The organism is Actinobacillus suis ATCC 33415 (assembly GCF_000739435.1).
GTDB lineage: Bacteria > Pseudomonadota > Gammaproteobacteria > Enterobacterales > Pasteurellaceae > Actinobacillus > Actinobacillus suis.
Map to the genome: position 1 here is coordinate 460,800 of NZ_CP009159.1, position 115,343 is coordinate 576,142.

Annotated in this window: 105 protein-coding genes, 3 tRNA genes, 2 pseudogenes and 1 CRISPR repeat array (1 of these 111 only partly in view); of the genes and pseudogenes, 60 read left to right on the forward strand and 50 right to left on the reverse strand. The window is 39.9% G+C overall.

Going from position 1 to position 115,343, the window contains the following annotated elements; genetic code table 11:
• From ASU1_RS02120 to ASU1_RS02140, 5 genes are all read right to left on the reverse strand, one after another.
• Positions 1-606 carry the 5' portion of a xylulokinase gene (locus ASU1_RS02120; RefSeq protein ID WP_014991195.1) on the reverse strand. The gene continues 993 nt to the left of window position 1, outside the view, so only the first 606 of its 1,599 coding nucleotides appear in the window; its start codon is at positions 604-606; its stop codon lies beyond the left edge, outside the window.
• Between the two features lie 130 nt (positions 607-736).
• Positions 737-1,591: an arabinose operon transcriptional regulator AraC gene (araC, locus tag ASU1_RS02125; protein ID WP_039195696.1), complete on the reverse strand. Its 855-nt coding sequence runs from the start codon at positions 1,589-1,591 to the stop codon at positions 737-739.
• Positions 1,592-1,607: 16 nt separating this feature from the next.
• A complete protein-coding gene (gene araH, locus ASU1_RS02130) occupies positions 1,608-2,579 on the reverse strand; it encodes an L-arabinose ABC transporter permease AraH (protein ID WP_014991197.1) in 972 nt (323 codons plus the stop codon).
• Positions 2,580-2,604: 25 nt separating this feature from the next.
• A complete protein-coding gene (araG, locus tag ASU1_RS02135; RefSeq protein WP_014991198.1) occupies positions 2,605-4,098 on the reverse strand; it encodes an L-arabinose ABC transporter ATP-binding protein AraG in 1,494 nt (497 codons plus the stop codon).
• Between the two features lie 38 nt (positions 4,099-4,136).
• Positions 4,137-5,150: an arabinose ABC transporter substrate-binding protein gene (locus ASU1_RS02140; RefSeq protein WP_014991199.1), complete on the reverse strand. Its 1,014-nt coding sequence runs from the start codon at positions 5,148-5,150 to the stop codon at positions 4,137-4,139.
• A 359-nt stretch (positions 5,151-5,509) separates the two neighbouring features.
• Between ASU1_RS02140 and metN the strand changes: the two genes are divergently transcribed.
• From metN to metQ, 5 genes are all read left to right on the forward strand, one after another.
• Entirely contained in the window at positions 5,510-6,544 is a 1,035-nt protein-coding gene (gene metN, locus ASU1_RS02145) for a methionine ABC transporter ATP-binding protein MetN (RefSeq protein WP_014991200.1), read from the forward strand.
• Positions 6,534-7,211, forward strand: coding sequence for a methionine ABC transporter permease (locus ASU1_RS02150; protein ID WP_014991201.1), 678 nt, complete (start codon positions 6,534-6,536; stop codon positions 7,209-7,211). Before metN ends, ASU1_RS02150 begins: the two co-directional genes overlap by 11 nt.
• A gap of 26 nt (positions 7,212-7,237) precedes the next feature.
• Positions 7,238-8,053 carry a MetQ/NlpA family lipoprotein gene (locus ASU1_RS02155; RefSeq protein ID WP_014991202.1) on the forward strand — a complete coding sequence of 272 codons (816 nt, stop codon included), beginning with the start codon at positions 7,238-7,240 and terminating at the stop codon, positions 8,051-8,053.
• Between the two features lie 114 nt (positions 8,054-8,167).
• Positions 8,168-8,986, forward strand: coding sequence for a MetQ/NlpA family ABC transporter substrate-binding protein (locus ASU1_RS02160; protein ID WP_014991203.1), 819 nt, complete (start codon positions 8,168-8,170; stop codon positions 8,984-8,986).
• A 205-nt stretch (positions 8,987-9,191) separates the two neighbouring features.
• Positions 9,192-9,983: a methionine ABC transporter substrate-binding lipoprotein MetQ gene (gene metQ, locus ASU1_RS02165; protein WP_014991204.1), complete on the forward strand. Its 792-nt coding sequence runs from the start codon at positions 9,192-9,194 to the stop codon at positions 9,981-9,983.
• 39 nt (positions 9,984-10,022) lie between these two features.
• Here metQ and ASU1_RS02170 read toward each other — a convergent pair whose 3' ends face one another.
• Positions 10,023-10,907 (reverse strand): LysR family transcriptional regulator, encoded by an 885-nt coding sequence (locus tag ASU1_RS02170; RefSeq protein ID WP_014991205.1) that lies wholly within the window; start codon positions 10,905-10,907, stop codon positions 10,023-10,025.
• A gap of 158 nt (positions 10,908-11,065) precedes the next feature.
• On the opposite strand from ASU1_RS02170, the gene ASU1_RS02175 reads away from it, so the two are divergent.
• From ASU1_RS02175 to ASU1_RS02185, 3 genes are all read left to right on the forward strand, one after another.
• Entirely contained in the window at positions 11,066-12,214 is a 1,149-nt protein-coding gene (locus ASU1_RS02175; protein WP_014991206.1) for an alpha/beta hydrolase, read from the forward strand.
• Positions 12,215-12,297: 83 nt separating this feature from the next.
• Complete coding sequence (locus ASU1_RS02180; RefSeq protein ID WP_014991207.1) at positions 12,298-12,873, forward strand: DapH/DapD/GlmU-related protein; 576 nt, start codon at positions 12,298-12,300, stop codon at positions 12,871-12,873.
• A 58-nt stretch (positions 12,874-12,931) separates the two neighbouring features.
• Complete coding sequence (locus ASU1_RS02185) at positions 12,932-13,270, forward strand: cyclophilin-like fold protein (RefSeq protein WP_014991208.1); 339 nt, start codon at positions 12,932-12,934, stop codon at positions 13,268-13,270.
• A gap of 79 nt (positions 13,271-13,349) precedes the next feature.
• On the opposite strand, the gene ASU1_RS02190 is transcribed toward ASU1_RS02185, so the two are convergent.
• Positions 13,350-14,054, reverse strand: a complete 705-nt coding sequence (locus ASU1_RS02190; protein WP_014991209.1) for a 3-deoxy-D-manno-octulosonic acid kinase — start codon at positions 14,052-14,054, stop codon at positions 13,350-13,352.
• A gap of 100 nt (positions 14,055-14,154) precedes the next feature.
• On the opposite strand from ASU1_RS02190, the gene folE reads away from it, so the two are divergent.
• Together folE and truA are read left to right on the forward strand one after the other, a co-directional pair.
• A complete protein-coding gene (gene folE / locus ASU1_RS02195) occupies positions 14,155-14,811 on the forward strand; it encodes a GTP cyclohydrolase I FolE (RefSeq protein ID WP_014991210.1) in 657 nt (218 codons plus the stop codon).
• Positions 14,812-14,895: 84 nt separating this feature from the next.
• Positions 14,896-15,684 (forward strand): tRNA pseudouridine(38-40) synthase TruA, encoded by a 789-nt coding sequence (gene truA / locus ASU1_RS02200; RefSeq protein ID WP_014991211.1) that lies wholly within the window; start codon positions 14,896-14,898, stop codon positions 15,682-15,684.
• Positions 15,685-15,743: 59 nt separating this feature from the next.
• Here the strand turns inward: truA and hpf are convergent, their stop codons facing one another.
• Positions 15,744-16,061, reverse strand: a complete 318-nt coding sequence (gene hpf / locus ASU1_RS02205) for a ribosome hibernation-promoting factor, HPF/YfiA family (RefSeq protein WP_014991212.1) — start codon at positions 16,059-16,061, stop codon at positions 15,744-15,746.
• 164 nt (positions 16,062-16,225) lie between these two features.
• On the opposite strand from hpf, the gene ASU1_RS02210 reads away from it, so the two are divergent.
• Together ASU1_RS02210 and dapA are read left to right on the forward strand one after the other, a co-directional pair.
• The gene (locus ASU1_RS02210) at positions 16,226-17,167 is read left to right on the forward strand and encodes a Kdo(2)-lipid IV(A) acyltransferase (protein WP_014991213.1); all 942 of its coding nucleotides are present in this window, start codon (positions 16,226-16,228) and stop codon (positions 17,165-17,167) included.
• Between the two features lie 157 nt (positions 17,168-17,324).
• Positions 17,325-18,218 (forward strand): 4-hydroxy-tetrahydrodipicolinate synthase, encoded by an 894-nt coding sequence (gene dapA, locus ASU1_RS02215; protein WP_039194942.1) that lies wholly within the window; start codon positions 17,325-17,327, stop codon positions 18,216-18,218.
• Positions 18,219-18,314: 96 nt separating this feature from the next.
• Here the strand turns inward: dapA and ASU1_RS02220 are convergent, their stop codons facing one another.
• On the reverse strand, positions 18,315-19,853 hold the full coding sequence (locus tag ASU1_RS02220) for an L-lactate MFS transporter (RefSeq protein WP_014991215.1): 1,539 nt from the start codon (positions 19,851-19,853) through the stop codon (positions 18,315-18,317).
• Between the two features lie 139 nt (positions 19,854-19,992).
• Positions 19,993-20,850, reverse strand: a complete 858-nt coding sequence (folD, locus tag ASU1_RS02225) for a bifunctional methylenetetrahydrofolate dehydrogenase/methenyltetrahydrofolate cyclohydrolase FolD (protein WP_014991216.1) — start codon at positions 20,848-20,850, stop codon at positions 19,993-19,995.
• A gap of 190 nt (positions 20,851-21,040) precedes the next feature.
• Between folD and ASU1_RS02230 the strand changes: the two genes are divergently transcribed.
• Together ASU1_RS02230 and ASU1_RS02235 are read left to right on the forward strand one after the other, a co-directional pair.
• Positions 21,041-21,117: transfer RNA gene (locus tag ASU1_RS02230), tRNA-Pro, on the forward strand.
• A 43-nt stretch (positions 21,118-21,160) separates the two neighbouring features.
• Positions 21,161-21,237: transfer RNA gene (locus ASU1_RS02235), tRNA-Arg, on the forward strand.
• A gap of 222 nt (positions 21,238-21,459) precedes the next feature.
• Here the strand turns inward: ASU1_RS02235 and ASU1_RS02240 are convergent.
• The 3 genes from ASU1_RS02240 to ASU1_RS02250 form a co-directional block, all read right to left on the reverse strand.
• The gene (locus tag ASU1_RS02240) at positions 21,460-22,287 is read right to left on the reverse strand and encodes a TPM domain-containing protein (protein WP_014991217.1); all 828 of its coding nucleotides are present in this window, start codon (positions 22,285-22,287) and stop codon (positions 21,460-21,462) included.
• Positions 22,284-22,733 carry a TPM domain-containing protein gene (locus ASU1_RS02245; protein ID WP_014991218.1) on the reverse strand — a complete coding sequence of 150 codons (450 nt, stop codon included), beginning with the start codon at positions 22,731-22,733 and terminating at the stop codon, positions 22,284-22,286. The genes ASU1_RS02240 and ASU1_RS02245 overlap by 4 nt, the downstream gene beginning before the upstream one ends.
• A gap of 66 nt (positions 22,734-22,799) precedes the next feature.
• Positions 22,800-23,384 (reverse strand): LemA family protein, encoded by a 585-nt coding sequence (locus tag ASU1_RS02250; RefSeq protein WP_014991219.1) that lies wholly within the window; start codon positions 23,382-23,384, stop codon positions 22,800-22,802.
• Between the two features lie 281 nt (positions 23,385-23,665).
• Here ASU1_RS02250 and tenpIN point away from each other — a divergent pair, with 281 nt between their 5' ends.
• Positions 23,666-24,124 carry a type III toxin-antitoxin system TenpIN family toxin gene (tenpIN, locus tag ASU1_RS12010; RefSeq protein WP_014991220.1) on the forward strand — a complete coding sequence of 153 codons (459 nt, stop codon included), beginning with the start codon at positions 23,666-23,668 and terminating at the stop codon, positions 24,122-24,124.
• 39 nt (positions 24,125-24,163) lie between these two features.
• On the opposite strand, the gene ASU1_RS02260 is transcribed toward tenpIN, so the two are convergent.
• The 3 genes from ASU1_RS02260 to fruB all read right to left on the reverse strand — a co-directional run bounded on the left by ASU1_RS02260 (position 24,164) and on the right by fruB (position 28,765).
• On the reverse strand, positions 24,164-25,825 hold the full coding sequence (locus ASU1_RS02260; protein ID WP_014991221.1) for a fructose-specific PTS transporter subunit EIIC: 1,662 nt from the start codon (positions 25,823-25,825) through the stop codon (positions 24,164-24,166).
• A gap of 73 nt (positions 25,826-25,898) precedes the next feature.
• Positions 25,899-26,846: a 1-phosphofructokinase gene (gene fruK, locus ASU1_RS02265; protein ID WP_014991222.1), complete on the reverse strand. Its 948-nt coding sequence runs from the start codon at positions 26,844-26,846 to the stop codon at positions 25,899-25,901.
• A 14-nt stretch (positions 26,847-26,860) separates the two neighbouring features.
• The gene (fruB, locus tag ASU1_RS02270; protein WP_014991223.1) at positions 26,861-28,765 is read right to left on the reverse strand and encodes a fused PTS fructose transporter subunit IIA/HPr protein; all 1,905 of its coding nucleotides are present in this window, start codon (positions 28,763-28,765) and stop codon (positions 26,861-26,863) included.
• Between the two features lie 258 nt (positions 28,766-29,023).
• Between fruB and glgB the strand changes: the two genes are divergently transcribed.
• The 5 genes from glgB (at position 29,024) to ASU1_RS02295 (ending at position 38,864) form a co-directional block, all read left to right on the forward strand.
• Complete coding sequence (glgB, locus tag ASU1_RS02275; protein WP_039194945.1) at positions 29,024-31,309, forward strand: 1,4-alpha-glucan branching protein GlgB; 2,286 nt, start codon at positions 29,024-29,026, stop codon at positions 31,307-31,309.
• A gap of 3 nt (positions 31,310-31,312) precedes the next feature.
• A complete protein-coding gene (glgX, locus tag ASU1_RS02280) occupies positions 31,313-33,295 on the forward strand; it encodes a glycogen debranching protein GlgX (protein WP_014991225.1) in 1,983 nt (660 codons plus the stop codon).
• A 36-nt stretch (positions 33,296-33,331) separates the two neighbouring features.
• On the forward strand, positions 33,332-34,642 hold the full coding sequence (glgC, locus tag ASU1_RS02285; protein WP_014991226.1) for a glucose-1-phosphate adenylyltransferase: 1,311 nt from the start codon (positions 33,332-33,334) through the stop codon (positions 34,640-34,642).
• Positions 34,643-34,736: 94 nt separating this feature from the next.
• Positions 34,737-36,173 (forward strand): glycogen synthase GlgA, encoded by a 1,437-nt coding sequence (gene glgA / locus ASU1_RS02290; protein ID WP_014991227.1) that lies wholly within the window; start codon positions 34,737-34,739, stop codon positions 36,171-36,173.
• Between the two features lie 189 nt (positions 36,174-36,362).
• The gene (locus tag ASU1_RS02295; RefSeq protein WP_014991228.1) at positions 36,363-38,864 is read left to right on the forward strand and encodes a glycogen/starch/alpha-glucan phosphorylase; all 2,502 of its coding nucleotides are present in this window, start codon (positions 36,363-36,365) and stop codon (positions 38,862-38,864) included.
• A 108-nt stretch (positions 38,865-38,972) separates the two neighbouring features.
• Here ASU1_RS02295 and ndk read toward each other — a convergent pair whose 3' ends face one another.
• On the reverse strand, positions 38,973-39,389 hold the full coding sequence (ndk, locus tag ASU1_RS02300; RefSeq protein ID WP_014991229.1) for a nucleoside-diphosphate kinase: 417 nt from the start codon (positions 39,387-39,389) through the stop codon (positions 38,973-38,975).
• Between the two features lie 54 nt (positions 39,390-39,443).
• Positions 39,444-41,501, reverse strand: coding sequence for a methionine--tRNA ligase (metG, locus tag ASU1_RS02305; protein WP_014991230.1), 2,058 nt, complete (start codon positions 41,499-41,501; stop codon positions 39,444-39,446).
• A gap of 200 nt (positions 41,502-41,701) precedes the next feature.
• Between metG and ASU1_RS02310 the strand changes: the two genes are divergently transcribed.
• From ASU1_RS02310 to ASU1_RS02325, 4 genes are all read left to right on the forward strand, one after another.
• Positions 41,702-42,466 carry a hypothetical protein gene (locus ASU1_RS02310; RefSeq protein WP_014991231.1) on the forward strand — a complete coding sequence of 255 codons (765 nt, stop codon included), beginning with the start codon at positions 41,702-41,704 and terminating at the stop codon, positions 42,464-42,466.
• Positions 42,467-42,620: 154 nt separating this feature from the next.
• A complete protein-coding gene (gene menC, locus ASU1_RS02315; protein WP_014991232.1) occupies positions 42,621-43,598 on the forward strand; it encodes an o-succinylbenzoate synthase in 978 nt (325 codons plus the stop codon).
• A 121-nt stretch (positions 43,599-43,719) separates the two neighbouring features.
• Positions 43,720-44,412 (forward strand): 16S rRNA pseudouridine(516) synthase RsuA, encoded by a 693-nt coding sequence (gene rsuA / locus ASU1_RS02320; protein WP_014991233.1) that lies wholly within the window; start codon positions 43,720-43,722, stop codon positions 44,410-44,412.
• On the forward strand, positions 44,412-45,608 hold the full coding sequence (locus tag ASU1_RS02325; RefSeq protein WP_014991234.1) for a Bcr/CflA family multidrug efflux MFS transporter: 1,197 nt from the start codon (positions 44,412-44,414) through the stop codon (positions 45,606-45,608). The genes rsuA and ASU1_RS02325 overlap by 1 nt, the downstream gene beginning before the upstream one ends.
• Before the next feature lie 47 nt (positions 45,609-45,655).
• Here ASU1_RS02325 and ASU1_RS02330 read toward each other — a convergent pair whose 3' ends face one another.
• On the reverse strand, positions 45,656-46,042 hold the full coding sequence (locus ASU1_RS02330; protein WP_014991235.1) for a hypothetical protein: 387 nt from the start codon (positions 46,040-46,042) through the stop codon (positions 45,656-45,658).
• Positions 46,043-46,116: 74 nt separating this feature from the next.
• Positions 46,117-46,686 carry a TorD/DmsD family molecular chaperone gene (locus ASU1_RS02335; RefSeq protein WP_014991236.1) on the reverse strand — a complete coding sequence of 190 codons (570 nt, stop codon included), beginning with the start codon at positions 46,684-46,686 and terminating at the stop codon, positions 46,117-46,119.
• 57 nt (positions 46,687-46,743) lie between these two features.
• On the opposite strand from ASU1_RS02335, the gene nfo reads away from it, so the two are divergent.
• Together nfo and ASU1_RS02345 are read left to right on the forward strand one after the other, a co-directional pair.
• A complete protein-coding gene (nfo, locus tag ASU1_RS02340) occupies positions 46,744-47,586 on the forward strand; it encodes a deoxyribonuclease IV (RefSeq protein ID WP_039194948.1) in 843 nt (280 codons plus the stop codon).
• Positions 47,587-47,720: 134 nt separating this feature from the next.
• A complete protein-coding gene (locus tag ASU1_RS02345) occupies positions 47,721-48,308 on the forward strand; it encodes an NlpC/P60 family protein (protein WP_039195699.1) in 588 nt (195 codons plus the stop codon).
• Positions 48,309-48,347: 39 nt separating this feature from the next.
• Here ASU1_RS02345 and ASU1_RS02350 read toward each other — a convergent pair whose 3' ends face one another.
• Together ASU1_RS02350 and grcA are read right to left on the reverse strand one after the other, a co-directional pair.
• Positions 48,348-48,803 (reverse strand): LexA family protein, encoded by a 456-nt coding sequence (locus ASU1_RS02350; RefSeq protein ID WP_014991239.1) that lies wholly within the window; start codon positions 48,801-48,803, stop codon positions 48,348-48,350.
• 234 nt (positions 48,804-49,037) lie between these two features.
• Positions 49,038-49,424, reverse strand: coding sequence for an autonomous glycyl radical cofactor GrcA (gene grcA, locus ASU1_RS02355; protein WP_005622661.1), 387 nt, complete (start codon positions 49,422-49,424; stop codon positions 49,038-49,040).
• 204 nt (positions 49,425-49,628) lie between these two features.
• On the opposite strand from grcA, the gene ung reads away from it, so the two are divergent.
• Positions 49,629-50,300 carry a uracil-DNA glycosylase gene (gene ung / locus ASU1_RS02360; RefSeq protein WP_014991241.1) on the forward strand — a complete coding sequence of 224 codons (672 nt, stop codon included), beginning with the start codon at positions 49,629-49,631 and terminating at the stop codon, positions 50,298-50,300.
• A 421-nt stretch (positions 50,301-50,721) separates the two neighbouring features.
• Here the strand turns inward: ung and ASU1_RS02365 are convergent, their stop codons facing one another.
• From ASU1_RS02365 to grpE, 5 genes are all read right to left on the reverse strand, one after another.
• Positions 50,722-51,120: a (R)-mandelonitrile lyase gene (locus ASU1_RS02365; RefSeq protein WP_014991242.1), complete on the reverse strand. Its 399-nt coding sequence runs from the start codon at positions 51,118-51,120 to the stop codon at positions 50,722-50,724.
• Between the two features lie 93 nt (positions 51,121-51,213).
• Entirely contained in the window at positions 51,214-51,750 is a 537-nt protein-coding gene (locus ASU1_RS02370; protein ID WP_014991243.1) for a hypothetical protein, read from the reverse strand.
• Between the two features lie 85 nt (positions 51,751-51,835).
• On the reverse strand, positions 51,836-55,735 hold the full coding sequence (gene hrpA / locus ASU1_RS02375; RefSeq protein ID WP_014991244.1) for an ATP-dependent RNA helicase HrpA: 3,900 nt from the start codon (positions 55,733-55,735) through the stop codon (positions 51,836-51,838).
• A 171-nt stretch (positions 55,736-55,906) separates the two neighbouring features.
• Positions 55,907-56,359: a DUF441 domain-containing protein gene (locus ASU1_RS02380; RefSeq protein ID WP_039194952.1), complete on the reverse strand. Its 453-nt coding sequence runs from the start codon at positions 56,357-56,359 to the stop codon at positions 55,907-55,909.
• A 197-nt stretch (positions 56,360-56,556) separates the two neighbouring features.
• Positions 56,557-57,153, reverse strand: a complete 597-nt coding sequence (gene grpE, locus ASU1_RS02385; RefSeq protein ID WP_014991246.1) for a nucleotide exchange factor GrpE — start codon at positions 57,151-57,153, stop codon at positions 56,557-56,559.
• Between the two features lie 244 nt (positions 57,154-57,397).
• Between grpE and ASU1_RS02390 the strand changes: the two genes are divergently transcribed.
• The 5 genes from ASU1_RS02390 to ASU1_RS02410 all read left to right on the forward strand — a co-directional run bounded on the left by ASU1_RS02390 (position 57,398) and on the right by ASU1_RS02410 (position 65,328).
• Positions 57,398-58,480, forward strand: coding sequence for an extracellular solute-binding protein (locus tag ASU1_RS02390; protein WP_005596365.1), 1,083 nt, complete (start codon positions 57,398-57,400; stop codon positions 58,478-58,480).
• 143 nt (positions 58,481-58,623) lie between these two features.
• A complete protein-coding gene (locus ASU1_RS02395) occupies positions 58,624-60,015 on the forward strand; it encodes an MATE family efflux transporter (RefSeq protein WP_014991247.1) in 1,392 nt (463 codons plus the stop codon).
• A 22-nt stretch (positions 60,016-60,037) separates the two neighbouring features.
• Entirely contained in the window at positions 60,038-63,646 is a 3,609-nt protein-coding gene (recB, locus tag ASU1_RS02400) for an exodeoxyribonuclease V subunit beta (protein ID WP_014991248.1), read from the forward strand.
• A 123-nt stretch (positions 63,647-63,769) separates the two neighbouring features.
• Positions 63,770-64,012: a helix-turn-helix domain-containing protein gene (locus tag ASU1_RS02405; protein WP_014991249.1), complete on the forward strand. Its 243-nt coding sequence runs from the start codon at positions 63,770-63,772 to the stop codon at positions 64,010-64,012.
• Positions 64,006-65,328 carry a HipA domain-containing protein gene (locus tag ASU1_RS02410; RefSeq protein WP_014991250.1) on the forward strand — a complete coding sequence of 441 codons (1,323 nt, stop codon included), beginning with the start codon at positions 64,006-64,008 and terminating at the stop codon, positions 65,326-65,328. Before ASU1_RS02405 ends, ASU1_RS02410 begins: the two co-directional genes overlap by 7 nt.
• Positions 65,329-65,391: 63 nt before the next feature.
• Here the strand turns inward: ASU1_RS02410 and ASU1_RS02415 are convergent, their stop codons facing one another.
• From ASU1_RS02415 to corC, 5 genes are all read right to left on the reverse strand, one after another.
• Positions 65,392-66,642: a NupC/NupG family nucleoside CNT transporter gene (locus ASU1_RS02415; RefSeq protein WP_014991251.1), complete on the reverse strand. Its 1,251-nt coding sequence runs from the start codon at positions 66,640-66,642 to the stop codon at positions 65,392-65,394.
• A gap of 39 nt (positions 66,643-66,681) precedes the next feature.
• The gene (locus ASU1_RS02420) at positions 66,682-67,470 is read right to left on the reverse strand and encodes a 4Fe-4S cluster-binding domain-containing protein (RefSeq protein ID WP_014991252.1); all 789 of its coding nucleotides are present in this window, start codon (positions 67,468-67,470) and stop codon (positions 66,682-66,684) included.
• Between the two features lies 1 nt (position 67,471).
• Complete coding sequence (locus tag ASU1_RS02425; protein WP_014991253.1) at positions 67,472-69,016, reverse strand: YjjI family glycine radical enzyme; 1,545 nt, start codon at positions 69,014-69,016, stop codon at positions 67,472-67,474.
• A gap of 152 nt (positions 69,017-69,168) precedes the next feature.
• Positions 69,169-70,680: an apolipoprotein N-acyltransferase gene (gene lnt, locus ASU1_RS02430; RefSeq protein ID WP_014991254.1), complete on the reverse strand. Its 1,512-nt coding sequence runs from the start codon at positions 70,678-70,680 to the stop codon at positions 69,169-69,171.
• A 98-nt stretch (positions 70,681-70,778) separates the two neighbouring features.
• Complete coding sequence (gene corC, locus ASU1_RS02435; RefSeq protein ID WP_014991255.1) at positions 70,779-71,669, reverse strand: CNNM family magnesium/cobalt transport protein CorC; 891 nt, start codon at positions 71,667-71,669, stop codon at positions 70,779-70,781.
• Between the two features lie 172 nt (positions 71,670-71,841).
• On the opposite strand from corC, the gene ASU1_RS02440 reads away from it, so the two are divergent.
• The 3 genes from ASU1_RS02440 (at position 71,842) to glpK (ending at position 75,001) form a co-directional block, all read left to right on the forward strand.
• Positions 71,842-72,444: a curli polymerization inhibitor CsgI-related protein gene (locus ASU1_RS02440; RefSeq protein ID WP_014991256.1), complete on the forward strand. Its 603-nt coding sequence runs from the start codon at positions 71,842-71,844 to the stop codon at positions 72,442-72,444.
• 230 nt (positions 72,445-72,674) lie between these two features.
• Positions 72,675-73,460, forward strand: coding sequence for an MIP/aquaporin family protein (locus ASU1_RS02445; protein WP_014991258.1), 786 nt, complete (start codon positions 72,675-72,677; stop codon positions 73,458-73,460).
• Between the two features lie 38 nt (positions 73,461-73,498).
• Positions 73,499-75,001 carry a glycerol kinase GlpK gene (glpK, locus tag ASU1_RS02450; RefSeq protein ID WP_014991259.1) on the forward strand — a complete coding sequence of 501 codons (1,503 nt, stop codon included), beginning with the start codon at positions 73,499-73,501 and terminating at the stop codon, positions 74,999-75,001.
• A gap of 141 nt (positions 75,002-75,142) precedes the next feature.
• Here the strand turns inward: glpK and lpxA are convergent, their stop codons facing one another.
• From lpxA to yhbY, 12 genes are all read right to left on the reverse strand, one after another.
• Complete coding sequence (gene lpxA, locus ASU1_RS02455) at positions 75,143-75,937, reverse strand: acyl-ACP--UDP-N-acetylglucosamine O-acyltransferase (protein WP_014991260.1); 795 nt, start codon at positions 75,935-75,937, stop codon at positions 75,143-75,145.
• Positions 75,938-75,964: 27 nt separating this feature from the next.
• A complete protein-coding gene (gene fabZ / locus ASU1_RS02460; protein WP_014991261.1) occupies positions 75,965-76,429 on the reverse strand; it encodes a 3-hydroxyacyl-ACP dehydratase FabZ in 465 nt (154 codons plus the stop codon).
• A gap of 101 nt (positions 76,430-76,530) precedes the next feature.
• Positions 76,531-77,556, reverse strand: a complete 1,026-nt coding sequence (lpxD, locus tag ASU1_RS02465; protein ID WP_014991262.1) for a UDP-3-O-(3-hydroxymyristoyl)glucosamine N-acyltransferase — start codon at positions 77,554-77,556, stop codon at positions 76,531-76,533.
• Complete coding sequence (locus ASU1_RS02470) at positions 77,556-78,332, reverse strand: OmpH/Skp family outer membrane protein (protein WP_014991263.1); 777 nt, start codon at positions 78,330-78,332, stop codon at positions 77,556-77,558. The genes lpxD and ASU1_RS02470 overlap by 1 nt, the downstream gene beginning before the upstream one ends.
• Positions 78,333-78,443: 111 nt before the next feature.
• On the reverse strand, positions 78,444-80,825 hold the full coding sequence (gene bamA, locus ASU1_RS02475; RefSeq protein ID WP_039194958.1) for an outer membrane protein assembly factor BamA: 2,382 nt from the start codon (positions 80,823-80,825) through the stop codon (positions 78,444-78,446).
• Between the two features lie 62 nt (positions 80,826-80,887).
• On the reverse strand, positions 80,888-82,201 hold the full coding sequence (rseP, locus tag ASU1_RS02480) for an RIP metalloprotease RseP (RefSeq protein ID WP_014991265.1): 1,314 nt from the start codon (positions 82,199-82,201) through the stop codon (positions 80,888-80,890).
• A gap of 6 nt (positions 82,202-82,207) precedes the next feature.
• Positions 82,208-83,077, reverse strand: a complete 870-nt coding sequence (locus ASU1_RS02485) for a phosphatidate cytidylyltransferase (protein ID WP_014991266.1) — start codon at positions 83,075-83,077, stop codon at positions 82,208-82,210.
• A 20-nt stretch (positions 83,078-83,097) separates the two neighbouring features.
• Positions 83,098-83,811, reverse strand: a complete 714-nt coding sequence (gene uppS / locus ASU1_RS02490; RefSeq protein ID WP_014991267.1) for a polyprenyl diphosphate synthase — start codon at positions 83,809-83,811, stop codon at positions 83,098-83,100.
• Between the two features lie 172 nt (positions 83,812-83,983).
• On the reverse strand, positions 83,984-84,691 hold the full coding sequence (gene gloB / locus ASU1_RS02495) for a hydroxyacylglutathione hydrolase (RefSeq protein WP_014991268.1): 708 nt from the start codon (positions 84,689-84,691) through the stop codon (positions 83,984-83,986).
• A 59-nt stretch (positions 84,692-84,750) separates the two neighbouring features.
• Positions 84,751-85,668 (reverse strand): N-acetylglucosamine kinase, encoded by a 918-nt coding sequence (gene nagK / locus ASU1_RS02500; RefSeq protein ID WP_014991269.1) that lies wholly within the window; start codon positions 85,666-85,668, stop codon positions 84,751-84,753.
• 2 nt (positions 85,669-85,670) lie between these two features.
• A complete protein-coding gene (locus ASU1_RS02505) occupies positions 85,671-86,375 on the reverse strand; it encodes a phosphatase PAP2 family protein (protein WP_179130568.1) in 705 nt (234 codons plus the stop codon).
• 87 nt (positions 86,376-86,462) lie between these two features.
• Positions 86,463-86,780 (reverse strand): ribosome assembly RNA-binding protein YhbY, encoded by a 318-nt coding sequence (gene yhbY, locus ASU1_RS02510; protein ID WP_005622694.1) that lies wholly within the window; start codon positions 86,778-86,780, stop codon positions 86,463-86,465.
• Positions 86,781-86,902: 122 nt separating this feature from the next.
• On the opposite strand from yhbY, the gene ASU1_RS02515 reads away from it, so the two are divergent.
• A complete protein-coding gene (locus ASU1_RS02515) occupies positions 86,903-87,661 on the forward strand; it encodes a glycosyltransferase family 2 protein (protein WP_014991271.1) in 759 nt (252 codons plus the stop codon).
• A gap of 60 nt (positions 87,662-87,721) precedes the next feature.
• On the opposite strand, the gene ASU1_RS02520 is transcribed toward ASU1_RS02515, so the two are convergent.
• Both ASU1_RS02520 and ASU1_RS02525 read right to left on the reverse strand, forming a co-directional pair.
• Positions 87,722-88,552: a D-alanyl-D-alanine carboxypeptidase family protein gene (locus ASU1_RS02520; protein ID WP_014991272.1), complete on the reverse strand. Its 831-nt coding sequence runs from the start codon at positions 88,550-88,552 to the stop codon at positions 87,722-87,724.
• Positions 88,553-88,629: 77 nt separating this feature from the next.
• Positions 88,630-89,667 (reverse strand): glycosyltransferase family 9 protein, encoded by a 1,038-nt coding sequence (locus ASU1_RS02525; RefSeq protein WP_014991273.1) that lies wholly within the window; start codon positions 89,665-89,667, stop codon positions 88,630-88,632.
• A gap of 245 nt (positions 89,668-89,912) precedes the next feature.
• Between ASU1_RS02525 and argG the strand changes: the two genes are divergently transcribed.
• The 7 genes from argG (at position 89,913) to cas2 (ending at position 98,758) form a co-directional block, all read left to right on the forward strand.
• Positions 89,913-91,244 carry an argininosuccinate synthase gene (gene argG, locus ASU1_RS02530; protein WP_014991274.1) on the forward strand — a complete coding sequence of 444 codons (1,332 nt, stop codon included), beginning with the start codon at positions 89,913-89,915 and terminating at the stop codon, positions 91,242-91,244.
• A gap of 122 nt (positions 91,245-91,366) precedes the next feature.
• A complete protein-coding gene (rnhA, locus tag ASU1_RS02535; RefSeq protein WP_014991275.1) occupies positions 91,367-91,828 on the forward strand; it encodes a ribonuclease HI in 462 nt (153 codons plus the stop codon).
• A 156-nt stretch (positions 91,829-91,984) separates the two neighbouring features.
• On the forward strand, positions 91,985-92,488 hold the full coding sequence (locus ASU1_RS02540; protein ID WP_005623488.1) for a CvpA family protein: 504 nt from the start codon (positions 91,985-91,987) through the stop codon (positions 92,486-92,488).
• Between the two features lie 13 nt (positions 92,489-92,501).
• Positions 92,502-94,019, forward strand: coding sequence for an amidophosphoribosyltransferase (gene purF / locus ASU1_RS02545; RefSeq protein ID WP_014991276.1), 1,518 nt, complete (start codon positions 92,502-92,504; stop codon positions 94,017-94,019).
• Between the two features lie 283 nt (positions 94,020-94,302).
• On the forward strand, positions 94,303-97,467 hold the full coding sequence (gene cas9 / locus ASU1_RS02550) for a type II CRISPR RNA-guided endonuclease Cas9 (protein ID WP_014991277.1): 3,165 nt from the start codon (positions 94,303-94,305) through the stop codon (positions 97,465-97,467).
• Between the two features lie 54 nt (positions 97,468-97,521).
• Positions 97,522-98,439, forward strand: a complete 918-nt coding sequence (gene cas1 / locus ASU1_RS02555; protein WP_014991278.1) for a type II CRISPR-associated endonuclease Cas1 — start codon at positions 97,522-97,524, stop codon at positions 98,437-98,439.
• Positions 98,432-98,758 (forward strand): CRISPR-associated endonuclease Cas2, encoded by a 327-nt coding sequence (cas2, locus tag ASU1_RS02560; RefSeq protein ID WP_014991279.1) that lies wholly within the window; start codon positions 98,432-98,434, stop codon positions 98,756-98,758. Before cas1 ends, cas2 begins: the two co-directional genes overlap by 8 nt.
• Positions 98,759-98,821: 63 nt before the next feature.
• Positions 98,822-99,847: a CRISPR direct-repeat array (repeat unit 36 nt; unit sequence ATTATAGCACTGCGAAATGAAAAAGGGAGCTACAAC).
• Between the two features lie 58 nt (positions 99,848-99,905).
• Here the strand turns inward: cas2 and ASU1_RS02565 are convergent.
• From ASU1_RS02565 to yejK, 4 genes are all read right to left on the reverse strand, one after another.
• The gene (locus ASU1_RS02565; protein WP_014991280.1) at positions 99,906-100,361 is read right to left on the reverse strand and encodes a DUF5358 family protein; all 456 of its coding nucleotides are present in this window, start codon (positions 100,359-100,361) and stop codon (positions 99,906-99,908) included.
• Positions 100,362-100,460: 99 nt separating this feature from the next.
• Positions 100,461-101,801 carry an NADP-specific glutamate dehydrogenase gene (gene gdhA / locus ASU1_RS02570; protein WP_014991281.1) on the reverse strand — a complete coding sequence of 447 codons (1,341 nt, stop codon included), beginning with the start codon at positions 101,799-101,801 and terminating at the stop codon, positions 100,461-100,463.
• Between the two features lie 331 nt (positions 101,802-102,132).
• The gene (gene bamE / locus ASU1_RS02575) at positions 102,133-102,480 is read right to left on the reverse strand and encodes an outer membrane protein assembly factor BamE (RefSeq protein ID WP_014991282.1); all 348 of its coding nucleotides are present in this window, start codon (positions 102,478-102,480) and stop codon (positions 102,133-102,135) included.
• A 70-nt stretch (positions 102,481-102,550) separates the two neighbouring features.
• Complete coding sequence (yejK, locus tag ASU1_RS02580) at positions 102,551-103,552, reverse strand: nucleoid-associated protein YejK (RefSeq protein ID WP_014991283.1); 1,002 nt, start codon at positions 103,550-103,552, stop codon at positions 102,551-102,553.
• Between the two features lie 91 nt (positions 103,553-103,643).
• Between yejK and ASU1_RS02585 the strand changes: the two genes are divergently transcribed.
• The 17 genes and pseudogenes from ASU1_RS02585 to ASU1_RS02660 all read left to right on the forward strand — a co-directional run bounded on the left by ASU1_RS02585 (position 103,644) and on the right by ASU1_RS02660 (position 114,899).
• Positions 103,644-104,033 (forward strand): RidA family protein, encoded by a 390-nt coding sequence (locus ASU1_RS02585; protein ID WP_014991284.1) that lies wholly within the window; start codon positions 103,644-103,646, stop codon positions 104,031-104,033.
• A 27-nt stretch (positions 104,034-104,060) separates the two neighbouring features.
• Entirely contained in the window at positions 104,061-104,798 is a 738-nt protein-coding gene (gene pgeF, locus ASU1_RS02590; RefSeq protein WP_014991285.1) for a peptidoglycan editing factor PgeF, read from the forward strand.
• 96 nt (positions 104,799-104,894) lie between these two features.
• Positions 104,895-104,971 (forward strand) — tRNA-Ile (locus ASU1_RS02595).
• A 196-nt stretch (positions 104,972-105,167) separates the two neighbouring features.
• A complete protein-coding gene (locus ASU1_RS02600) occupies positions 105,168-106,385 on the forward strand; it encodes a tyrosine-type recombinase/integrase (protein ID WP_014991314.1) in 1,218 nt (405 codons plus the stop codon).
• A 342-nt stretch (positions 106,386-106,727) separates the two neighbouring features.
• On the forward strand, positions 106,728-108,056 hold the full coding sequence (locus ASU1_RS02605) for a Fic family protein (RefSeq protein ID WP_014991315.1): 1,329 nt from the start codon (positions 106,728-106,730) through the stop codon (positions 108,054-108,056).
• A 193-nt stretch (positions 108,057-108,249) separates the two neighbouring features.
• Entirely contained in the window at positions 108,250-109,125 is an 876-nt protein-coding gene (locus tag ASU1_RS02610; RefSeq protein WP_014991316.1) for a hypothetical protein, read from the forward strand.
• Between the two features lie 168 nt (positions 109,126-109,293).
• Positions 109,294-109,509: a helix-turn-helix transcriptional regulator gene (locus ASU1_RS02615; RefSeq protein WP_014991317.1), complete on the forward strand. Its 216-nt coding sequence runs from the start codon at positions 109,294-109,296 to the stop codon at positions 109,507-109,509.
• A gap of 9 nt (positions 109,510-109,518) precedes the next feature.
• A complete protein-coding gene (locus ASU1_RS02620; protein ID WP_014991318.1) occupies positions 109,519-109,899 on the forward strand; it encodes a hypothetical protein in 381 nt (126 codons plus the stop codon).
• A gap of 15 nt (positions 109,900-109,914) precedes the next feature.
• Positions 109,915-110,190: a hypothetical protein gene (locus ASU1_RS02625; RefSeq protein WP_014991319.1), complete on the forward strand. Its 276-nt coding sequence runs from the start codon at positions 109,915-109,917 to the stop codon at positions 110,188-110,190.
• Positions 110,187-110,876: pseudogene (locus tag ASU1_RS02630) on the forward strand (Rha family transcriptional regulator). The gene ASU1_RS02625 and the pseudogene ASU1_RS02630 overlap by 4 nt, the downstream one beginning before the upstream one ends.
• Positions 110,863-111,099: pseudogene (locus ASU1_RS12115) on the forward strand (terminase small subunit); the annotation flags it as partial. The pseudogenes ASU1_RS02630 and ASU1_RS12115, both read left to right, overlap by 14 nt.
• Before the next feature lie 57 nt (positions 111,100-111,156).
• Positions 111,157-111,306, forward strand: a complete 150-nt coding sequence (locus ASU1_RS12025; protein WP_235189033.1) for a hypothetical protein — start codon at positions 111,157-111,159, stop codon at positions 111,304-111,306.
• Positions 111,307-111,367: 61 nt separating this feature from the next.
• On the forward strand, positions 111,368-112,003 hold the full coding sequence (locus ASU1_RS02640; RefSeq protein WP_014991323.1) for an ash family protein: 636 nt from the start codon (positions 111,368-111,370) through the stop codon (positions 112,001-112,003).
• Entirely contained in the window at positions 111,996-112,337 is a 342-nt protein-coding gene (locus tag ASU1_RS02645) for a hypothetical protein (RefSeq protein WP_014991324.1), read from the forward strand. The genes ASU1_RS02640 and ASU1_RS02645 overlap by 8 nt, the downstream gene beginning before the upstream one ends.
• Positions 112,330-112,533, forward strand: coding sequence for a hypothetical protein (locus ASU1_RS02650; RefSeq protein WP_014991325.1), 204 nt, complete (start codon positions 112,330-112,332; stop codon positions 112,531-112,533). The genes ASU1_RS02645 and ASU1_RS02650 overlap by 8 nt, the downstream gene beginning before the upstream one ends.
• The gene (locus tag ASU1_RS02655; RefSeq protein ID WP_014991326.1) at positions 112,526-112,750 is read left to right on the forward strand and encodes a hypothetical protein; all 225 of its coding nucleotides are present in this window, start codon (positions 112,526-112,528) and stop codon (positions 112,748-112,750) included. Before ASU1_RS02650 ends, ASU1_RS02655 begins: the two co-directional genes overlap by 8 nt.
• A complete protein-coding gene (locus ASU1_RS02660; protein WP_039194772.1) occupies positions 112,728-114,899 on the forward strand; it encodes a DUF927 domain-containing protein in 2,172 nt (723 codons plus the stop codon). Before ASU1_RS02655 ends, ASU1_RS02660 begins: the two co-directional genes overlap by 23 nt.
• Positions 114,900-115,343 lie beyond the last annotated feature (444 nt).

Genomic DNA, 115,343 nt, shown 5'->3' on the forward strand with positions numbered 1-115,343 from the left:
GAATTGATTTAACATATTCGGATGGTAATTTTTGCTTACTAAATCAATAGGAAACATTCCTGAAGCATCGCCGATACCAAGAACTTTCTCTCCGGTTAATTGCCAATGGACATAGCCTGCTAAAGTCGTAATAAAATCAACTTCGGCTAGATGAGATTCATTATTTAAAATAGCTTGGTAAAGATGAGCAATACTCCAACGTTGCGGAATATTGTAATTAAACAGTTTAGTTAATTCATGAGATGCTTGGGCTGTAAAATTATTTCGCCAAGTACGGAAGGGAACAAGTAATTCGTTTTGTTTATTGAAAGCTAAATAGCCATGCATCATCGCACTGATACCGATATTCGCTATTTTTGTTAGTGGGCATCCGTATTGCTGTTGTACGCTTTCGGCTAGTTGTTTGAAAGCGGATTGAACGCCATTCCAAACTTCTTCTAAAGGATATGTCCATACACCATCGATAAAATGGTTCTCCCAATTAAATCCACCGACAGATAATATATTACCTCTGGAATCAATTAAGACCGCTTTAATGCGTGTTGAGCCAAATTCAATACCAAGAGAAATATTGCCGTCAATAATTGCTTTTTGTGCGTTTGACATAATAGTTACCCCTAAACCATATTTAATATATGGTTAGACTAGCACCCATATTTAAATATGGTTAGGGGGTAAATGGCTATTTATATGGACAAAACAGCTACATTATTTTAAATGAGAATAAGATCACATTTTATCTGGAATCTCTGAAAGCAGAGGGGCTTAAACCCGTGTAGCGTTTGAATAATCGAGCAAAATAGAGTTGGTCGTCATAGCCTAATTGACGAGCTATATGATAAATAGGGGCATTTGATGTATGTAATAAATGTCTGGCTCTAATCATTCTTTGTTCTTCTCTCCACTTAATAATGCTTGTACCGATTTGTTCTACGAATAAGTGTGTTAGGCGAGAAGAAGAAATATGTACATGAGCAGCTAATTCTTCAATTTTATGGTTTAAGTGAATATTTTGTGAGATCAGATTACACACATCTAAAATTCTAGGCTCAATTTTTCTTGTTTGATTAGAGGGTTCCAATTCAATACAAGTAATAATTAATTGTTCAAGCAAACTCATAGACATTGCTTCTGAAAACAAACGATTAGAATTATATTCTTTTTCGATTTTTTGAAATAAAGAGAGAATATTTTGGTAAGTCTTTTGATCGGGAATAGTTAGCCTGCCTACATTCTGGATTGTATTACTCCAGTTTAGCCAGTCTTTCCATAATGTTCTGGCTCTAAAATAGATCCACTGATGATGCCAAGAATCGGAATCGGGAGAACGCTGATAATCGTGTATAGCATTAGGCGGAAATAAAAGGAGATCACCAACATTACAGTCAAATTGGTGATCTCCATGAAAAACGGAACCTTTTCCTTTTATGGTTAAATTTAAAATGTAACCATTCATACCGTGAGGACGGTAAATAGGAAAATCGAGTTCATTTGATTTTTCGATTTGGGTACAACCTGCCACTAAATAAGCGTTAAAGTCGTACCCCGGTAGTAATGGATTATTTTGTGAATTCTGCTTGTGTTGACCCATATTGATCTCAATGATTTTATTTAAATATTTTTTGTTTATATTTATCAAAAATCACTGCTGTCATCAAGATCAAACCGCGTACAACATATTGAGCAAACGGAGAAATATTAAGCAGATTCATTACATTCTCAATCGTACCTAAAATAAGTACGCCGGCAATTACAAATGAAATTCTACCTACACCGCCAGTTAGTGAAACACCGCCTAAGACACAAGCAGATATTGCGGTTAATTCAAAACCAACGGAAGTCATTGGTTGTCCACTAGTCATTCGGGCGGCTAAAATTACACCCGCTACGGCAGAGATAAATCCGGATACGACAAAAATCATTAACTTGGTACGATCTACATTGATACCGGCTAAACGAGCGGCTTCTTGATTACCACCGATAGCTAACGTATTACGTCCGTATGTTGTCTTGCTAAGTAAAAAACCGAAGATTATAAAGCAAACGATTGTAAACCAAATAGGAAGAGGTACTCCTAAGAAATTTTGATAACCGATTTCGAAAAACTCTTCTTTAGTAATACCGACAGCTTTACCGTCAGATATGATATAACCTAAACCACGTGCAATCTGCATACTTGCAAGCGTGGTAATTAATGAGTTAATTTTTAGTTTGGCAATAATAAAACCATTTAGTAATCCGACAGCAATCCCTAAGCCAACACCTGCTACAATACCAATCCATACACTTTGTGTTTGATTGATAACAACAGCCGTAACTACTCCAGCACAGGCGATCACGGATGCAACGGATAAGTCAATTTCACCGGCTGCTAAACAGAATAACATTCCGCAAGCCACCATACCGCTCATTGATATTGCTAGACCTAAACCTTTCATATTTATTGCAGTTGCAAAATTAGGTACAAAAATACAAGCTGCAATAAAAATTGTGAAGAAAATCAGTAACATTCCATAAGCAGTCCAAACTTTGTTGATTACACTAGCTGATTTTGCATTTGTCATAATTGTTTCTGACATAATATATTCCTCATCAGTAAAACTTCTAGTTATTATTAACCATAGCAAGTTTTAAAATACCGGCTTCCGTTGCATCTTCTCGACTCACTTCTCCCGTAATTTGTTGCCCTTTCATTACCATAATTCTATCGGATAAACCAATCACTTCGGGTAAGTCACTAGATACTACGATAATGGCCAATTTTTCGTCCGCAAGTTTAAAAATTAAATCATAAATTTCTGATTTTGCTCCTACATCAATTCCTCGTGTTGGTTCATCTAACAATAAAACTTTAACATTTTCGGATAACCATCTGCCTAAAATAGCCTTTTGCTGATTACCTCCCGATAAATTCACGATTAATTGTTCCACGGAAGGTGTTTTTACATTCATTTGTTCACGCTGAAATTCAGCGTTTTGCTTTTCCCATTTATCATTAATGATAAATTTCATAAAGTTATGCAAACGTCTAGCACTGATATTGATATTTTCTCCCACCGTAGCGGTTGGAATAATACCTTCTTTTTTGCGGTCTTCCGGGCAAAGTACAATTCCGTTAGTAATCGCATCTTTAGGAGAATGGATAGTTAATATTTGTCCGTCTAATTCAATAGTACCTTGTGTAATTTTATCTGCACCAAAAATGACTTTAAGTAATTCCGAACGTCCGGCACCTACTAAACCAAATAAACCTAAAACTTCTCCAGCTTTTACATTTAAATTAAAATCTCCTTTAAGCGCCGAGCCTGATAAATGAGATATTTTTAAACGTTCTTCGCCTAACTCTCGAGAACGATAATGGTAAATGTCCCCTAAATTACGTCCGACCATACTACGAACGAGATCATCATTCGTAATTTTGGATAAATCGGAAAACGTTTGTACAAATTGGCCATCTTTTAATACAGTGATTTCGTCACTGATTCTAAAGATTTCTTCCATTCGGTGAGAAATATATAAAATGACTTTCCCTTCAGCTTTTAACTCATTAATAACTGAAAATAATTTTTCAATTTCAGGCGCGGATAAACTACTGGTTGGCTCGTCAAAAGCAATTACTTTTGCTCCTCGGCTTAATGCTTTGGCAATTTCAATCATCTGCCATTGACCGATAGATAAATCTTTAAGCTGAGTGGATGGTGAAATATTCAGTTCAAGTTTATCTAAATAAAATTGAGCATTTTCTTCCAGTTCCTTTTGGTTCACGATGCCAAAAGTATGTGGAAATTGCCCTAAGCAAAGGTTTTCGGCAACCGTCATTTCAGGAACAATATTTAATTCCTGATAAATAATGGCAACACCGGCTAACAAAGCATCTTTGGTATTACGGAAATTTACCGTTCTACCGCCAATGTGTAATTTCCCTTGAGTTGCGGGATAGTTGCCACTTAATATTTTCAGTAAGGTGGATTTTCCCGCCCCATTTTCCCCCATTAATGCATGTACTTTTCCTTCGTAACATTTAAATGAAACGCCTTTTAAAGCTTTAACACCGGGAAATTCTTTATGAATATTGTCAAATTCTAAATATGCGACCATATATCCTCCTTACTGAATTCTTGTTATTTTATCTAAAGTTAAAGACCTTTTTTATCCAGTTCCACTTTAAAGTTTTCACGATTAAGTAATACTGGATCACCAATAGGAGTGTATTTTGGCGGTTCTACACCTTCTTTCACCCATTTGTATAACATTTCCGTACTACGATAGCCATGAACATCTGGGCTAGGTAATAATGAACCTATAAAACCGGTTACTTTTGGCTTAGAAAGCTCATTAACTGCATCTGTACCGTTAATACCAATGCCGATAACATTTTCAGCTTTAAAACCTTGTCCTTCTGTTGCTCTTACTCCGCCTAAAACGGTATTGTCATTCATACCGACAATAAGCCAATTTTTGACTTCAGGATGTTGCACTAACATTGAATTAGCGGCATCTAAAGCTCCCGGAATATCATTGCTTTTTGTTGGAGATTTATAAATTTTTTCAGCAGGGAAGCCAGCTTTTATTAATGCATCAATAGAGCCTTCAGTGCGGCGGCGGGCTGTATCCAATTCATCTGCTGTAATAGCAAGCACTGCGGTGTCTTTTACATCCCAATTACGCTTTTGCATTTCTTTATAGAGTTCTTGACCTTGACGTTCACCGATTTCGGTTGCTGCCATCATAATTAAAGGCACATTAGTCATTGGCTCACCAGCGGCATTTAAAAACTGATCATCAACAGTAATGACTTTAAGATCATAAGATCTCGCTTTTGCCATAATTGCTGGACCCAGTTTTGGATCGGGAGTACAAATCACAAATCCTTTCGCACCATTAGCAGCTAAATTATCTATAGCATTTAAGGTTTTTTCTCCATCCGGAACAGCAATTTTTATGATTTCAACATCCCCTAAATCTTGAGCGGCTTTATCAGCAAAACGCCATTCTGTTTGGAACCATGGTTCTTCAGGTTGTTTTACTAAGAAACCTAATTTAAGGTTATCTGTAGATTTAGCATAGGTAAAACCTGAATGTAAGCCACTAATAGCAAGAATGGAAACTGCTAAAAGTGATTTTAAAAAAGTTCTTTTACTAGTTTTCATATAAAACTCCTTAAAGTTAAATGTAACTATTAAATAACATTTCTGCTTGATAAATAGACATGCGCTTTAATATGCAAATGGATAATAGCAGTATATAAAACGTGTATGTGTGATCTGTTTCACATTATGAATTTATAGCAAAAAAATCCATATATTCGACAATTAAATCCTTATGTATCAAGAATGAGTAATTTGTAAAAAATTTTGCAAATTTCACCGCTTTTTTTGTTCTTAGAATGATTGAATGCTTTTTTATTCCTTTTCGGTATAAAAAAACTGGTTTAGTGAATTGACATAGCATTCTAGACGTCTAAAATAACTAGCTAATTTAATTTGATTTATAGTGTGGATATAGAGTTATGATTCAGCTGAAAAATATCAGCAAACAGTTTGAGGTAAAGGGTAAAAAGATTACCGCCTTAGACAATGTAAACCTTGAGGTGCCGAAGGGGACAATTTACGGCGTAATCGGGGCGAGTGGTGCGGGCAAAAGTACGCTTATTCGCTGTGTGAATTTACTTGAACGTCCAACGATCGGCAGTGTGATTGTGGACGGGCAGGATTTGACCGCAATGTCGGAAAAAGAGCTAATTTTAGCTCGCCGTAATATTGCGATGATTTTCCAGCATTTTAATTTGTTGGCTTCACATACGGTATATGAAAATATTGCATTACCGTTAACGTTAAGCAATACGCCGAAAGATCAGATCGAGAAGAAAGTAAATGAATTGATTGAATTGGTCGGCTTAACTGAACGTAAAGACGTTTATCCGAGCAATTTATCCGGTGGTCAGAAACAACGTGTAGCGATTGCCCGTGCGTTGGCAAGTGATCCGCACGTTTTATTATGCGATGAAGCGACAAGTGCATTAGATCCGGCGACAACACAATCGATTTTACAGTTATTAAAAGACATTAATAAGCGTTTAGGCTTAACCATTTTATTGATTACCCATGAAATGGAAGTGGTAAAACGTATTTGTGATCGAGTGGCTGTGATCGATAAAGGTCAATTAATTGAAACCGGTTCGGTCAGTGAAATTTTCTCTAATCCGAAAACGGAATTGGCACAGAAATTTATTCAATCGACATTCCATTACGAATTACCGGCGGAATATACCGAGCAGCTTTCTGAGCATCAAACGCCAAACGGGAAACCGATTATTAAATTTGAATTTACCGGTCGTTCGGTGGATGCGCCGTTACTTTCTATTGCATCGAAAAAATTCGGTATTGATTTCAGTATCTTAATGTCGCAAATTGATTATGCGGGCGGTGTTAAATTCGGTTTTGTGATTGCGGAAGTTACCGGTAATAATGATTCGATTGCAGAAGCCAAATTCTATTTAATTGATAATAATGTAAAAGTGGAGGTGTTAGGTTATGTGGGATAGTTTTATGCAAGAACTCACACCTCAAATGTGGGGTTTAGTCGGCACTTCAACGCTTGAAACGCTCTATATGGGCTTTGCAGCGACTTTACTTGCCGTAGTAGTCGGCTTACCGATCGGTTTCTTAGCATTCTTAACCGGCAAAGGTGAGATTTTAGAGAATCCACGTTTACATCAGGTATTAGATGTTGTTATCAATATCGGTCGTTCTGTTCCGTTTATTATTTTGTTAGTCGTGTTGTTACCTTTTACCCGTTTATTGGTAGGGACAACGTTAGGTACAACGGCGGCGATTGTGCCGTTAAGCGTTTCGGCAATTCCATTTTTTGCGCGTTTAACTTCAAATGCGTTATTAGAAATCCCAGCCGGTTTAACCGAAGCGGCGAAATCAATGGGATCAACCAATTGGCAGGTGGTTCGTAAATTCTATTTACCGGAATCACTTCCGATTTTAATCAACGGCATCACGTTAACCCTAGTCGCTTTAATCGGTTATTCGGCAATGGCGGGTGCAGTTGGCGGCGGTGGTTTGGGTAACCTTGCCATCAGTTACGGTGAACACCGTAACATGGTCTATGTAAAATGGATCTCAACAATTATTATTGTAGCGATTGTGATGATTAGCCAAAAAATCGGCGATAACCTCGCAAAACGTTACGATCATCGTTAAACACAACATTAAAAAGGAGTTTTCCTATGAATTTCAAGAAAGTATTAGGTGTGGCGTTAGTGTCTGCTTTGGCATTAACCGGCTGTAACGAAGAGAAGAAAGCGGATGCTGCACAAGCAACGTCAAAAATTAAAGTCGGCGTAATGTCTGGTCCGGAACATACTGTGGCGGAAAAAGCGGCACAAGTGGCGAAACAAAAATACGGTTTAGAAGTGGAATTCGTATTATTCAATGACTATGCGTTACCAAATACGGCGGTAAGCAAAGGTGATTTAGATGCGAACGCTTTCCAGCACAAACCGTATTTAGATAAAGACAGCCAATCAAAAGGCTTAACTAACCTTGAAATCGTAGGTAATACCTTTGTATTCCCACTTGCGGGTTATTCTAAGAAAGTTAAAAACGTTGCGGAGTTAGCAGAAGGATCTGTAGTGGCAGTACCTAACGACCCTTCAAACCTTGCTCGTGCATTAATTCTTTTAGAGAAACAAGGCTTAATCAAGTTAAAAGACAATACAAATTTATTCTCAACTACATTAGATATTGTTGAAAATCCGAAAAAATTAAACATCAAAGAAGTGGATACTTCAGTGGCGGCAAAAGCATTAGATGATGTGGATTTAGCGGTAGTAAACAATACTTACGCAGGTCAAGTCGGTTTAAGTGCGAATGACGGTATTTTTGTAGAAGATAAAGATTCTCCGTATGTAAATATCATTGTGGCACGTGAAGACAACAAAGACAGCGAAGCAGTGAAAAACTTTGTGAATGCATTCCAAACTGAAGAAGTGTTTGGCGAAGCGCAAAAACACTTTAAAGATGGTGTAGTAAAAGGTTGGTAATCATTTATTGATTCCAATTGTTACTCAAACAAGCGGTGAGATTTTATCTAAATTTTGCAAAAAAATGAGAGAATTTTACCGCTTATTTTTTATCTAGATTGAGAGGTTTACTCTATGAATATCAAAAAATTATTTGGTTTAGCCGTTGTTTCAGCTTTAACATTAACCGGTTGTAAAGAAGAGAAAGCAGCAGATACGGCAAAAGTAGAAGCAAGAACATTAACGGTTGGTGTGATGCAAGGCCCTGAAGCGCAAGTAAACGAAGTGGCGGCTCGTATCGCAAAAGAAAAATATAACTTAGATGTGAAGTTGGTTGAATTTAGTGAATATACTCAACCGAACTACGCATTAAGCCACGGTGATTTGGATATCAATGTCTTCCAGTCAGTACCGTTCTTTGAGCGTGAAATGAAAGAGAAGGGTTACAAATTTGTTGCGCAAGCAAATACGTTTGTATTTCCAATCGCAGGTTATTCAAAAGCACTAAAAGCGATTGCTGACTTAAAAGAAGGCGCAAAAATTGCCATCTCAAATGAACTAAGTACAGTAGGCCGTTCATTACTGCTATTACAAGCAAACGGCGTGATCAAATTAAAAGATCCGACAAATCTTTATGCAACCGAAATCGACATTGTTGAAAACCCGAAAAAGGTGAAAATCACTCAAGTAGATACGGCATTATTAACACGTGCATTAGATGATGTAGATCTTGCAATCATTAATAATAACTATGCAGGTCAAGCAGGTTTAACACCGGAAAAAGACGGTGTGATTGTTGAAGCGAAAGATTCACCGTATGTGAATTTGATCGTTTCTCGTGAAGACAACAAAGACAATCCAGCAATTAAAGACTTTGTCAAAGCATTCCAAACTGAAGAAGTGTACCAAGAAGGGCTTAAACACTTCCCTGGCGGTATTGTAAAAGGCTGGTAATAAATGATAAGCGGTAAGATTTTGTGGATTTTTTGCAAAAATTACCGCTTTTTTCTAAATGAAGGAGAATAAAATGAAATTAAAAAATGTATTAAGTGCAGTTGCAATTTGTTCGGTATTTTTAACCGCTTGTAATGAAAAACAAGAAAAATTAAAAGTCGGTGTGATTTCAGGGCCGGAACTTTTCTAAATGAAGGAGAATAAAATGAAATTAAAAAATGTATTAAGTGCAGTTGCAATTTGTTCGGTATTTTTAACCGCTTGTAATGAAAAACAAGAAAAATTAAAAGTCGGTGTGATTTCAGGGCCGGAACATCAGGTAATGGAAGTGGCGGTAAAAGTCGCTAAAGAAAAATATCAGCGTGAGGTTGAATTAGTGGTGTTTACCGATTATGCGACACCAAACGAAGCGCTAAATAAAGGCGACTTAGATTTAAATGCGTTTCAACATCAACCTTATTTAGATAATCAAATTAAAGAAAAAGGCTATAAATTGGTTTCGGTCGGTAATTCATTTGTCTATCCGATTGCCGCGTATTCTAAGAAGATTAAAGCGCTGAATGAATTAAAAGACGGAGAGACAATTGCTGTACCGAATGACCCAACTAATTTAGCTCGTGCATTAATTTTGCTTGAGAAACAAGGCTTAATTAAATTAAAGCCGGAAGCCGGTTTAAAAGCGACAAGTGTTGATATTATTGAAAATCCTCGTCAGTTAGTGATTAAAGAAATTGAAGCGCCGTTGTTACCAAGAACGCTGGATGATGTAACATTTTCAGTGATTAATACAACTTATGCTGGGCAAATCGGTTTAACACCAACAAAAGATGGTTTGTTTGTTGAAGATAAAGATTCGCCTTATGTGAATATCATTGTTGCTCGCACAGATAATAAAGATTCAGCAGCAGTGCAAGACTTTGTGAAAGCATACCAAACGGACGAAGTGTTCAATAAAGCGAATGAAGTGTTTAAAGGCGCGATGATAAAAGGTTGGTAATAGAAGATAAGTGGCTGAGTGTTTACTCAACCACTTATTTTATTCCCTTAACGCATCAATCACGCACTTCAGCGCAGGCGAAGTATTCCGATGAGGGTAATAAAGATGAAAGCCTGTAAAGGTATAGCTAAATTCGCTTAGCACTTGAATCAATTCGCCTTTTTCCAACTCTTTCTGAACCAAATCTTTACAGATATAGCCTAGTCCTAATCCTAATTTCGCAGCATCTCGAATCGAATAATCATTAGAAAATGTCCATTGTCCTTGTGTTTTGACCTGAATATGCTCGTGATTGACGATGAAGTCCCAATGGTACATCGCTCCGCTGGCGTAGCGATAATTTAAGCATTGATGATGAGCTAAATCAGAAGGCGTTTTGGGAAATCCGTGAGTATGAAAATAATCAGGTGATCCAATAGCCGCCATTTCTTCATCGTTGCTAATTCTGACTGCAATCATTCCTTCAGCAACTGAATCGCCAAAGCGAACACCCGCATCAAATTGTTCGGAAATAATATCAGAAAAAGCGGTATCGCTGATTAATTCGAGCTGAATATCAGGATATCGTGTTTGGAATTTAGCGAGTTTAGGTAATAACACTTTATCAATCGCATATTGTGAGGCTGTGATTCGTACCTGTCCAGACGGAGTTTGGCGGTAATGCTCTAGCATTGCTAATTCGTGATCGAGTTTAGAAAATGTTTGTTCAGCAGTTTGAAAAAGCTGGTTACCTGCGTGAGTGAGTGATAATCGGCGGGTGGTTCGAGCAAAAAGTTGTATACCTAAACGAGATTCCAACTGTTTAATGGTACGACTTAACGCAGATTGTGAAATACCTAATTTAGTGGCGGCTTTAGTGAAGTTTTGTTCCCGTGCAACACATAAAAATGCATACAGATCATTATAGTTTTCTCGTTGAAGCATAATACAAGTCTTATAGTAAAAAATAGGAGAAATTTAACCGCTATTTTACCTGATTTAGAACCTGAATAAATAAATGTTATTGAATTTTTGGTCATTATCATTTGAATGGAAATTTTTATAATGCACACATCTTTTGAGATGATTAATGAGGAAAGCAAATGAAAATTCGTACAAAATTAACTGCACTTTCTAGTGCACTTTTACTTGGTTCTACATTTATCGGAGGCAATGCTATGGCAAATTTACCGCAATCAGCAACGGTAGTTGAAGTTCCCGCTCAAACTATCCAACTTACTCAAGAATGGGATAAAACATTCCCAAAATCAGATAAGGTGGAACACCGTAAAGTAACCTTTAAAAATCGTTATGGTATTACTTTAGTGGGCGATTTATATGTACCGAAAAATGCTAAAGGCAAGCTAGCTGCGATTGCAATAAGCGGACCATTTGGTGCGGTAAAAGAACAGGTTTCGGGTTTATATGCTCAAACATTGGCGGAACGAGGGTTAGTCACTATTGCGTTCGACCCGTCTTATACCGGTGAAAGCTCGGGTACACCTCGAGGTATGGCATCACCGGATATTAATAGTGAAGATTTGTCTGCCGCATTAGATTTTCTTGGCAATTTACCTGAAGTAGATCGTGAACGCTTAGGATTATTAGGTATTTGCGGATTTGGCGGTATGAGTATTAATGCAGCTGCTATGGATAGTCGTGTTAAAGCGCTTGCAACCTCGGTTTTATACGATATGAGCCGTTCAATAGGTAAAGGTGTCGGTAATCAACAAGATCTTTATTCAGCTAAAGACCGCCAATTAGTGAAAGCCTATTTAGCGAATCAACGCTGGGCAGATGTGGATAGTGGCAAACGTGCCGTAGGTATGCATGAGTTGCCAATCATTAACGGTAAAGTAGAAGGAAGTGGCACGCGTATTTTACCGGAAACCAAGCCGGTGGATTTCCCTGATATGTGGGCAGGCTTTTTTGATTATTACCGTACCGAGCGAGGATACCATCCCCGTGGAATTAATTCCAATACAGCTTGGTTAGCAACAATGCCACTATCGTTTATTACGATGCCAATGGATACTTTTGTTCATGAAATTTCTGCTCCGGTGTTAATTGTGGCAGGTGAAAAAGCCCATTCTCGTTATATGAGTGAAGATATTTTTGCCAAATTGACAGGGACGCAAACTAAAGAATTAGTGATTGTACCAAATGCAACGCATACGGATTTGTATGATAACGTTGCAGGCAAAATTCCATATGATAAATTTGAACAGTTCTTTAAAGCTAACTTGAAATAATAACAAGCGGTCAAATTTCTCTAAACTTTTGCAAAAATGAGAGGAATTTGACCGCTTATCTTTTTGAAAACCGGAGAACAAAAATGCAATACGCTGTTGATTTACCCATCGATAAGTTGATTCCTCAAGGAAGCCAAATTTTTGAAGATATTCATCGAATTGTTGCAGAAAATGCCCCTAAAATTGCTGAATTATCAGGAGAGTTTCAAACACAAGAGAACATTCAACGCCTCTTGAGTGAAATTACTCAATCGCAAATTGACGAAACCTTGTACGTTAATTTACCGTTATATAGTGATTTCGGTCGTCATCTTCGCATTGGTAAAAATGTATTTATTAATACCGCTTGTGTGTTTACCGACTTGGGAGGGATTACACTTGAAGATAATGTTTTGCTTGCCCCAAGAGTAAATATTATTACGGTTAATCACCCTACAGCTCCGAAAACTCGTCGTGGTGTGATCGTCAAACCTGTAATAATTAAGCAAAATGCTTGGATTGGTGCAGGAGCTACGATTTTACCTGGCGTTACGGTTGGTGAAAATGCGATTGTTGCGGCAGGTAGTGTGGTTACTAAAGATGTGCCAGCAAATACGATAGTTGCTGGAGTGCCTGCTAAAATCATTAAAATGATTGATGAGGTTAGCAATGAAAATTAGGTTTCTAGTTGGGTTGATTTTCAGTTTATGTTTTAGTCCGTTTTTACAGGGGAAAATGATGCAAATTACGATAGGACAACAAATTTTCGAAGCAGAATTAGCCGATACCGAGGCTGCACAACAACTTACAGAATTGTTACCTTTAACATTGGAAATGCAAGACCACCTACGCAATGAAAAATTTGCAGAATTACCTAAAAATTTGACCGCTTATGATCACGCAGTTGGCTCAATTCAAACCGGCGATATTTTGCTTTGGCAAGGAAATACATTAGTGATTTTTTATGAGCGTTTTGATACCCCTTATCATTATACTAATATTGGTAAAATTCATAATGTGAAGGGATTAAAAGAAGCGTTAGGGAAGGGGAGTATAAAGGTTTCTTTTGAAAATTAACTATAATACGTGAACTTTGTATATTTCAAATAGCTAAAGAAGAAAGCCTTTCAAACTTTCTTCTTTTTTATTAATAACGTTATTTATGGTAACCCGCGAGCAAGGCTTGCCAATTTTGCTCGTTAAATCGAATATTTAAACGAGTTTGCTCCTTTTTAAACGAACGTAGTAAGCGGGCTAAGTTTTCCGATTTCCAATCATTAGTTTGTGAAATGCCACATTTATCGAAATCAATTAAGAAAAATTGACCGCTTGTTGGCTCAAGCAAAATATTATGGATATTTAAATCCGAATGATGCACTTGATGATCGTGTAATTGGCGAATCAGTTTACCGATTTGCTGATATTGCGTGTCGGAAAGTGTGTGAGTTTGGAGATATTTACTCAAATCTTGCGTCCCTTCAATTTTTTCCAGCATGATGTCAGCACGATACCAACAACAGTTTTTTTCTACTTTTAATGCAACAGGGCGGGGGACGGGTAAATGCCATTCGTGCAATTTTTCCAATAAGGAAAATTCTTGAAACGCTCGGGTGTTTTCCAACCCATTAAATAGATACTGATCTTTGACGATTTTGCCGAATAGCCCACCTCGATAGTAATGACGAAGCACCACATTTACACCCAATTCGGCTTGAGTGTTTAGAAACCAAGTAATGCCTCTGCCTTTGGATGAACCTAACAAGCGGTCAGAATCAGCAAAATTTTTGCAATTAAGTAACGTTTTTAGTGTTTCTATTTGTGTGTGAGGGACAAGTTTGGCATTAAAGTGGTAAAAAATCATACAAGTTATTTAGATTGGTTATCATTAAGTTAAATTTTAGTGCTATTTTTTTTGATGTCAATTTGTTAAAATTCCTGCCTTAATTTTTAGAGGAAACCCAATGAGCATTATCTCCGCAGAAGCCCAAAAAGTGCGTGAAGCCTTAATTGCGAAAGGCATTGAAACCCCAACCATTCAATTAACTAAAGATAAAGATTCCCGTCGTGCAGAAATTCAACAACATATGCGTTCGGTAATGGAGTTACTCGGTTTAGATTTACAAGATGATAGTTTGGAAGAGACGCCGCACCGCTTAGCTAAAATGTATGTGGATGAAATTTTTAGCGGCTTAGATTATGCGACTTTCCCAAAAATTACCAATATTGAAAATCGTATGAAAGTTAGCGAAATGGTATTAGTGGACGATATTACCCTAACTTCCACTTGTGAACATCATTTTGTAACGATTGACGGTAAAGTAGCGGTAGCGTATTACCCGAAAAAATGGGTGATCGGTTTATCTAAAATTAATCGTGTGGTGCAATTCTTTGCTCAACGCCCGCAGGTACAAGAACGTTTTACCGAACAAATTCTAACCGCATTCCAAACCATTTTAGAAACTGAAGATGTGGCGGTTTATGTAAAAGCAACACATTTCTGTGTGAAATGTCGTGGGGTGAAGGATACCAATAGCTATACGGTAACGTCGGCATTTGGTGGTGCTTTCTTAGAAGACAGAGAAACACGCAAAGAATTTTTGGGCTTAATCAATAAATAATCAGTGGGCGAAAGCCCACTTTTGCTATATAGAATAGAGCAATGAGACCGTAGCAAGCGGTCAAAAAAACGAGAAATTTTACAAATGAAAATAGCGTTAGGCATTGAATATGACGGAAGCCGTTATTTCGGTTGGCAGCGTCAAGATGAAGTAGAGAGCGTGCAACAAAAGCTGGAAGAAGCATTGTCGGTTGTGGCAAATGCACCGGTAGAGGTTTTCTGTGCGGGACGTACAGACTCCGGCGTACACGGCACGGGGCAAGTGGTGCATTTTGAAACGGAAGCGGTACGCCCGCTACAAAGTTGGTGCTTCGGTACCAATGCGAATTTGCCGGACGATATTGCGGTGAAATGGGCAGTAGAGGTAAGTGAAGATTTTCACGCCCGTTTTAGTGCTACGGCGAGACGTTATCGCTATATTATTTTTAATAACAAACTGCGTTCGGCAATTTTGCCGAAAGGTGTTTCACATTATCACCATGAGTTAAATCATCAAAAGATGCACGAAGCCGGTCAGTTCTTATTGGGCGAGAACGATTTTAGCTCGTTCCGTGCCGCAAAATGTCAATCACATACCCCTTGGCGTAATATTCATCACCTGAATGTAAGCCGATTAGGCAATTATATTGTGGTGGATATTCAAGCGAATGCTTTTGTGCATCATATGGTTCGGAATATTGTTGGAAGCCTGATTGAAGTCGGGCAGGGCAGACAGCCGGTGGAATGGATTCAATGGTTATTAGCTCAACGAGATCGTACGTTGGCGGCACCGACCGCAAAAGCGGAAGGACTCTATTTAGTGGATGTGCATTATCCGGAGCATTTTGGGATTCCTAAAACGGCATTAGGTCCGTTATTTCTTGCGGATAATTAATAAAAAAGCCAAATCAAATTTTGATTTGGCTTTAAAGTTAGTCACGATTTATTGAGTCGTTATTGTACGCTTTTTAACGTGTTATCAGTACGACGTGCTTCATTTTTATGTACTAATTTATTTAATTGCGTTTCAAGTTTTGTTTCGACTTCGTTAATTGCTTTGTATAAATCTTCGTTATCAGCCTTCGCAAAAAGTTCTCCAACTGGAGTGCCAATCGATGCCTCAACTTCATAACCGTTCGGCAATTTATGAATCATAAAGTGCGGGTTAATTAATTGAGTTTGCCATTTTTCGAGTTTCGCTAAGCGTTCTTCAATATGGGTACGGATTGCAGGAGTGATGTCCATTTGTTTACTTGAAATATTGATTGTCATAGCATTTTCCTCTTTGTGAAGGGGTTATTAAGTTGATTTCAAAATATGACTTTTGCTCCAAAATATCAAGTCAAAAAATGAAGCAAAATTTAAAAATTTGATCTAGTTAACACTTTTTCTGTGTTTTTGATTATAATCTATCCGAAACATAAGGATGACGAAAAATGACGGATACCCAAAAATTTCCTCCATTTGAATGGCGGTTTTTACACCCTAGATATTGGGGGCTTTGGCTTGGATTGGGCCTATTTAAATTAATTTTGTGTTTACCTTATCCAGCCTTGGTTGTAGTGGGTAAAGGGCTTGGAAAACTATTTGCCAAACTTGGTTTCGGTAAGCGTAGAATGCGTATTGCTCGCCGTAATTTAGAACTTTGTTTTCCTCAGTATTCAGCGGAACAAATTCAAACTATTCTAGATAAAAATATTGAATCGGTCGGTATGGCGATCATCGAAACCGGTATGGCGTGGTTTTGGTCGGACAACCGTATCCTAAAGTGGTCTAAGATTGAAGGCTTAGAATATCTTAAAAATCAGCCGGAAGGTGCGGGCATTTTATTTGTTGGCGTGCATTTTCTTACGTTAGAAATGGGAGCTCGCATTGTAGGGCTTCATCACCAAGGCGTGGGCGTTTATCGACCGAATGATAATCCGTTATTAGATTGGATTCAGTTTCGAGGCAGAGTGCGTTCAAATAAGGCAATGCTTGATCGTAAAGACTTACGCGGTATGATTCGTGCATTAAAAGCGGGTGAAACGATTTGGTATGCACCGGATCATGATTATGGGCGTAAGAATAGTGTGTTCGTTCCGTTTTTTGCCGTGCCGGAAGCTTGTACTACGGCAGGTACGCGTATGCTATTGCGGTCTGCACCGAATACGGTTGTTGTACCGTTTAGTCCAATTCGAAATGATGACTTTTCCGGATATACGGTAAAGATTAGTCCAGCGGTCGATTTTAGCGAATGTGAAAATGAACTGGATACCGCAACGAAAATGAACAAGGTTGTGGCAGCGGAGATTCTTAAATCAGTAAGCCAATATATGTGGTTACATCGACGATTTAAAACACGTCCTCAAGAAGCGGATAAAAGTTTATATGATTAAAATAAACCCGACATTTATACTTATAGTGTCGGGTTTATTTTTAATAGGGTGATTTAAATAAATTTTTTAGTGGTTATTCGCAAAAAGTACTTGCATATTTAAAGCGAATTTTGCAATCTAACAAATAAACATTGCACATAACAAAAAAGTACAGGAGATGATTATGGCGACCCCTTTATTTCACGGCAGTATTGTTGCACTTGTCACACCAATGACTCATGGCGAAGTAAATTATGAAGAATTAAAAAAATTGGTTGAATATCATGTTCAAGCCGGTACACACGGGATTGTGTCGGTAGGAACAACAGGTGAATCAACCACATTAAGCATCGATGAGAATGTGAAGGTTATCAAGAAAACTGTGGAATTTGCGGATGGACGAATCCCTGTGATTGCAGGTACTGGTTCGAATGCAACCAGCGAAGCAATTATTTTAACCAAATTGTTAACCAATAGTGGTGTTGCAGGCTGTTTAAGCGTGGTTCCTTATTACAATAAACCGACTCAAGAAGGCATGTATTTACACTATAAAGCAATTGCTGAAAGTACCGATTTACCACAAATTTTATATAACGTACCGGGCCGTACCGGTAGCGATTTAAAACCGGAAACTATCGGTCGTTTAGCTGAAATTCCGAATATTGTCGGTGTGAAAGAAGCAACAGGTGATTTAACTCGTTTACCTTTAATTAAGCAATTAGCCGGCGAAGATTTTATTTTCTTAAGCGGTGACGATGCGACAGGTTTAGAATCAATGAAACTTGGTGGTCAAGGCGTGATTTCGGTAACAAACAACGTCGCGGCAGCAGATATGGCAAAAATGTGCGAACTTGCATTAGCCGGTAAATTTGATGAAGCGGAAGTTATTAACCAACGTTTAATGGCATTGCATCACGATTTATTTATTGAAGCAAACCCGATTCCGGTTAAATGGGCAGCTTATAAATTAGGTTTAATCAGTGAACCGAATTTACGCTTGCCATTAACTACTTTATCGGAAGGCGCTCAACCAGCCGTATTAGCAGCCTTGCAAAAAGCCGGTTTAATTTAACCGCTTGTTATTCGTAATATGAAGACCCCGTATTTGAATACGGGGTTTTTTATTAGACAAGCGGTCAAATTTGCCGAAAAATTTGCAACATGCCGTTTAGAAAAGTTCGACGACTTTAGCAAATACCATAATAACGCCATAAGTGAGCGGCACGGTCACAATAATCCAACGTAGCCACACCATACAACCGCCGTGAGCAACTTCTTCAGCCACAAGATAAGTATCTGAGATCACCGTTTCATCACTCGGCTTAGCACTATATGCAGCCTCTTTAATCGGCAATTCATGATGTTTTTCGTGCACGGCTTTCACACTTAAATTACAGAAGAAACCGACAATTAATAACGCCGCCATAATATACATAGTAATGCTGTACGCTTGCGCTGCCGGTACGCCGCTGTCAATTTGCATTTGGCGGATATAGTTCACTAATACTGGGCCTGCCACTGCGGCCGTTGACCATGCGAGCAGAACTCGTCCGTGGATTGCACCGACTTGGTAAGTTCCGAATAAATCACGCAGATAAGCTGGGATTGCTGCAAAACCGCCGCCATACATGGAAATGATCACACAGAAACCAACCACAAATAACGCTTTATTACCACTTTCGCCTAATGACGGAACGGCAAAATAAAGTACCGATCCCAATAAGAAGAAAATAGAGTATAAGTTTTTACGTCCGATTTTGTCCGAAATACTCGACCAAAAGAAACGTCCCCCCATATTAAATAAGCTGAGTAAGCCTACAAATCCGGCTGCCGCTAAGGTGCTGATTGCCGCTTGTTTGCCGACTGAAATTTCGGAGAATAATTCCTGAATCATTACCGATGCTTGACCAAGTACTCCGATACCTGCCGTTACATTTAGACATAAAATCCAAAACAATAACCAAAATTGTGGCGTTTTCATTGCTTTATTTACGCCGACATTGTGCGAGCTGACCAATTTATTTTTAGGTTTGTTATCGACAAAACCTTTCGGTTTCCATTCGGGATGCGGCAGGCGAATAGTAAAGACACCAAACATCATAAAAATGAAATAGAACACACCTAAAACAATAAATGTTTCAACAATACCGACCGAGGTTGGGTTGCTGAAGAAATCCATTAATGCAACCGAAATCGGCGAAGCGAGCATGGCACCACCGCCAAAGCCCATAATCGCTAAACCGGTTGCCATGCCCGGTTTATCCGGAAACCATTTCATTAAGGTAGAAACCGGGCCAATATAACCGAGTCCCAAGCCAATACCGCCCAGAACACCGTTGCCTAAATATAACAGCCACAGATTGTGAGTGTGTACGCCAAATGCTGCTACGAGAAAACCTAAGCTAAAACAGATGGTTGCGACAAACATCGCTTTACGAGGGCCGACACGTTCCATCCATGTGCCAAATAGTGCAGCTGAAGCGCCTAATACGGCAAGCGCGATACTAAATACCCAGCCGATTGTTGTGAGTTTCCAGTCATCCGCAGCTGATTGAGTGATGCCGATTACCTTGGTTAGCGGCGCGTTAAATACCGAATAAGCATAAATCTGCCCGATAGATAAGTGTACTGCAAGAGCAGCGGGAGGAATTAGCCAGCGATTAAATTGCAAGGGGGCAATTGTCTTTTCACGATCTAAAAATGACATGGAGACTCCAAGTTGTATTAACAATGATTTAACATTAGTATAACATTAAAATTTATTTGCGCAAACGTTTGCGCAAATAAATTAGCAACAAAAAAGCCTCTTGGTTGAAAGAGGCTTTGAATGCTAAATTTATAGGAAATTAGACCGCTTGTAAGTGTGCTTCGTAAGCTTGTAGCGTATTTTGCATCAACATCGCAACCGTCATTGGGCCAACGCCGCCGGGCACAGGAGTAATAAAGCTGGCTTTAGGTTCTGCCGTTGCATATTCCACATCACCGACTAACTTACCGTCCACACGATTAATACCGACATCAATTACAATCGCACCGTCTTTAATCCATTCACCTTTTACAAAGTTTGGTTTGCCTACACCAGCAACTACGATATCTGCTTGCGAGACGTGATAAGCTAAATCTTTAGTACGACTGTGTGTGACTGTAACAGTACAACCGGCAAGTAATAATTCCATTGCCATCGGACGACCCACGATATTTGACGCACCGACAACAACAGCGTGTAAACCGGCAAGATTCACACCGGTACTTTCTAATAATTTCATTACGCCGTATGGGGTGCAAGAACGCAAAGTGGGAATTTTTTGGCATAAACGCCCAACGTTATAAGGGTGGAAACCGTCCACATCTTTATGCGGCACAATCGCTTCAGTGACTTTAGTCGCATCAATTTGCTTCGGTAGCGGTAATTGTACCAGAATGCCGTCTACCGAATCGTCATGATTTAATTGCTCGATAATTGCCAGTAATTCGGCTTCACTTGTATCTGCCGGAAGGTCGTAAGATTTCGATTCAATTCCGATTTCAGCACAGCTTTTTCGTTTACTATTCACATAAACTTGAGAAGCAGGATCCATTCCCACTAAAATTACGGCTAACCCCGGTTTACGTTTGCCTTGCGCCGTATGGGCTTGAATTTGTTCGGCGATATTCGTTTTAACTTGCTTGGCTACTGCGGTGCCTGAAATGATTTGTGCGGTCATAGTTTCTCCTGTCTGGATGTGAATAGTTGAAGACCATTCTATTCTGTCAGAAAAAAGGTGATTTGCAAGTGAGAGATGAGTTAATTTATTGTTTACAGTTGCGAACAAAGTTCAATCAATCGAACTGCGATTGTCAAAAAAGGGATTGACGAGATTTTAGATAAGTCTATAATAAATATCACTTTTCAGTCGGCGAGTAGCGCAGCTTGGTAGCGCAACTGGTTTGGGACCAGTGGGTCGTAGGTTCAAATCCTATCTCGCCGACCACTTTATCTTTCATAAATATTTCTTCCTTATATTTATTTCACTTGCGCCCTTAGCTCAGCTGGATAGAGCAACGCCCTTCTAAGGCGTGGGTCAAAGGTTCGAATCCTTTAGGGCGTGCCATTTAATCCTTTTAAAATTAATTCTTTAATCTCCTATTTAACATTGCTTTATATTGTCATATTTTGGGATTGTGTCACGAATTTTACGTTTGCTGCGTGTACTAACAAATGGTTGGCTTTTGAGTTAAGCATAATATTTAAAACAACAAGCGGTTAAATTTAGGAAGTCTTTTGCAAATTTTTCCCAAAATTTAACCGCTTGTAATGAGTTTGAAAGGCGCGTTTACCAGCTACCGCCTGCGCCGCCACCGCCGGAAGAGCCACCGCCGAAGCTGTCACCGCTACCTCGGCTTCCGCCACCAAACCCACCGCCGAAGCCACCGGAAGAATCGCCTCCAAAGCCGCCCCCAAAACTACCTCTACGACGAGATGAATTAATGATGATTCTACCTAATTGATCCGCAGCACTCGGGCTAATATATTGCGTATTTCTACCCGGGCGGAAGATTAAGAAAATTACAATACCGGCAACAAGGAAGAACAGTAAACCGTCAATTTGCTCTAAGGATTCTTCGCCTGCGTCTTCGCCATAACTATCATAAGCCGCATATTCGCCGTTAATTGCCGCCATAATCGCCGATAAACCACTAGCAATCCCTTCCGCATATAAGTTTTGTTTGAAGTACGGCGTAATGTTATGACGAATAATGGTTGAGGCAATCGCATCAGGCAATACACCTTCTAAGCCTCTGCCGGTTGCAATAAACAGTTTTCGATCGTTTTTGGCAATCAGTAATAATATGCCGTTATTTTCATTATTTTTGGTGCGACCGATGCCCCATTTATTAAATAAGTTATGCGAATAACTTGCGACATCCTCGCCATTGGTTGACGGCACAATTACCACAATAATTTGCGAGCTGGTTTTAGCACGGTTGGCAATTAGCGCATCTTCTAAGGTTCGCCATTCTTGTTGAGTTAATGTTTTGGTGTAATCGGTCACATAATAAAAAGGATTCGGTGCAGCAGGGTAGTTATCCGCAGCAGCGGCTTTTAATGTGAAAAATGCCAACAGGATAAACCAAATCGGCTTAAAGAACGCTTTTATCATTTAATCACCACCTCATTTGACAATTCATTCGTATCATCATCACGACGAGGAAAATAAGCAACTAACTGTGCTTCTACTTGTTTAATGCCGTCACAAATTGCTTGAGTATAATCCGCTTGTTGACATTGTTGTTTCATCGCATCATAAACTGATTGCCAAAAAACTTGACCGACTTTTTCATGAATCGCCTTATCACCGACAATCGCTAAATTGTGCGGTTTGAACGAGAGGTAAATCAGTACGCCGTTACGATCTGCCGTTTCTCGCATCTTTAATTCATCGAAAAGTTGATTGGCACGAGCCATCGCATCGATTTTTTCTTTGGTTTTACGTTCAACGACTACGCGTAATTCGGCAGATGTTTGATGTTCTAAATGTGAAATTGCCTGTTCGATACGCTGAGTATCAACAGGCAATTTATTTGAAAGAAAAGAAAATAATTTCATAGAGTTATCACTAAATTCACAAAAAACACGGAATATTTTTAAGTATTCCGTGTTTTGTGTAAGAAATTAATTAAAGTTTACTGTTGGTGCTTTTTCTGAACCAGCTTCAGCTTTGAATTGTGGTTTAGCTTTAAAGCCCATAATCATCGCAGCGATTTTGGTTGGGAACTCACGCACTTGTTTGTTGTATTCTTTCACCGCAGCGTTGAAGTTATTACGCTCAACATTGATACGGTTTTCCGTACCTTCTAACTGAGCTTGAAGATTTAAGAAACCTTCGTGCGCTTTTAACTCAGGGTATTTTTCAACTGAAACTAATAAACGAGAAAGGGCAGAATTTACGCCTTGTTGCGCTTCTTGGAATTTCGCCATTTGTTCCTCAGTGGCATTGTTTGGATCAATGGTCACTGCAGTCGCTTTGGCACGAGCTTCAATCACAGAGGTTAAGGTTTCTTTTTCAAAGTTTGCTTGGCCTTTTACCGTGTTTACTAAGTTAGGGATTAAATCCGCACGGCGTTGGTAAGCCGATTCCACATTACCCCACACTGAGTTGATATCTTCTTCCGCACGCATTAAGTCGTTATATTTCGTTAAAGAGAAACCGCCGACTGCAAGTACGGCAATTACTAAGATCCAAAAAATTTTCTTCATATTAAAAAGTCCTATTTAAGGTTAAAAAAACGGGCGGATCTTATAGGTAAGCGGTCGAATTTCCTAGCAAACTTACAAAAGTTTTCAGATAGAAACATAAATTACTTGCATAAATAACCAGTATCGGATAATCTTTCCTCGTGGTGGTAGAGACGCCCCACGTAAAAAACTAAAAGCTCGATTGAAATCTGTGGCGGTAGGTTCGCCCCACGTAAAAAACTAAAAGGCCAAATGAAATTACACCCACTTTTATAGTGGGTGTTTTCGTATAGGAGACTACGATGCCAAAGGCAATAGAATTTTATAAACTAACAGAACAATTTTATATTGATAATAAAGATAATACGCAAATTTTATTTAATAAAGGTGGGAGAGGTTACGGGGTTATTCTCGTTAAAATTCTAGGCTGTGATTTTGCAATACCTCTTCATTCTAATATTAAAAAAGGATTTATATTAGGGATCAACCAAGAAACGGGTATTAAACACGGATTGGATTATCTGAAAGCAATTTGTATTACGGATAAAACCAAATACATTGGTGATAGGTATTATTTAAAAGAGCGCCAAGAGTTTAATAAAATTAATAATGCGCAAAAGCATATCATTCAAGAATTTGAGAAATTTGTTAAAAAGTATATTAAAGCGGTACAGGAACAAAATGAAAATATTCTAAGGACAAATTATCGTAATACTACGTTAGTTTATTATCATCATTTATTAGGCATTACTACTAAATAAAAACGGAGCTAACAAGCTCCGTTTTTTACTGCAAAAGAATTATTCTGATGCTTTTTGTTTGATTGCTGCGTAAATCACACCGGTTACTACTGAGCCGATTGCGATTGCCGCTAAGTACATTAACGGTTGTGAAACAAATGGAATCACAAATAAACCACCGTGTGGTGCTTGGAGTGTGATAGCAAATGCCATTGAGATCGCACCTGCAGTTGCACCACCTAACACAGAACTGATAATTACACGCACAGGATCTGCCGCAACAAACGGTAACGCACCTTCAGAAATAAAGCATAAACCTAATACGAATGACGCTTTACCTGCATCGCGTTGGTTAGAAGTAAATTTATTACGAGCGATTAATGTTGCAATCGCCATACCGATAGGTGGAACCATGCCCGCCGCCATCACTGCTGCCATTGGCGTATATTGTTGCGAAGCGATTAAACCGACACCGAATGTATATGCCGCTTTATTTACCGGACCGCCCATATCGATACACATCATTGCACCAAGGATTGCACCTAAGATAATCGCATTCGCTTGACCCATTGAATTTAACCATTCAACTAAAGCATCCATGATGCCTTTTACCGGTGGGTTGATGAGGTAAATCATCGCTAAGCCGACAATTGCAGAACCTAATAATGGTAGAATCAAAATCGGTTTAAGCGAAGTTAAACTTGCCGGTAATTGAATCACGCCGTTTAAAAATTTTACGGTATAACCCGCAAGGAAACCGGCTACGATACCGCCTAAAATCCCCGCACCGGCTGTAGTGGCTAACATACCGCCGATTAAACCGACTGCTAACCCCGGACGGTCTGCGATAGAGAAGGCGACATAACCGGCAAATACGGCGATCATTAAGTGGAATGCTGCGCCGCCACCGATATCCATTAACGCTTTCGGTAAGCCGCCTGCGATGGTTTCATCTTTGAACGCTTCAATACCGAACATAAATGAAATCGCAATTAATAAACCACCGGCAACCACTAACGGTAACATATGTGAAACACCGGTCATTAAGTGTTTATATAAGCCTTTTTTCTCACCGCTTGCTGAACCTTCAGCTTGTTGTGCAGCCGTTGTGCCACCTTGATAAACGGTTGCTTGTGCAAACGCTTTTTCAAATTCTTGTGCCGTTTTCTTCAACGCTAAACCGGTTGAGGTACGGTACATCGGTTTACCTTTGAATTTATCTAAATCCACGTCAATATCCGCCGCCACAAAGACTAAGTCTGCCGCTGCAATTTCTTCCGCAGAAATCGGGTTACCCGCACCAACCTGACCACGCGTTTCAACTTTAACGTTCCAACCTTGCGCTTTGGCATAGTTTTCGATAGCTTCCGCAGACATAAAGGTATGTGCCACACCAGTCGGGCAAGCGGTTACTGCTACGATGTTTTTCACACCTGAAGAGGATACGCTTGAAGCAGTTGCATTTGCAAAAGTTTTTGCATTTTCGACCGCTTGTTTAAGCGTTGCTTCCGGTTGAGCAAAAGCTTGGTCTAAGTTCACTACCGCACCTTGTTTGCCGGCAGCACTTGTAGGAATTTCATCGTTAAATAACACGACAAAATCAGCTTGTTCAGCGTTTACAACTTGATGGCCTTGTTGCTTGGCTGCCGCTGATAATACTTCATTCACGAGGAAAGCACGGGCTTTACCTAATGATTGAGGGAATACAAAGGAAATATTCATTTTGAGATCCTTATAAGTTTGAGAAAATTTATTCCGCCCTCTTTTCTAAAGAGGGGAATGTTGTTACAAATTATTAACGTAATTGAGTTAATTTCACCTGCGCTACAATTTCATCTAGGGCTTTTCGGTCGCTGATACCCACATTACTTTGTGATACTGCTAATGCCGATGTACCGCTTGCGAAGGCGAGGGTTTTTGCTTTATCCCAACCTTGAGAAAGCCCATAAATTAAGCCTGCCACCATGGAATCGCCGGCTCCGACCGTACTCACAACATTTTGGCAGCGAGGCGGTTGAGCTTGAACCACGCCTTCGCTGTTAAGCCATACGGAACCGTCTGCGCCCATTGAAATAATTACGTTCTCAATACCGCCGGCACGCAATTCTTGTGCCGCTGCAATCACTTCTTCTAAGCTATTTAACGGACGATTCGCCCAAACTTCTAACTCACGACGATTCGGTTTTACTAACCACGGATGGGCTTTTAAACCTTCGGTTAATGCCGCATTGCTGCTGTCTAATACAACTTTTAAGCCTTGTTGGTGGAGTGATTCCAACCATTGTGAGAATTGTTGTGCCGTTACACCACGAGGGAGTGAACCGCATACCGCCACCAAATCAAACTCTTTTGCCCATTGCTGTGATTGAGCGGTAAAGTTTGCCCAATCTTCGGCGCTAATTTCAAAACCTAAGAAGTTTAAGTCTGTCACATCCGCTTCGGTTTCGGTAATTTTCACGTTAATACGCGTTTTACCGTCAATACGATAGAATTGATCGTCCACACCGTTTTGTTTAAACGATTGAACGAAATCGCCTTGATTTTCAGCGCCTAAAAAACCGGTAACTGCTAATTTAACGCCGAGATCCGCTAATACTTTCGCTACGTTGATACCTTTACCGGCAGGGTATAAGCCTAAGGTTTCAACAGTATTTACTTCACCCACTTCAATGCGTTGTAGGCGACCGACCAAGTCAAATGCCGGATTTAAGGTTACGGTTGCAATTCGTAATTGTTGTGTCATTGTTTGTTCCTCAATTACTCGCCTAAACCTGCAGCAATCGCCGCACCGATACCATCAATCGCTTTTTGAGCGTCATCACCGGTTGCCACGAAGCGTAAGCGGTGACCTTTTACTACACCTAATGCTACAATTTTCATTAAACTTTTCGCACTGACTAATTGGCTATCTCGATCTAAGTTTTGCACAACGATAGTCGCATTATATTTTTTCACTTCGTTGACTAACACCGCACTTGGACGAGCGTGTAAGCCGTGTTCGTTTTGAATCACGAATGTACCTTCCACTTGCCCTTCCACTTGACCTTCCACCGTAGGCTCAGAAGCGGTCGGATTTGCAGAATTTTTTGCAGATTCAACCGCTTGTGGTTGTGCAGCACCTTCAATCGTATCTTCAACCGCAGGCACGAATGAAACGCTTTCGCCTAAACCTTCTACGAATGCTTTTGCTAATGCTTCGATCGCTTGTTGAGCATCTTCACCTTCTGCCACAAAACGTAAGCGATGTGCTTGGCTTGCACCTAACGCCACCACTTTCATCGTGCTTTTCGCATTTGCCGGTGCAGTACCTCGATCTAGGTTTTCAACGGTTACTTTTGCCGCAAACGGTTTTAAGGTTTGCACTAATACTGCGCTTGGGCGAGCGTGTAAACCATTGTCGTTACGTACGGTGAAAGTTCCGATAACCTGACCCGCCACCGGTTGTTCGGAAGCAGTCGGATTTGCAGAATTTTTTGCAGATTCAACCGCTTGCGGTTGTGCTGCGCCTTCAATCGTATCTTCAACCGCCGGTACAAATGAAACGCTTTCGCCTAAACCTTCTACGAATGCTTTTGCTAATGCTTCGATCGCTTGTTGAGCATCTTCACCTTCCGCCACAAAACGTAAGCGGTGTGCTTGGCTTGCGCCTAATGCCACTACTTTCATTGTGCTTTTCGCATTCGCTGGCGCTGTGCCACGGTCTAAGTTTTCTACCGTTACTTTTGCCGCAAACGGTTTTAAGGTTTGCACTAATACTGCGCTTGGGCGAGCGTGTAAACCATTGTCGTTACGTACAGTGAAAGTACCGATAACTTGTTGGCTGGTTTGTTCTGCTGCTGTTGAGCTTACTGCTGAAGCCGCATTTTCATTTGCGCCAAAGAGAGCGATGATTTGTGCTGCTGACGCTGTGGTTAATTGTTTGCGAATATCGGCATTTAATAAACGTGCGATAAGTGCAGAAAGGTTGTTATCTGCCGCTGCGATAGTGACTAAAGTTTGTCCTTGTTGGCTACGTGCCACTGCAAAGCCGTTCGCTTGATTACCGTTTGCAGAGTCAGTTACAAAAAGATTGTTACCTAGGTTTAGAGGAGAGTTTGCAACCACATCGCTAATAAATGCTTGTGTTACATAGCCTTTTTCTTGAAGTTTTGCCGCATTAATGGCAGAAAGTGTAATAAGACTTGCAGAATCGATATTTAATGAAATCGTTTCTTCTGAAATAACAGGAAGTGATTTTTTACCGCTTAACACTGCAGCAAACTCTTCGACATCTTGCGTTTTAGCTAAGGTCTCTGCCGCATCTTCATCACTTAATACGCCGGTTAATTGGCGAAGGAGAGCCAAGTGTTCGTCAGATTTTGCTGCAATACCAATCACGACATAGGCTTTATTGCCTTCGCCCCATTCCACACCTTGTGGGAATTGATAAATTTGTACACCGGTATTTTGTACAAGGTGGCGAGTATCTAATGTGCCGTGAGGAATGGCAATACCATTACCAAGGAAAGTTGAGGTTTGCGTTTCACGGGCTAACATTCCCGTTTCGTAACCTTCCGCAACGTTACCATTTGCTACAAGGCCTGCTGCAACAAGCTTAATCGCTTCTTCTTTGTTGCTAGCAGTACCATTTAAACGGATATTTTGTGCCGATAAATTTAGCATCTGAGCTCCTTATTGGATTTAATTTTAAAAATAAAAATATTGCTACATATTGTACCCCATAATCTGCTAAATCGTTCTAGCTGATTAAAAAAAATGTCAAAAAGTGTGAACTAGTTCGCATATATTGCGAAAAAAATATGATGTAAATCACAAAAGCGCATAGTTTTTCGGTGAGGTTTTTATTTTAATGTTAAAATGCAAACGTTTTCGTCAGAAAAGAAAAATAATTTAGAGTGTAAAAAAATGAGGAAGCAAATAATGACAACTTATAATTATTCAGAACAAGATTCGTCTTTTATTGAGCAGCTTTCCGGTGGGTATTGCAAAGACCCGTTTTCCTATTTGGGCAGTCATTTTGAAAATGGACATTGTGTGATAAGGATTTATTTACCTGAAGCTGATGCCGTTAAGATTGTGGATGAAAAGGGGCGATGTTTATCCGACACGCTAAAAATTGATGATTGCGGCGTTTTTATCGCTGTGCTTGATTGTTCCGACCCTCATTTCTATTACCGTTTACGCGTTACTTATCCTTTGGGTGAAATTGATATTGAAGACCCATACCGCTTTAAATCCTCCCTATTCGAATTAGATAATTGGTTATTATCTGAAGGCACTCATCTTCGTCCTTATGAAAAATTAGGCGCTCATTTTGAAATCCAAGAAAATATTGACGGTGTACGTTTTAGTGTTTGGGCGCCAAATGCAAAACGTGTTTCTGTTGTCGGGGATTTTAATTATTGGGACGGGCGAGTACATAGTATGCGCTTTCACGCAGAAAGCGGTATTTGGGATATATTTATTCCGAATATTGATGCAGGAGCATTATATAAATTTGAATTATTAGATAGCCATGGTCAGCTGCGTTTGAAATCAGACCCTTACGCCTTTGCTTCACAGCTTCGCCCTGAAACGGCTTCAATCGTTACCGGATTATCGGAGATTGTTCAGGTTGAGGAAAAACTTCGCCGAGCAAATAATATTGATCAACCGATTTCAATTTATGAAGTTCATCTAGGTTCTTGGCGCCGCAATTTAGAAAATAACTATTGGCTGAATTATGATGAAATTGCCAGTGAACTCATTCCTTATGTAAAAGATATGGGATTCACTCATATTGAATTACTTCCTATTACCGAATATCCGTTTGATGGCTCTTGGGGTTATCAGCCTATTGGACTTTATTCGCCAACTAGCCGCTTCGGCTCGCCACATGATCTCCGTTCGTTTATCCGCAAAGCTCACGCAGCGGGCATTGCAGTGATTTTAGATTGGGTGGTCGGACATTTTCCAACCGATTCACACGGTTTAGTGCAATTTGACGGTTCACATTTATATGAGCACCAAGATCCGAGAGAAGGCTATCACCAAGATTGGAATACGTTAATTTTTAATTACGGTCGTAATGAAGTTTTCAATTATCTCTCCGGCAATGCGTTGTATTGGACGGAACGTTTCGGCATTGACGGTTTACGTGTGGACGCGGTTTCTTCAATGATTTACCGAGATTACTCACGTAAAGACGGTGAATGGATTCCAAACCAATATGGCGGACGTGAGAATTTGGAAGCATTGGATTTTTTACGCCGCACCAATCAAATGCTTGAGCAAGAAGGTCATGCTGCGGTGACGATAGCAGAGGAATCGACCTCATTTAACGGCATTACGCATGCGGTAAGCCAGCAAGGCGTAGGTTTTGATTATAAATGGAATATGGGGTGGATGAATGACACGCTCCGTTATATGGCGTTAGATCCGATTCATCGTAAATATCATCATGACTGGATGACATTCGGCATGATCTATCAATATAGCGAAAAATTTATTTTGCCGCTTTCACATGATGAAGTGGTGCATGGCAAAGGTTCCTTAATTGGAAAAATGCCGGGCGATTGTTGGCAAAAATTTGCGAATTTACGTGCTTATTACGGCTATATGTGGGGCTATCCGGGCAAAAAATTACTGTTTATGGGTAATGAATTCGCTCAAGGACGAGAATGGAACTTTAACGAAAGTTTGGACTGGTTCTTGCTTGGTGAAGAAGGTGGCAATTGGCATAAAGGTATGTTGAATTGGGTTCGAGATCTGAATCGTGTTTATCAACAATATCCGGCGCTTTATCAACTTGATCATGAGCCTAGCGGTTTTGAGTGGCTGGTAGTGGATGATTGGCAACAATCGGTATTCGCTTTTGAACGTAAAGCGAAAGACGGTTCAAGCGTGATTGTAGTCAGTAATTTCACGCCGATCGTGCGCTATAACTACCGTATTGGTGTCGCACAAGACGGGGTTTATAAAGAGATACTCAACTCGGATGCGGCTTATTATGCCGGTAGTAATGTTGGTAATTACGGTGAGATTCTATGCGAGGAAGAACCGTCACACGGCAAGCCTTATTCTCTCAGCGTTTCATTACCGCCGTTAGCCACGATTTTTATTGTGCGCACAGCAAAACCGGAAGAGGAACAAGCGCTGATTAAAAAGGTAGAAAGCGCATTTAAAAAAACGAAAAACGCTAAGAAAAAAAGAAAAAGTAAGAAGTAGCAGATGAAAATATCAGTGGGAAAGCCGTTCCCTCTTGGTGCACAAGCGGGTAAAAAAGGCACGAATTTTGCAATTTTTTCAGCAAATGCGACCGCTATTGAGCTGTGTATTTTTGATGATAAGGGCGAGCAGTGTTATCCGATGCAGCGTAGTGGCGATATTTGGCATCTGTTCGTTTACGGTGTTGGGAGTGGCACCTTATATGGCTTTAGAGTTTCAGGCGATGTTGATGAGCAAAAAGGCGCATTATTTAATCCGAATAAATTGTTGCTTGATCCGTATGCTAAACGAGTAGTCGGGCTACCCGATGCGCATGATGAGAAGGCGTTAAGTTATTTTGTTTGGAATGACCCGCAAGATAATGCTCACCTTGCGCCTAAATCAGTTGTGGTAACCGATGATTTTGATTGGACTGGTGAAAAACGTCCGCATTATTCATGGGCGGAAACGATTATTTACGAAGCACACGTAAAAGGCTTTAGTCGTTTAAATCATAATATTCCGGAGCCGTTACGCGGGACTTACGCAGGTATGGCGCATCCGGCATCGATCGCACATTTAAAACGGTTAGGCGTGACGACGATTGAACTGCAGCCGGTGAGCTACCATGCGGATGAAGTGCATTTACAGCGATTAGGGCTAACCAATTATTGGGGATATAGCGTTTTAGCGCATTCGGCAATTGATCCTTGCTTAGCCTGGGACCAAGAAGATCCGCTTTCCGAGTTTAAATATTTAGTTAAAACCTTACACCAAAATGGCTTTGAAGTAATTTTAGACGTGGTTTATAACCACACGGTGGAAGCCGGTAAAGACGGTATGATGCTCTGCCAAAGAGGAATTGATAACCAAAGCTATTATTGGCTGGACGAACAAGGCGAATATCGCAATTGGACGGGGTGTGGCAACGCATTAAATTTAGTTCATCCGATGGTATGCCAATGGGCTGTCGATAGCTTAGTTTACTGGGTGGAAGAATGCCATATTGATGGTTTCCGTTTTGATTTGGCGACAACATTAGGGCGAACGCCTGATTTCTCTAATGTTGCACCACTGTTTGAAAAAATCAAACAAACACCAGCATTGCAGCAGATTAAATTAATTGCAGAACCTTGGGATATCGGCCCGGAAGGCTATCAAGTCGGGCATTTTCCGGCTGGATTTGCCGAATGGAACGATAAATACCGTACCACAATGCGTAGCTTTTTCTTACGTGAAAGCGGCAATTTAGCCGAATTTGCTCGTCGTTTAGCAGGGAGTGACGACTTATATTGGCAATATGCGCCTTCTAAAAGTATTAACTACTTCGCCTCTCATGACGGTTTCACTTTGCAAGATCTCGTGAGTTATAACAAAAAACATAATCAGGCGAATGGCGAGCAAAATCGAGACGGTGATGAACATAATTATAGTAATAATCACGGTGTGGAAGGGGATACGGATAACGAATTGGTAAATATTTTGCGAGATCAGACCGCTTGTAGTTTGCTTGCGACACTGTTTCTCTCAAATGGCGTACCGATGCTACGTGCCGGCGATGAGTTGGGGCATTCGCAAAAAGGCAACAATAACAGTTATTGCCAAGATAATGAAACGACTTGGATTAATTGGCAGCAGACGAATGATAAACGCATCGACTATGTCGCTAAGTGGATTGATTTACGTAAACAAATTTCGCTGCTTTCCCACCAAAGTCATTGGTGGACAGAAAATGACGTGCAGTGGTTTTCCGCATACGGTGAGATTATGCAAGTGGACGATTGGCATAACCACTCACTTAAAGCATTACAAATTCTTCTTCAAGAACAATGGCTTATCTTAATTAATGCTAAAAAAGATAAGCAACAATTTTTCTTACCTCAAGGTAAATGGCATTTTTACCTTGGGAAAGAAACGGCAACTTTGATAGCGGATGCGCAGGCGGTTACTCTTCAGCTGGAACAGATGGGAGTATGCGTGCTTCAAAGAAAATTAGGCTCACATTAGCGTGATAAATGACACACAACATCGGAGAAACAAAGTATGCTTACACAAGAAAAAAACGATTTAACCAGAAACGATATTACTAACGATACGTTAGTGCTTATTTTAGCGGGTGGTCGTGGTTCACGTCTTTATGAGTTAACTGACAGACGAGCAAAACCAGCTGTGTATTTTGGTGGTAGCCGCCGCATTATCGACTTTGCGCTTTCAAACTGTATTAATTCTAATTTACTTAAAGTGGGGGTAATTACCCAGTATGCCGCCCACTCATTACTGCGCCACTTACAGCGTGGCTGGTCATTCCTTCCTTATGAACGTAATCAATATATTGATATGCTACCGGCTCGCCAACAGTTAGATGAAAACACTTGGTATCGTGGAACCGCCGATGCGGTATATCAAAATATGGCGATGATGAAATCGCATTATCGCCCGAAATATGTGGTGATTTTAGCCGGCGATCACATTTATAAAATGGATTATACTCAGATGTTGCGTGACCATGTAGAAAGTGGTGCAAAATGTACGGTCGGCTGTATTGAAGTGCCTCGGGAGCAAGCGGTCGAATTTGGTGTGATGGCGGTTAACGATAAATTAAAAGTGAAAGAATTCGTGGAAAAACCGTCAAATCCGCCGGCAATGCCTGATAAGCCGAATTCATCGTTAGCTTCCATGGGGATTTACGTGTTTGATGCAGATTATTTATATGACGTATTAGAACGAGAAGCTTCTATTCCGGGGACTTCGCACGACTTTGGTAAAGATATCATTCCAAAAGCGGTAGAAGAGGGCGTGCTATATGCGCATCCGTTTGAACGTTCATGTAAAGGTCGTAATGCAAGCGGTTCGATTTATTGGCGAGATGTCGGTACGATTGATAGCTATTGGGCGGCACATATGGATTTAGTTTCGGAAGTGCCGCAACTTGATTTATATGATGAGTCTTGGCCGATTCACGGACGACCGCAACAAACCGCACCGGCACGTTTCTTTTATAAAAAAGCACGTCAGCATACTTTGGATAACTCGTTAATTGCCGGTGGTTGTGTGGTCACCGATGCGGAAATCAGTAATTCGGTCTTATTTGCCAAAGTAAAAGTGGATGCGGAAACCGTAATTGAACATACGGTGATTTTACCGCAGGTAACGATTGGTAAGAACTGCGTGATCAAACGTGCGGTAATTGATCGTCACTGTACCATTCCTGATGGTTTGGAAATCGGTGTAAACTTGGAAGAAGATGCAAAACGTTTCCGAGTCAGTAAAGGTGGGATCGTCTTGGTGACTCAGAAAATGCTTGATTCATTAAGCGGTTATGAGTCCAGTATAAAATTCCATCATACAATTTAATCTGATACAGGTGGGCGTTTAGCCCACCTTTAGCGCTTTTACAAGCGGTCTAATTTTCTCTTTATTTTACAAATACAAATTAAACGGCAACAAAATGAAAATTCTACATATTTGCTCGGAGATGTATCCGTTAATTAAAACCGGTGGACTTGCGGATGTGATGGGGGCTTTGCCTTATGCACAGCAGCAAGCTGGCAATGATGTCCGAGTTTTGCTACCGCTCTATCCTCAAGTAGCGGAAAAAATTGGGGAAACAAACGAAGTAGTCACTTTAGGTACTTTTGCCGGTTTAGTGACGATTCATTTTACTTATTTCAATGGTTTGGGCATTTATCTGATTGATGCGCCGCACTTATTTCAGCGTTCTGGCAATCCGTATCACGATTCTGGTTATGCAGATTATCCAGATAACTATAAGCGCTTTGCTATTTTAGGCTATTTAGGTGCGCAGCTATCGGAAGGGCTAGATCATTGGTGGGGTAAAGCGGATATTGTACATGCGCATGATTGGCAGGGCGGTTTGGCTTGTGCTTACCTGAAAAGTTGGCATAGCCCGGTGAAAAGCGTTTTCACCATTCACAATATTGCCTATCCGGGGCGCTTCCAGCCGCATCATTTACCGGAGTTGGGTTTCTCATGGGATTTCTTCCAAGCAGAAGGTATGGAATTTTATGGTGAAATCTCCTATCTAAAAGCCGGATTGTATTATGCGGATCGCATTACGACAGTAAGTCCGACCTATGCGCTGGAAATTACCGAGCAAATTGCCGGTGGCGGAATGCACGGCTTGCTACAAACACGTAAAGCGCAAGGGCGTTTACACGGCGTGTTAAACGGTGTGGACGATAAGGTATGGAATCCGGAAACCGATGAAAATATTGTAGCGACATACAAACCGAGTTATATGCACGGTAAGGCGAAAAACAAAGCTGAGTTACAACGTATGTTTAACTTACCGGAAGACAAAGATGCAATGCTTATGGTCATGGTAACTCGCTTAACGGAGCAAAAAGGGGCGGATTTCTTACTGGATAGAATTGATGACGTGATGCAACAGCACGTGCAACTAATCGTCTTGGGTAGCGGCTCCCCGCATTTGGAATATCTGCTAAACGAAGCACGTAGTCGTTATCCGGAGCAAATCGGTTTGTATATCGGTTATAACGAGGCACTGTCTCATCAAATTATTGCCGGTGGTGATGTCATTCTTGTGCCAAGTCGTTTCGAACCATGTGGTTTAACGCAGTTATACGGATTGAAATACGGTACTTTACCGCTAGTTCGCCAAACCGGTGGTTTAGCCGATACGGTGGTGGATAGTCACAAAGACAGCATTGAACAACGTAATGCAACTGGATTTGTATTTAAATACCCTAGCAGTGATGATTTCTTTGAAGCATTCCAACGTGCGGTAAATCTTTGGAAAAAACAAAAGTTATGGTCTAGCGTGCGTCAAAATGCGTTAGCGCAAGATTTCGGCTGGGCAAGAGCCGCAGCAGCTTACCAGGCAATTTATCAAGAGATTGTATAACCTTACTTTTCACAAGCGGTCGGAATTTGCAAAAAAATTGCAAAATCTTACCGCTTATTTTGTAAACAATAGCAATAAAGCAAAATCTTTGTAATTCTCCAGCGATTTTTATGGCATTAACTATAAAATTGTTGTGTTTTTTTTACTCGATTTCCGTTTGTTACTTCACTTGTTAGTTAGGAGCTATTCATGGGCAATAAAATTTTAAGTCCCGAAAATATTCAACATGTAAAAGATGCCATTTTATATAAATTGGTTTATGCGCTAGGGGTAGAGCCTCGTGAAGCAAGTAAACGTAACTGGCTAAATGCAGCGTTACGTGTGGTGCGAGATCTTTCTACTGAGTCGTGGCTACAAACTCGCCGCAGCCAAGTGGCGAACGCCAGCCGCCGTGTGTATTACCTTTCAATGGAATTTTTGATGGGACGTACGTTCTCAAACGCAATGATTGCAGAAGGCGTGTATGAGTTAGTCGATGCCGCATTAAAAGAACTCGGACAAAATATTGAAGAGATTATTAACGAAGAAGGCGATCCGGGTTTAGGTAACGGCGGTTTAGGGCGTTTAGCCGCTTGTTATATGGATAGTCTTGCTGCAATGAAAATTCCGGCGATTGGCTACGGTATTCAATATGAGTACGGGATGTTCCGCCAAGAAATTCGTCACGGCGAACAAGTTGAGCAACCGGATCAATGGTTAGAAAATGAGTTTGTATGGCCGTATTTGCGTTCAAGTAAACGTTTCCCGATTCGCTTTGGCGGTCGCATTTGGCAAGAAGGCAAAAAAACCGTATGGCAGCCGGATGAAGAAATTATCGCTCAAGCTCACGATCAATTAATTCCCGGCTATGAAACCACCGCAACCAATAGCTTACGTTTATGGTCGGCGCACGCTTCAGGGAAAGGTTTCGGTTTAGCGGATTTCAACCGTGGTGATTATTTTGCCGCAATGAGCCATCAGAATTTATCGGAGAACGTTTCTCGGGTGTTGTATCCGGACGATTCTACTTATAACGGACGTGAATTACGTTTACGCCAAGAATATTTCCTTTGTTCCGCTTCGGTGCAAGATATTATCCGTCGCCATGAAGCGGAATGCGGATCTTGTGTCAATTTAGCCGATAAAGTGGCGATTCATTTAAACGATACCCACCCAACGCTTGCCGTGCCGGAATTAATGCGCATCTTAATTGATGAGAAAGGCTATAGCTGGGATCAAGCGTGGAATATGACTCGCAAAATTTTCTACTATACCAACCACACCTTAATGAGCGAAGCATTAGAAACTTGGCCGGTGGAAATGTTAGGGCGTATTTTACCGCGTCACTTAGGCATTATTTTTGAGATCAATGAATGGTTCTTAAATGAAGTGCGTGAAAAATTCCCGGGTGAAGAAGATTTAGTACAACGTGTGTCACTGATTGATGAACACGGTGATCGCCGAGTGCGTATGGCGTGGGTAGCGGTTGTGGCTTCAAGCAAAGTAAACGGTGTGGCAAAAATCCACTCGGATTTAATGGTGGAATCCATTTTTGCCGACTTTGCTCGAATTTATCCGGATCGTTTCACCAATGTAACCAATGGGGTAACCCCTCGCCGTTGGATCAAAATTGCCAACCCGGGTTTAGCCAATATTTTGGATAAACGTATCGGCAAAGATTGGTTAACCGATCTCAGTGAATTAGAAAAATTCAATGTCTTTGTGGATGATGCGGATGTTCAAGCCGAAATTGCAGCGGTGAAATATGAGAATAAACGTAAGTTGGCGGATTATGTTGAGAAAAATTTAGGTATCAAACTGAATCCGGAAGCGATTTTTGACGTACAAGTTAAACGTATTCATAAATATAAACGCCAACAGTTAAACGTATTACATATTATTACGCTATATAATCGTATCTTAAAAAATCCGAATGCGGATTGGACGCCACGTGTGTTTATCTTTGCCGGTAAAGCGGCAAGTGCTTACTATGCAGCGAAGAAAGTCATTCGTTTGATTAACGATGTTGCAAATGTAATCAATAATGATGAACGAGTACGTGATTTGATCAAGGTGGTGTTTATTCCGAATTATGGCGTATCGCTCGCACAAATGATTATTCCGGCAGCGGATGTGTCCGAACAAATTTCATTGGCGGGAACAGAGGCTTCTGGTACGTCTAATATGAAGTTTGCCTTAAACGGCGCATTAACTATCGGGACGTTAGATGGTGCGAATGTTGAAATTTTGGAACACGTCGGCAAAGACAATATCTTTATCTTCGGTAACACGGTCGAACAGGTAGAAGAGCTGCGTCGTAATGGTTATTCGCCGTATCATTATTATGAAACGGACGGTGAATTAAATGAGGCGGTTTCACAAATCTTAAACGGTAAATTCTCACCGGATGATCCGTATCGTTATCAAGATCTGATTCTAAATTCTGGTGACTATTACCAAGCTTGTGCGGATTTCCGTAGCTATGTTGAAGCGCAAGAACGAGTTGCAGCCGCTTATCGCAATAAGAAAGCGTGGACACGTTCGGCTATTATCAATATTGCGAATATGGGCTATTTCTCATCAGATCGCTCGGTGCTAGATTATGCACGAGATATTTGGCATATCGAGCCAATGGATGAAGTGCAATTAAAAGAAAATACTGATTTGGCGAGTATTATTGAAAGCTCAAGCAAGCTATTGATTATTCGTTAATAATATGAACAAGCGGTCTGTTTCTTGCAAAATTTTGCGGAAATTCGACCGCTTGTAGAGCTAAAAAAGCCGTTTGTTTAAAACAAACGGCTTTCTTTTTAGTCTTGCTTAAATAATTTCATTTGGTGTGAAGAAGTAGGCGATTTCACGTTTTGCAGATTCTTCAGAATCCGAACCGTGAACCGAGTTCTCACGACCGCTGATAGCGTAGAGTGCTCGAATCGTGCCGGCTTTACGTTGCTCCGGATTAGTTGCACCCATTAATTCACGGTAGTGAGCGATAGCATTTTCACCTTCAAGTACTACCGCAACAATCGGTGCCGAAATCATAAATTCGACTAACGGCGCAAAGAATTCTTTACCTTGGTGTTCTGCATAGAAGCCTTCCGCTTGTTCTTGGGTTAGTTGTACTTTTTTGAGAGCTTTAATGGTTAAGCCAGCTTCTTCTAAATGGCTAAGAATTTTACCGATTAAATTACGTTTTGTTGCATCGGGTTTAATTAAACAAAGCGTTTGTTGGATCATGGTTTCTCCTTAATTCGCAAAAAAAGCGGTGAATCTCACCGCTTGTTATTGCTTTTATTTTACTTGCATACCTGGGCGGATACCTTCATCAGCTGAAAGTAAGAATAAGTCTGCACCGCCGGTGCCTGCCGATAAGATCATACCTTCTGACACGCCGAATTTCATTTTACGTGGTGCAAGGTTTGCTACCATAATCACGAAACGACCGACTAATTCTTCCGGATTGTTATATGCCGCTTTAATTCCCGATAACACTTGACGTTGGTGATCGCCTAAATCTAATTGGAATTTTAATAATTTGTTTGATTCCGGTACGGCTTCACAGCTAATCACTTTTGCCACACGTAAATCTAATTTCGCGAAATCATCAATTGTGATTTCCGCTGCGATAGGCTCAACAGCCGTATTTTCGGTATTTTCCACTTTTTGTTTTCCTTTTTTATCTTCTGCTTTATTTTGTTCTGCAAACAATGCTTTGGTTTCTTCAATCACCGCATCAATTTGTTTTTTCTCAAGACGAGAGAACAATGATTTAAACGGTGCAACGTTTTTACCTAATAATGGTTGGTGAATATTTTCCCACGTTAATTCAGCTTGTAAGAAAGCTTCGGCACGTTCCGCTAACTGTGGTAATACCGGTTTTAAGTAACTCATTAACACACGGAATAATTCAATACCCATTGAACAAACCGCTTGTAATTCCGCTTCACGCCCTTCTTGTTTTGCAATCACCCAAGGCGCTTTATCATCGACATATTTATTCGCTTTATCACAAAGATCCATAATTAAACGAATTGCTTTGTTAAATTCACGATTTTCGTAATGTGTTGCGATCTGCTCTGATTGTGCAATAAATTCTGCGAAAAGTGCTTCATCTTCTAATTTATCAGCCAATTTACCTTCAAAACGTTTGGCAATAAAACTTGCATTACGTGAAGCAAGGTTCACCAATTTATTAACGATATCGCTGTTTACACGTTGGACGAAATCTTCAAGGCTTAAATCCAAGTCCTCAATACGTTCGTTCAATTTTGCCGCATAGTAATAACGTAAACATTCCGGATCGATATGTTTTAAATAAGTACTTGCTTGAATAAAGGTACCGCGTGATTTTGACATTTTCACACCGTCAACTGTGACGTAACCGTGCGCAAATACATTGGTTGGCTTACGTAATTCACAACCGTCTAACATTGCCGGCCAGAAAAGGCTGTGGAAGTAAACGATATCTTTACCGATAAAGTGATAAAGCTCGGTTTCTGAGTCTTTTTTCCAGAATTCGTCAAAGTTTAAGCCGCTGCGATCACATAAATTTTTAAATGACGCCATATAGCCGATAGGTGCATCAAGCCATACGTAGAAGAATTTATTTTCCGCATCCGGAATTGGGAAACCGAAGTAAGGTGCGTCACGACTGATGTCCCATTGTTGTAAACCGCTTTCAAACCATTCTTGCATTTTGTTGGCAATTTCTGATTGCAGTGAACCTGAACGAGTCCACTCTTTCAACATACCTTCAAAACTTGGTAAATCGAAGAAAAAATGCTCGGATTCTTTCACGATTGGTGTTGCACCGGAAACTGCAGAACGAGGATTGATAAGATCCATCGGGCTATAAGTTGAAGCACACACTTCACAGTTATCACCGTATTGGTCTTCCGCTTTACACTTCGGGCAAGTACCTTTTACAAAACGATCCGGAAGAAACATTTGTTTTTCAGGGTCAAATAGCTGAGAGATCACTCGACTTTTGATAAAACCGTTAGCACGTAATTTTTTATACATTTCGGTAGTAAGTTCACGGTTTTCTTCGCTATGAGTTGAATGATAGTTATCGAAACTAATGTTAAAGCCTTTGAAATCCGCTACGTGATCAGTTTTTGCTTTTTCAATGAGTTGTTCCGGAGTAATGCCTTGTTTTGCTGCATTAAGCATAATCGGTGTGCCGTGCGCATCGTCCGCACACACAAAGTGAATCTCGTTGCCACGCATACGCTGGAAGCGCACCCAAATATCCGCTTGGATATGTTCAAGCATATGACCTAAATGGATTGCACCGTTTGCATAGGGAAGGGCGCAGGTAACCAGCATTTTTCGTTTTTGGTTTGACATGAATGATCTCTCTGAATTTATTACAAAATTCTGTAAATTGTAGCGGAAAAAGGGCTTTTTTTCTAGAGCGTATCTGAAATGAACGTTGTTATTGTCTTCATTAACTTCAAATTTAACAAAATTTCATTGTAAAGAATGTATTGTTTTTGTAAAAAGTTGATAGAATGTATCTATAACAACAATTATAGAAGGAGAGGCTAATGTTTTATTTAAAAAAACATTATTACGACGGAATTGATAAGCAAGGAAATACGTTTATTATTTATTTTGTTGAGTTTATGTTATTGGGAATTAAAATTCCTTATTCTTCCATTTTATTTAATAGTAAAAATGGTCAGCAATTTGAAAAAAGTGTTTTTTTCAGACCAAAACAAATAGATCGTTCTATTAATCACTCTCGTTTAAATTTTTCAGCATATTGGATACCACATTCGCCTGAAATAAAATCAACCTTAGTTTATAACTCAACACAATATATGAATTGGAATTGCCATACGCCGAAAGGCAATTTTCATATCATATTTCAAGGCAAAGAGTACCAAGGATTAAGCTATGCAGAAACGCTAGATATGAATTTTTTGCCTTGGGAACTTACTGTTTCTGAATTATATTGGGGACGTTTCTTATCTGAAAGTCATACGGTAATTTGGATGGAATGGAAAGGTAAGCAATCGTTTAAACAGCTTATTTGGAATGGAAAGCAATTTAGTGATTTTGAAATTCAAGAAGAAGGAATTTTGTTACCTTCAGAAAATATGTTTTTGCGTTTTCAAATGTCAACCATGTTAAAAAATGAACCGATTGGACATTTGATTACAAAAATACCATTATTAAAATATTTTCTGCCTAAGCGTTTTTTACGGACTCGCACAATAAAATGGAAAAGCGAAACCAAAATACTGATAAATCAAAAAGTACAAGAAGTAGGCTACGCTTTATATCAGAAAGTATTATGGAGAAAGTAAAAATTAAGATTAGATATTCATAATATGGTTATTTTTTGATTATTTTATTGTGTAAAGTTATTAGTTGTTTTGAACAATCAATAAAGATCTTCTCGTTTCAAGCAAGAATAGCGGTAAAATAAGTCTAAAATTTTGCAATTTTTGAGGACTTATTATGCGTAAAGCACAGTTATATCGTTACCAGATTCCAGTAGAAACCGGCGTTATTTTACGTCATCGCCGATTAAAACAGCGTGAAGGTTTAATTGTTAAATTAACTGAAGAGAACCAAGTCGGTTGGGGTGAAATCGCCCCGCTACCTGAATTTAGCCAAGAAGATCTTTCGCTTGCTCAGCAACAAACGGAACAATGGCTTGCGAAATGGCTAGCCGGGCAACAAGATAATTTAGACAGTTATGTGCCTTCCGTGGCATTCGGTTTAAGTTGTGCATTAGCGGAATTAAACGGAGAACTAACTGAGCAAGGAAATTATCGTGCAGCAGTGCTTTGCTATGGTGATCCAGATGAGCTATATGCTGAGCTAAACGCATTGGAAGGTGACAAAATCGGCAAAATGAAAGTCGGGCTGTATGAGGCTAATCGTGACGGTTTAATTGCCAATATGTTGCTTGAAGCTTTACCCGATTTACAATTACGTTTAGATGCGAATCGAGGCTGGACGCTTGAGAAAGCGGTTAAATTTGCCGAAAAAATTGCAAATGAAAACAAAAGTCGTATTCAATTTATTGAAGAACCGTGCAAAACACCGGAACTTTCCCGCCAATTTGCTCAAGTCTCAGGCATTGCGATTGCTTGGGATGAGACTGTACGAGAGCCGAATTTCGTAGTAAAAAACGAACCGAATGTGACCGCTATTGTGATTAAGCCGACCTTAGTTGGCTCGTTACAAAAATGTATTCGTTTAATTGAGCAAGCTCATCAACAAGGACTAAGTGCAGTGATTAGTTCTAGCATTGAGTCGAGTTTAGGTTTAACTCAGCTTGCTCGTTTAGCACAACAATATACACCTGAAACAACACCGGGTTTAGATACGTTAGATCTGATGCAATATCAGCTAATCAGACCTTGGAAACATTCAATCTTGCCAATTGCTGATTTAGATAGTCCGTTTGTGCAAGAAATTATGCTATAATCCCCACTCTATAAGCGGTCAAAAACAGAGAAAAATTTGCAAAAAATGAAGCATTTCTGACCGCTTCCTACTTCTTATTCAATAAAAATTGAATCTCTCCTTTAATATTCAAGAGAAAATTATGCGTTTAGATAAATTTATTGCCGAAAATACGGGGTTAACTCGTTCTCAAGCAGGAAAAGCATTAAAAAGCGGTTTAGTGACGGTGAATGGCAAAATCGAAAAAAGTGGTTCAGCAAAAATTAGTGAAACAGATGAAATTTGTTATGAAGGCGAACGTTTAGAATGGGTTGATGAAGGTCAGTATTTTATGCTGTATAAGCCGCAGGGGTATGTGTGTTCGCATGATGACGGTGAATATCCGACAGTCTTCCAATTTTTTGACTATCCACTGATGACTAAATTGCATACCGCAGGGCGTTTAGATGTGGACACAACCGGTTTGGTTTTATTGACGGATGACGGTAAATGGTCGCACCGTATTACTTCGCCGAAACACCATTGTGAAAAGACCTATTTGGTGACGCTTGCCGATCCGGTGGAAGATTTTTATGAGGAAAAACTTGCGGAAGGTATTTTATTACGCGGTGAACGTGAACCTTGTTTACCGGCACAAATGGAAATTATTGATGATTACAATGTGAATTTAACTATCAGCGAAGGGCGTTATCATCAAGTAAAACGTATGTTTGCCGCTTTAGGTAATAAAGTAGAGGCGTTACATCGCTGGCGTATCGGTGATGTGGTGTTAGATGAAAGCCTTGAAGAAGGTGAATATCGTCCGCTTACCGAGCAAGAAATAGGGGGCTTTTGATGGCACCCCAAAGACCGCATCCGTGCTTTTTTATTATTTTAGGAATGATGGCAATGCTGCCACCGCTTGCGATCGATATGTATCTGCCTTCATTCCTTGATATTGCACGAGATCTACAGGTTTCGCAGGAAAAAGTACAAACTACATTAGCGGTATTTACTTTCGGCTTTGCTGTTGGACAGCTATTTTGGGGGCCGATGGCGGATAGTTTTGGGCGTAAACCGATTATTTTATTTGGTCTTTCCGGTTCGGCGATTGCCGCTTATTTCCTTACAGCAGTGATGACAATCGAGAACTTTTATCTACTACGATTAATTCAAGGGCTTTGTGCAGCAGCACCTGCCGTAGTACTGGGTGCTTTAGTTCGAGATTTGTTTGATCGTAATCGTTTCGCCCAAATGATGTCGGTGATTATGATCATTTCAATGCTTGCCCCGCTATTAGCGCCGATCTTGGGTGGATATATCGCAAAATATTTTCACTGGCATTCGATTTTCTATACCTTAGTATTTATGGGCGTCAGTTGTGTGTTCTTGATCAGCTGGAAAATCCCTGAAACATTAGTACAAGAAAAGCGCCAACCGCTACGTTTTGGTATTGTGTTTAAAAATTTCTGGAAATTGTTATCGGATAAAAGCGTATTAGGTTATGTGTTAGTTGGGGGATTGACCTTTGCCGGTTTATTCTGCTTTTTAACCTCAGGCTCATTGGTCTATATCGGGATTTACGGTGTATCGCAAGAATATTTTGGCTATTTCTTCGGTTTAAATATGATTGTGATGGTCGCAATGACTGCACTAAATGGGCGCATTGTAGTTAAAGTCGGTTCGGAGAAAATGTTGAGAATCGGCTTACTTGTCCAGTTATTAGCTGGTATTTGGCTTACGTGTGTCGCTGTCTTCCAATTAGGCTTTTGGGCGATGGCATTAGGTATTCCGTTTTATGTGGGTATGCTTTCGACCATCGGTAGTAATGCAACGGCAGCGATTTTAGATCGTTATCCGCAAATGGCGGGGACAGCAAACGGTTTAGCCGGAACAGCACGTTTTGGTATTGCTTCGGTAGTTGGTGCAATGTTATCGCATATTACGCTAACAAGTGAGCGCCCGATGCTATATGCAATGGCTATTTGTACCTTAGCGGCTTCTGCCATTTACTACTTATTATGCTGTAATCGTGCTGAACAAGCGGTCTAATTTGGCTTAAATTTTACAAAAACGGACACTGTAAAGTGTCCGTTTTTTTACCAACAAGCGTAACAATAATGCCAAGGGCGGAAATGAGTACGCTCAAAATCATAGTAACGTTGTATTTCCTCTAATTCCGCTTGGTGTTTATAGTTATCCCACGCGAGTTTATAGCAAGATTGGAACAGCGGATCATTGACTTTTTTCTGGTAGCGCTTGGCAAAAGCGGCTTTTTCTTTTTCGGTCTGAGCCACCGGCGGATCATATAACTGCGCTATTAATTCGGCAGTTTCTACATCACACTGCTTAGCTAATGCTACCGATAAGGCTTGATGTGCCTTGAGTTGTTGCGCCTGTCTGGCAGCTTGTTGCTGTGGCGTTAAAGCACAAGCAGAAAGCAATAATGAGAGCAAGACAGGCGTTATCTGAATACACTTTTTCATATTAGCCTCCAATTGATTATGCCAAAAAGTAAGCTCTTTGAGTTTATCACTCAAAGAGCTTTTATTCACATAAATTATTCGCTTTCTTGTTCGGATAATTCTTCTAATTCGTCAGCCATTGCACTGAGTGCATCACGACAAAGTTGAGCAAGCGCTTTGTAGAAACCGCTGTCATGCGCTTCAATTTGTCCTAAGAATTTAGCAGCACACGGCAATAAAAACTGCTCAAAAAAGGCTTGTTGTGCGGCGCTTGAATCTAAATTATCTTCAATCCAAGAGGCGGTAAGTAATAAAAGTGCAACGTGATCAGGTTTGTCTAACGCTGGCATTGCGCGTGTTTGGCGGAAATTGATAAAGTCTTCAACCGCAATTTTATAGGCAGAAATTGTTGTAGCAATAGCTCCTTCCTCGCCAAAAAGTGCTTGATAGCTTGCTTGTAATTGCGTAGGGTTAGCATTTTTTTCTAACACTGTTAAAGCTAATTCACTTTGAGCATCGGTTGAAAGCGCCCATTGCTGGCGTAAACCGCCTTGTGCAAGCCAAGCAAAGGTGCCGGCAAGAATCGGATCAGTTGGGGAACGGTAGAATAAGTTGCCGAATAAACGGCACAATAGTGAAAAATCGTTAATGGTTGTTTCGCTCATAAGTAATGATTTATAAAGGTTAAGAAGTTAGCCATTTTACACGAATAGGATAAGAAGATGAAATATATTGGTGCGCACGTGAGTGCTTCGGGTGGTGTCGAGAATGCTGTGTTAAGAGCGGTTGAAATTGGCGCAAATGCTTTTGCTTTATTTACTAAAAACCAACGTCAATGGAAAGCGCCAGCTCTAAAAGCGGATACGATTGAGAAATTTAAACGCTTTTGTAAGGCGCATCAGTTCTCACCGGATCATATTTTACCGCATGACAGTTATTTAATTAATTTAGGCAATCCGGAAGCGGAAAATTTGGCAAAATCACGAGAAGCTTTTATTGATGAAATGGAACGGGCAAATCAGTTAGGACTAAAGCTACTGAATTTCCACCCCGGTGCACATTTAAATAAAATTTCGGAAAGTGAATGTTTAGCGCGCATTGCCGAATCGATTAATATTGCGGTGGAAAAAGTACCGAATGTGGTTGCGGTAATTGAAAATACAGCTGGTCAGGGTTCTAACCTTGGCTATCGTTTTGAACATTTAGCCGAAATTATTGACCAAGTGGAAGATAAAAGCCGAGTAGGTGTTTGTTTAGATACCTGTCACTTATTTTCAGCCGGTTACGATATCGGTTCATTACAAGCTTGTGAGCAAGTATTTACCGAGTTTGAACAGATTGTCGGTTTTAAATATTTACGAGGAATGCACTTAAATGGCTCAAAAATGCCATTAGGTAGTCGAGTAGACCGTCACCACACATTGAGAGAAGGCACAATCGGCACAGATTTTTGCAAATTTATCATGCAAGATGACCGTTTTGATGATATTCCGCTTATTTTAGAAACAATTCAGCCTGAAATTTGGGCAGATGAGATAAAATTTTTGCGGACATTGGCAAAATAATCGACTATACTGGCTCAGCTTATAACTTAAGGCTTATCAGTGGATAAGCCTTTTTAATGTGAAACGTTATTTTTAGACTTTATTTTTAGATATAGGAATCAACCGCTGTAGTTGTTCTGGCGAGACAAATTATGATTAAACAAAATTCTACTTTTACAAGGCTTAAGCCGTTATTCACCACAGTATTGTTTGCAGCGATTACAAGCTATTCATCAATGGCTTCTGCTAGTTTAAGTAGTACTCCCGCCACACCGAATCAAATCAAAATTGTTGCTAAAGCAGCAACTGCTGATCAAATTAAAGCACAGCTTGCTTATAAAGCTTCCGCAAAAGCAAAATCTGCAACAGATAATTCATCCGCAAATTCAGCTACTCAAAAAGTAAATAAGATTTATCGTAAGTGGGCTGGTACTCGTTATCGTTTAGGCGGAGAAGGGCATAATGGCATTGATTGTTCCGCTTTTGTGCAGAAAACAATGCTCGGTGCATTTAATATTGATTTGCCTCGTTCAACCGCAGAGCAACGTTATTCAGGTCGTTCAATTTCAAAATCAGAATTACGTCCGGGCGATTTAGTATTCTTTCGCCGCAATAATCACGTAGGCGTTTATATTGGTGGCGGTAAATTTGTTCATGCCAGTACAAGCCAAGGTGTAACGACAAGTTCACTGTCGGAACGTTATTGGGCTAGAAACTATACGCAATCTCGCCGAGTAATGTAATACTAAGGTCGCTAAATGATAAATTAGCGACCTTCTTATTTATGCGGCATATTTTCTCTCGGTAACTTGTGCAAAGCGGTGACGCATTTGGTGTACAACATTTGTAATTACGCCGGCAACTGTCACTTCTTGCCAGTTTTGTATACGTAAATTCGGTTCGCTAACATCTAGTGAAAAAAGAATAATTTCGTTTATACCTTCATTATTCTCAATTTCTTTAAAGAACTGGTAAAATTTATATTCGCCATTTTTCTCAATTACAAGCAGATCGTTTACTAAATATTGAGCCGATTGCTCAACAATCAGTAAATCATCCAATTCAATCCCCCAAGCGATTAGGTTAGGATTTTTAACCTGTATAAAAAAGGTTTCTGTCGGGCGTTTAATGCAAAGTGAATTAAGATCTAATTTGATTGAACGTTCGCTATTCATATCACGGTACATTGGTATCGGTTGATATGATAATTCACGTGTAAGCGGTCGAATTGAAGCCATCTTTGTTATCCTCTATCTAAACTGTGTGTTTATACAGGTTATTTTACTGATTAAAAAAACAGTGTCAATCTTGTTTTGAAATTTTTTTGTAAAAAAATCCAGTGTTTTGTTTGTTTTATCGTATGGAGAGAATATTGAACAAGCGGTGGAATTTGGCACAGAATTTGTAAATTGCGGGCAATAAAAAAAGCACCCGAAGGTGCTTTTTTAAGAAAATTGGCAGTAAAACTGTTATTATAAGCTTTCTGTGAAAGTACGAGTAATTACGTCACGTTGTTGTTCTGGTGTTAATGAGTTGAAACGCACTGCATAACCAGAAACACGGATAGTTAATTGTGGATATTTCTCTGGGTTTTTAACCGCATCTTCTAATGTTTCACGGCGTAAAACGTTAACGTTTAAGTGTTGGCCACCTTCAACTTTGATTGTCGGAGCAACGTTTACCGGTACTTCGCGGTATGAAATTTGACCTAATTCGCTGATTGCAACGATTTGGTCTTCTTTATAAGCATCACCTTTTGCAGCGATACAGCGAGCTTCGTTTTTCTCTTCATCTAATAACCAGAAAGAGTTTACTAAGTTGCTGTTTGAAGATTCTGTAATTTGTACGCCCTTGATCATTTTGATACTCCTAAGTATTGGCTAGATAATTATAAAATTTTTTGATAAATTCAAATTTTGTTTATGTGGTGAATTTTATCATTTTTTTTGAAGAATTCTACTAAAAGTTGAAAAATGTAATCAAAAAATTATCAATTGACTAAAAAACAATCTGAAATGTAGAAAAAACTTAAAATTGTTTAACACTTTTTAACAGGACAAGCTATGAATAATTGGACGGAAGCGCTAGGCGAAGAAAAGCAACAAGCTTATTTTCAACAAATTTTACAGCAAGTACATCAAGAAAGAATGAATGGTGTAACGGTTTTCCCACCGCAAAAAGAAGTATTTAGTGCCTTTGCTTTAACGGAGTTTAAAGATGTGAAAGTGGTGATCTTGGGGCAAGATCCTTACCATGGTCCAAACCAAGCGCACGGTTTAGCATTTTCGGTAAAACCACCGGTCGCGCCGCCACCTTCTTTAGTTAATATGTATAAAGAATTGGCGCAGGATATTGAGGGCTTTCAAATTCCAAATCACGGATATTTAGTTGACTGGGCAAAGCAAGGCGTGTTGTTGTTAAACACCGTACTAACGGTGCGTCAAGGGCAAGCGCATTCACACGCCAATTTCGGTTGGGAAATTTTCACCGATAAAGTAATTGCTCAACTTAACCAACACCGTGAAAATTTAGTCTTTTTATTATGGGGCAGCCATGCGCAGAAAAAAGGGCAGTTTATTGACCGCTCCCGCCACTGCGTATTGACCGCACCACATCCATCACCGTTATCCGCCCATCGAGGATTTTTAGGCTGCCGCCATTTCTCCAAAGCGAACGCTTACTTAAGAGAAAAAGGCATTCAAGAAATTAACTGGCAGTTACCGATGAATGTATAACAAATCACAAGCGGTTAAATTTGCGGATTTTTTTGCAAGTCTATATGTCAAATCTCCCCCAACCCCTCTTTGTTAAAGAGGGGGGACTGTTTCAGTGTAATCAGTGATTCCGTGATTAAAATAATAACAGCGCAAGGCTCTGCTGGCACGAATGTCCTCACTTGTGCCTTTATTATTTGAAAGAGACTTGAGCCACAGAGTGGCTCATTCAGCCGAAGGCTGATCGTAACCACGTACGGTTTACCGTGCGTGGGCAATAAGTGGTTACAATTATGTAGTAGTTATACAGCGCCATATTTTACCTTGCACGAGCCGTGCAAGGCTGATTAAGCCTAGCCCTGTTAGGGCTATAGAGCCACAGAGTGGCTCGGATTAATTAACGCCATACGGCTCGTATGACGTTAAAACGAAAAAGGGCTTATCAAGCCGAATGCACTTGTGCGTATTCTTCGTCGGTGACCGGTGATAGCCAAGTAACCTTTTTTCCCTCTCTATAATTTGTGATAGCTAAATGCACTAAATCACTGTCGGCACTTGCGCCGTGCCAATGTTCAATATTCTCAGGGATATTAATCACATCACCGGTTTGAATTGCTTGTGCTGGTTTTCCTCGTTCTTGATACCAGCCTTTACCACTCGTTACAATCAATACTTGCCCTTTCGGGTGCGTATGCCAATTGGTTCTTGCCCCTTTTTCAAAGGTTACGCTACCGATAGAAAATTCATTATTGTGATCCGCATCCAATACCTCGGTTAAAAAGGTGCTGCCGGTAAAAAATTCAGGGGAACGAGGTTCGCCTTTCGGGAAAAGTGTTTGCATAGGGTTATCCTTTTATTACTCCTTATAAATAGGTGAATTTGCAAATAACTATATTGTAAAATTATTACTGGGTAAGTACTTTATTTTCTTGTACTAAATTAGTATAGAAAAAATTAATCCTTCAGTCCTAAATAATTGATTTAGATTAGATTCAAGTTCTCTTAATTTATTTTTTTCATCATGCCAATTGCGTAATGAGATTATGATACCTGAATCTTTATTATTTAAAATAAGTTTATTGACTAAACTTTCTAAATATACTGATTTAAAATATGGTGATAAATGTTTTTGAATCTTTTCTTTAATTCTTTTTTGATCAGTTAATGTATAATCGCCCTCTTTAAATTTTGAAACGCTTACATCAGTTTTTCTAACCTCCAAACCTGAGTTTTGTTTAGGAATACGTTTTTTAATGTCATCGATATCTATACTTATATTTAATATCCTATTGTTTATATTTTCATAAGTAAGGTCTTGCCATTTTTCATATGTGTCACTAAGTTTTTTGTATTTCTTAGTCAATAATATACTCCATATACCTAAGAATATACTAATGACACTTGATATTAAGGATGTGCATTCTGATGTTAATATTGAGGATATACATTCTGATACTAATATTTTTTCCATATATAAGTTCTCCTAAGTTGATATTTTTTTCTGAATCAGAAATTTTTCTAAGATAGCATCGTTTCTGAATAGAAAATAGATTAAATTACTTTAAATCCCCAATCGCATTCAAAATACGTTTGTCCGAAATCGGGTATTTAGTGCCAAGTTGTTGGGCGAACAGGCTGACACGTAACTCTTCAATCATATAACGAATTTCTAACACTTCGTCAGGGATTGCTTTAGATTTCGGCAGTTTGGTGAGTAATTGCTTATAAGCATTTTCTACTTGTTCCACCCGTAACATCTTCGCTCGGTCGGTGTTGGTATCCGTGCCGAGTTTATCCAATCGCTTGTCGATAGCGGTTAAATAACGGTGTAAATCGGCAAGGCGTTGATAGCCGGTTTTGGTCACAAAATTCGGATAAACCAAACCGCTTAATTGCGCTTTAATATCCGACAAGGCAAACGCCATGGTGAAGTCCATTTTGCCTTTCATTCGTTTGTTGAGTTCAAAGGCAAGTGTGAGGATTTTCTCTACTTGTAGCGCAATTTCTGCGGTAGTGTCGTTTAAGTTGCCTCGTACAAATTCGTGTAATTCATTGAATTTTTCTTCGGTCCAAACAAAGCCGCCGAATTCATCCACCAATTTATCCACCGCACAAGCGATACAGTCATCAATCAATTCCAACACTTTACCGAATGGGGCAAAGTACAACCCAAGTTTTGCTTTGTTCGGCAATTTTTCGTGTAAGTATTTGATTGGTGAAGGCACGTTGAGCAATAGCAAACGGCGTAAACCGGCTCGCATTGCACGGGCTTGCTCGAATTCGGTTTCGAATAATTTTACGCCCACTGCGGTTTGCTCATCGACAATTGCCGGATAAGCTTTTACGCTGAAATTGGCTTTTTTCTGCTCGTAGAATTGCGGTAAGTTAGCGAAATTCCACAAATGTACACCGCTTTGCTCGATACCGTCATCAGCAATGGTCGAAAGGCTTTCTTGCACCTGATCTTTCAGGGCAAACTTCAGTTCGTCCAAGTTTTCGCTTTCTTGCAGTTTTTTACCTTTTTCATCCACCACACGGAATGTCATACGTAAATGTGGTGCAAGTTGCGACAGATCCCACAGCTCCGGATCAATGGTTACACCAGTCATACGGCGAAGCTCGTAAGCCAGACTTTCTAGCAATGGTTTTTGATACGGTTCGGCTCTGCCTAAAAACGCATCTGCATAGTTCGGTGCCGGTACAAAATTACGGCGAGTGGCTTTCGGTAATGATTTAATTAACGCTACCACTAGCTCATGGCGAAGTCCCGGAATTTGCCAGTCAAAGCCCTCCGGCTCCACCTGATTAAGTAAAGGCAACGGAATATGCACGGTTACGCCGTCGTGATCTTTACCAATTTCAAATTGGTAACTTAATTTCAGTTTAAGCTGACCTTGATACCAGAAATTTGGGAAATCTAAATCGCTGACCGTATTGGCGTTTTCATTCATTAAGAATGATTTTTCAAAGTTGAGCAATTCAGAATCTTTTTGACTTGCCTTTTTCCACCATGTATCAAAATGGCGGCTGGATACCACTTCTGTTCCAATGCGTTGATCGTAGAAGTCGAATAGGGTTTGTTCGTCCACCAAGATATCTCGACGGCGCGATTTGTGTTCGAGGTCTTCCACCTCTTTGATCAAGCGGTTATTTTCTTTGAAAAATTTGTAATTATTATGCCAATCACCCTCAACCATTGCCGAACGAATAAAGATTTCACGGCTGACAGTCGGATCAATTGAACCGTAATTGACAAGACGATTCGCTACCACCGGAATACCGTAGAGCGAGACTTTTTCATACGCCATCACTGCGCCTTTGGATTTCGACCAATGTGGTTCGCTGTAACTACGTTTTATTAAATGTCCGGCGAGTGGCTCAATCCATTCCGGTTCGATTTTTGCCACGGTTCTTGCCCATAACTTGGTGGTTTCTACCAGTTCGGACGCAGCAAGCCACTTCGGCTGCTTTTTGAAAAGCGCCGAATTCGGGAACACATAAAAATGCGCATTTCTCGCCCCGAGGTAGTGCATTTTTTCGCTGTCTTTCAGCCCGATATGTGACAGCAAACCGGTTAGTAAGGCAGTGTGAATTTGCTGATAGTTTGCTTCTTCACTATTAATCGGCAAGCCCATTTCTCGTACAGAAAGACGTAGTTGATGATAAATATCCTGCCATTCACGTACACGCAAATAATTGAGAAAATCTTTCTGACATTGCTTGCGGAGCTGGTTTTTGGTCAGTTCTTTTTGCTGAGTTTGAATGTAATGCCACAAATTCACAAACGCCAAGAAATCGGAGTCTTTGTCAGCAAAACGGCGATGTTTTTCATCCGCCGCTTGTTGGCGTTCTTGCGGACGTTCACGCGGATCTTGAATCGAAAGCGCAGAGACAATCATCATCACTTCGTGTAATGAACCGTTTTGTGCCGCGGCAATGACCATACGACCTAAGCGAGGATCGATGGGGAGTTGGGCAAGTTGACGACCGATTGCGGTTAATTTATTGCCATTAATCGCGCCTAATTCTTCTAGTAAACGAATACCGTCCTGCACCTGTCTGGTATCCGGACGATCAACAAATGGAAACGCCTCAATATCCGACAAACCGAGCGAGGTCATTTGTAAAATAACCGAAGCGAGATTCGTACGCAGAATTTCCGGATCGGTAAATTCTGGACGAGCGTTAAAATCCTCCTCTGAATAGAGGCGGATACAAATCCCTTCGCTAGTTCGTCCACAACGGCCTTTTCGCTGGTTGGCGGAGGCTTGAGAGATCGGCTCGATAGGCAAACGTTGCACTTTGGTGCGGTAGCTATAGCGAGAAATACGTGCCGTACCGGTATCAATCACATATTTGATATTCGGAATGGTGAGTGAGGTTTCCGCTACGTTGGTGGCTAAAATCACACGATTTAGACCGCTTGGCTGGAAAATGCGTTGCTGTTCGGCTGCCGAAAGGCGAGCGTAAAGCGGTAGAATTTCAGTGAATCTTAGCTCTTGTTTTTGTAGCGCTTCGGCAGTATCACGAATTTCACGCTCACCGCTCATAAAAATCAAAATATCGCCGCGACCTTCGGCTTGAAGTTCATCAACAGCGTTGAGAATACCTTGTAGTTGGTCTTGGTCATCTTCTTCCACAATTGGACGATAACGCACTTCCACTGGAAAGGTTCGTCCGGAAACCTCAATAATCGGCGCATTATTGAAATGGCGAGAAAAACGCTCGACATCAATGGTCGCCGAGGTAATGATCACTTTTAGATCGGGGCGTTTATGCAGAATTTGTTTCAGATAGCCGAGAATAAAATCGTTATTGAGCGAGCGTTCGTGCGCTTCGTCAATAATTAACGTATCGTATTGATTGAGATAGCGGTCGTTTTGGATTTCGGCAAGCAAAATACCGTCCGTCATTAATTTTACTAGGGTGTTTTCGCCCACTTGATCATTAAAACGAACTTTATAACCGACTGTTGCACCCATTTCGCTTTTTAATTCTTCGGCAATACGGTTTGCCACCGAACGAGCGGCTAAACGGCGGGGTTGAGTATGTCCAATCAAGCCTTTTACGCCACGCCCGAGTTCCAAGCACATTTTCGGTAACTGAGTGGTTTTACCCGAACCGGTTTCACCGGCAATCACCACCACCTGATTTTCTGCAATCAGTTTTAAGATTTCTTCGCGGCGAGCGGAAACCGGTAAATCGGGATAAGTGATTTCAAGGCTGGAATGCTGTGCTTTTCTGGCTTGGAAAGCTGCTTGTGCTGAGAGAATTTCACGTTCAATTTCCGCAATCACATTGTTTTTGGCTTCTTGTTTTTTGATGGCAGAAATACCGTGAATACGAGCACGCAAACGGCGGTAATCGGTATTAGTGAGTTCTTTTAAGTTGGCGATTAATGCTTTCTGACTCTCATCAAGCGGTCTATTTTTGAAATTTTTTTGCGAAGGTTTCATTGTCTTGTCTTAACTATGTATTGCCTTAACGATATTTGGCATTATGCGAGATATTTTGAGACAAATTATAGCCTAAATTGAGGGGAAACAGTAGGTAGAAGAAACCGCTTGCAACGCTCACTTAATAAGAGAGGGGGAACAAGCGGTCTAATTTTGAATAAATTTTACCAATTAGCCTTTACCGATTAATAGAGAAAGGATACCGGCAGCGATTAATGGACCGACTGGCACGCCACCAAGTAATGCCACGCCGATAATGGTACCAACTAATAATCCGGTGACTAACAGCGGTTGACTACCCATTAAACTTACCCCTCTGCCACCTAACCAAGCCACCGCAATTCCTGCAACCACGGCAAGCAACATCTTCCAATTTAAAAATTCAGAGAATGAGGGGAGGGAAATTTTACCGGATACAATCGGGCTTAATACACCGATAGTCAGAATGATAATCCCAATGCTTAAACCGTGCTTATCTAAAAAGGGCAGATATTTGCTGAGGAATGTTTGTTGCACCAGTAACAGCACCGCCGCAGCAATGGTAATTGAATTGTTGTTTCCGACCACACCAAGAAAAATCAGTGCGACAAGGAAAAGCGAGATAGGGTTGAATTGTAGGGACATAGCTTGATATGAATGAGATTAAAATATTATCCTCGTTTCTCTCAAAAGTGAGTAAGTGAGGGGGCAGAAAATCAGTGATTTTCAGATAGAGAGGGATTTGCTGATTTTTATCAAATTTAGACCGCTATCCCTCTCTCTGCCGGTTCGCTGAACGCTTCACCGGCTGTCTCTCTCCCGCAAGCGGGCGAGAGTAAAATTTAGCCGGCAACCATTACCATTGCCGGGCGAAGTACGCGGCCTTGTAGGGTATAACCTTTTTGTAAAACCACGCTGATATGGTTTGCTTCGATACCTTCCGCCGGTTGCATAGAAATTGCTTGGTGAAGTTCCGGATTGAAGACTTCGCCGACAACACCGACCGCTTCCACACCGAATTTAGCCAGAGTAGAGATAAATTCTTTATGGGTCATTTCCACACCGTCAACCAATGCCTGTGTTTTTTCATCGGTGACTGCCGTATCAAGCGCATTTAAGCCACGCTCAAGGTTATCTACTACGGTTAATAATTCTTTTGAGAATTTTTCAAGTGCGAATTTATGTGCTTTTTCAACATCTTGTTCGGCACGGCGGCGGATATTTTGGATTTCCGCTTGCGCACGTAATTGAATATCTTTTTCACGGTTGTCCGCTTCCGCAATATAAGTTTCTAACTCATTAATACGTGCATAAGCCGCTGCTAATTCAGCTTCGACAGGTTGTTCTTGTTGTACTTCGGCTGTTTGTTCTAATTGCGCTTCGTTTGCAACTTCAACTTGTTCGGCTTGAGCTTGTGCATTTTCGTTTTGAGCTGTCATTTTAAATCCTCTTCGTTTCAAATATATAAATGAAAAATCATTACTAATATAGCGTTAAATTTGCTGATTTCAAGGTAAAAGCGGTAATGTGAATAAATTATTAAAAATAATTTGCAAAAAATTGCCGTTTTGATTAGAAAATCCTTGCAAAATCTAGGGGGTGGCTTAAAATCGCCCTCGTCTTTTAAGCCCTTAGGCAAGGCTATATTTTTTACTCATCTTTTCTTTAACGGAGAAAACTTAAATGAAAAAATTAGCGGGTTTATTTGCAGCAGGTTTAGCGACAGTTGCATTAACAGCGTGTAATGAAGAAAAGCCAAAAGCGGCTGAAGCAGCGGCTCAACCGGCAGCAGCGGGAACAGTTCACCTTTATACTTGGACTGAATATGTGCCTGAAGGCTTGTTAGATGAATTTACAAAGCAAACCGGTATCAAAGTAGAGGTTTCAAGCCTTGAATCTAACGAAACCATGTATGCGAAATTAAAATTACAAGGTAAAGACGGCGGTTACGATGTTATCGCACCTTCTAACTACTTCGTTTCAAAAATGGCGAAAGAAGGTATGTTAGCGGAATTAGATCACGCAAAACTTCCTGTAATCAAAGAGTTAAACCAAGATTGGTTAAACAAACCTTATGACCAAGGTAACAAATACTCTTTACCGCAATTATTAGGTGCGCCGGGTATCGCATTTAACTCAAATGACTATAAGGGCGATGCGTTCACTTCTTGGGGTGATTTATGGAAACCTGAGTTTGCGAATAAAGTACAATTATTAGATGACGCACGTGAAGTATTTAACATTGCGTTATTAAAATTAGGTAAAAACCCTAATACAACCAATCCGGAAGAGATTAAAGCGGCTTACGAAGAGTTAAGAAAATTACGTCCAAACGTACTTTCTTTCACTTCAGACAACCCAGCGAACTCATTTATCGCAGGTGAAGTATCTGTAGGTCAATTATGGAACGGTTCTGTACGTATTGCGAAAAAAGAACAAGCGCCGGTAAACATGGTGTTCCCAAAAGAAGGTCCTGTACTTTGGGTTGATACGTTAGCCATTCCGGCGAATGCGAAAAACAAAGAAAATGCGCATAAGTTAATCAACTACTTATTAAGCGCACCGGTTGCGGAAAAATTAACGTTAGAAATCGGTTATCCGACTTCAAACGTAGAAGCGTTAAAAACATTACCAAAAGAGATTACCGAAGATCCGGCAATCTATCCGACAGCTGATGTGTTAAAAGCGGCACAATGGCAAGACGATGTAGGTAATGCAATCGAACTTTACGAAAAATATTACCAAGAGTTAAAAGCGGCGAAATAATTCGTTAGCCTAACGGATAAAGCCCTCGAGAAGCGATTTTCGAGGGCTTTTCGTTTTTACAAGCGGTCTAATTTTGCAAAATTTTTGCGAAAAACAGCCGCTTGTTGCCGTATAATAACCTCCGTATTTTGAAAGAGGTAATTATGAATCTGCAATGGCAAAAATATCCGGAAAACACACGTAAACTATTTAAACTCACGCTGCCGATTTTTATTTCTCAGCTCTCGGTAGCGGGGATGGGGCTTGCCGATATTGTGATGGCGGGGCTAGTGAGTGACGATGATGTGTCTGCGATTGCGGTGAGTAATTCCATTTATTTCCCTCTCTTTTTATTTGTATTAGGTTTGCTTAATGCAATCACGCCAACCGTTTCTTATTTAAACGGATCGAACCAGCGTCATTTAATTGCCCACCAAATTCGCCAAGGTTTTTGGTTGGTTTGGGCGTGTGCAATTCCTTTGATTTTCGTGTTCCTAAATAGTCATTGGATTTTAGATTATATGAATACGCCGCAAGCTTTTTCGATTAAATCGCAACAATATTTAGCGATTATGGCAATCGGTGTTGTGCCGGCACTATTGGCGGTCAATTTGCGTTGTATGAATGACGGTTTATCCAATCCGAAGCCGGCAATGCGTATCACTTTCTTAGGATTATTGCTGAATATTCCGCTCAATTATATTTTTATTTTCGGTAAGTTTGGATTACCGGAAATGGGGGCGGTCGGTTGTGGTATAGCAACTGCAATTGTGAACTGGGTCATGTTCTTATTGTTATTCCATTACAGCTACACTAATAAATCTCAGAAAGATATCGGCTTATTTAACCGTTGGTTTGAAATGCCAAGCGGTCAAACTTTGCTAAAAATTTGCAAATTGGGTTTGCCGATCGGCTTTGCGACTTTTACCGAAGTGATGTTGTTTTCGGCGTCCGCTTTACTGCTTTCGCCGCTCGGTTCACAAGTGGTGGCAAGTCATCAGGCGGCACTGCAAACCAGTTCGTTATTATTTATGATTCCGATGTCTTTCAGTATTGCGACCACAATTGTGGTAGGAAAAACCTTGGGGCAGAAACAAGTCGAAGAGGCAAAAATTATTAGCTATCACGCTCTGATTACCGGTGCGCTGTTTGCATTAGCGGCAGCGGTCGTGATTGTGATTTTAGATGAAATTATTCCACTGGCATTTACCAGCGACCCGGTTTCGATTGCAATTGCAGCGCATTTATTGTTGTTTGCAGCGGTATATCAAATTCCGGATTCGTTACAAGCGGTGGCAAACGGTATTCTGCGTGGTTATAAACATACCAAACCGATTTTATATGTCACAATGTTCTGTTATTGGGTGATCGGTATGCCGTTCGGCTATATTTTAGCGCGAACGGATTGGATTGTTGAACCGATGGCGGCATCAGGTTTTTGGTTTATTTTCTGTGTCAGTTTAAGTATTGCCGCCGGTTTGTTAATTTACCAAATGCACAAAATCCAACAGGTTCCTGCGGATCAATTACTAGCAAAATTAGAACGCATTAAATAATGATTGAATATTGAGTAAAATAATGAAAACCCTTTCTCCGATTGAACTGCCGTTAAATTGTACTGCATTAATTGAAGCGTCCGCCGGTACCGGCAAAACCTTTACCATGGCAAATTTATATTTGCGTTTGCTACTAGGAATTGGTTGTGCGCCTTTAACGGTTGAGCAGATCTTGGTGGTAACCTTTACTAAAGCGGCAACCGAAGAATTACGTGATCGTATTCGTAAAAACATCAAAGCTTGTCGTACTTTTTTACAAGAATACGATGCGGAAAAAGCCTATGATGCCAATGATTTCTTCTTCCAATTAGGTCAGCAGATTGAAAGTGTGGAAGAGGCGATTCTACGTTTACGTATTGCCGAACGCGAGATCGATTTAGCCAGCATTTTTACCATTCACAGTTTCTGCCAAAAGATGTTGTTTCAATTTGCGTTTGATTCGGGTATGCGTTTTGACAGCGATTTGCAGCCGGATGAGAGTGATTTGTTACGCCGTTTAAGTGAAGAAGTTTGGCGTGAAATGTTCTATCCGATGGGGCTGACCGAAACGGCGGCAGTGGCGGAATATCTCGGCACACCGGACAATGCTTTTGCGGCAATTCGTGTCTTTGTGTCTGCCGAATTACCATTATTGTCGGATGAACAACACTGGTTGAATGGCGATCTCGCTACTCATTTGGCTGCCTTGCAGCATTTTTTAGTGGATGCTAAACAGCATTGGTTGGCACACGGAGAAGAAATCAGTCGCTTAATTGAAACCGAATTAGCGAAAAAATATAAAACCGGCGAGAAAAAAGCACTTAATCGCCGTTCTTACCAAACTCGTTACTTAGAAAAATGGCGTGCTTCCGTGGACGAATGGGCGGCAAGCTCGCTTTCCTATTTGCCGGAAGAACAGTTTGAGCGCTTCTGTCAGGATTTTCTAAACGAAAAAGCGGAAGAGGGCGCAGAACCGTTAGTTCATCCGCATTTTGCAAAAAATCAGCAAATTCTGACCGCTTATCAACAGCAGTTTGCCAATAAACAAAAGCCGTTATTGCTCTACCAATTCTTACTCGCAGTGAGAACAAAGTTAGCGGATTATAAAGCGACACATAGTGAAAAAAGTTTTAACGATATGCTCAGCTTTCTTAATCAAGCCCTAAAAGGCGAGAGAGGAACAGCATTAGCCGCACAAATTCGCGCGCAATTTCCGTTTGCGATGATTGATGAGTTCCAAGATACCGACAAAGAGCAATATGAAATCTTCCATAAGATTTTTATGCAAGAAAAACATACAAATCAAGGATTTATTATGATCGGCGACCCGAAACAGTCGATCTATAAATTCCGAGGTGCGGATATTTTCACTTATTTGACCGCTTCTCAACAGGCGCAACAAAAACGCACGTTAGCCAAAAACTGGCGCTCGTTGCCACCAATTGTGAGCGCAACTAATCGTTTATTTGAATTTCCGGAAGCTGCTGCACACAGTTCTTTCTTGTATCAAGGTATTCAGTTTCACTCGGTGGAAGCGAAAGCGAGCGAAGCTGAATTAATCGGTGCTGACTATGTAAATTGTTATCTACAAGCAAAATTTGATGAAAAATTAGCGGCAAAGCAGTGTGCTTACCAAATTCAGCAGCAGCTTAAGCAAATGGAAGCGGGTGAATTTGGCTTAAAATTTACCAATACTATGGAAGAGATTAATGCGTTTCAGGCAAAAGATATTGCAATTTTGGTGCGTAGCCACTCGCAAGCTACATTGATAAAAAGTGCATTAGCCGAACTGGGCATTCGTTCGGTATTTTTGTCGGAAAAAGAAAGCGTCTACCAATCGGAAACCGCTAAAGAATTATTGTGGGTGTTGTATGCCTGTTTAAATCCGTATCATCAACGCCATTTACTCAGTGCGTTAGGCACAACCCTTTGGGGGCTGTCTGCAACGGAGATTTATCAACTGAAAAATAGCGAATTGCAGTGGGATGAACAGGTAGGGCGCTTTATTGCATATCAGCAAATTTGGCAACAACAAGGCATTTTACCGATGTTGCATAAGTTATTTATGCAAGAGGGAATTATTGAGCGCTTACGAGCTAACCCGCGTGACAGTGATCGCCGCCTAACGGATTTATTGCATTTAACGGAATTACTACAAAATGCTATGCCGAGCTTAGAAAACGAATCAGCGTTAGTGCGTTGGTATGAACGTCAGTTGGCAAAAACGGATAGCACGGAAGAGCATATTTTACGCTTAGAAAGTGAAGAAGAACTGATTAAAATTGTGACCATTCACGGTTCAAAAGGTTTGCAATATCCGATCGTTTGGTTGCCGTTTATCGGTAAAAAAAATCAGGGTTCTAAAGCAAGCAATTTGGCTATCTACCGTGATGAACAAGGACAAGCGCATTGGTATTTCGGGAAACCGTCAGAAGAAATCCAAGTGCTGATGGATCGGGAAGAATTAGCTGAAGATCTGCGTTTGCTTTATGTAGCGGTTACGCGAGCAGAATCACAGCTTAACTTGATTTTGCCGCAACGATTTGAAGACGGTTGGAATGCGGTGCATTATTTGCTGAGCAATGGCGAAATCGGTTTAGATAAAAGCTATAAAGCTGAAACGGGTACAGCGGACTATTTGCAACAAAAAGGGATTGATTGTCAAGCGGTTGAATTAGACGAAAAAATTGCAAATGATGAATGGCGACCGGCTCCGTTTGTGTCAGAGACTTTATCCGCTTGTCATTTTTCCGGGCAGATTCAGCAGATGGGGCTAGTAACCAGTTTCAGTGCATTGCATCAACAACATGAATGGGCGATGCAACATCACACGGAATATAGTATGCCGAAAGCATTTGAGAATGCTGGACAAGATTATGACCAGCAACAAGTGCTTACGCCCGAAGCTGATAATCTTTTCACGTTGGAAAATGAAGAAACGAATGCCTATTCGTCTTATCAATTTCCTCACAGCACAAAAGTCGGGAATATTTTACACAGTTTCTTTGAGCACTGTGACTTCCAACAAGCGGTCGATTTTGAGCAAATTCTTACCATTTGCGAGCAGTTAGGTTTAGATGAAAACTGGCATGAACCATTACAACAATGGTTCGAAAAGGTGCTTACAACGCCGTTTAGTGAGGCAGAATTTGCGCTAAAAGATGTTCCGATGACAAAACGTTTGAATGAATGGCAGTTTTATTTACGTTTAAAAAATTCGGATGGATTACGCAAGCTAAATCAATTGTTAAAGCAATATAGTGCGGTTTCGGCAAAATTACCTGAATTGAATTTACCTCAGCTGGAAGGCTATATCCGTGGTTTTGTTGATTGTATCGTACAAATGCATGGTAAATTTTATCTGATCGATTATAAGTCCAATTTTTTAGGTTATTTAGCACAAGATTACAGCCGACAAAATTTGGAAAAAACGATCGGGCAATATCGCTATGATCTGCAATATCTGCTTTATACACTAGCGCTACATCGCTATTTACGGGTACGTTTGGGTGATCAGTATGAGTATGAGCGTGATTTTGGTGGCGTGGCATATTTATTCTTACGAGGAATGAACGGCACAACCAATAGCGGTGTATTTTTCGAAAAGCCTTGCAAGCAGTTAATTGAAGGTATGGATGAAATATTCGGTTAATGACACAGAGAAAAGGGCTACCGGTTGGTAGCCTTTTCATACTGTATTCAGTATAAGTTTAAAAATATACTTTATGGCGTATTAAATATTATATATACTGTTGTCCGTATAAAAGGAGGTGTTATGCTAATCAATGATCCTAATAGTTTAGCCGTTTACCTACGTGATATTCGTAAGCAGCAGAAACAATCACAAAAAATGATTGCTCAACGAGTCGGTTTGCGACAAGCAACGATTTCTACATTCGAGGCCCAGCCTGATAAAGTCACAATAGAAACGCTATTTAAAATAGTTCATTCTCTTGGTTTAGAAATTCATTTAGAAGAAAAGCATACGAATATGTTTAATAGGAGCGATGAATGGTGAAGTGTTTATGTGTGTTAATGAATGGGGAATTAGTTGGTTTTTTTGAGCGTACTATGTCCGGTTCGCATTTATTCCGTTATGCAGATGAGTGGTTTTTATCTCCAAATGTTAGACCTATTTCTCTTTCTATGCCATTAAGAAGGGAGGTTTATCAAGGTAAAGAAGTAATTAATTTTTTTGATAACTTATTACCTGATCACCCTCAAGTTAGAGCTAGAATTGCTGCGCGATTTCAAGCTGAAACACAACAACCTTTTGAATTGTTAGCTAAGATTGGACGAGATGCAACCGGAGCAATAACCCTATTAGAAGAAAACACAGAAATTCCCAATCATAAAGTTATTTATGCAACGGAATTAAACGAAAATGAACTTCATTCGTTATTATTAGGCTATCAGCAAAATGCACCACTTGGCATGTTGGATGAAGCACAAGATTTTCGAATTTCTATCGCAGGGGCTCAAGAAAAGACAGCATTATTATGGTATAACGAACGTTGGCAATTACCCCATGGATTAACCCCAACGACACATATTATTAAATTACCGATAGGTAAAATACAAACACCTAAATATCAATTAGATCTGTCTCAAAGTGTAGACAACGAATTAATTTGTTTACGCTTATGTGCTGCCTTCGGTTTACCGACTGCAAATGTAAATTTATTAGAGGTCGGGGATGTGCGAGCATTGGTTGTAGAACGGTTTGATCGTAAATTACATTCTTCAAATAAATATTTTTTACGCTTACCTTATGAAGATTTTTGCCAAGTATTCGGCTTAGCGCCAACCCAAAAATATGAGAGTGATGGTGGTATCGGTATTCGACACATTATGGATAAACTTTTGTATTCCAGTCATACTTCGGATCGTGCACAATTCATGAAAACCCAATTTTTATTTTGGGTGCTTGGAGCAATAGATGGGCATGCCAAAAACTTTTCTATTGCATTGAAGTCGCAGAGTCGTTATCACTTATCGCCAATTTATGATGTTATATCGGCTTATCCAATGCTGGGAGGTAAAGGATGGCATCAGAGTGATTTGCAACTTGCGATGAGTCTGTATAGTACCCAAAAAGGTAAGAAATGGAGTTGGCAAAAAATACGACCGGTACATTATCTGTCTACCGCTAAATCTGTCGGATTTAATCAGTTAGAAATGAAACATATTATTGAAGAGATTTCAGATACGGCATTAAAAAAGTTAGATTTTGTAGCTGATAGGCTGCCAATAAATATTAATGAACAAGTAAGAGATCAAATTTTTAATGGAGTCAAAAAACAGATTGATAAAATCAAATTAGATAGGATTTAATAAAAGAGCTACCGGTTGGTAGCCCTTATTTTTGTAAAAAAGGAAAGAAATTCGACCGCTTGTTTAGCTTAACGCGACACCGCTTAATTCAATAAAGAAGCCGGCGATAGTGGCACTCATTAAGTTTGCTAATGTACCGGCAATCACTGATTTTAAACCAAGACGGGCGATGTCAGAGCGGCGGTTTGGCGCCATACTACCGATACCACCGATAAGAATTGCGATCGCACTGAAGTTTGAGAAACCACATAAGGCAAAGGTAATAATCGCTTTGGTTTTGTCGGTTAACACCACAGCCGCATCCGGTTGTAAGTATTTGGCAAATTCTAAATAACCGACAAATTCGTTCACTGCTAATTTCATACCAATCATTTGGCCAGCAATACCGGCTTCTTCCCATGGTACACCGATTAAGTAAGCAACCGGTTTGAATAAGTAACCAAGTAGGACTTGTAAGGTTAAACCTTCAATACCGAATGTATTACCTAAACCGCCAATTAGGCCGTTTAACAATGCAATCACCGCAATAAAGGCAATTAACATTGCACCAACGTTAAGTGCTAACATCATACCTGAACTTGCACCGTTTGCGAGTGCTTCCACCACATTGTGCGGTTGTTCAAGGTCAACACCTTCATCAATCGTATCTTTAAATTGCTCGGTTTGCGGATACATTAATTTCGCAAATAATAAACCGGCAGGTGCAGCCATAAATGATGCCGCAATGAGGTAAGTAAGCGGAACCCCCATACCTGCATAACCCGCCATCACTGAACCTGCGATAGATGCGGTACCACCACACATAATGGCGAATAATTCAGAGTCGGTCATTTTATTGATAAACGGTTTAACCACTAACGGTGCTTCTGTTTGACCAACAAAGATATTTGCTGCTGCAGACATTGATTCCGCTTTAGATGTACCAAGCGCTTTTTGTAAGCCGCCACCTAAAATTTTGATCACCCATTGCATTACACCGATGTAATACAACACAGAAATTAACGCAGAGAAGAAAATGATTACCGGTAATACTTTTACCGCAAAAATAAAGCCTAAATTACTCGGATCGGCTAAGTTACCGAAGACAAAAGCAATACCGTCATTACCGTAATTGATAACGTTACTGATACAGTTTGCCGCAGCTAATAATGCATTGCGACCTGCTGGCACGTATAGAATAAGCGCAGCAAAACAGATTTGAATAGCTAACGCCCCAAATACGGTACGGAAGTTGATGGCTCGCCGGTTATTGGAAAAGAGTAAGCCTATTGCCAGTAACACGAAGATACCGATAACACTCATTAATGTACTCATACTAAACACCTCATAAAAAATTAAAAATAAAAAGTTAAATTAATAAATCGTGACAATTTTGGTTATGCCGCATGCTTTTGCAAAAGCGGCTAATTCATCTGTTTGTTCAATCGTTGGAACAAACGGTTTAAGTCCTTCTTCATCCCGTGCGCCTTTGGTATGTACTCGAATAATTTTTAGCAGCACATCAGGATAATCAGTGAGTAGCATTGCAACTTTTTTAATTAATGCTTTGGCATCAAAAAAGTCATTTACATAAACCAATCTGACTTCTTCCACTTTACCAAGCGGTAATAATTTGGCTAAATTTTGCAAATTACGTTGCAGGTTTTCCGGTTTGATATGATTAATCGTTGGAATGATTTGTTCCGGCACTTTCCCTTGCTGATTTTTGCGATCAAAGCAGAGTGTCTGTAAGCCTTCGCCGTCACCTTTTAGATCAAATAAAAATTTATCGGTAACCTGAATTAACGGCTCAATCGTTTCATAATCAAAAAAGCCACTACTATCTAAATAACAAGTCAGCCCTTGCTGTTTAAGCGTTTCGAATAACGGCACTAACTTTTTGTGATGGATAGTTGGTTCGCCGCCGGAAACCGTTACGCCTCGAATAAACGGCACGGCATCCATCACTTGCTCGTACAAGTATTGCAAGCTGACTTGTTTTGCTTCCGGCGTATGACAGGGAATGGTTTCCGGATTATGGCAATACAGGCAATTTAGTTTGCAACCTTGTAGGAAAATGCTGGTGCGGTTACCTTGTCCTTCTACATTCGAGAACGGGATAATGCGGTGTAATGGCACCAGAATATCGGATAACGCCGGCATCTTATTCATTTGCGCTAACGTTTTCTTCATCTCGTAATTGACGGTCAAAGACCTTAGCACAATCATCCGTGCCTGCGCCGTACCAGGTGGTATCACGTAGCACCGCCTCTCCTTTGCGATAACGTTCTACTTCACTTTTCTTAACTAAGTAACCGGTAACACGAATTAAATCAGTATTTTTGAGATAAGTCGTGATATAGCGATAACCGTTGGCAAACGAACCGTCAATAATATCGACTACCGCATCCAAATGGTCGGTATAGGTTTGGTCAAACGCAAATAAGTCGCCAGTTCCTGACGGGAAATATTTGTGGAATGGTGCCGATTGTTTTAAATGTGCCAATAAGGTTGGCTCTTCACCGACACGAATACGATGCGCCGGTGTATTCATTTTATCTTCGGCGTGATTACTTGCCCCAACTTGTGCGTGTAATAAGTATTGGTTATTGGTGCGTTCTACATATAAGCCTTGGTGTGCATCGTTGATTTCTTTCAACTTATCCATAATTAAGGTTGCAATTTCGTCGCCTCGTTTACTTTGGCCGAAGGTTTCGTTTAAGCCTTCTTTTTGTAAGAGGTGATTTGTCGCATCGGCTAAACCGACAATCGCAATCATACTGGTGAAATTCGTGCGTTTAATAAAGCCTTCTTTCACAAGGAAGTCGGTTTCAAAGAAATTACTTTCTTCCACAAGGAATTTATGACGTTTATCCATCGTTGAAAGGGCGAGTTTTGCTACTTTCGGCAACAACTCATTAACCATTTCATCTACACTGTTACAGGCACGACCGATAGTCCCTAAACGTAAGCGAGTTAGGGTATAAGCACCGCCGCACTCAGGTAAGGCGTTGTAACAACTTGCGATACCGTAGTCTTCACCTAAATCGGAAATGTAATAAGCATCGTTAGCAAAAGACGGTTTAGAAACCAGTAAGCAAGCTTTTGCGGCTAACTCGGCAAATTCACGAGAGGTTTTGCTTTTGTCATAACGAATACTCATATTTGGGGTCGGATTCTCAAGCTCAATCACCGCTTTAAGGATCAAGCGACCGGCTTTGGTATCATAAGGGCCGACATTTGCGTGGCAGAAAGAATCCGGTACGGTTTTATCAATATGATTTAAGAAACGTTTGATCTTGATATAGTCTTGTTCTTCATCGGTAATGAACGGATCGAGTAATACGTCTAAGCGACCGATATAAACCGGGTAGGTGGTAATAGACGGCACGTGAGAATAGATAATGAGTAAACCGTCTAATGCTTCATCAAGGGTGGTTGGCGGCGGTAAATCTAAAAATTTACAGCCTTTTTGGATATAAACATTATAATCCGGCAAAATGTAACGAGGACGATAAATGGCATAACCTTCATTAAGATCACAGATCATTTGGTTCTCGATATATTGCCATTCTTCTTCGGTGTAACCCAACAATTCGGTAGGATTAAACAGACGTTCGGCAATGTTTCCGAGGATCATTAATTTTTGATGATAGGTGAGCGAATTTGATTTAACCGTATCTAAAATATCTTGTAATGAAGATTGCATATTATAGCCTCAAGTGAATCAGAAGATTTGGGCTATATTGTACGGATTTGCTCAAAAAAATACTGTGAAATAGATCTCAATTTTCGATTTCGAAAAAAACAAAAGCACCAAAAATAGCTTATTTCTGGTGCTTTCTTCGACAAACAAGCGGTCTATTTCTTTCTAAATCTTGCAAAAGACAAGATCAGACAAAATAGGCCTAGCGCATAAATTAGCCAGCTTCCAGTTTTAGCGAATAGGGTTTCGCCTTTAGTCAGCTGAATTTGGGCAGTTAATACATTCGCTTCAAATTGAGGAATCTGTTCGATAATTTCGCCTTTAGCGCTGATAACCGCTGTAATCCCGGTGTTTGCGGCACGGAGTAACGGTTTACCTAACTCAAGTGCGCGCATTCTTGCCATTTGGAAATGTTGCCAAGGACCGATAGAGGCACCAAACCAAGCATCGTTGGTAATTGTTAATAAATAATCCGATTGTTGCGCTTGTTGGTTTTGTTGCATTTGATGACCGAAAATTACCTCATAGCAAATCGCCATATTAAATTTACGATTTTTAGCGAAAAGCGGCTGTTGCACAAATTCGCCTTGCGATAAATTAATCGGCAGAATAAACACATCACGCATCCAATCCAATACCGATCCGAAAGGTACATATTCGCCAAACGGCACTAAATGGTGTTTGTTATAACGCATGGTATTGTGCAAGTTATAGGGTTGCGATGGATTACCTAACACCACCGCACTATTAAATAATTGCTCGCTTTCGTCTTGGTAGAGTGTACCAATAATTACTTCACTGCCTTTTTCTGCAGCAACTTGTTGAAGTTGACTAAGTAACGGATAAATTTGCGTTTCTAACGCCGGAATGGCTGATTCGGGTAATACAATTACATCACTCTTACCTAATAATGGGCTGATTAAACGCTGATAGGTTTGTAACGTATAATCGAAATGTGCCGGATCCCATTTCATCTTTTGCTCAATATTACCTTGTACAAGACTTACGTTAAGCGGTTGTTTTTGCTCATCAATTTGCACAAATGGAATAAATTTAGTTGTAAATGCTAATCCGCATAGTATTGCTAAGGTGGCAAGAGAAGCGGTCGTTTTTGTAGATTTTTTTACTAATAACACAAGGCAACCGCTTACAACCATCACAAAGAATGTGAGCCCTTCAACACCTAACAGCGGTGCAATGCCGGCAAACGGACCGTCAATTTGCGTATAACCGAACTGTAGCCAAGGAAAGCCGGTAAAGACTACGCCACGCAGATATTCGGTAAAGGTAAAAATCGCCGCAAGTGCAAAAGGATTACGGATTTGAAAACGCTGGGCAATATAGCTGAATAGCAAATTATAAATAGCGAGGTAGCAAGCCAATAAAAACACCGCGATATAGCTCACCACAAGCGGTACGCCACCGAATTGGGTCATACTGACGTGTACCCAATTTACCCCGACACAAAAACAACCGAGTGACCAAGCAAAAGTTGCCCAAAGTGCGGTTTTTCGCTGCGGAAGTATCGCTGCCCAAATTAAGCCTGCGGCGGAAAGGTAAATGAGTCCCCAAATATCAAAAGGGGAGTAGGCGAGTGTCCCAATGCCTCCGAGGACACTGGCAAGCAAACAAGCGGTTAAAATTGATGGATTTTTTACAAATTTCATTTGAGGTAGTTAGTTAAGTAATTAAGAAATATGCTTAAGAGAAACAATACAAACAAAAGGTGAGGATAAAACCTCACCTATATATTATGCTTTGTTTATTATTCTTCGTTGGTGACCAGCTGTTCCATTTTTTCCAGCTGTTCATCCGGTACGGTAACACGTAATTGAATCAGACGACGGCTATCGGCAGAAGTGACTTTAAAATCAATACCTTCTAATTGAATTTGTTCGCCTCGCTGTGGGAGATGTCCAAATGCCTGCATCACTAAACCGCCCACTGTATCCACTTCTTCATCGGTAAATTCAGTCGCAAAGGTTTCGTTGAATTTTTCAATATCAGTCAGTGCCGATACTGCATAAGTATGGCGAGAAAGCTGACGAATCGGCTCGATTTCTTCTTCATCAAATTCGTCTTCAATATCGCCGACAATTTGTTCGAGAATATCTTCAATCGTAACTAAGCCCGATACCGCACCGAACTCGTCCACCACAATTGCCATATGAAAACGTTCCGAACGGAATTCTTTTAACATTCGGTCAACGCGCTTACTTTCCGGCACAATAACCGCTGGGCGCAAGATAGCTTGCATATTAAACGGTTCGGAATCAGAACGTAGGTATTTCAGCAAATCTTTTGCCAATAAAATACCCTGTACAGTATCTTTTCCATCATCTAGTATTACGGGAAAACGTGAGTGAGCCGATTCAATAATCAAATCCACGCAGGCTTCGAGCGGTAAACTGGCATCAATATAAACAATTTGCGGGCGAGGGATCATAATATCACGTACACGAAGTTCGGAGATTTCCATTACCCCTTCAATCATTTCTTTGGTATCGCTATCAATCAATTCATTTTCAACCGAATCGCGAATAACTTCGACTAAATCTTCACGATTTTTAGGCTCGGATTGAAATAAACCACTAAAAATAGAATGTAAAAACGATTTCTTATCTTGCGAATTCACGCTTTGCTGTTCATCACTCATTGTATATTCTCTTGAAAAACGAAAGTTCTCTACCTTTGATTAAAGGTGAGAGCAAGGCTAAAAATTATCATAAATTGAGGTGTTTGATAATAAAATTATTTCTATTTTACTTAAATTAGCATAGCATAAGACGAGAAATTCTCATATTGATTCAATTTTAAGGAGCTTCTTAATGAAATTAGCGAAGATTGCAGTTGCGGTTGCAACACTGGCGGTCAGTTCATTTTCTGTTGCCGGTACTTTAACTACATCGGATAGCGTAGAGTTATTAGCGTTTGATGGTCAGAAAGTAGCGAAAGGCACGGCAGGATTATCAATTGATAGTAAGGTACATCAGGTGGCTGTGAGTGTAGCTGATATTGTTGACGGCAGTTATTTCTCAATTGATCCGGTGATTCTAACATTCAACGGTACAGATGAAGATGCAAAAATTGTTACACCAAAATTCACCTCACATTTTGCCGTAGATAAGTTTAGAAAAGAGCTAAATTTCAAAATAGAAACTGCATCAGGTAAAGAAATTGCTTACAAACGTGATTTATTGAAAGGTGAAGGCTTTGCACCAAACTCTCGAGTTGAAGATAATCTTGCGAAATACAACGCAAGTAAAGCGGTTGCTTCAGTATCGAGTTTTGCTAATGCTGCTTTAGAATCAAAAGGTCAAATGGTGATTGAAACCGCCAACGTGAAAGAAGAACAACTACAGATTTTATTCAAAAAAGCGGATAAAGAAACACAAAAACGTTTCTTGGAATGGGCTAAAAAACAACAATAGTTTTTATGAACAAAGCTCAAGCCTCAGCAGAAATGCTGGGGCTTTTTTTATAAAAAATTTGAAGCGCATCACATTTTTATAACAAAAATGTGCGGAATGTCACAAATTTACATTTTCCCGTTTGCGAAAAAAGTTCGTTTTTATATAGTGCGCTACGAAAACGTTTGCGTTTTCAAACATTTATATGCTTATCTCATTATTCCGTTTAATGTGTCCATAAGGGGGACGATATGGAAAGATCGTTAAAAGGCGCCTGTATTGCTGAATTTATTGGAACGGGGCTGATTATCTTTTTCGGTGTGGGGTGTGTTGCTGCAGCACAATTAGCCGGTGCAACATTTGGTTTATGGGAAATTGCGATTATGTGGGGTGTAGGGGTTGCTCTTGCCGTTTATACGACAGCGGGAGTGTCCGGCGCTCATCTTAATCCGGCAGTCACTGTAGCACTTTGGAAGTTTGCTTGTTTTGATGGTAAAAAAGTACTTCCTTATATCGTATCTCAATTTTTAGGCGCATTTACAGCGGCTGCCTTAGTCTATTTCTTATATAAAGATCTCTTTTCTGCTGCGGAAGCAGCGAAGAATATTGTGCGCGGTGAAAGCGTAGGTTTTGCCGGTGTTTTTTCTACTTATCCTCATGAACATATCAGTGTGGTGCAAGCATTTTGTGTGGAAGCTGTGATTACCATGGCATTGGTTGCGTTAATTTTAGCTTTAACTGATGATGGCAACGGTGTACCCAAAGGTCCTATGGCACCATTATTAATCGGTTTATTAATTGCCGCAATTGGTGGTGCGTTTGGTCCGCTTACCGGTTTTGCGATGAATCCGGCTCGTGATTTCGGCCCGAAAGTGTTTGCATTCTTGGCGGGTTGGGGTGACGTAGCATTTACCGGAGCTCGTGATATTCCTTATTTCCTTGTTCCTCTGATTGCACCATTTGTCGGTGGGTTGATTGGTGCGTGGGGTTACCGTCGCTTTATTGGTAAAAACTTACCGTGTAACTGCGAAAAATAAATTCACATCTTTATTAAAAAGCTATTAAGGTGATTACTATGACTAAAGAATACATTATTGCATTGGATCAAGGTACTACAAGCTCTCGTGCCGTGTTATTAGATAAAAATGCGAACATTGTTGAAGTGGCACAACGTGAATTTACTCAGATTTATCCTCAGCCGGGTTGGGTAGAGCATAATCCGATGGAGATCTGGGCAACGCAAAGTTCAACACTAAATGAAGTGGTAGCAAAAGCAGGGATTACGTCCGATAAAATTGCAGCAATTGGTATTACTAACCAACGTGAAACCACTATTGTATGGGAAAAGGAGACCGGTAAACCGGTCTATAATGCGATTGTTTGGCAATGTCGCCGTACCGCAGATACTTGTGCAAAATTAAAAGCGGATGGACATGAGGCTTATATTCGTAAAACAACTGGTTTAGTGGTTGACCCATATTTTTCAGGCACAAAAGTAAAATGGATCTTGGATAATGTTGAAGGTGCGAGAGAGAAAGCTGAACGAGGCGAATTGTTATTCGGTACAGTGGACACTTGGTTAGTTTGGAAATTAACTCAAGGCCGTACGCATGTGACCGATTATACCAATGCTTCTCGTACCATGTTATTTAATATTCACACTAAACAATGGGACGATAAAATGTTGGAATTACTTGATATTCCTCGTTCTATGTTACCTGAAGTGAAAAATTCATCAGAAATTTACGGTGAAACCAATATCGGTGGTAAAGGTGGTGTGCGTATTCCGGTTGCCGGCATAGCGGGCGACCAACAAGCTGCACTTTATGGTCATCTATGTGTGGAAGCAGGACAAGCGAAAAACACTTATGGTACCGGCTGTTTTATGTTGATGAATACCGGAGATGAAGCAGTTGAGTCTAAAAATGGCTTAGTGACTACCATTGCGTGTAATGCAAAAGGTGAACCATGCTATGCGCTGGAAGGTTCTATTTTTATGGGTGGTGCATCAATTCAATGGTTACGTGATGAGTTAAAAATTATTCATGACAGTAAAGACTCGGAATATTTCGCTACTAAAGTGGAAAGTACGAATGGGGTTTATGTCGTACCGGCATTTACCGGATTAGGTGCGCCATATTGGGACCCGTATGCTCGAGGTGCGATATTAGGGCTTTCTCGTGGTGCGAATCGTAACCATATCGTGCGTGCTACATTAGAATCGATTGCATATCAAACTCGAGACGTACTCGATGCGATGCAGTCCGATAGTGGTAAACATTTGGCTACATTAAGAGTAGATGGTGGCGCAGTTGCCAATAATTTCTTAATGCAATTCCAAGCAGATATTCTGAATGCGAATGTTGAACGTCCGGTTGTTCGTGAGGTGACTGCACTTGGTGCGGCATATCTAGCAGGGCTTGCGGTAGGCTTTTGGAAAGATTTACAGGAATTACGAGGTAAAGCTTCAATTGAACGTACTTTTATTCCTGATTCCGATGAAGCTAAACGTACTCGACGTTATGCAGGATGGAAAAAAGCTGTGAAGCGTGCGCTTGAATGGGAAGAAGAAGTGTAAAAGAGTATGAGTTAAGCGGTCTGATTTGCAAAAAATTTTGTAAATTGGACCGCTTGTTTATTTATAGGTATATCATCTAGACATATAAAAAAACGATCTTGATCAAGATCGTTTTTTGTTATCACATTATCATTTGCTCGCTTAGCGAATAATGCCTCGCGTAGAGCGTTTGAAGAATTCAAGGAATAATTTTACTGAAGGTTCATTTTCGGCAAATTGTTCGATTTCCGGAATGGCTTCTTCAATCGTTTTACCGCTACGGTAAATTAATTTATAAACGTTACGGATTGCGTGCATTGCAGGTTTATCAAAGCCACGGCGTTTTAAACCTTCTAAGTTAACACCAAACGGTTGTGCGTGGTTACCTTGCGCCATCACATATGGTGGAACATCTTGACTTACCATTGAACCGCCACCTAGCATAACGTGTGAACCGACAACAACAAATTGGTGAATAGCAGACATACCACCAACAATAACAAAATCATCTAATGTTACATGGCCAGCAAGCGTACCATTATTTGCGATAATACAACGATTACCAATTGTACAGTCATGAGCAATATGAGTATTGATCATAAATAAGTTTTCATCACCGATTCGAGTGATTCCTCCACCTTGCACTGTGCCTCGATGAATTGTTACGCTTTCGCGAATACGGTTGCGGTCCCCGATAATTACTTTAGTTGGTTCACCTTGATATTTTAAATCTTGGTTGATCTCACCGATACTTGCAAATTGGAAAATTTGGTTTTGTTCGCCAATTTCAGTGTGTCCATTAATCACAACATGTGAATGAATAATGGTTTTGGCACCGATTTTTACATTTTTACCGATAACACAAAATGGGCCAATTTCAACGTGAGCACCAATTTGAGCCCCTTCTTCAATAACTGCTAATGGGCTGATTTTTGCAGTAGAATCGATTAATCGCATAGCGTCTCCTTTGCTACTGGGAGGAAATTATTTACGAGCACACATTAAATCAGCTTCACAAGCAAGCCTGCCATCAACGTAAGCTTTGCCAGTGAATTTGGTAATACCGCGCATTTCTTTTAAAAATTCAACTTCAAGTACAAGTTGGTCACCCGGCACGACCGGACGTTTAAAACGTGCATTATCGATCGCCGCAAAGTAATAAAGTTCATCCGGATTCATCTTGCCATGTGTCGCAACCGCTAATACGCCGGTTGCTTGTGCCATTGCTTCAAGAATAAGTACGCCTGGAAAAATAGGGTTAGCAGGGAAGTGACCGGTAAAGCAAGGTTCATTTACCGTAACATTTTTAACTGCTTTTAACCATTTACCTTCTTCATAATCTGTTACACGATCAACTAATAGGAATGGGTAACGGTGTGGTAACATATTCATGATCTCGGTAACTTCAATTACTTTAGGTTCTCTATTTTCTTGTACTTCAATTGTCATTTACTTGACCTCATAATAAGGAAATTCAAAATTTAACTAAGACTTCAAAAGAGTGATGGACGCTAAAAAAACGCCCATAACTCTTGAAAGTCAATTATTCACTATTGTGCGAAATGCTTTTCAAGCGTTTTCAAACGTTTATTGATTTCATCAATGTTCATCGTCAGAGCGGCTGTTTTACGCCATTCTTTATTGGTTTGTGCTGGTATACCTGATGAGTAAATACCTTTTTCGGTAATTGGTTTCATCACCATACTCATACCGGTAATAATCGCACCGTCACAGATTTCCATATGGCCGTTAATTACGCTTGCCCCACCAATTTGACAGAAGCGACCAACTTTTAAACTGCCCGCCATAATTACGCCACCAGCTACTGCTGTACCAAAACCAATATGTACATTATGCGCAATTTGGCATAAGTTGTCGATAATCACGTTATCTTCAATAACGGTAGGATCTAATGCGCCTCGGTCAATACAGGTACATGCACCGATTTCAACATGGTTACCGATAATCACACCACCGGTTTGTGGAATTTTAATCCATTGACCTTTATCGTTTGCATAACCGAAGCCGTCAGAACCGATAACTGCAGAAGACTGGATTAAACAGTCTGTACCAATTTGAACATTATGGTACACCGATATGTTTGCCCATAATTGAGTACGTGCACCGATTTTAGTGTTTTTACCGACAAAACAACCTGCACCGATAATCACATCGTCGCCTAATTCTACACCACTTTCGATAACCGCATTTGCACCAATCGAAACATTATTACCTAATTTTGCATCCGGTGAAATAACTGCATGGGATGATATTTGACTTGCGGCTTTCGGCGTTGAATCCATATATTGTGCAAGTAATGCATAAGCAAGGTAAGGATTCTTAACAATAATTAAATTTTGAGATTCAGCACAAAATTCAACATCTGCTTCGCTGACAATAATCGCACCCGCTTGAGATTGTGCTAATTGAGGACGATATTTTGCATTTGAAATAAATGTAATTTGTGATGAATTCGCTTTATCTAATGCGGCGATGCTAGAAATAGCCAAATCGGCGTTACCCTTTAGAGTACCGCCGATTTGTTCCGCCAATTCAATTAAACGGAAATTAGCCATTATTTTTTCGCTTCTTCTGGTTTAGCTTCGGTAGCCGGTTTAGCTTCGTTTGCTTTTGCTGCCGGTTGTTCGATTTTGATTTCTGGATGTTTTGCTTTTAATGCATCCAATACTTTTTCAGTAATATCTTTGCTTTCGTCTTCAGCATACAGTGCAACTGAAGGTGGGAAAACTAAAGTATAACCTTTAGATTTTGCAACTTCTTTAATCGTTGCATTAATTTCTTCCACTACTTGTTTCTGCACAGTTTGAGGATCCATACCACCTGCTTCTTGCTGGGCTTTATTTAATTTTTCTTGGAAAGCATCTGCTTTTTTCTGGAATGCTTCCGCTTTTTTACCGAATTCTGCTTCACGTTTTTGGATTGCAGCAACTTTATTTTGGAATTTTTTGTATTCTGCCTCGATTGCATTTTGACGTGCTTGAATCTCTCTTGAACGTAAACGTGGTGCATCTTTTTCTAATGCGGCAGATTTTTTCTTAAGAGATGCTTCTACTTTAGCTTGCTCTGCTTGTAATTTTTTAGCATCGCTTTCTAATTTATCTCTTTCAGCTGTTAATGCTTTGTTTTCTTCAGCTAATTTTTTATCTTCATCAGCAAATTTGTCTCTGCCTTCTCTCATGAATTTGTCGAATTTTTGTGCTGCATCAATAGCGACCGGGTGATTTTGTAATAAGTAGCTTGGGTCAACAAAACCGATAGTATCGCTTGCTTGAGCAATACTTGCTGTTGTTAATGCTGCAGTAATTGCTGCGATTTTGAATAATTTCTTCATTTAAATATCCTTTATGTTTTAATTAATCATGACTGATTAAATAGTGTAAGCGGTAGGATTTGTCGCAAAATTTGTAAAAAAATTACAAAATCCGACCGCTTATTTTATATATTAGAATGTACTACCGATGCTAAATTGGAATTGCTCAATTTCATCACCTGAGTATTTTTTGATTGGTTTAGCATAAGAGAATGATAAAGGACCAATCGGTGATTGCCATTGGAATGCAATACCAGCAGAGGCACGTACGCGTTTATAATCTTTATAATCAGGTAACGTAGGGTATGCTGATTTTTTCCACTTCGTATTCCAAACACTTGCCGCATCAACAAATAATGAGGTGCGTACATTGTGTTGGTATTTTTCGCTTACAAACGGAGTCGGAGTGATTAACTCTAAACTTGCCGTTGCCATTGCGTTACCACCAACTACATCATCACTTGCAGAGGTAAATGCATTGTTTTGTGCAGAGTAGTAAATCGCTTTAGGACCTACCGCACCGTATGCAAAACCACGTAATGAACCGATACCACCGGCTGAATATAATTGGTAGAACGGTACTTTTTTACCACCAAAGCCATTAGTAAATGCAGCACCTACTTTAGTTGAGATTACCCATTTATGTTCACGATTAAGAGGGTAGTAATTTCTAAAGTCTGCATTTACTCGATAGTATTTGTTATCAGAACCCGGAATAGTTACTTTACCGCCTAAATTTGCAACTGTACCTTGTGTTGGGAAATAACCGCGGTTAAGGCTGTTATAATTCCAACCGAATGAGAAATCAAAGTCGTCCGCTTTAATACGTGGATATAGGTTATTTCCTTGCACGATTGGGAAGTTCATTGATTTCACGTATTTTTCACGAGTAAATTCACGTTCAACGTTACTTAATTTATCGTGTGTATAACCTAGACCTAAGTAGTATGAATTGTTTTCATCTACAGGGAAACCTAATGTGCCGTTAATACCGTAAGTTTTACGTTTATATGATGCAGAAGTATCATTATCTGAGTTATCGTAATCTTCATAGAAGATGTTACCACCCAAACTCACACCATCTTTTGTAAAGTACGGTTCGGTATAGCCTAAGTTCACGCTAGTACCGTAGTCGTTACGTGTACCGCTTAAACTTACGGTTGAACCCATACCTAAGAAGTTATCTTGTTTGATACCTGCTTGGTAGCTAATACCACTTTCCGTACCATAACCGATACCAAAGTTAATTGAGCCAGTGTTACGTTCTTTAATTTTATAAACAACATCCACTTGGTCATCTGTGTTTTGAACGCTTGGCATTGTCATATCGACAGTTTCATAGAAACCGGTACGCTCTAAACGAGATTTACCTAATGCAACCGCACTTGTTGATAACCAAGCACCTTCTTGCTGACGCATTTCACGGCGTAAAGTTGAGTCGGCAGTGACATCATTGCCTTCAAAGCGAATCTTACGCACATAGATACGGCGACCTGCATCAACTACGAAGTTAATTTGTACGGTACGATCTTGTTCGTTAAATTTCGGGTATAAATCTACTTTAGCTGAGCCGTAACCGTGATCACCTAAAACTTGTTTGATTCCTTCTTCAATTGCCGCTAATTCACTCTTACGGAATAATTGACCCGGAGTGAAATCTTTTAACAATGCGTTAAGCTCATTATCTAATTTAGCGGTATCACCGATAATACGAATTTCACTGATATTGTATTGTGCACCTTCACGAACAGTATAAACTAAATCAACTTCCGTTTTTTTATCGTTAAAGTTTACCGCTGTGTCTTGTAAGGCAAATTGCGCATAGCCGCGATCCATATAGAAATCACGTAAAGTTTCTAAATCTTTATTGTACGCTTGTTGTTCGAATTTACTGCTTTCAAAAATATTCCACCATGAAACGTCAGGTTGAATATCTAGGCGTTTGGTTAATTCTTTTGAGCTAAAAGCTTGGTTGCCTTCAAATTTGATATTTTTCACATAGGCAACATCACCTTCAGTAACGTTTAATTTTACATTTACACCACCGTTTTCAGCACGAGTCGTTGTCGTGTCGATTTTCGCTTCATAACGACCGATAGAATGGTAATGTTCTAATAAACCTTGTTTGAAGCCTTCTAATTTTGCAGCATCAAAAACTTCGCCTTTACTGATAAGGTTAGCTTTTAGATTGTCTTGTAGCGGATCTTTAGGAATTGCACTATTACCTTCAATATCTACACTGTTAATTAAAGGACGTTCCGCAACTTTAATCACTAAGGTATTACCTTCGCGAGTTGCACGCACGTCTTCAAAGCGGTTTTGTACGAAAAGCTGTCTTACCACATTTGCTACATCGTTATCGGTTGCGGTTTGACCAACTTTAACGGGAAGACTAGAAATAATCGCTTGCCCAGTTTCAGGCTGAACGCCATCTACACGAATATCTTTTACAACGAAAGGTGCCGCTACAACACCGTTCGCAAGTAAAAGCGAAGAAAGTAATAATTTTTTCATTGAAATTATCCTATAAATGTTTGCAAAATTATGAGCGGAAACGACCGCTTATAACCTATGAATTAAAAATGAATGAGATCATTTATAAAGGCAAAAGCCATTAAGCCAAGAACAAATACAACGCCTAATTGTTGGAATCGCATTTGAATCACTGATGGTATTGGCTTGCCTCTTACCGCTTCACCCGCAAGTAAAATGAGTTGTCCACCATCAAGCGGTAGAATTGGAAAAAGATTCATTACGCCTAAATTGACACTAATCAATGCCATAAAACTTACATAATAGATCCAACCAATTTCAGCAGTGGCCCCAGCACCTTTTGCCATAGAAATAGGACCACCCATATTTTTTAAAGAAAGCTCGCCGGTGAGTAAATTACCGATAAATTGCAAGATAGTTTTCACTAAACCCGCGACTTTCTCCAAACTTTTCCAGAAAGCACTAAGAATATCATACTTTAATTCTGTTCGATACTTATCCGCAAGTGGCTCGTAGCTTGGTACGATACCGATTAAATAGCGCTCGTCTTTCTTCTCAGGTTGTAACACCAGTTGCTTGACATTACCATTTTGTTCAACGGTTAACACAAGCGTATTTCCGGTTTGAACTTGTTTTACTAAATCCAACCAATCAAAAGGTTGTTGGTTAACCTGTAAGATTTTATCTCCAGCACTTAATCCAGCTTTTTGTGCAGGAGAGTTTTCCGCTACCTGTTTGATTTCCGGTTTTACGATACTACTTTTGGTACGAATGCCCAGAGTAGTTAACGGATTCTCTTTCGTACCATCGACATCCCAGTTTGAAAGGTCTAATTGGAAGCGTTGCAATCTATCTTCATCAATTAGCGAACCTTCAATTTCAACCGATTCTTTACCAACTGAACCAATGAGCGCCAGTGTTGCCTCTTCCCAATTTTGGACATTTTGTCCAGCAACTCGTTTTAATTCAAATTCTGTTGGCAGTTTAGCTTGAGCGGCAATCGTGTCCGGCAAAACTTGCCCGATAACCGGTTTTAGTGTCGGCATACCGTAGCTAAACACTAACCAGTAAGCCATGATCGCAAAGACAAAATTCGCCATAGGTCCAGCAACGATAATAAACGCACGTTGTAAAACAGATTTATTCTCTAACATCTGTTCTTTAGGCACTTGGTATTCGCTTTCACCGTTATACATTTGCACATAGCCACCGAGTGGAATCAGTGAAAAGGCAAATTCCGTTCCTTGTTTATCGATTTTTTTAAATAATACTTTGCCAAAGCCGATAGAAAAACGGATCACTTTTACGCCACATTTACGTGCCGCCCAAAAGTGACCGTATTCATGTACAAAAACCAGTACGCAAATTAAGATAAAAAATGCAATAACAGAAGTCATAACATCCTATAGTACAAAGAAAAAGAAAGTTGCAAAGAACGGAATTGCAGCAGTTAAGCTATCAATACGATCTAAAATACCGCCGTGTCCCGGAATCAAATTACTGCTATCTTTAATATTCGCTTGGCGTTTAAACATACTCTCAGCGAGATCACCTAATACAGAAATGGCAACGGTAGCCATAGAAACTAAAATAAACGGCAGTGTTGCTAATTCACGTCCAAATACGTTATGCGGTGCAAGTTCTAAGAAGAGGAAAGCAATGACACATGAAGTAATTAAACCGCCGATTGCACCTTCCCAAGATTTCCCTGGAGACACTTTGGGTGCCAATTTACGTTTGCCAAATGCACGACCAAAGAAGTAAGCCCCCGAGTCCGCACCCCAAACTAATAAGCAAACATAAAGTAATAAGTATGTTCCTTGGAACTCATTTACCGCATAGTTATTAAAACGTAGCGCAAGAGCGGCAATAAAGAACGGAACTAAAGTGCAAAAGCCAAAGCTAAATTTGGCAATAACCGATTTCGCCCATAAGTTTGCCGATTTAGGATAGCTCACAACTAAAAGGAAAGCGATAAACCACCAGATACAAGAGATAAAAAGTAGAGGTGTGGTTTCATCCGTTAAGAAACGAGCGGCTCGGATATAATCGGTATTTGCAAAAATTAATAGAATAAACAAACAAACGGTTACAAAAGCAACGACCGCACGCGGTAATGAACGTTTTAAACCGGCAAATTGAGCCCATTCCCACATTGCTGCAGCAATTACGGCTGCAAGCACAAGTGTTAGCGGAAGTGGTGAAAGAAGAAAAATAGCTGCTAATACCGCAATGATCATAACGATAGCAGAAAGTACACGTTCCTTAAGCATTTATAAAATCCCTATAATTATTAGCAACCGCCGAAACGACGATCACGTTGTTGATAAGCGATAATGGCTTCGCTGAAAGATTCATCATTAAAATCAGGCCATAAAACAGGGCTGAAGAAAAGTTCGGCATAGGCAATTTGCCATAACAAGAAGTTACTAATGCGCTGTTCCCCACTAGTGCGGATCAATAGATCAACTTGAGGCTGTTCTCCGGTTACTAACGCATTCTGAAAACGTTCAGCCGTAATATCGGAAATACTGATTTCACCTAATTTGACTTTTACAGCAAGTTGCTGAGCTGCTTGGGTTATATCCCAATATCCACCGTAATTTGCCGCAATATTTAAGATTAAACCGGTATTCTCTGCAGTTAATGCTTCAGATTCCGCAATTCGTTTTTGTAAACTTTCACTAAAACCTTTTTTATCACCAATAATTTTTAAACGAATATTATTTTTATGTAGTTTTTTAACTTCGGAATCCAATGCTCGCATAAAGAGCGACATTAACGCTGAAACTTCTGCTTCAGGTCTGCTCCAGTTCTCGCTACTGAAGGCATAAAGTGTTAGGACTTTAATCCCATGTTTGGCTGCAAAACTTACCGCAGAACGTACCGCTTTTACACCATTTTGATGACCAAAAACGCGTAATTTTCCTTGTTGCTTTGCCCAACGCCCGTTGCCGTCCATAATAATTGCAACGTGTTGAGGCATTTTTTGAGGATCAAAATTCACAGAAGTTCTCGCTTTTAGAAAGTTAATTGATAGGTTACATAAATGAAGATAACTATATCATAGGATGACGTTCTAAGATAGACGCTAGGAGAATTGACAGTATAAAAATTAAAAAGTTTGCGGATAAGTAAAATAGATAGACAGGAAGTAAGTACTTCCTGCATAAAATAGGTTAGAAGTTATCTTTTTTCTGACGTAATGCAATAAATTGAGCTAAATCGACTGCTTGTAAGAACGGATTAATTTGCAGCTCTCTAGCTAAAGTTGTCGGCAGAGTCGGTTGCTTGCGAGAACGAAGAATCTCCGCACGTTCTTGAATTTCAAATAGCCCGCAACTTGGCGGCAAGACCGCTTCCGCAAATTTTAGATTGCTTAACGTATATTCATGTGCAGGGAATATTTCGACAAATTCAGGCAATGCTTTAAAGCGTTGCAATGCATCAAATTGTGCTTGGTAATCACCGGTAAATACACGACCGCAACCGGCGGAGAATAGCGCATCGCCACAGAACAAATATTCATTACCGAATAAATAACTGACGTGCTGAGCGGTATGACCGGCACTTTCAATCACTCGGACATCATAATCAAATAAAGTGAAATGATCTTCAGGTTGAACAATATGGTTAGCGAACTGAGAAACTTCTTGCGATCCATAAACTGCTAATTGAGGGTAGAGAGAGAGCAGTTCAGGCATACCATCGGTATGATCATGATGATTATGTGTTAATAAAATAGCGGTCAAATTTAGCTGATTTTTTGCAATAAATGTCAATACGGGTGCAGCGTCTGACGGATCGACAATAATTAGGTTATTATCTTTTTGAATTGCCCAAATATAGTTATCGGAGAGTGCCGGAATGGGGGTAATGTTTAGCATAATACTTTCCTCTATAAAAGAATACATGGGGAAAACCCCATGTATTCATCAAAAACGAATTATTTTAAGAAGAGTGCCGCTGCACCACGAGTACCGCCTGAGTCACCGTGAATCGCTTTTTTGAAGACTGGTACTTTTGCACTACGCATTAAATGAGGCGGAAGCGCTTTTGGTAAAGAGTCATAAATATGATCAAAATTAGATAAACCGCCGCCGAATACGATCATATCCGGATCAAGAATCGTAATGAGATTACTGATACTGATTGCCATTAATTCGATGTATTTATCCACAAATTCGACAATTTTCGGCTCTTTTTTATAGAAGCGTTCGATAATTTCTTTTGCGGATACGCTTTCACCGACAAGATCTCTAAATAGCATCTCAAAGCCACGACCGGAAATATAAGTATCTAAGCAAGCACGGTTACCACAACCACATTCATAAATCGGCGCATTATCCCAACCTAATAGTTTTAAAGCATGATAATTCAGTTGCATATGACCGACTTCACCCGCCATACCGATTCTGCCGGAATGAATTTTACCGTCAAACACAAAACCGCCGCCAAAACCGGTACCAATAATTAAACCGAGTACGGTTGAGAATTGTTGGTTATTCGGATCCCAAGCTTCCGAAAGGGCGAAGCAGTTAGCATCATTTTCTGCTCGTATTTCACGGCCTAAACGTTCGCTTAAATCTTTTAAAATCGCTTTGCCGTCAGCCACTCGAATATTGGTAATTTCCGCAATACCGGTTTCACGATTTACAAAGCCGGGTAAACCTAAACCAACAGAACCTTTTTCGCCGAATTTGTGATCGGCGTTACGCACCAAGGTTTCAACCGTATTTAACCAATCTTCATAATTGGTTTGCGGTGTCGGCACTCGTTCGCTATACAACTTTTCAAGCTGTTCATTAAATGCCGCCAACTCAATTTTTGTCCCACCGATATCTAAACCGTAATAAATAGCCATAATTAGCCTCGCTTTTGAAAGATTTTGAAAGTTTCTAAGAAAGGAATCACCCAAACAAACACGATAATGTGGAATACCCAAGAAATTAACGTGCTAACAAATAAATCGATAGGGTAGTGCATACCTAAACGTAAGCGGCTGATGAGCATGAGGCCCGCCCATAAAATTGCAAAAATTTGGGCAAAAATGACCGCTTTTCCGCTTAAACCGAATAGCAACCCGCCGAATACTAATAACCAAGAAACGGCAAAAATGGTATGACCTGAAGGGAATGAATAACCTAATTCACCCGCTTGATGTTCTGCAACGAAATCAGCATCAGCTGGATGCGTTTTTTCTGCAAGTGTTAACACTGCTTGAGCCTGTTCTTCTTCCGGTAGCGCATAAAATTGTTCTGTTTGTGCTTGGAACATTTCCGTAACAAATGGACGAGGCTCTTTAAATACCGCTTTCGCTCCTTCTTTGATGATTTGCGTACCGACGACGGAGCTTGCACAAATAAAGCCGACTAAAAACCACGCATGACGTTTACGAGTGAGCCACATTAGCCAAAGCATAAAGAGCACACAGGTAATTAAAGCGTAAGGAGCTGAACCCGTTTCGGTTAAGAAAAATAACCAGAAATCAAGATCGTAAAGACGGTAATCTATTCCTCCAAATGTCCATTTCCAACCTGTCGCCCAAGTGAATAATGGCACAAGTAACATCAAAAAAGTGAAAATCGAGAGTTTTTTAATCACGGAAAGTTCCTTATAAAAAAGACCGCTTGCAAGCGGTCAGATTTGGCTAATAAATTACGAAATTGCTTTCGTTGCTTTTGGTAAGCTGATTTTCTTCTCTTCGCTTTGGCGATAAAGAACAAGAACGTGGCCGATAGTTTGCACGTTAGTTGCTTTTGTTTCACGCACGATCGCATCGATAATTAATTGTTTGGTTTCACGTTCCGCACCTGAAATTTTTACTTTGATTAATTCGTGGTGATCTAATGCGTTTTCGATTTCAGCTAACACGCCTTCCGTTAAGCCGTTACCGCCAAGCATGACAACCGGACTTAAGTGGTGTGCTAAACCTTTTAAAAATTGTTTTTGTTTCGTTGTTAATGTAATAGACATTGTTTTTTTAAACCTGTGGTTTGTTGAGAATAAAATTTGGCGTAGAAAATAGCACAAAAGGGGCGAATTTTAAAGTAAAATGCAGAGAACAACAAACAAAATAAACTAGAAAAGGACTGATTATGTCAACGTTAAGTGTTGCGATGATTGTAAAAAACGAGGCTCAGGATTTAGCGAAATGCCTTGAAACCGTACAAGGTTGGGTGAATGAAATTATTGTGCTGGATAGCGGTAGTAGCGATGAAACGGTACAAATCGCCGAAAGTTTCGGTGCAAAAGTGTATGTGAATACCGACTGGCAAGGCTTTGGTAAGCAGCGTCAGTTAGCCCAGCAATATATCACAAGCGATTATGTTTTATGGCTGGATGCGGATGAGCGTGTAACGCCTGAATTAAAACAGAGCATTTTACAAGCGGTCGAAAAAGATGAAAAAAATACTGTCTATCAAGTAAGTCGTTTAAGCGAAGTATTCGGCAAGCAAATTCGTCATTCGGGGTGGTATCCTGATTATGTGGTGCGTTTGTATCGTACCGATTTTGCGAAATACGGTGAAGAATTGGTACATGAAAAAGTCCATTATCCGAAAAATGCCACGGTGAAAAAATTAACCGGTGATTTACTGCATTTTACTTATAAAGATATTCATCACTATTTAGTGAAATCGGCAAGTTATGCCAAAGCATGGGCAATTCAACGTGCGAATGCGGGGAAAAAGGCGAGTTTATTAGACGGTGTAACACACGCTTTAGGTTGCTTTGTGAAAATGTATTTGTTAAAAGCGGGCTTTTTAGACGGCAAACAAGGTTTTCTGTTAGCGGTGCTTTCAGCGCATTCAACCTTTGTGAAATATGCGGATCTTTGGAACAGAACACGTAACTAATTGCAAAAAATCGTGAAAAAAAGACCGCTTGTTGTGTGTAGCAACAAGCGGTCTTGTTAATTAAATATCCTCTTCCTGATCATAGCCGTCATATTCAAAGTCATCCTTGGCTAATGATGCACAGCCATATTGCTCTAATTTATTTTTAGTAAAGTTAGAACGGAATGCCGAGCTATTGTTATTCAAGCTAATTACACCAATAGTCGCATTATTACATTGATGTTTATTGATAAAAACGAGGTTGTAGCCGGATTCACGGATATAACCGGTTTTATTAATTGCCGCGTCGAAAATTTCTTCACGTACTAATGCACTGGTATTTTGCATAAATACGTTACGTTTGCCGGCACGAATATATGCTGCCTTCGTATTAGAGAGCTCTTGGATTTTGGCATTGTTCAGCGAATATTTTGCCAGTTTAACTAAGTCCATCGCACTCGAAATATTGGCGCTAGATAAACCGGAACTATCGCTAAAACGAGTAGAACGCATACCTAATTGCTGTGCTTTTTGGTTCATCTTTTGGATGAACTGCGAACGGCTCATCCCGGCAGAACGAGAAAGCGCATGAGCGGCATAATTATCTGAATGGACTAACATTGCTTTTAATAATTCGCTGCACGCAATCGGCGTATATTTTGGTAGTTTAGTACCGGTGCCTTTGATGTAATCGAAATCTTCGTCCGAAATTGAAGCGCTACAGTTTTTATTTTTGTTATTTTCTAAAAAAACATTCGCCGTCATGAGCTTAGTAACAGAAGCAATCGGCTGAACATTATTCGCTGAGCGGCTTTCTAAAATTTTATCGTGAGTAAAATCATACACCACATAAGATTGGGCAATACTAAGGGTTGGAAAAAGGAAAAAAACAGAGAGAAATTTTTTAAACATATTATGATTCATCGAGTTAAAAATTAGCCTGTCATTCTAACAGGCTTTTGTTATGCTCGCTATGGATTAAACAATTCTTAGGAATGCCAAAGGTTCTTTACAAAAGGCACAATTGTTTTTAGCGCTTCCGAGATCGAAATTAAGCCTAAATTCATTTGTTGCGCTTTTTCTTTTGCTTCGGGCGGCATAAAGGCTAAGTGTTTACCTTCTTCATTGATCGGACGCCAACGGCGAGGTAACGCAGATAAACGGCTTGGATAAAAGCCGATAGTTGCGACATTCAGTGTGCCAGCGATATGCAGAGGTCCGGTTGAACCGGCAATAAACAGATCGGCACAAGCAATCGAACAGGCAAAATCTTGTAACCCGTCATTCTTATCATATACAACTGCTTTGGTTGCAGTAATTTGTGCTGCTAATTGGTGAGCTTTTTCGCTTTCGCCTTTACCGGCAGTCAGCACGATTTCACAATTAGTTTCACTGGCAATGCTATTAAGCATTTGCGCATATTGTTCAATAGATAAGCTGGTTGCAGATCCGCCGGTGGATGCATGCACAAACAGCCATTTACAAGCGGTCGAAATTTGCAGATTTTTTGCTAATTTGGCTTTTTGTTGTGCAATCTGTTCTTCGCTGAATTGCAAGTAGGGCGCTTTAGGTTCAACTACTGCAATATGGTGCTTTTGCAGAAAGGCACGAGCTAAATCTAGATTATATTCGCTTTCCGCTTTTGCCGATTGCGAACGGCGTTGCGTTAAACGTTGGTTATATAGAAATTGAAAGACTTTGGTTGCCGGCGCAAGGCGGTGTTTAATGCCACTTTTCCAAGTTAGTTTGGCATTGTACCAGTCGGAAACAAAGCAGATTACCGCATCAAATTGGGCATTTTTGATCGCTTGTAAAACACGGTTGAACTCGGTTTTGTCTTTTTTATTCGGTGTATCAATAATCACGTTATCAATCGAAGGGCATAGTTCGGCAAGCGGGGCAGTATAACTTGGTACTAAAGCTGTAATTTCTACATTCGGCATAGATTGTTTCAGCATTGCAAATGCTGGAAAACACACCATAAAATCACCGATTTTGTCATTACGAATGACGAGAATTTTTTTCATTTATATTTTAACCTTTTAAAACGAATTACGTATTATTTTAGCATTTTTTTATGTGAGTTTTTGGTAAAAAATCATGAAAATTTGACCGCTTGTTTAGTATTAAACGTTAGATTAAAAATCATTACGAGATTTCTCTCTAAATTTTAGATGTAATTTTTACAAAATTAAACTAGAATAGACGGAATGACACAAATGCAACCGTTTGCGTCAGTTGTCTTTTATTGTGAAAATTTATAGGAATTCGTATGTCAGCAACAATTTTAGAATCTCTCCCATTAGGTCAAAAAGTAGGTATCGCATTTTCAGGTGGTTTAGATACTTCAGCCGCATTACTTTGGATGCGCAAAAAAGGTGCTGTACCTTATGCTTACACTGCAAACTTAGGTCAGCCGGATGAAGACGATTACAACGCAATTCCGAAAAAAGCGATGGAATACGGTGCGGAGAATGCGCGTTTAATCGATTGCCGTGCACAATTAGCACGCGAAGGTATCGCAGCAATTCAATGTGGCGCTTTCCATATTTCAACCGGCGGTATTCCTTATTTCAATACTACGCCACTTGGTCGTGCGGTAACCGGTACAATGCTTGTTGCGGCAATGAAAGAAGATGACGTAAATATCTGGGGCGACGGTTCAACCTTTAAAGGTAACGATATTGAACGTTTCTATCGTTACGGCTTATTAACCAATCCAAAATTAAAAATCTACAAACCTTGGTTAGACCAACTTTTCATTGATGAGCTTGGCGGCCGTTTCGAAATGTCTCAATTCTTAATCGCTAACGGTTTTGACTACAAAATGTCGGTGGAAAAAGCATACTCAACCGACTCAAATATGTTAGGTGCGACTCACGAAGCGAAAGACTTAGAAGAATTAAGCACCGGTATGAAAATTGTAAAACCGATTATGGGTGTAGCATTCTGGGATGAAAGCGTAGAAATCAAACCTGAAACCGTTTCAGTGACCTTCGAAGAAGGTGTGCCGGTAGCATTAAACGGTAAACGTATCGAAGATGCGGTTGAATTAATTTTAGAAGCAAACCGTATCGGTGGTCGTCACGGTTTAGGTATGTCGGATCAAATCGAAAACCGTATTATCGAAGCGAAATCTCGTGGTATCTATGAAGCACCGGGGATGGCGTTATTACACATCGCTTACGAGCGTTTAGTAACCGGTATCCACAACGAAGATACGATCGAACAATATCGTATCAACGGTTTACGTTTAGGTCGTTTACTTTACCAAGGTCGTTGGTTCGATCCACAAGCGTTAATGTTACGTGAAACGGCTCAACGTTGGGTGGCAAAAGCGATTACCGGTACAGTAACTTTAGAATTACGTCGTGGTAATGACTTCACCATTTTAAATACTGAATCACCAAATTTAACTTACGAAGCAGAACGTTTAAGTATGGAAAAAGTAGAAGATGCACCGTTCACACCAGCGGATCGTATCGGTCAATTAACCATGCGTAACTTAGATATCGTGGATACACGCGGTAAATTAGGCATTTATACTGAGACAGGTTTATTATCCGTTCAAAACAACGTATTACCGCAACTTGGTAAAAAGTAATCTTGATCTAATGCTTCAGAAAATTTAGAATCAATCAAAAGCCCCAATAGTTTACGCTTTGGGGCTTTAATTTTTTCATCAGTTTTTAAATTAAGCGGTCAAAAATTAAGAATTTTTTGCAAATGAAATTAGTTGAAATATTTACAGACGGCTCGTGCTTGGGCAATCCCGGCAAAGGCGGTATTGGCATTGTGTTGCGTTATAACGGGCACGAGAAGCAAGTTAGCAAAGGCTACTTTCAGACTACCAATAACCGGATGGAATTGCGTGCGGTGATTGAAGCGTTGGCAATGTTAAAAGAGCCTTGCCAAGTGCAGTTGAATTCAGATAGCCAATATATGAAAGACGGCATCACTAAATGGATTTTCAACTGGAAGAAAAATAACTGGAAAACCGCCAACGGTAAGCCGGTTAAAAATAAAGATTTGTGGATAGCGCTAGATCAAGAGATTCAGCGTCACAAAATTGAGTGGGCTTGGGTAAAAGGACACTCAGGTCATCGTGAAAATGAAATTTGCGATGAGTTGGCTAAAGCAGGTGCAAATAATCCTACATTGGAAGATGTAGGGTACAATGCGGATTAGCCAAAAGAGGCAAGCGGTCAAATTTTGCAAAATTTTTGCAAATTTGAACCGCTTGTAAAATTTTTCGGCATATATTATGCGTTTTTTACGAAGTTTGCTCTACGCAAACGTTTTCTTTTTTTGTAGAATATAGGTTCTTAACCTTTAGAGGTTTTTATGGTTGACATTATTATTATCGGATTAATTGCATTTTCTATCTTAGTAAGCCTTTGGCGAGGTTTTGTAAGTGAAGTGCTTTCACTTGCCGGTTGGGTCGTAGCGTTTTTTGTGGCAAGCAATTTTTATCCTTACCTTAGCGGCTACCTCACGCAAGTAAATTCGGTATATCTTCAAAACTCAGAATACTTACGTAATGGCATCGCAGCTGCTGTTCTTTTTATTATCACACTGATTGTATGTGGCATTATTAGCGCTCTGCTAAGCAAATTAGTGGATACAACAGGTCTATCAGCGACAGATCGTGTGTTAGGCGGTGCGTTTGGCGCATTACGCGGTATTTTGATTGTTGCGGCAATCTTATTCTTCTTAGATACCTTCTCATCAGCAAGCCAAACGGAATTATGGAAAGAGTCTCAACTCATTCCGCACTTTGACTTTATTGTGAAATGGTTCTTTGAACAACTACAAGCTAATTCCAGCTTTTTAAATTCGACTAAATAGAGAGGTTTTTTATATGTGCGGCATTGTCGGCATTATTGGGGGATCGCCGGTTAATCAGGCGATTTATGATGGTTTAACATTACTTCAACATCGCGGGCAAGATGCCGCAGGTATCGTCACAATTGATGATGAAAACCGCTTCCGCTTACGTAAAGCTAACGGCTTAGTAAGTGACGTATTTCGTCAAGAGCATATGCTCAGATTACAAGGTAATGCGGGTATCGGCCATGTTCGTTACCCGACTGCCGGTTCATCAAGTGTTTCAGAAGCACAACCTTTCTATGTAAACTCACCTTTCGGTTTAACTTTAGTTCACAATGGTAACCTAACCAATAATGCTGAATTAAAAGAACGCTTATTCAAAGAAGCTCGCCGTCACGTTAATACCAATTCGGATTCAGAATCATTATTGAATATTTTTGCGCACTATTTAGATCAATACCCGACAGCGCATTTAACTCCTGAAAATATCTTTGAAACGGTACGTAAAACCAACGAAGTGATTCGTGGTGCTTATGCGTGTATCGCTATGATTATCGGCCATGGTATGGTGGCATTCCGTGATCCGTTCGGTATTCGTCCGTTAGTATTAGGTAAGCGTGTTGTAGAAGGCAAAACAGAGTATATGTTTGCTTCCGAAAGCGTTGCTTTAGATATTGTCGGTTTTGAATTCGTACGTGATGTAAATCCGGGTGAAGCGGTTTATATTACCTTTGACGGTGAATTACATTCGGCAATTTGTGCGGATAATCCGAAATTAAACCCATGTATTTTTGAATACGTTTATTTTGCTCGCCCGGATTCAGTGATTGACGGCGTATCTGTGTATAGCGCACGTGTGCATATGGGTGAATTATTAGGTGAGAAAATTAAACGTGAATGGGGACGCATGATCGATGAGATTGATGTGGTTATCCCAATCCCTGAAACCTCAAATGACATTGCAGTACGTATCGCAAACGTCTTATATAAACCTTATCGCCAAGGCTTTGTAAAAAACCGTTATGTTGCGCGTACCTTCATTATGCCAGGGCAAGCGCAACGTAAAAGTTCGGTACGCCGTAAATTAAATGCGATTTCAAGCGAGTTTAAAGGCAAAAATGTGTTATTAGTTGATGACTCTATTGTACGCGGTACAACATCGGAACAGATCGTTGAAATGGCTCGTGCTGCCGGTGCGAAGAAAGTTTACTTCGCATCAGCTGCGCCGGAAATTCGTTACCCGAACGTATATGGTATTGATATGCCGACTTGTGAAGAATTAGTGGCTTATGATCGCTCAGTAGAAGAAGTGGCGGAAATGATTGGTGTAGATAAACTGATTTTCCAAGATCTCGAAGCATTATACAAAGCGGTTCAGGCAGAAAACCCAACAATTCAACATTTTGACGCATCAGTATTTACCGGCGAATACATTACCGGCGATGTAGATAAAGCTTACCTTGACGCAATTGCACACGCTCGTAATGACAAAGCAAAAGCCAAAGCTGCAAAACAAGCAACCAATTTAGAAATTCATAACGAAAACTAAATTAAAGCATAAAAACAAGCCCTTGAGTCTGAGATGATTCAAGGGCTTTTTGTATTAATGGCTATATAAAACGATGCCCCTTGAAACCGAAATTTCAAGGGGCAGAGCGTTGCGAGAAATTCATCTCTTATTGTAACAACGTTTTTCATTTCGCAGTGCCATTACAATGATTAAATAGTATCGTTGACATTGATTGTTGTCAATATACATTTATTACAATTTATGATAAAAATTAAACGCCTTGTAAAAAAGGATTATTACAAATTATAAGAGGTGAAATTGTATGAAATTGACGCCATTAAACTATATTTTAGGTCTTGATTTAGGGATTGCTTCTGTCGGTTGGGCAGTGGTAGAGATTGATGAGCAAGAAAATCCACTAGGTTTAATTGATGTAGGAGTACGAACATTTGATAGAGCTGAAGTGCCGAAAACAGGCGAAAGTTTGGCATTAGCTCGCCGTTTAGCTCGTTCTGCTCGTCGTTTAGTAAAACGTCGAGCGGATCGAATTAAAAAAGCGAAGCGTTTATTAAAAGCAGAAAATATTTTACTTTCGGCAGATGAACACTTGCCCAATGATGTTTGGCAATTACGGGTTAAAGGTTTGGATCAAAAGCTCGAACGCCAGGAATGGGCAGCGGTTTTATTGCATTTATTGAAACATCGTGGTTATTTGTCACAACGTAAAAATGAAAGCAAAAGTGAGAATAAAGAATTAGGTGCGTTGCTTTCAGGTGTAGAAACAAACCATCAAATTTTGCAATCTGCTGAATACCGCACGCCTGCGGAAATTGCTGTGAAGAAATTTCACGTAGAAGATGGGCATATTCGTAATCAGCGTGGTGCTTATACGCATACATTTAGCCGTTTAGATTTATTGGCGGAAATGGAATTATTGTTCCAACGCCAAACGGACTTGGGCAATCCGCACACTTCTGCAAAATTATTGGAAAATTTGACCGCTTTATTGATGTGGCAAAAGCCTGCGTTGGCGGGCGAAGCCATTTTGAAAATGCTCGGCAAATGTACCTTTGAACCCACCGAATATAAAGCGGCGAAAAATAGTTATTCGGCTGAGCGTTTTGTATGGCTGACCAAGTTGAATAATTTGCGTATTTTGGAACAAGGGGCTGAGCGTGCATTGACTGATAACGAACGTTTTGCTCTGCTCGATCAGCCTTATGAAAAAGCCAAGTTTACTTACGCCCAAGCACGTACAATGTTAGCTTTACCTGATGAAGCAATTTTTAAGGGCGTGCGTTATCAAGGCGAAGATAAAAAAGCTGTCGAAACGAAAACTATTTTAATGGAGATGAAAGCCTATCATCAAATCCGTAAAGCATTAGAGAATGCAGATTTAAAAGCAGAATGGAATGAACTTAAAAATAATTCCGAATTGCTTGATGACATTGGCACAGCGTTTTCATTGCATAAAACTGATGAAGATATTTGCCGTTATTTAGATGGAAAATTATCGGAAAGCATATTGAATGCGTTGTTAGAAAATCTGAATTTTGACAAATTTATTCAACTTTCACTTAAAGCATTACAACAAATTTTACCGTTGATGTTGCAAGGGCAACGTTATGATGAAGCGGTTTCAGCGATTTATGGTGATCATTATGGTAAAAAATCAGCAGAAATTAACCGCTTGTTACCAACTATTCCAGCCGATGAAATCCGCAATCCAGTAGTATTACGCACACTGACTCAAGCTCGCAAAGTGATCAATGCGGTGGTGCGATTGTATGGTTCACCTGCTCGTATTCATATTGAAACAGGACGAGAAGTGGGCAAATCTTATCAAGATCGTAAGAAACTGGAGAAACAACAGGAAGATAATCGTAAACAACGTGAAAGTGCGGTGAAAAAATTCAAAGAATATTTTCCAAATTTCGTGGGAGAGCCAAAAGGTAAAGATATTCTAAAAATGCGTTTGTATGAGTTGCAACAAGCAAAATGTTTATATTCAGGCAAATCATTGGAATTACACCGCTTATTGGAAAAAGGCTATGTAGAAGTTGATCATGCTTTGCCGTTTTCTCGCACTTGGGATGATAGCTTTAATAATAAAGTGTTGGTGCTTGCCAATGAAAACCAAAATAAAGGCAATTTAACACCTTATGAATGGTTAGATGGCAAAAATAATAGTGAACATTGGCAAAATTTTGTCGCACGAGTACAAACTAGTGGTTTCTCACATACTAAGAAACAACGTATTTTAAGTCATAAACTAGATGAAAAAGGCTTTATCGAACGTAATTTAAATGATACTCGCTATGTTGCCCGTTTCTTATGTAATTTTATTGCTGACAATATGTTACTGACAGGCAAAGGCAAGCGAAAAGTGTTTGCTTCAAATGGGCAAATTACGGCTTTATTACGTGGGCGTTGGGGTTTACAAAAAGTACGTGATGATAATGATCGCCACCACGCTTTAGATGCGGTTGTGGTTGCCTGCTCAACGGTAGTGATGCAACAGAAAATTACAAGATTTGTGAGATATGAAGAGGGTAATGTTTTCAGTGGAGAACGAATTGATCGTGAAACTGGTGAGATTATTCCTTTGCATTTCCCAAGCCCCTGGGCATTTTTTAGAGAAAATGTGGAAATTCGCATTTTTAGTGAAAATCCGAAATTAGAACTGGAAAATCGCTTACCTGATTATCCACAATATAATCACGAATTTGTTCAGCCGTTATTTGTGTCGAGAATGCCAACCCGAAAAATGACAGGGCAAGGGCATATGGAAACAGTAAAATCAGCCAAACGTTTAGATGAAGGTTTAAGTGTATTAAAAGTGCCTTTAACACAACTTAAATTGAGCGATTTAGAGCGAATGGTTAATCGTGAGCGTGAAGTTACATTGTACGAATCTTTAAAAGCCCGTTTAGAACAATTTGGTAATGATCCAGCAAAAGCTTTTGCCGAACCGTTCCATAAAAAAGGCGGTGCGGTGGTTAAAGCTGTGCGAGTGGAACAAACGCAAAAATCAGGCGTATTAGTGCGTGATGGCAATGGTGTTGCGGATAATGCTTCTATGGTGCGAGTTGATGTCTTTACCAAAGGTGGCAAATACTTCCTTGTGCCAATTTACACTTGGCAAGTGGCGAAAGGGATTTTGCCAAATAAGGCGGTAACTGCTAATGTTGATGAAATTGATTGGCTTGAAATGGATGAAAGTTATCAATTTATCTTTACTATGTACCCAAATGATCTTGTCAAAGTAAAATTGAAAAAAGAAGAATTCTTTGGTTATTACGGTGGTTTAGATCGAGCAACAGGGGCTATTGTCATAAAAGAACACGATTTAGAAAAATCCAAAGGAAAACAAGGTATTTATCGTATTGGCGTTAAATTAGCTTTGTCATTTGAAAAATACCAAGTCGATGAACTCGGTAAAAATATCCGTCCTTGTCGTCCAACTAAACGACAACACGTACGCTAACTGAATCCCTACACTCTTCGAGTGTGGGGATTTTTTGTATTTAAGGAAGAAATTATGACTTGGCGTAGTATTTTAATTAGCAAGGGCGGAAAACTTTCCTTGCAGAAAAATCAAATGTTGATTCAGCAAGAGGGTAATGAATTTACTGTACCTTTGGAAGATATTGCGATTGTAGTGGTGGATAGTCGGGAAACGGTTATTACGATTCCCTTATTATCTGCTTTTGGTTTATACGGCATTACGTTTTTAACTTGTGATGAACAGTTTTTACCTTGTGGGCAATGGTTGCCATTTAATCAATATCATCGACAGCTCAAAACCTTGAAATTACAGCTAGAAGCTAGCTTGCCACAAAAGAAGCAGCTTTGGCAGAAAATTGTGCAACAGAAAATCCGAAATCAAGCGACAGTGTTGAAGATTTGCAAATTTCAAGCAGAATCCGACCGCTTGTCTAAAATGGCAGAGCAAGTAAAGTCGGGTGATAAAGAGAACTTGGAAGCACAAAGTGCGGTAATTTATTTTCAAACTCTATTTGGTAAAGGGTTCAAACGTACCGAAGATGAGAATATGGTCAATAGTGCCTTGAATTATGGTTATACCGTAATGCGTTCTGCGGTTGCCCGTGCGCTTGTGTTATATGGTTGGTTACCCCAAATCGGTTTATTTCATCGCAGTGAACTGAATGCATTTAATCTTGCAGATGATTTTATTGAGCCATTTCGTCCGTTAGTAGATTTATTAGTGGTGCAACTTGCGAATGATGATAAGTTGGCGTTCAATTTATCGCCTATTTTAAAGCAGCGCTTAATTAAGGTATTAAATTATCAGCTTTTATTTAAACAAGAAAAAGTGAATACCTTAACCGGTATTGAGCGAAGCGTGAGTTCATTTCAATCTGCATTAACTCAACGAAATGCAGATTTGTTAAAACTTCCTGAAATTCTACCGCTTGCGGAGCATCAATATGAGTGAGAATGTGTTTATGCGTATGATTGTATTATTTGATTTACCTGTAACAACCAAAGCCAAAATGCGAGCCGCAAATCAATTTCGGCAATTTTTGCTGAAAGATGGCTACCAAATGTTACAACTTTCTATTTATACTCGAATTATTCGAGGGCGAGATTCAATGGAAAAACATCATAAAAGACTAGTAGAACATTTACCTGAAGAGGGTTCAATTCGTTGCATTTCTATTACTGAAAAACAATTCGCCAATATGGAAATTCTAGTTGGAGAGAAAAAATTGCAAGAAAAAAAGGTGAATTCGAACCAACTTTTACTGTTTTAAGGCAATTTTTTTAATAATAAAAAAGCCTTGAACCCTTACTGCTCAAGGCTTTTTAGAGTCCCGATTATAGCACTGCGAAATGAAAAAGGGAGCTACAACCCTAAGAATGTTGTTATCAATATTGATTCAATTATAGCACTGCGAAATGAAAAAGGGAGCTACAACCACTATGTTTGCCTTATCTGCTATTGGATCATTATAGCACTGCGAAATGAAAAAGGGAGCTACAACGACAGCATTAATATCGCGATCCGCATCCTCATTATAGCACTGCGAAATGAAAAAGGGAGCTACAACTATAACCGATAAATTGCCAATCATCGGTAAATTATAGCACTGCGAAATGAAAAAGGGAGCTACAACAAAACGTGAGAGAATTTATTCATTTTTGGAATTATAGCACTGCGAAATGAAAAAGGGAGCTACAACCGCTGTTGGATATTTGAGTGGCCAACACTTATTATAGCACTGCGAAATGAAAAAGGGAGCTACAACTTCGTTTACCGCATCATAGTTAAAGCCTTCATTATAGCACTGCGAAATGAAAAAGGGAGCTACAACAAAAAATGCGAAAAATGGCAGCAATATTGAATTATAGCACTGCGAAATGAAAAAGGGAGCTACAACGGAATTTATGAGCCATGTAATATCTATCCCATTATAGCACTGCGAAATGAAAAAGGGAGCTACAACTACACCGTTTGAGCAAGAAGTGCCCTGATTATTATAGCACTGCGAAATGAAAAAGGGAGCTACAACCTTTCGCTCTCGCTTTGGCTCGCCCCATTTATTATAGCACTGCGAAATGAAAAAGGGAGCTACAACAGTGGTTGAGGGTAATGCCTAATGTATGCGATTATAGCACTGCGAAATGAAAAAGGGAGCTACAACATTCTGACCGGGTTTAACAGATATGCTGTCATTATAGCACTGCGAAATGAAAAAGGGAGCTACAACTAGGACGGAGCTTATACCTTCGTAAAGCAAATTATAGCACTGCGAAATGAAAAAGGGAGCTACAACGCAGTGAATGAAGTGATGTAAGCATATAAAATTATAGCACTGCGAAATGAAAAAGGGAGCTACGACTCCTGACGAAGTCGTGTACCAGAGTCGAATTGTAGCTATGTGAAATAACTAAGAAAGCTTATTTATACACCTGTGGTATTGAGTATTCAATTTGCTGTTTGATTTGAGCGTAGATTGGTTTGAACTCTTCGCAGCGAGATTTATCAACATTAGCTTTTTGGTGGTTATATTTTTCATGCATTTGCTCAAAGTAAAGACGTGAGGATTCGTCTTTTTCGATCAATTGAGCATTGTGTTCGCCAATTAACTCTTTTAATAAATTTTGCTGGAAATAGAGCATCGTCATGCTTTCGGCAACAGACCAATTGTCATAGATTTGTTGGTAATTCGGTTTTGCAAGATCGGGGAAAAGGCATTGTTCAATATTATTTAACTGACGAACCAAGATTTTCATATCGGTAGCGGAGATTTTGTATTTGGCGTGTTCCGTATAAGCGGTCGGATTTTCAGCAGAATTTGCAAAACTGGTGTGGCATAAAGCTGCACAAATCAAGGTAAATAAAGTTTTTCGCATTGTATTTATTCCTATGTCTGTTTGGCGCAGCATAGCATAGATCTTTTATTTCGCGCAAAAAATAAACCCTCCGAAGAGGGCTTATTTTAGTGGAAATCGTTATACGATACCTTGTTCTAACATTGCCGTTGCCACTTTTTTGAAGCCTGCAATATTTGCACCGTTTACATAGTTCACGAAACCGTCTGCTTCTGTGCCGTTTTCTACACAGTTTTCGTGAATAGCTGTCATGATATTGAATAGACGTTGATCAACTTCTTCACGAGTCCAAGATAAACGGATTGCGTTTTGGCTCATTTCTAAACCTGAAGTCGCTACACCACCGGCATTTGCCGCTTTACCCGGAGCGTAAAGAATTTTCGCAGCGATAAACACTTCAACACCTTCAAGTGTTGTTGGCATATTTGCGCCTTCAGCGACGCAGAAACAACCGTTTTTCACTAATTCTTTTGCTGCTTCACCGTCTAATTCATTTTGTGTTGCACACGGAAGCGCAATATCACATTTCACACCCCATGGTTTTTGACCTTCAAAGTATTGGATGCCTTGTTCTTGAGCGTATACTGATAAACGTTCGCGGCGTTCATTTTTTAACACTAATAAATCTGCTAATTGTTTTTCAGTCATACCTGAATCCGGGAATAACACATAACCGTTTGAGTCAGATACGGTTAAGACTTTCGCACCTTTTTGGATTGCTTTTTCTGCAGCGTATTGTGCTACGTTACCCGAGCCTGAAATAACAACACGTTTGCCTTCAAAACCTTGACCTTTAGTTGCTAACATTGCGTCTGCAAAGTAAACCGCACCGTAACCGGTTGCTTCTGGACGAATTAAGCTACCGCCCCAAGTTAAGCTTTTACCGGTTAATACTGAGGTAAATTCATTACGTAATTTTTTGTATTGACCATACATGTAACCAATTTCACGCCCGCCAACGCCGATGTCGCCTGCTGGAACGTCTGTATCTGCACCAATATGGCGAGATAATTCCGTCATAAATGCTTGGCAGAAACGCATGACTTCAGCGTCTGATTTGCCTTTCGGGTCAAAGTCCGAGCCACCTTTACCACCACCCATCGGTAATGTAGTTAATGCATTTTTGAAGACTTGTTCAAATGCGAGGAATTTTAAAACACCTAAGTCAACTGTCGGATGGAAACGAATACCACCTTTATAAGGACCAATCGCAGAGTTCATTTGAACACGGTAACCACGGTTTACTTGCACTTGACCTTTATCATCAACCCAAGTTACACGGAAAGTAATAACACGCTCAGGCTCAACAATACGTTCTAAAATACCTTGTTGAGTATATTGTGGATTTTTTGCAAGGAATGGTGCTAATGAACCGAAAACTTCTTCCACTGCTTGGTGGAATGGTGCTTGGTTAGGATCACGTTGTTTGATTTTTTGGAACAATGCGTTTAAGTCGCTCATAAAGTACTCCTGTTATGTTTGAATTTTAGTAAGAAATAGGTTGTGTTTTGCTATGTCTCGGAGTCTAGCAAGCAATTTTTAATTTGAAAAGATGTAATTAAAAAAATTTATCAAATAAATTACAAAAATTTAGTCAACTGATTAAAAAATGCTCTGCTGTTGATTTTTTATGATTTTTAATAGGGGTAAATGCTCAAAAGTTAAGTTGAAATTGATGATTTGATTGCAAATTTGGTTATGTTGTACAAAAACTAATGGTTGGGTTAAGGATTAGAAATATTAATGAATGATTTTCGACATAAAAAAAAGCCCACATCTGTGGGCTAATGAATTATTCCGCTTTAGTCGCTTCAATCGGTTTATCTAATTTAATATCACGAACTAAACCTTGGTTATCGAAGTAAACAAAGAGAGTATGCTGAATAGGATCGTTATACCCCTCACGTTTAATGAAAACATAATCCCAACGGTTTTGTGCAAATACGTCTTGTAACATAGGTGTGCCAAGTAAATATTGCACTTGGGTTTTATTCATACCGACTTGTACTTGATCAATTTTGTCTTGTTCTAAATAGTTACCTTGTGGAACATCAATACGATACACCACTTTTTTTACGGTAGAACAAGAGGTAACACCTACAGCAAGCAGTGCGATAGCTAAAAGAGATTTCATTTTCATAATATTTATTGACCTTTGAATTGTTCAAAATGATTGGATAGATAATACCCAAACTCATAAAAATTTTCCATTATTTATTGCGTTCCAACTGGTCACGCAAATTTGCTGGTAACCCTTTGATTGTTAATGTATCGTTTAGTTCATCCCAAATTAAACGTTCGCCGAGTAATTCCGCATTAAAACTAATTGTTACGCCCTTACCTGAGCCTGAATATTTGGTTAAGGTTTTTAATGCATTACGAACTGGTGGAATATTTTCTTCAAGCCCGTATTCTTGCTCTTGAGTAAATTGTGCAAAATTAACTTCGTTAAGTGTCGGTAGCGCTTCAGATAATTCACTTAAGGCGATTTCTTCGCCGCTGTTAATTTGCCCTTTACAGTATTCAAATACTTGCTTTTTCACTTCTCGAGTTTGCGGGGCAGATAATTCACCTTGATCACAGTAGTCACTCACCGCTTGTAAAAGCGTTTGATTTTGTAATTGAGGGTTAAAACCTTCTTCCGCACTCAGAAAATCCATAAAGAAGTCCGCAATTTTTCGTCCGACTCGCCCTTTAATAAAGGTGAGATAACGATTTGATTGTGCATTGATTTTTAATTCAGTCAGATTGATACGGCAAGCGATATCATACTGAGTAATATCCAAATATTCGGTGCGTTTTATGTCTAATTGATCGTCGACTAACATTGAGGTACGGCTATCAATCAATGCGATAAATAAATAATCAGTGGCTAAAAAGTTATAACGGCAAAGGATAAAGGTTCCGCCTGATGCAAAAGGATATTTCGCTAATTCGCTAGAGAGCATTTTGGCACAACTGTGACTGAACGGTAAAAAATCAGTTTCCTGTTCTAATAAGCGATTAAGTTGCTGAGCAAAAATAGATTCATTTTTAAATATGCCGTAAGCCTTTGCTTTACTTTGGTAAGCTTGGTGAAGCTGCAACATCATTTGCTCCACTTCAGGACTAATGGCAAGTAGATTGTCGCGAAGTACCGTATTTAACTCCGGTGTTTCACCTTCGGTTTGGTGAATCTGATGAAGGACGATTTCAGTAACATTAATGCTCATACTATTTCTCTTGAGATTAGGGGTAGAAATAAAAGGTGGGAGATATTATCATTAAACGTACTATTTTTCATTACTAAAAGAAGGAATTCATATGACTAAAGTTATTCATACAGAAAAAGCACCTGCGGCAATTGGCCCATACGTACAAGCGGTTGATTTAGGCAATCTTGTTTTAACCTCAGGGCAAATTCCGGTTAATCCGCAAACAGGCGAAATCCCAACTGATATCACTCAACAAGCTCGCCAATCATTAGAAAATGTTAAAGCGATTATCGAGCAAGCAGGTTTAAGCGTAGCGGATATCGTAAAAACAACGGTTTTTGTGAAAGACTTAAATGATTTTGCAACAGTGAATGCAGAGTATGAAGCATTTTTCCGTGAAAATAATCATCCGTCATTTCCGGCTCGCTCATGTGTTGAAGTCGCTCGTTTACCAAAAGATGTCGGTTTAGAGATTGAAGCGATTGCAGTACGCAAATAAGCGGTCATTTTTAGAGAAAATTTTGCAATGAAAAACATTACGCCAAATTGGCATGCGCCTGAGCATATTCGTGCCTTTACTACCGTCAGAATAGGCGGCGTCAGCCAAGTACCTTTTGATAGCTTTAATTTAGGTGATCATGTCGGCGATAATCCTAAGGATGTACAACAAAATCGCCAGTTATTGGTAGAGCAGTTCGGTTTACCGCATTTTCCACTCTTTTTAACGCAAACACACAGCACTCGTGTGATTCGCCTACCGTATGACGGCGATAATTTGGAAGCAGATGCGGTTTATACCGATCAACCGAATCAGGTTTGCTTAGTGATGACGGCAGATTGTTTGCCGGTTCTTTTCTATAGTAAAGATGGAAAAGAAGTGGCGGCGGCTCATGCCGGATGGCGAGGTTTATGCGATGGCGTATTAGAAAATACGGTTGCTAAATTCGCTTGTTCGCCGGCGGAGATTTGTGCATGGCTAGGACCAGCGATTGGTCCAACTAAATTCCAAGTCGGTAAAGAAGTGATTGAGCAGTTCTGTGCTTTTGATCCGCAAGCCGAGCTGGCATTTATTGCGGACCCGACAACAAGCGGTAAATTTTTAGGAAATCTTTACCAAATTGCTCGACAGCGATTGAATAAACTTGGTATTACCGAAATTTCCGGTGGAGAGCATTGTACTTTTACTGAACAAGAACGCTTTTTCTCTTATCGAAGAGATAAGCAGACTGGACGTATGGCAAGCCTGATTTGGCGTTCTGAATAAAGCACAATTTATAGCGAGTATGTTTTTTATGCGGGTGTTCGCCTAACGCTAGACGAACACCCAAAATTTCCCTATAATCCAACCTCATTTCTTAATCCCCCCTTAGCTCAGTCGGTTAGAGCAGGCGACTCATAATCGCTTGGTCACTGGTTCAAGTCCGGTAGGGGGGACCAACTTCACTTTTCCACTCTTTCGTTTTCTTTCGTACTCTTACACTCAAGCCTTGATATTACTAGCTTTATCGTACTTTTTCATTATTTTTTCTTACGTATTCTTTCGCATTCATTCGTTTACAGCCGTGAATTTTAGTTATACATTTAGTTATACGGAGCATATAACTAAAAAAATCGTATAACTAAAAGGGCTAAAATGGCGAGATTAACTAAACCACTTACTAATACCGAAATAGAGCGAGCCAAAGCTAAAGAGAAGGAGTATACACTTTCTGATGGTGGCGGACTTTATCTACTTATCAAATCTAACGGCGCTAAGTTATGGCGCTTTAACTACTATAAACCGCTTACTAAGAAAAGAGCCTTAATAAGTTTTGGCCGCTATCCTGATATATCACTACAACAGGCGAGAAAACAGCGAGATGAATGTTTATCTCTATTAGCGGTAAATACTGATCCACTGGAACACCGCCAACAGATGGAAAGAGAAGAGCAAGCCAAGCTAGAAAATACCTTGTTGAAAATAGTTGAGCTATGGCATAGCAAACGCCTCGATGATGTAAAGCACGGGGAGATTCAAGCAGAAACTCTACGGAAAAACAGGGCAATCTTAGACAAGCATATTTTGCCAATGTTAGGTCATTTAGCGATAACAGAGATTAGCCCAAGAATTGTAGTCAGTGCGCTAGAGCCAGCTAAAGAAAGAGGTTTAGGCGATACTCTCAAGCGTGCTATTCGATTATTGAATGAAGTGTTAAATTTCTCAGTAAATGCAGATTTGATTGAGTTTAATAAATGCCTGAAAGTAAGCGATCATTTCAGTACGCCTAAAGCCGTGAATAACCCAACCATTCCGCCAAAAGAATTACCTGCGTTTTTAGAAGCCCTGAGGGATAGCAATTTGTCCTTACAAACGAAGTTATTGATTAAGTGGCAGTTGCTCACAATTACCCGCCCAAAAGAAGCCTGCGAAGCGTTATGGCGCGAAATTGATTGGGAAGCTAAAACCTGGACGTTACCCGCTGAAAAAATGAAGATGAAGCGCCCGCACGTAATTCCCTTAAGTAACCAATCATTGCGCATACTTGAAAAGATGAAAAAGATTACAGGTAACAGCCCTTTCATATTTCAAAGTGAGATAAAGCCCAAGCAACCAATGAATAGCCAAACAGCAAATCGAGCAATCAAACTACTAGGCTATGAAGGGCGTTTAACTGCTCACGGTTTAAGGTCGATAGCTTCTACTTACTTGAATGAACAATTAGTCAATTATGACGTGGTAGAGGCTTGCCTTGCTCACGTTATCAAAGACCAAACCAGAAAGGCTTACAACCGTTCTGATTATCTCGATCAACGAGTAGAAGTAATGCAACAATGGGCGGATTATGTTGAGAAGTGTTCTATTGGGATTTAGTAGAGCATTTTCAGAACATGGGGGAATTAACGATTTTTACCTATACTGTATAAATTTATTCCCTCCTCTCTATTAGGAAGCATATTTTTAATAGTCCAATAGTCCAAAACACCCTTTTTAAGGTATGAAATCATTATATATCAATAAGTTAGATGTAAAATTATTGGACTATCATTGGACTAAAATCACCATTTTTGGACTAAAATACCCCCTTTTTGGACTATTTATTGAAAATTTAGTACGGCAAATAGGATACTTTTAAGGCGAATTATATTTTACAAACTCAAATGAATACGGAATAATGCGTAAAACAACGCAATTTTAAAAAATTGAGGTATTAAAATGAAAATGCCAAAACCACCAGCTTATGACGAGTTACTCCAAGCACCAGTAAACCATAATGACTTTTTCAATTACTTAGCTGAATTTAAAGCGACGGATGAGAAAGGGCGGTATCTTGCGTGGGATAAGTTCAAGCGGGTAAATCCTAATGATAGTTTGCAAAAATGGCTGGCGGTAAAGATGAACCGCAAAACATTACAGAAAACACTTAAGATAGGCGATATTTCTTTTGCTTTTTGTGTACCTGATAGCTTACAGGCGACACTACATTTCATTGATAAATCAACTGGCGGAAGTGTTGGCGTGAGTAGCCTCGAGGGCTTAAGTAAGCAAGAACAGGGGCGTTTTTTGTTGAAATCTTTAGTGATGGAAGAAGCGATAACCTCAGCACAGCTAGAAGGGGCGGTAACAACTCGAAAAGTAGCTAAGGAAATGTTAGAAACGGCAAGAAAGCCAAGAACAAAAGACGAAATGATGATAGTAAATAACTATTATCTGATGCAAGAAGCCATAGCTCGTAAAGATGAACCGCTTAGCATTGAATTGATTCTTGAGCTTCATCGTATTGCAACGCACAACGCCATTGAAAATAAAGCCGTAGCGGGAGAGTTTAGGCAAGATGATGAAATTTATATCGCTGATGAATACGGAGATAAAATCCATCAACCGCCAACGCATACCGAGCTAAATCATTTAATGACAGCTTTTTGTGATTTTGCCAATGATGAACATACGGGAGAGAGTGGGAATTTTATTCACCCTGTAATCAAGGCGATCATTCTTCATTTCTTGATTGGCTATATCCACCCTTTCGGAGATGGAAACGGAAGAACCGCTAGAGCCTTGTTTTATTGGTATATGCTCAAAAGCGGATATTGGCTATTTGAGTTTATTTCTGTAAGTAGATTACTGAAAGAAGCCCCGAAACAATACGCCATGAGCTATATAGATACGGAAACAGACGAGTTAGATATGACGTATTTTCTTTACTATCAAGCTAATATTATTAAGCGGGCTATTGCTGATTTAGAAAACTATATCATTAATAAACAGCGTGATTTTAGTAACTTTGTGAGCGTGATAGCGGACTTTACCGCCAAGACAAAAATCAGTCATAGACAAATCCAAATTTTGCAAAAAGCGGTTAAAGAAACAGGCTATATCTTCACGGCAAAAGAAATCAGCAATGAATACGGTATATCTGAGAACACAGCAAGAAGCGATTTAAAGGCACTACTAGACTTAAATCTACTGGGACAATTCAAGATAGGAAATGCTATCGGGTATATTTCCCCGAATGATTTACTAGAACGTCTTAAACGTGCTTAGGTAACTGTTTATAAAAACAGGTTTTCCTTTATTAGCACGAAAGAAAACGATATAATACGCAATATTACATAGCCTTAAATGGCTTTCCAATTTGAGCAACTAGGAGCGGACTAATTACCCGAGCCGAAAAGAAACTACCCCTATTAGCTTCCTGTTGCTCACTCTCTTAATAGGGCAACGTGTAGGGGCGTTTATGGCAAAATCACAGGATTATTATAATAAATTACCTGATTGTTCAATTGTTGATTATGAACTTATCCCACTTCCTGAAGCTTGCTTATTATGGTGCGGGGTGAGCTTTGAAGATTTAGCTGATGAAGTTAAACTTCTGACAAATATATCACAAAGTATTTATAAACACCCTTATATTCCTTGTTTAGAAAAGAAAACAAGAGTTATAAATAGGGCAATTAACGAGGGTAAATTAAGAGTAGTTAGAGAACACGGAGAGGGTGGAGAAATTATTACAGACTATTTAGGTAACATAAAAAGAGATAATAAAGGCAATCCTTTAATTGATCACGTTGCTTATGATCGCAGGCATTTTTGGATTAAAGACTTAAAAGCTTTTATTTCTGAAAATTTCCCAAATGATCGCCCTAAAACAATTTTCTATGATGAGGAATTAAAACCATCTGTAAATGTTGAAGACAATTTAAAATTACAAGCAAAGATCAATGAACTACAAATAACACTGGCAAGCGAACAAAGCAAAATCCGTGATTATGAGTTAGCAATGCAATCATTATCTCATCAAACCCAATTAGCTAAAACAGCACAACAGGACGCAGAGGAGCGATTAGAAAGAGGACGTGAGTTGTATCGACAATTACAAACGGCTTATAATCAACTTAAGCTCCCCCCTGAAAGTAATATAAACTTAGATAATACCCTTTACTTACTAGGCGAAGTTATCAATGCAGTAAAATCCAAGCATAAGCAATGGACACAGTCTGCGATTATTGATGAAATTTTTACACTACGACAAGGAAAATCAATAACAGGATTAGAACAGAGAACAATCGAAGAATACTTTTCTAATGCAAATAAACGGCTAAAAGCCAAATAACCGCAAACGCCCAAATTATGAGGGCGTTTTTTATTGCCAAAATCTCTTTATTTTCAATTAGTTATTTTCGCAACGAGAAAATCTTTTTCGGCTGCGATGACCTTTCTGACACGCTCTACCACAATACGCCCCGAATGATTAACTAATAAATCGCAAAGGAGCGTAAGAATGGAACATATCCCATCAATCGAAACTAACCAACCTCAAACTATGGCAACTCCGCCAAAGCAATTACTCAATGTTCAAGATGTGCGCACAGTAACTGGTTTATCAGTTACTACTATCTACAAACTCGTGAAAGATGGCGCATTCCCACAGCCGAAAAAATGCGGGCGATCTACTCGTTGGCGTTTAGCGGATATTCAAGCCTATATCAATTCGTAGGGGGAGCTTATGAACGCTAATACTACACGTAAAGAAAAGCTAGGAAGCTATTTATTAGCAAGCCGTAACGGCTTTTCTGAACTGGACGGAATGAGGGAATTAGGCATTACCAGCGGTCGAAACGAGATCAACGAACTAGAAGCGATTACACAGACTGAATTTATTCGTATTCAAGAACATAACCAAAACGGAGGCACATATTTTCGCTATTTCTTAGCGGATAAAACACAAGCGGAGAGATTAATCACTTTCCTAAATGGAAAAGCAGTAAGTCGTAACGCAGCGATTCCCTATCCGCCAACGGTGGCGGAATCTGTACTTAATCAATTAGCAACGCCAACACAGGCGCAATTACAGCACAAAGTGCGTAAACCGGTGAAAGGAGTGTAAAAGGAGTGATTCAGTATGAAGTGTGAAATAGCCAAGATGAATACGGTATTAATTCAGCACGCATTTGATTACTACGCTGCCGGCAATAAGAACGTATTCACGTTTAAGAGCCTGTACAACGATGAAGAACCCTACCCGCTTGAGGAGCTTATCACTTGCCTTAATACGCGCATTCAGATTTTAGAAGCGGAACAGCAAGAAAAACACACCGAGAGCCGGCAGACTTCAATCTGGCTATATGCGAAAAGAATTAAGCAATTGGAAACGATTAGAAAGGGGAAAATGAGATGAAAGGATTAAATGAGCAATTACCGATTGAAGCGGTATTTCCTAAAGTGTTTCGTAAAGAAACCGTTGCAATGACAAATACTCTCAAAGTAGCGGAATATTTCGGAAAACAGCATAAAAACATTTTGCAACGTCTTGAAAATTTAGACTGTTCAGAAGCATTTAACCGGCTGAATTTTAAGCCCGTTAAGTACACCGACCAAAAGGGAGAAAGCCGGAAGATGTTCTTAATGACCCAAGACGGCTTTACGCTTTTAGTTATGGGATTTACCGGTAAAAAAGCAATGCAATTCAAAGAATCCTACATTGCAGAATTTAACCGAATGAAAAAGCAACTTGATAGCAAAGACCGCTTAAGAGATACGTAACACTTACTTAATGAAGCGATTGATTTCAAACAGCAGACCTCTGAAAAAGAAGATCCGCACGCTTACAGCCGCGAAAATACTCTCGTTTATTGTGTAGCGTTGGGCATGAGTAAAAAGAAATGGTTATCACAGAATGGTTATCCGGCAGATGTTGAAATCCGCCAATTTCTCACACCGGAACAACTTGATTTAATCCATTTACTGGTTACGGAAAACGCTACCATGATTAAGTTAGGCTTGGAGTACACAGTACGTAAAAATCATTTACAAGCAAGTGCGTTGCATTACTGGCGCAAACTAGCGGCAAATAAGGAAAAATAATGACAACAACCTAACACCCAAACAAGAAGCCTTTGCGCTGAAATATGTTGAATTAGGTAACGCAAGCGAAGCATACCGCCAAGCCTACAATACTGATGAAATGAAGCCGGAAACCGTCCACCGAAAAGCTAATGAGCTGATGAGTAACGGCAAGATTACGGCAAGGATTGACGAGCTAAAGGCAGAACATCAAGCACGGCACAAGCTGACCGTCGATGACTTGCTAATTGATCTAGACGAAGCGAGAAACATAGCAAAAGAGAACGGCAATGCTAATGCAATGATTTCCGCCACAATGGCAAAAGCGAAGTTATTGGGGCTTGATAAGCCAACGTTAGAAGTAGCGGTAAATGGTACGTTAGACAATATCCCGACAGTTATCGAACTTGTTGCACCTAGCTTTGATAACTCGAATTCTTGGAGTCCATAAAAACGCCCTCAAAGCGACACTAAGAGGGCGAAAACAAAAATTTAAAAAAGGTATTTAACCGATGAATATTTTACAGTACATCACAACAAATAGCGACACAATCGACAATAATCCGCAAGGTTATTTAGATATGGTTCATTCCGTACTATCGGCGGAATTTGCAAAAAATGAAGAAAATTCGACCGCTTGTAAAAAGAATTGCTTTACAAGTTTAGCGAATAAGGTTTATGCTACTCTCGCTTTCGCAAAATCGGAAGCCGAGCGTGGAAACTCGAATAATTTACTTGTGGCGAACACTAGCACGCCTTTCAATGACCGTGCTTTTTTTGTTCGTGGACTAAACACACCTAAAGAAAATGACCAATCCAAAAATGGATTCGTTACATTTCTCTCTATGGTAGCGTTTAGTGGGCAACGTTTAATCGTTGGCTGTGTTCCACAAGTCGCAGTTTTCCACCCCGCTAAACGCTATCGCCAAGCCGTGGAAAGCAAAGCGATAGACTCTAAAAATTTACTTGTGGAGCTATCAGCCATGATCTACCTATTCAAAGCCGTAAGCCGTTTAGACTTACGCAACACGTCAAAACCGATTTCATCATTCCCTTGCTATACCGTGCGTATTAAAGCCAATAGCTTAGAACAAGCTAAAGCTAAGGTCTGCCCTTTCTTTGCCGTTAAAGAGGTGGTTTATGCGTAACACAAATAAATTGATTGAAGATATTCGTGAGCAAACCGACAACCTCGATATGCTCCTTACCTATGCGAATAGTTTATCAAGTGCGATTAGCGTCGATCATTCTGAGTGCATCAGTGTAGATGGCGAAAGCGAATTTACTTATAGCAGCGATATTGCCGACGGCTTACTTGCGCTTAATGATTACCTTATTGGGCAGATTAAACAGGCACACCGCCAACGTGATCAACAGATTTATGAATTAATCAAAGTTCACGAAGCACAGACCGAAGCATTGAACGCTTACAAATTGGCGGAATGTGAACGAAAAGCGGTGGAGGTAGCGAAAGATGAGTAACCAACAAGCACAATTTAACGAAGGAATGGCTAAATGTTGGCAAGCGGCGACCCTATTAGATGCTATGTCAAAATCACGTCTTCAAGATATGGATGGTGTAAGTATTAGTATAGCAATCGAAGGAATTCACGGCATTCTTATATCTGCCTTATCTGAAATGGAAAATTTAAACTTTAAGGGAGGCGAGAATGAGTAATCTAGAAACCCTCCATTCAATCAAGCAGCCGTTAGATATGGCGAAGATATTCCTTGAGATTGCTTTAACCGGCAACGGTGCGGTACGACGTGAAAACGGTACGCTGATGAGCAGAGATGAAATACTGGCGGAAGCCTTCCAATACTTAGATGAAGCGCACACTTACTTACAGGAAGTGATCGAAGAGGTGGAGTATGAACAAAATCCGCTTTTATGATGACCAGTTAGCAAAAACGAACGCTTTCAACGATTGGATTATTCTAGCAGGAAGAGACGTACATAAAGCCTATTACCGATGGAATAAAGAGACTAACCATTCAGAAGCAGGCAAAGGCGAAAGATGGGCATTAATTCGTGATAGCTTCAAGCTAGGCAATGATATGATTCCGTGCTTGTTGGATAGCAAAGATTTGGGCCAATTAGACCGCTTGTTACTTGCGCCGGCAGCACAACGATTCATTAAAATATTCCAAGTGGGGGAACTCCCCACTTTGGCGAAAGATAAAGATGATTTTCGCACCCGAGTATTGATGAACCTCGCAGAACATTGCCCGAATCTTACCGCCGTAGAATGGCTAGATGAAGGCTTTAATACGGAAAACCTAACCAGCGAATATCAGCGCATTAAGAACGGACAGCACGCTACCGCAGAGCTTTTAGAGCAACGCACACTTAACCCCGAAGATGATACCGCTCCACGTGTAGAAATGCGTAAGCGTGGCGGATTAAAAGGCTTGTACTATGTTACTACTCGTATTGTGGACGGTGAGAAAGTCGAAAGCGAAAAATGGTTATCCGATTTTGTCGAGGTCATCGGACTAGGCAAAGGAGAAAGTGAACATTTCATTATTTTGCAAAAAGAGAAGCAAGAACGACCGCTTGTTATGCCGCTAAAAGATATTGGTGAGCGTGACGGCTGGCAGTATTTGAAACGTAATGATGTGACGGTAACTACTAAGCAAGCACTACGGGCGGAATTAGCCGATTATTTGCAATTTAAAAGCCGAACCGCCAAGCAGTATTACATTACCGACAAAACCGGCTGGAATGAAGATTTAACCGCTTTTACCTTGCCAAACGGGGAAACCTTAGGGCAACCGCAAACCCCGACCATTTTCCGCAATTTAACGCAGAATATCGAAGGATATAGAGTAAGCGGAACAACAGCGGACTGGGTGGAGAATATCGGGCGTTATTGCGTAGGTAATCCGTCGATGATGTTATCGATTGGCGTGGCATTAAGTGCGCCATTATTGAAACCTTTAGAGGCGGACGGCTACGGCGTACACCTTTACGAAGATTCAACATTCGGTAAAACAACCGCTTTAAATATCGCTTCCTCAATTTACGGACACCCAAGAGAAACTCGTACAGCATGGAACGCTACACCGTTGGCCTTACAGAACGAAGCCTTTAGCCGTAACGGGCTATTTATGCCGTTAGATGAAATCAGCGAAGCCAGTCCGAAAGCCGTCGCACAGACCGCTTATAGCTTGTTTAACGGACAAGGGAAGTTACAAGGTGCGAAAGAAGGTGGAAATCGCAAGTCGATTAAATGGCTAGTAGCGAATCTCTCCACCGGTGAGGAAGGTTTAGAGAGCTACCTCAAGCAACAAGGGATAAAGGTCAATGCCGGCCAATTAGTCCGCTTACTCAATATCCCGATGAAACGAGCGACAGAGTTTCACGGCTTGGCGGACGGTAAAACGCACGCTGACGCGCTCAATGCAAACGTCATGCGCTATTTTGGTGCGGTGGGTGTAGATTGGCTCACTTATCTAGTCCAAGCGGAAAAAAGCGCATTGAGAGCGTTATACGACAAAGTAAAACAATCTCGATTAAAGAGCTTGCCGGATAATTCAGAACCTCAAATTAAGCGGGTGATGGCGGATAGATTCGCCCTCATTGAAACCGCCTTATTATTGGCTAAGGATATCTTACAATGGACGGAAAAGGATATATCAAACGCTATCACGGCTAACTTCAATGAATGGGTAAACGCTTATGGCTGGCACTCGAAAAAGCATACACAGATCATTGAACAAGTGAACGGTTGGCTATTGGTAAATGCTGATACTCGTTTTGAAGAGTTTCCACCGGACGGCACACAGAAGCCTATCAGCAATAAAGCCGGTTATCGACTGGTAGAAGATGACCGTTATTTTGTCTTCAAAAGCGTATTTGAAGATGAAGCCTTACAAGGGCAGACGAAAGAGGTTGCACTTCCGGTATTAGTTAAAGCGGGCATTCTTCATAAGGGAGAGGGCAACGGCTACGCATACCTCCAACGAATACCACACAAGATCAACCCAAAGAGAACCCGAGCTTATCTGATAGAGATTCTCAATGAGAATAGCGACGAATAGCCATATCATTAAACTACATTCAGACCGCCATTATTGGCGGTTTTTTTGTTATGCTTTATTGTTTATAAAATGCACTTTTTATACAACCTGTATAAATTTATTCTCCCTTTCTATTAGGAAGCATATTTTTAATAGTCCAATAGTCCAAAACACCCTTTTTAAGGTATGAAATCATTATATATCAATAAGTTAGATGTAAAATTATTGGACTATCATTGGACTAAAATCACCGTTTTTGGACTAAAATACCCCCTTTTTGGACTAAATGCTTAAGCTAAAAAAATAAAAGAGCCAAAAAACATTTAGTCCAAAAACCACCTAAAATAGTCCAAAATGTAAAAAAATAGTCCAAAAAATTTTATGTAACCTATTGAATATAAAAAGAAAAGTTGGATTTTGGACTAATTGGACTATTGGACTACGAATTTTTCCTTATATAATAGA

Excerpts from the sequence above, each read along its gene's own strand:
- araC (WP_039195696.1), bottom strand. The coding sequence starts at position 1,591 with ATGGGTCAACACAAGCAGAATTCACAAAATAATCCATTACTACCGGGG.
- araH (WP_014991197.1), bottom strand. The coding sequence starts at position 2,579 with ATGTCAGAAACAATTATGACAAATGCAAAATCAGCTAGTGTAATCAAC.
- araG (WP_014991198.1), bottom strand. The coding sequence starts at position 4,098 with ATGGTCGCATATTTAGAATTTGACAATATTCATAAAGAATTTCCCGGT.
- ASU1_RS02140 (WP_014991199.1), bottom strand. The coding sequence starts at position 5,150 with ATGAAAACTAGTAAAAGAACTTTTTTAAAATCACTTTTAGCAGTTTCC.
- metN (WP_014991200.1), top strand. The coding sequence starts at position 5,510 with ATGATTCAGCTGAAAAATATCAGCAAACAGTTTGAGGTAAAGGGTAAA.
- ASU1_RS02150 (WP_014991201.1), top strand. The coding sequence starts at position 6,534 with ATGTGGGATAGTTTTATGCAAGAACTCACACCTCAAATGTGGGGTTTA.
- ASU1_RS02155 (WP_014991202.1), top strand. The coding sequence starts at position 7,238 with ATGAATTTCAAGAAAGTATTAGGTGTGGCGTTAGTGTCTGCTTTGGCA.
- ASU1_RS02160 (WP_014991203.1), top strand. The coding sequence starts at position 8,168 with ATGAATATCAAAAAATTATTTGGTTTAGCCGTTGTTTCAGCTTTAACA.
- metQ (WP_014991204.1), top strand. The coding sequence starts at position 9,192 with ATGAAATTAAAAAATGTATTAAGTGCAGTTGCAATTTGTTCGGTATTT.
- ASU1_RS02170 (WP_014991205.1), bottom strand. The coding sequence starts at position 10,907 with ATGCTTCAACGAGAAAACTATAATGATCTGTATGCATTTTTATGTGTT.
- ASU1_RS02175 (WP_014991206.1), top strand. The coding sequence starts at position 11,066 with ATGAAAATTCGTACAAAATTAACTGCACTTTCTAGTGCACTTTTACTT.
- ASU1_RS02180 (WP_014991207.1), top strand. The coding sequence starts at position 12,298 with ATGCAATACGCTGTTGATTTACCCATCGATAAGTTGATTCCTCAAGGA.
- ASU1_RS02185 (WP_014991208.1), top strand. The coding sequence starts at position 12,932 with ATGCAAATTACGATAGGACAACAAATTTTCGAAGCAGAATTAGCCGAT.
- ASU1_RS02190 (WP_014991209.1), bottom strand. The coding sequence starts at position 14,054 with ATGATTTTTTACCACTTTAATGCCAAACTTGTCCCTCACACACAAATA.
- folE (WP_014991210.1), top strand. The coding sequence starts at position 14,155 with ATGAGCATTATCTCCGCAGAAGCCCAAAAAGTGCGTGAAGCCTTAATT.
- truA (WP_014991211.1), top strand. The coding sequence starts at position 14,896 with ATGAAAATAGCGTTAGGCATTGAATATGACGGAAGCCGTTATTTCGGT.
- hpf (WP_014991212.1), bottom strand. The coding sequence starts at position 16,061 with ATGACAATCAATATTTCAAGTAAACAAATGGACATCACTCCTGCAATC.
- ASU1_RS02210 (WP_014991213.1), top strand. The coding sequence starts at position 16,226 with ATGACGGATACCCAAAAATTTCCTCCATTTGAATGGCGGTTTTTACAC.
- dapA (WP_039194942.1), top strand. The coding sequence starts at position 17,325 with ATGATTATGGCGACCCCTTTATTTCACGGCAGTATTGTTGCACTTGTC.
- ASU1_RS02220 (WP_014991215.1), bottom strand. The coding sequence starts at position 19,853 with ATGTCATTTTTAGATCGTGAAAAGACAATTGCCCCCTTGCAATTTAAT.
- folD (WP_014991216.1), bottom strand. The coding sequence starts at position 20,850 with ATGACCGCACAAATCATTTCAGGCACCGCAGTAGCCAAGCAAGTTAAA.
- ASU1_RS02240 (WP_014991217.1), bottom strand. The coding sequence starts at position 22,287 with ATGATAAAAGCGTTCTTTAAGCCGATTTGGTTTATCCTGTTGGCATTT.
- ASU1_RS02245 (WP_014991218.1), bottom strand. The coding sequence starts at position 22,733 with ATGAAATTATTTTCTTTTCTTTCAAATAAATTGCCTGTTGATACTCAG.
- ASU1_RS02250 (WP_014991219.1), bottom strand. The coding sequence starts at position 23,384 with ATGAAGAAAATTTTTTGGATCTTAGTAATTGCCGTACTTGCAGTCGGC.
- tenpIN (WP_014991220.1), top strand. The coding sequence starts at position 23,666 with ATGCCAAAGGCAATAGAATTTTATAAACTAACAGAACAATTTTATATT.
- ASU1_RS02260 (WP_014991221.1), bottom strand. The coding sequence starts at position 25,825 with ATGAATATTTCCTTTGTATTCCCTCAATCATTAGGTAAAGCCCGTGCT.
- fruK (WP_014991222.1), bottom strand. The coding sequence starts at position 26,846 with ATGACACAACAATTACGAATTGCAACCGTAACCTTAAATCCGGCATTT.
- fruB (WP_014991223.1), bottom strand. The coding sequence starts at position 28,765 with ATGCTAAATTTATCGGCACAAAATATCCGTTTAAATGGTACTGCTAGC.
- glgB (WP_039194945.1), top strand. The coding sequence starts at position 29,024 with ATGACAACTTATAATTATTCAGAACAAGATTCGTCTTTTATTGAGCAG.
- glgX (WP_014991225.1), top strand. The coding sequence starts at position 31,313 with ATGAAAATATCAGTGGGAAAGCCGTTCCCTCTTGGTGCACAAGCGGGT.
- glgC (WP_014991226.1), top strand. The coding sequence starts at position 33,332 with ATGCTTACACAAGAAAAAAACGATTTAACCAGAAACGATATTACTAAC.
- glgA (WP_014991227.1), top strand. The coding sequence starts at position 34,737 with ATGAAAATTCTACATATTTGCTCGGAGATGTATCCGTTAATTAAAACC.
- ASU1_RS02295 (WP_014991228.1), top strand. The coding sequence starts at position 36,363 with ATGGGCAATAAAATTTTAAGTCCCGAAAATATTCAACATGTAAAAGAT.
- ndk (WP_014991229.1), bottom strand. The coding sequence starts at position 39,389 with ATGATCCAACAAACGCTTTGTTTAATTAAACCCGATGCAACAAAACGT.
- metG (WP_014991230.1), bottom strand. The coding sequence starts at position 41,501 with ATGTCAAACCAAAAACGAAAAATGCTGGTTACCTGCGCCCTTCCCTAT.
- ASU1_RS02310 (WP_014991231.1), top strand. The coding sequence starts at position 41,702 with ATGTTTTATTTAAAAAAACATTATTACGACGGAATTGATAAGCAAGGA.
- menC (WP_014991232.1), top strand. The coding sequence starts at position 42,621 with ATGCGTAAAGCACAGTTATATCGTTACCAGATTCCAGTAGAAACCGGC.
- rsuA (WP_014991233.1), top strand. The coding sequence starts at position 43,720 with ATGCGTTTAGATAAATTTATTGCCGAAAATACGGGGTTAACTCGTTCT.
- ASU1_RS02325 (WP_014991234.1), top strand. The coding sequence starts at position 44,412 with ATGGCACCCCAAAGACCGCATCCGTGCTTTTTTATTATTTTAGGAATG.
- ASU1_RS02330 (WP_014991235.1), bottom strand. The coding sequence starts at position 46,042 with ATGAAAAAGTGTATTCAGATAACGCCTGTCTTGCTCTCATTATTGCTT.
- ASU1_RS02335 (WP_014991236.1), bottom strand. The coding sequence starts at position 46,686 with ATGAGCGAAACAACCATTAACGATTTTTCACTATTGTGCCGTTTATTC.
- nfo (WP_039194948.1), top strand. The coding sequence starts at position 46,744 with ATGAAATATATTGGTGCGCACGTGAGTGCTTCGGGTGGTGTCGAGAAT.
- ASU1_RS02350 (WP_014991239.1), bottom strand. The coding sequence starts at position 48,803 with ATGGCTTCAATTCGACCGCTTACACGTGAATTATCATATCAACCGATA.
- grcA (WP_005622661.1), bottom strand. The coding sequence starts at position 49,424 with ATGATCAAGGGCGTACAAATTACAGAATCTTCAAACAGCAACTTAGTA.
- ung (WP_014991241.1), top strand. The coding sequence starts at position 49,629 with ATGAATAATTGGACGGAAGCGCTAGGCGAAGAAAAGCAACAAGCTTAT.
- ASU1_RS02365 (WP_014991242.1), bottom strand. The coding sequence starts at position 51,120 with ATGCAAACACTTTTCCCGAAAGGCGAACCTCGTTCCCCTGAATTTTTT.
- ASU1_RS02370 (WP_014991243.1), bottom strand. The coding sequence starts at position 51,750 with ATGGAAAAAATATTAGTATCAGAATGTATATCCTCAATATTAACATCA.
- hrpA (WP_014991244.1), bottom strand. The coding sequence starts at position 55,735 with ATGAAACCTTCGCAAAAAAATTTCAAAAATAGACCGCTTGATGAGAGT.
- ASU1_RS02380 (WP_039194952.1), bottom strand. The coding sequence starts at position 56,359 with ATGTCCCTACAATTCAACCCTATCTCGCTTTTCCTTGTCGCACTGATT.
- grpE (WP_014991246.1), bottom strand. The coding sequence starts at position 57,153 with ATGACAGCTCAAAACGAAAATGCACAAGCTCAAGCCGAACAAGTTGAA.
- ASU1_RS02390 (WP_005596365.1), top strand. The coding sequence starts at position 57,398 with ATGAAAAAATTAGCGGGTTTATTTGCAGCAGGTTTAGCGACAGTTGCA.
- ASU1_RS02395 (WP_014991247.1), top strand. The coding sequence starts at position 58,624 with ATGAATCTGCAATGGCAAAAATATCCGGAAAACACACGTAAACTATTT.
- recB (WP_014991248.1), top strand. The coding sequence starts at position 60,038 with ATGAAAACCCTTTCTCCGATTGAACTGCCGTTAAATTGTACTGCATTA.
- ASU1_RS02405 (WP_014991249.1), top strand. The coding sequence starts at position 63,770 with ATGCTAATCAATGATCCTAATAGTTTAGCCGTTTACCTACGTGATATT.
- ASU1_RS02410 (WP_014991250.1), top strand. The coding sequence starts at position 64,006 with ATGGTGAAGTGTTTATGTGTGTTAATGAATGGGGAATTAGTTGGTTTT.
- ASU1_RS02415 (WP_014991251.1), bottom strand. The coding sequence starts at position 66,642 with ATGAGTACATTAATGAGTGTTATCGGTATCTTCGTGTTACTGGCAATA.
- ASU1_RS02420 (WP_014991252.1), bottom strand. The coding sequence starts at position 67,470 with ATGCCGGCGTTATCCGATATTCTGGTGCCATTACACCGCATTATCCCG.
- ASU1_RS02425 (WP_014991253.1), bottom strand. The coding sequence starts at position 69,016 with ATGCAATCTTCATTACAAGATATTTTAGATACGGTTAAATCAAATTCG.
- lnt (WP_014991254.1), bottom strand. The coding sequence starts at position 70,680 with ATGAAATTTGTAAAAAATCCATCAATTTTAACCGCTTGTTTGCTTGCC.
- corC (WP_014991255.1), bottom strand. The coding sequence starts at position 71,669 with ATGAGTGATGAACAGCAAAGCGTGAATTCGCAAGATAAGAAATCGTTT.
- ASU1_RS02440 (WP_014991256.1), top strand. The coding sequence starts at position 71,842 with ATGAAATTAGCGAAGATTGCAGTTGCGGTTGCAACACTGGCGGTCAGT.
- ASU1_RS02445 (WP_014991258.1), top strand. The coding sequence starts at position 72,675 with ATGGAAAGATCGTTAAAAGGCGCCTGTATTGCTGAATTTATTGGAACG.
- glpK (WP_014991259.1), top strand. The coding sequence starts at position 73,499 with ATGACTAAAGAATACATTATTGCATTGGATCAAGGTACTACAAGCTCT.
- lpxA (WP_014991260.1), bottom strand. The coding sequence starts at position 75,937 with ATGCGATTAATCGATTCTACTGCAAAAATCAGCCCATTAGCAGTTATT.
- fabZ (WP_014991261.1), bottom strand. The coding sequence starts at position 76,429 with ATGACAATTGAAGTACAAGAAAATAGAGAACCTAAAGTAATTGAAGTT.
- lpxD (WP_014991262.1), bottom strand. The coding sequence starts at position 77,556 with ATGGCTAATTTCCGTTTAATTGAATTGGCGGAACAAATCGGCGGTACT.
- ASU1_RS02470 (WP_014991263.1), bottom strand. The coding sequence starts at position 78,332 with ATGAAGAAATTATTCAAAATCGCAGCAATTACTGCAGCATTAACAACA.
- bamA (WP_039194958.1), bottom strand. The coding sequence starts at position 80,825 with ATGAAAAAATTATTACTTTCTTCGCTTTTACTTGCGAACGGTGTTGTA.
- rseP (WP_014991265.1), bottom strand. The coding sequence starts at position 82,201 with ATGACTTCTGTTATTGCATTTTTTATCTTAATTTGCGTACTGGTTTTT.
- ASU1_RS02485 (WP_014991266.1), bottom strand. The coding sequence starts at position 83,077 with ATGCTTAAGGAACGTGTACTTTCTGCTATCGTTATGATCATTGCGGTA.
- gloB (WP_014991268.1), bottom strand. The coding sequence starts at position 84,691 with ATGCTAAACATTACCCCCATTCCGGCACTCTCCGATAACTATATTTGG.
- nagK (WP_014991269.1), bottom strand. The coding sequence starts at position 85,668 with ATGGCTATTTATTACGGTTTAGATATCGGTGGGACAAAAATTGAGTTG.
- ASU1_RS02505 (WP_179130568.1), bottom strand. The coding sequence starts at position 86,375 with ATGTTACTTGTGCCATTATTCACTTGGGCGACAGGTTGGAAATGGACA.
- yhbY (WP_005622694.1), bottom strand. The coding sequence starts at position 86,780 with ATGTCTATTACATTAACAACGAAACAAAAACAATTTTTAAAAGGTTTA.
- ASU1_RS02515 (WP_014991271.1), top strand. The coding sequence starts at position 86,903 with ATGTCAACGTTAAGTGTTGCGATGATTGTAAAAAACGAGGCTCAGGAT.
- ASU1_RS02520 (WP_014991272.1), bottom strand. The coding sequence starts at position 88,552 with ATGTTTAAAAAATTTCTCTCTGTTTTTTTCCTTTTTCCAACCCTTAGT.
- ASU1_RS02525 (WP_014991273.1), bottom strand. The coding sequence starts at position 89,667 with ATGAAAAAAATTCTCGTCATTCGTAATGACAAAATCGGTGATTTTATG.
- argG (WP_014991274.1), top strand. The coding sequence starts at position 89,913 with ATGTCAGCAACAATTTTAGAATCTCTCCCATTAGGTCAAAAAGTAGGT.
- rnhA (WP_014991275.1), top strand. The coding sequence starts at position 91,367 with ATGAAATTAGTTGAAATATTTACAGACGGCTCGTGCTTGGGCAATCCC.
- ASU1_RS02540 (WP_005623488.1), top strand. The coding sequence starts at position 91,985 with ATGGTTGACATTATTATTATCGGATTAATTGCATTTTCTATCTTAGTA.
- purF (WP_014991276.1), top strand. The coding sequence starts at position 92,502 with ATGTGCGGCATTGTCGGCATTATTGGGGGATCGCCGGTTAATCAGGCG.
- cas9 (WP_014991277.1), top strand. The coding sequence starts at position 94,303 with ATGAAATTGACGCCATTAAACTATATTTTAGGTCTTGATTTAGGGATT.
- cas1 (WP_014991278.1), top strand. The coding sequence starts at position 97,522 with ATGACTTGGCGTAGTATTTTAATTAGCAAGGGCGGAAAACTTTCCTTG.
- cas2 (WP_014991279.1), top strand. The coding sequence starts at position 98,432 with ATGAGTGAGAATGTGTTTATGCGTATGATTGTATTATTTGATTTACCT.
- ASU1_RS02565 (WP_014991280.1), bottom strand. The coding sequence starts at position 100,361 with ATGCGAAAAACTTTATTTACCTTGATTTGTGCAGCTTTATGCCACACC.
- gdhA (WP_014991281.1), bottom strand. The coding sequence starts at position 101,801 with ATGAGCGACTTAAACGCATTGTTCCAAAAAATCAAACAACGTGATCCT.
- bamE (WP_014991282.1), bottom strand. The coding sequence starts at position 102,480 with ATGAAAATGAAATCTCTTTTAGCTATCGCACTGCTTGCTGTAGGTGTT.
- yejK (WP_014991283.1), bottom strand. The coding sequence starts at position 103,552 with ATGAGCATTAATGTTACTGAAATCGTCCTTCATCAGATTCACCAAACC.
- ASU1_RS02585 (WP_014991284.1), top strand. The coding sequence starts at position 103,644 with ATGACTAAAGTTATTCATACAGAAAAAGCACCTGCGGCAATTGGCCCA.
- pgeF (WP_014991285.1), top strand. The coding sequence starts at position 104,061 with ATGAAAAACATTACGCCAAATTGGCATGCGCCTGAGCATATTCGTGCC.
- ASU1_RS02600 (WP_014991314.1), top strand. The coding sequence starts at position 105,168 with ATGGCGAGATTAACTAAACCACTTACTAATACCGAAATAGAGCGAGCC.
- ASU1_RS02605 (WP_014991315.1), top strand. The coding sequence starts at position 106,728 with ATGAAAATGCCAAAACCACCAGCTTATGACGAGTTACTCCAAGCACCA.
- ASU1_RS02610 (WP_014991316.1), top strand. The coding sequence starts at position 108,250 with ATGGCAAAATCACAGGATTATTATAATAAATTACCTGATTGTTCAATT.
- ASU1_RS02615 (WP_014991317.1), top strand. The coding sequence starts at position 109,294 with ATGGAACATATCCCATCAATCGAAACTAACCAACCTCAAACTATGGCA.
- ASU1_RS02620 (WP_014991318.1), top strand. The coding sequence starts at position 109,519 with ATGAACGCTAATACTACACGTAAAGAAAAGCTAGGAAGCTATTTATTA.
- ASU1_RS02625 (WP_014991319.1), top strand. The coding sequence starts at position 109,915 with ATGAAGTGTGAAATAGCCAAGATGAATACGGTATTAATTCAGCACGCA.
- ASU1_RS12025 (WP_235189033.1), top strand. The coding sequence starts at position 111,157 with ATGATTTCCGCCACAATGGCAAAAGCGAAGTTATTGGGGCTTGATAAG.
- ASU1_RS02640 (WP_014991323.1), top strand. The coding sequence starts at position 111,368 with ATGAATATTTTACAGTACATCACAACAAATAGCGACACAATCGACAAT.
- ASU1_RS02645 (WP_014991324.1), top strand. The coding sequence starts at position 111,996 with ATGCGTAACACAAATAAATTGATTGAAGATATTCGTGAGCAAACCGAC.
- ASU1_RS02650 (WP_014991325.1), top strand. The coding sequence starts at position 112,330 with ATGAGTAACCAACAAGCACAATTTAACGAAGGAATGGCTAAATGTTGG.
- ASU1_RS02655 (WP_014991326.1), top strand. The coding sequence starts at position 112,526 with ATGAGTAATCTAGAAACCCTCCATTCAATCAAGCAGCCGTTAGATATG.
- ASU1_RS02660 (WP_039194772.1), top strand. The coding sequence starts at position 112,728 with ATGAACAAAATCCGCTTTTATGATGACCAGTTAGCAAAAACGAACGCT.